This is a genomic window from Herbiconiux oxytropis, from assembly GCF_024979315.1.
In the GTDB taxonomy this organism is placed as follows: Bacteria; Actinomycetota; Actinomycetes; order Actinomycetales; family Microbacteriaceae; genus Herbiconiux; species Herbiconiux oxytropis.
Genome location: NZ_JANLCK010000007.1, coordinates 110,150 through 206,539 on the forward strand (window position 1 = coordinate 110,150; position 96,390 = coordinate 206,539).

General features: G+C 69.8%; 94 protein-coding genes (1 of these 94 running past the window's edge). 41 read left to right on the forward strand and 53 right to left on the reverse strand.

Going from position 1 to position 96,390, the window contains the following annotated elements:
• Positions 1-86, reverse strand: partial view of an ArsR/SmtB family transcription factor gene (locus N1028_RS13460; RefSeq protein ID WP_259529809.1) — the 5' portion only. It extends 205 nt beyond the left edge of the window; only the first 86 of its 291 coding nucleotides appear in the window; its start codon is at positions 84-86; its stop codon lies beyond the left edge, outside the window.
• A gap of 145 nt (positions 87-231) precedes the next feature.
• Here N1028_RS13460 and N1028_RS13465 point away from each other — a divergent pair, with 145 nt between their 5' ends.
• From N1028_RS13465 to N1028_RS13475, 3 genes are all read left to right on the forward strand, one after another.
• Positions 232-2,235, forward strand: coding sequence for a cell wall-binding repeat-containing protein (locus N1028_RS13465; RefSeq protein WP_259529811.1), 2,004 nt, complete (start codon positions 232-234; stop codon positions 2,233-2,235).
• Between the two features lie 184 nt (positions 2,236-2,419).
• On the forward strand, positions 2,420-2,935 hold the full coding sequence (locus N1028_RS13470) for a hypothetical protein (RefSeq protein ID WP_259529813.1): 516 nt from the start codon (positions 2,420-2,422) through the stop codon (positions 2,933-2,935).
• Positions 2,936-3,137: 202 nt separating this feature from the next.
• Positions 3,138-4,724, forward strand: coding sequence for a response regulator transcription factor (locus N1028_RS13475; protein ID WP_259529815.1), 1,587 nt, complete (start codon positions 3,138-3,140; stop codon positions 4,722-4,724).
• A 54-nt stretch (positions 4,725-4,778) separates the two neighbouring features.
• Here N1028_RS13475 and N1028_RS13480 read toward each other — a convergent pair whose 3' ends face one another.
• The 7 genes from N1028_RS13480 to N1028_RS13510 form a co-directional block, all read right to left on the reverse strand.
• Entirely contained in the window at positions 4,779-5,282 is a 504-nt protein-coding gene (locus tag N1028_RS13480; RefSeq protein ID WP_259529817.1) for a hypothetical protein, read from the reverse strand.
• Positions 5,283-5,372: 90 nt separating this feature from the next.
• On the reverse strand, positions 5,373-6,098 hold the full coding sequence (locus N1028_RS13485; RefSeq protein WP_259529819.1) for a DUF2510 domain-containing protein: 726 nt from the start codon (positions 6,096-6,098) through the stop codon (positions 5,373-5,375).
• Entirely contained in the window at positions 6,076-6,870 is a 795-nt protein-coding gene (locus tag N1028_RS13490; protein WP_259529821.1) for a hypothetical protein, read from the reverse strand. Before N1028_RS13490 ends, N1028_RS13485 begins: the two co-directional genes overlap by 23 nt.
• 227 nt (positions 6,871-7,097) lie before the next feature.
• Positions 7,098-8,066: a sensor histidine kinase gene (locus N1028_RS13495; protein ID WP_259529823.1), complete on the reverse strand. Its 969-nt coding sequence runs from the start codon at positions 8,064-8,066 to the stop codon at positions 7,098-7,100.
• Positions 8,063-8,779 (reverse strand): response regulator transcription factor, encoded by a 717-nt coding sequence (locus tag N1028_RS13500; RefSeq protein ID WP_259529824.1) that lies wholly within the window; start codon positions 8,777-8,779, stop codon positions 8,063-8,065. The genes N1028_RS13495 and N1028_RS13500 overlap by 4 nt, the downstream gene beginning before the upstream one ends.
• Positions 8,780-8,781: 2 nt before the next feature.
• The gene (locus N1028_RS13505; protein ID WP_259529826.1) at positions 8,782-9,822 is read right to left on the reverse strand and encodes a hypothetical protein; all 1,041 of its coding nucleotides are present in this window, start codon (positions 9,820-9,822) and stop codon (positions 8,782-8,784) included.
• Between the two features lie 263 nt (positions 9,823-10,085).
• Positions 10,086-11,843 carry a S8 family serine peptidase gene (locus N1028_RS13510; protein WP_259529827.1) on the reverse strand — a complete coding sequence of 586 codons (1,758 nt, stop codon included), beginning with the start codon at positions 11,841-11,843 and terminating at the stop codon, positions 10,086-10,088.
• Positions 11,844-12,325: 482 nt separating this feature from the next.
• On the opposite strand from N1028_RS13510, the gene N1028_RS13515 reads away from it, so the two are divergent.
• The 3 genes from N1028_RS13515 (at position 12,326) to N1028_RS13525 (ending at position 15,140) form a co-directional block, all read left to right on the forward strand.
• Positions 12,326-12,709 (forward strand): hypothetical protein, encoded by a 384-nt coding sequence (locus tag N1028_RS13515; protein WP_259529828.1) that lies wholly within the window; start codon positions 12,326-12,328, stop codon positions 12,707-12,709.
• 206 nt (positions 12,710-12,915) lie between these two features.
• On the forward strand, positions 12,916-14,493 hold the full coding sequence (locus N1028_RS13520; RefSeq protein ID WP_259529829.1) for a GAF domain-containing sensor histidine kinase: 1,578 nt from the start codon (positions 12,916-12,918) through the stop codon (positions 14,491-14,493).
• Positions 14,490-15,140 carry a response regulator gene (locus tag N1028_RS13525; RefSeq protein WP_259529830.1) on the forward strand — a complete coding sequence of 217 codons (651 nt, stop codon included), beginning with the start codon at positions 14,490-14,492 and terminating at the stop codon, positions 15,138-15,140. The genes N1028_RS13520 and N1028_RS13525 overlap by 4 nt, the downstream gene beginning before the upstream one ends.
• Here N1028_RS13525 and N1028_RS13530 read toward each other — a convergent pair.
• Positions 15,128-16,978 (reverse strand): thioester domain-containing protein, encoded by a 1,851-nt coding sequence (locus N1028_RS13530; RefSeq protein WP_259529831.1) that lies wholly within the window; start codon positions 16,976-16,978, stop codon positions 15,128-15,130. The genes N1028_RS13525 and N1028_RS13530 overlap by 13 nt on opposite strands.
• 182 nt (positions 16,979-17,160) lie before the next feature.
• Between N1028_RS13530 and N1028_RS13535 the strand changes: the two genes are divergently transcribed.
• Entirely contained in the window at positions 17,161-17,469 is a 309-nt protein-coding gene (locus N1028_RS13535; RefSeq protein ID WP_259529832.1) for a hypothetical protein, read from the forward strand.
• Here N1028_RS13535 and N1028_RS13540 read toward each other — a convergent pair.
• Positions 17,451-17,948 (reverse strand): universal stress protein, encoded by a 498-nt coding sequence (locus N1028_RS13540; protein WP_259529833.1) that lies wholly within the window; start codon positions 17,946-17,948, stop codon positions 17,451-17,453. The genes N1028_RS13535 and N1028_RS13540 overlap by 19 nt on opposite strands.
• Positions 17,949-18,079: 131 nt before the next feature.
• Here N1028_RS13540 and N1028_RS13545 point away from each other — a divergent pair, with 131 nt between their 5' ends.
• Positions 18,080-19,942, forward strand: a complete 1,863-nt coding sequence (locus tag N1028_RS13545; protein ID WP_259529834.1) for a heavy metal translocating P-type ATPase — start codon at positions 18,080-18,082, stop codon at positions 19,940-19,942.
• A gap of 14 nt (positions 19,943-19,956) precedes the next feature.
• Here the strand turns inward: N1028_RS13545 and N1028_RS13550 are convergent, their stop codons facing one another.
• From N1028_RS13550 to N1028_RS13575, 6 genes are all read right to left on the reverse strand, one after another.
• On the reverse strand, positions 19,957-20,592 hold the full coding sequence (locus N1028_RS13550; protein ID WP_259529835.1) for a response regulator transcription factor: 636 nt from the start codon (positions 20,590-20,592) through the stop codon (positions 19,957-19,959).
• Positions 20,593-20,742: 150 nt separating this feature from the next.
• Complete coding sequence (locus N1028_RS13555; RefSeq protein ID WP_259529837.1) at positions 20,743-20,919, reverse strand: hypothetical protein; 177 nt, start codon at positions 20,917-20,919, stop codon at positions 20,743-20,745.
• A gap of 86 nt (positions 20,920-21,005) precedes the next feature.
• The gene (locus N1028_RS13560) at positions 21,006-21,554 is read right to left on the reverse strand and encodes a MarR family winged helix-turn-helix transcriptional regulator (RefSeq protein ID WP_259529839.1); all 549 of its coding nucleotides are present in this window, start codon (positions 21,552-21,554) and stop codon (positions 21,006-21,008) included.
• A gap of 92 nt (positions 21,555-21,646) precedes the next feature.
• Positions 21,647-22,870, reverse strand: coding sequence for an LLM class flavin-dependent oxidoreductase (locus N1028_RS13565; protein ID WP_259529841.1), 1,224 nt, complete (start codon positions 22,868-22,870; stop codon positions 21,647-21,649).
• On the reverse strand, positions 22,867-24,213 hold the full coding sequence (locus N1028_RS13570) for an MFS transporter (protein ID WP_259529843.1): 1,347 nt from the start codon (positions 24,211-24,213) through the stop codon (positions 22,867-22,869). Before N1028_RS13570 ends, N1028_RS13565 begins: the two co-directional genes overlap by 4 nt.
• 45 nt (positions 24,214-24,258) lie before the next feature.
• On the reverse strand, positions 24,259-25,035 hold the full coding sequence (locus N1028_RS13575; RefSeq protein WP_259529845.1) for an SDR family NAD(P)-dependent oxidoreductase: 777 nt from the start codon (positions 25,033-25,035) through the stop codon (positions 24,259-24,261).
• A 163-nt stretch (positions 25,036-25,198) separates the two neighbouring features.
• On the opposite strand from N1028_RS13575, the gene N1028_RS13580 reads away from it, so the two are divergent.
• From N1028_RS13580 to tsaB, 5 genes are all read left to right on the forward strand, one after another.
• Positions 25,199-26,299 carry a zinc-dependent alcohol dehydrogenase gene (locus tag N1028_RS13580; RefSeq protein ID WP_259529847.1) on the forward strand — a complete coding sequence of 367 codons (1,101 nt, stop codon included), beginning with the start codon at positions 25,199-25,201 and terminating at the stop codon, positions 26,297-26,299.
• Positions 26,296-27,069 carry an SDR family NAD(P)-dependent oxidoreductase gene (locus tag N1028_RS13585; RefSeq protein ID WP_259529849.1) on the forward strand — a complete coding sequence of 258 codons (774 nt, stop codon included), beginning with the start codon at positions 26,296-26,298 and terminating at the stop codon, positions 27,067-27,069. Before N1028_RS13580 ends, N1028_RS13585 begins: the two co-directional genes overlap by 4 nt.
• The gene (locus N1028_RS13590) at positions 27,069-28,070 is read left to right on the forward strand and encodes a zinc-dependent alcohol dehydrogenase family protein (RefSeq protein WP_259529850.1); all 1,002 of its coding nucleotides are present in this window, start codon (positions 27,069-27,071) and stop codon (positions 28,068-28,070) included. The genes N1028_RS13585 and N1028_RS13590 overlap by 1 nt, the downstream gene beginning before the upstream one ends.
• Positions 28,071-28,137: 67 nt before the next feature.
• On the forward strand, positions 28,138-28,713 hold the full coding sequence (locus N1028_RS13595) for a flavin reductase family protein (RefSeq protein ID WP_259529853.1): 576 nt from the start codon (positions 28,138-28,140) through the stop codon (positions 28,711-28,713).
• The gene (gene tsaB, locus N1028_RS13600) at positions 28,713-29,288 is read left to right on the forward strand and encodes a tRNA (adenosine(37)-N6)-threonylcarbamoyltransferase complex dimerization subunit type 1 TsaB (protein WP_259529857.1); all 576 of its coding nucleotides are present in this window, start codon (positions 28,713-28,715) and stop codon (positions 29,286-29,288) included. The genes N1028_RS13595 and tsaB overlap by 1 nt, the downstream gene beginning before the upstream one ends.
• On the opposite strand, the gene N1028_RS13605 is transcribed toward tsaB, so the two are convergent.
• A complete protein-coding gene (locus N1028_RS13605) occupies positions 29,276-30,025 on the reverse strand; it encodes an IclR family transcriptional regulator (protein ID WP_259529859.1) in 750 nt (249 codons plus the stop codon). The genes tsaB and N1028_RS13605 overlap by 13 nt on opposite strands.
• 118 nt (positions 30,026-30,143) lie before the next feature.
• On the opposite strand from N1028_RS13605, the gene N1028_RS13610 reads away from it, so the two are divergent.
• The 8 genes from N1028_RS13610 to N1028_RS13645 are packed head-to-tail and all read left to right on the forward strand — an operon-like array spanning position 30,144 to position 37,454.
• The gene (locus tag N1028_RS13610; protein ID WP_259529860.1) at positions 30,144-31,682 is read left to right on the forward strand and encodes a pyruvate carboxylase subunit B; all 1,539 of its coding nucleotides are present in this window, start codon (positions 30,144-30,146) and stop codon (positions 31,680-31,682) included.
• Positions 31,672-32,223 carry an acetyl-CoA carboxylase biotin carboxyl carrier protein gene (gene accB, locus N1028_RS13615; protein WP_259529862.1) on the forward strand — a complete coding sequence of 184 codons (552 nt, stop codon included), beginning with the start codon at positions 31,672-31,674 and terminating at the stop codon, positions 32,221-32,223. The genes N1028_RS13610 and accB overlap by 11 nt, the downstream gene beginning before the upstream one ends.
• Positions 32,216-33,619 carry an acetyl-CoA carboxylase biotin carboxylase subunit gene (accC, locus tag N1028_RS13620; RefSeq protein ID WP_259529864.1) on the forward strand — a complete coding sequence of 468 codons (1,404 nt, stop codon included), beginning with the start codon at positions 32,216-32,218 and terminating at the stop codon, positions 33,617-33,619. Before accB ends, accC begins: the two co-directional genes overlap by 8 nt.
• 10 nt (positions 33,620-33,629) lie before the next feature.
• Positions 33,630-34,298 carry a biotin transporter BioY gene (locus N1028_RS13625; protein WP_259529866.1) on the forward strand — a complete coding sequence of 223 codons (669 nt, stop codon included), beginning with the start codon at positions 33,630-33,632 and terminating at the stop codon, positions 34,296-34,298.
• Positions 34,295-35,059, forward strand: coding sequence for a 3-oxoacid CoA-transferase subunit A (locus tag N1028_RS13630; protein ID WP_259529868.1), 765 nt, complete (start codon positions 34,295-34,297; stop codon positions 35,057-35,059). Before N1028_RS13625 ends, N1028_RS13630 begins: the two co-directional genes overlap by 4 nt.
• The gene (locus tag N1028_RS13635) at positions 35,056-35,715 is read left to right on the forward strand and encodes a 3-oxoacid CoA-transferase subunit B (RefSeq protein ID WP_259529869.1); all 660 of its coding nucleotides are present in this window, start codon (positions 35,056-35,058) and stop codon (positions 35,713-35,715) included. Before N1028_RS13630 ends, N1028_RS13635 begins: the two co-directional genes overlap by 4 nt.
• A complete protein-coding gene (locus N1028_RS13640; RefSeq protein WP_259529870.1) occupies positions 35,712-36,881 on the forward strand; it encodes a thiolase family protein in 1,170 nt (389 codons plus the stop codon). Before N1028_RS13635 ends, N1028_RS13640 begins: the two co-directional genes overlap by 4 nt.
• Before the next feature lie 33 nt (positions 36,882-36,914).
• Positions 36,915-37,454: a 2,4'-dihydroxyacetophenone dioxygenase family protein gene (locus N1028_RS13645; protein ID WP_259529872.1), complete on the forward strand. Its 540-nt coding sequence runs from the start codon at positions 36,915-36,917 to the stop codon at positions 37,452-37,454.
• A 6-nt stretch (positions 37,455-37,460) separates the two neighbouring features.
• Here the strand turns inward: N1028_RS13645 and acs are convergent, their stop codons facing one another.
• Positions 37,461-39,386 (reverse strand): acetate--CoA ligase, encoded by a 1,926-nt coding sequence (gene acs, locus N1028_RS13650; RefSeq protein WP_259529874.1) that lies wholly within the window; start codon positions 39,384-39,386, stop codon positions 37,461-37,463.
• A 230-nt stretch (positions 39,387-39,616) separates the two neighbouring features.
• On the opposite strand from acs, the gene N1028_RS13655 reads away from it, so the two are divergent.
• From N1028_RS13655 to N1028_RS13665, 3 genes are all read left to right on the forward strand, one after another.
• Positions 39,617-40,294, forward strand: a complete 678-nt coding sequence (locus tag N1028_RS13655) for a helix-turn-helix transcriptional regulator (protein ID WP_259529876.1) — start codon at positions 39,617-39,619, stop codon at positions 40,292-40,294.
• A gap of 179 nt (positions 40,295-40,473) precedes the next feature.
• On the forward strand, positions 40,474-41,448 hold the full coding sequence (locus N1028_RS13660) for an alpha/beta hydrolase (protein WP_259529878.1): 975 nt from the start codon (positions 40,474-40,476) through the stop codon (positions 41,446-41,448).
• 73 nt (positions 41,449-41,521) lie between these two features.
• Positions 41,522-42,544: a helix-turn-helix domain-containing protein gene (locus tag N1028_RS13665; RefSeq protein WP_259529879.1), complete on the forward strand. Its 1,023-nt coding sequence runs from the start codon at positions 41,522-41,524 to the stop codon at positions 42,542-42,544.
• A 22-nt stretch (positions 42,545-42,566) separates the two neighbouring features.
• Here N1028_RS13665 and N1028_RS13670 read toward each other — a convergent pair whose 3' ends face one another.
• Positions 42,567-43,880 carry an O-acetylhomoserine aminocarboxypropyltransferase/cysteine synthase family protein gene (locus N1028_RS13670; protein WP_259529880.1) on the reverse strand — a complete coding sequence of 438 codons (1,314 nt, stop codon included), beginning with the start codon at positions 43,878-43,880 and terminating at the stop codon, positions 42,567-42,569.
• 138 nt (positions 43,881-44,018) lie between these two features.
• Between N1028_RS13670 and N1028_RS13675 the strand changes: the two genes are divergently transcribed.
• From N1028_RS13675 to N1028_RS13695, 5 genes are read left to right on the forward strand one after another with little or no spacing between them, the layout of a single operon-like run.
• Complete coding sequence (locus N1028_RS13675; protein ID WP_259529881.1) at positions 44,019-45,230, forward strand: MalY/PatB family protein; 1,212 nt, start codon at positions 44,019-44,021, stop codon at positions 45,228-45,230.
• Positions 45,231-45,241: 11 nt separating this feature from the next.
• Complete coding sequence (locus N1028_RS13680; protein ID WP_259529882.1) at positions 45,242-45,589, forward strand: carboxymuconolactone decarboxylase family protein; 348 nt, start codon at positions 45,242-45,244, stop codon at positions 45,587-45,589.
• Between the two features lie 43 nt (positions 45,590-45,632).
• Positions 45,633-46,844, forward strand: coding sequence for an LLM class flavin-dependent oxidoreductase (locus tag N1028_RS13685; RefSeq protein ID WP_259529883.1), 1,212 nt, complete (start codon positions 45,633-45,635; stop codon positions 46,842-46,844).
• Positions 46,841-48,181, forward strand: coding sequence for an NtaA/DmoA family FMN-dependent monooxygenase (locus N1028_RS13690; RefSeq protein WP_259529884.1), 1,341 nt, complete (start codon positions 46,841-46,843; stop codon positions 48,179-48,181). The genes N1028_RS13685 and N1028_RS13690 overlap by 4 nt, the downstream gene beginning before the upstream one ends.
• Positions 48,178-49,353 (forward strand): FAD-dependent oxidoreductase, encoded by a 1,176-nt coding sequence (locus tag N1028_RS13695; RefSeq protein WP_310795595.1) that lies wholly within the window; start codon positions 48,178-48,180, stop codon positions 49,351-49,353. Before N1028_RS13690 ends, N1028_RS13695 begins: the two co-directional genes overlap by 4 nt.
• 69 nt (positions 49,354-49,422) lie before the next feature.
• Here the strand turns inward: N1028_RS13695 and N1028_RS13700 are convergent, their stop codons facing one another.
• From N1028_RS13700 to N1028_RS13720, 5 genes are read right to left on the reverse strand one after another with little or no spacing between them, the layout of a single operon-like run.
• Entirely contained in the window at positions 49,423-50,427 is a 1,005-nt protein-coding gene (locus N1028_RS13700) for an ABC transporter substrate-binding protein (RefSeq protein ID WP_259529885.1), read from the reverse strand.
• A 51-nt stretch (positions 50,428-50,478) separates the two neighbouring features.
• Complete coding sequence (locus N1028_RS13705) at positions 50,479-51,240, reverse strand: amino acid ABC transporter ATP-binding protein (protein WP_259529886.1); 762 nt, start codon at positions 51,238-51,240, stop codon at positions 50,479-50,481.
• Positions 51,237-52,226, reverse strand: a complete 990-nt coding sequence (locus N1028_RS13710) for an amino acid ABC transporter permease (protein ID WP_259529888.1) — start codon at positions 52,224-52,226, stop codon at positions 51,237-51,239. The genes N1028_RS13705 and N1028_RS13710 overlap by 4 nt, the downstream gene beginning before the upstream one ends.
• Positions 52,223-52,822 (reverse strand): GNAT family N-acetyltransferase, encoded by a 600-nt coding sequence (locus N1028_RS13715; RefSeq protein ID WP_259529890.1) that lies wholly within the window; start codon positions 52,820-52,822, stop codon positions 52,223-52,225. The genes N1028_RS13710 and N1028_RS13715 overlap by 4 nt, the downstream gene beginning before the upstream one ends.
• Positions 52,809-53,945 carry an LLM class flavin-dependent oxidoreductase gene (locus N1028_RS13720; RefSeq protein ID WP_259529891.1) on the reverse strand — a complete coding sequence of 379 codons (1,137 nt, stop codon included), beginning with the start codon at positions 53,943-53,945 and terminating at the stop codon, positions 52,809-52,811. The genes N1028_RS13715 and N1028_RS13720 overlap by 14 nt, the downstream gene beginning before the upstream one ends.
• A gap of 168 nt (positions 53,946-54,113) precedes the next feature.
• Here N1028_RS13720 and N1028_RS13725 point away from each other — a divergent pair, with 168 nt between their 5' ends.
• On the forward strand, positions 54,114-56,279 hold the full coding sequence (locus tag N1028_RS13725; RefSeq protein ID WP_259529893.1) for an FAD/NAD(P)-binding protein: 2,166 nt from the start codon (positions 54,114-54,116) through the stop codon (positions 56,277-56,279).
• Positions 56,280-56,393: 114 nt separating this feature from the next.
• Here the strand turns inward: N1028_RS13725 and N1028_RS13730 are convergent, their stop codons facing one another.
• The gene (locus tag N1028_RS13730; RefSeq protein ID WP_259529896.1) at positions 56,394-57,407 is read right to left on the reverse strand and encodes an LLM class flavin-dependent oxidoreductase; all 1,014 of its coding nucleotides are present in this window, start codon (positions 57,405-57,407) and stop codon (positions 56,394-56,396) included.
• A gap of 137 nt (positions 57,408-57,544) precedes the next feature.
• On the opposite strand from N1028_RS13730, the gene cofG reads away from it, so the two are divergent.
• Both cofG and N1028_RS13740 read left to right on the forward strand, forming a co-directional pair.
• Positions 57,545-59,956: a 7,8-didemethyl-8-hydroxy-5-deazariboflavin synthase CofG gene (gene cofG / locus N1028_RS13735; RefSeq protein ID WP_259529900.1), complete on the forward strand. Its 2,412-nt coding sequence runs from the start codon at positions 57,545-57,547 to the stop codon at positions 59,954-59,956.
• Complete coding sequence (locus N1028_RS13740; RefSeq protein WP_259529901.1) at positions 59,953-61,512, forward strand: flavin-containing monooxygenase; 1,560 nt, start codon at positions 59,953-59,955, stop codon at positions 61,510-61,512. Before cofG ends, N1028_RS13740 begins: the two co-directional genes overlap by 4 nt.
• 22 nt (positions 61,513-61,534) lie before the next feature.
• Here the strand turns inward: N1028_RS13740 and N1028_RS13745 are convergent, their stop codons facing one another.
• The 5 genes from N1028_RS13745 to N1028_RS13765 form a co-directional block, all read right to left on the reverse strand.
• Positions 61,535-61,846, reverse strand: coding sequence for a DUF7882 family protein (locus tag N1028_RS13745; RefSeq protein WP_259529902.1), 312 nt, complete (start codon positions 61,844-61,846; stop codon positions 61,535-61,537).
• A 2-nt stretch (positions 61,847-61,848) separates the two neighbouring features.
• Complete coding sequence (locus tag N1028_RS13750; RefSeq protein WP_259529904.1) at positions 61,849-62,205, reverse strand: hypothetical protein; 357 nt, start codon at positions 62,203-62,205, stop codon at positions 61,849-61,851.
• Positions 62,206-62,371: 166 nt separating this feature from the next.
• A complete protein-coding gene (locus N1028_RS13755; RefSeq protein WP_259529905.1) occupies positions 62,372-65,020 on the reverse strand; it encodes an excinuclease ABC subunit UvrA in 2,649 nt (882 codons plus the stop codon).
• A 94-nt stretch (positions 65,021-65,114) separates the two neighbouring features.
• Positions 65,115-65,531, reverse strand: coding sequence for a hypothetical protein (locus N1028_RS13760; protein ID WP_259529906.1), 417 nt, complete (start codon positions 65,529-65,531; stop codon positions 65,115-65,117).
• Positions 65,532-65,778: 247 nt separating this feature from the next.
• Complete coding sequence (locus tag N1028_RS13765) at positions 65,779-66,396, reverse strand: hypothetical protein (protein ID WP_259529907.1); 618 nt, start codon at positions 66,394-66,396, stop codon at positions 65,779-65,781.
• Positions 66,397-66,619: 223 nt separating this feature from the next.
• On the opposite strand from N1028_RS13765, the gene N1028_RS13770 reads away from it, so the two are divergent.
• Complete coding sequence (locus N1028_RS13770) at positions 66,620-67,159, forward strand: hypothetical protein (RefSeq protein ID WP_259529908.1); 540 nt, start codon at positions 66,620-66,622, stop codon at positions 67,157-67,159.
• A gap of 17 nt (positions 67,160-67,176) precedes the next feature.
• Positions 67,177-67,758 carry an RES family NAD+ phosphorylase gene (locus tag N1028_RS13775; protein WP_259529909.1) on the forward strand — a complete coding sequence of 194 codons (582 nt, stop codon included), beginning with the start codon at positions 67,177-67,179 and terminating at the stop codon, positions 67,756-67,758.
• Positions 67,759-67,882: 124 nt separating this feature from the next.
• Here the strand turns inward: N1028_RS13775 and N1028_RS13780 are convergent, their stop codons facing one another.
• The 5 genes from N1028_RS13780 to N1028_RS13800 all read right to left on the reverse strand — a co-directional run bounded on the left by N1028_RS13780 (position 67,883) and on the right by N1028_RS13800 (position 74,569).
• Positions 67,883-70,528, reverse strand: a complete 2,646-nt coding sequence (locus N1028_RS13780) for a cell wall-binding repeat-containing protein (RefSeq protein ID WP_259529910.1) — start codon at positions 70,526-70,528, stop codon at positions 67,883-67,885.
• A 31-nt stretch (positions 70,529-70,559) separates the two neighbouring features.
• On the reverse strand, positions 70,560-72,896 hold the full coding sequence (locus tag N1028_RS13785) for a beta-L-arabinofuranosidase domain-containing protein (protein ID WP_259529911.1): 2,337 nt from the start codon (positions 72,894-72,896) through the stop codon (positions 70,560-70,562).
• A gap of 127 nt (positions 72,897-73,023) precedes the next feature.
• On the reverse strand, positions 73,024-73,848 hold the full coding sequence (tatC, locus tag N1028_RS13790; RefSeq protein ID WP_259529913.1) for a twin-arginine translocase subunit TatC: 825 nt from the start codon (positions 73,846-73,848) through the stop codon (positions 73,024-73,026).
• A complete protein-coding gene (tatA, locus tag N1028_RS13795; protein ID WP_259529915.1) occupies positions 73,848-74,186 on the reverse strand; it encodes a Sec-independent protein translocase subunit TatA in 339 nt (112 codons plus the stop codon). Before tatA ends, tatC begins: the two co-directional genes overlap by 1 nt.
• 44 nt (positions 74,187-74,230) lie before the next feature.
• On the reverse strand, positions 74,231-74,569 hold the full coding sequence (locus N1028_RS13800; protein WP_259529916.1) for a Sec-independent protein translocase family protein: 339 nt from the start codon (positions 74,567-74,569) through the stop codon (positions 74,231-74,233).
• 446 nt (positions 74,570-75,015) lie between these two features.
• On the opposite strand from N1028_RS13800, the gene N1028_RS13805 reads away from it, so the two are divergent.
• Both N1028_RS13805 and N1028_RS19830 read left to right on the forward strand, forming a co-directional pair.
• A complete protein-coding gene (locus N1028_RS13805; protein WP_259529918.1) occupies positions 75,016-75,288 on the forward strand; it encodes a hypothetical protein in 273 nt (90 codons plus the stop codon).
• 7 nt (positions 75,289-75,295) lie between these two features.
• Positions 75,296-75,580 carry a DUF8817 family protein gene (locus N1028_RS19830; protein WP_510727681.1) on the forward strand — a complete coding sequence of 95 codons (285 nt, stop codon included), beginning with the start codon at positions 75,296-75,298 and terminating at the stop codon, positions 75,578-75,580.
• Here the strand turns inward: N1028_RS19830 and N1028_RS13815 are convergent.
• The 14 genes from N1028_RS13815 to N1028_RS13880 all read right to left on the reverse strand — a co-directional run bounded on the left by N1028_RS13815 (position 75,564) and on the right by N1028_RS13880 (position 88,815).
• Positions 75,564-76,022: a hypothetical protein gene (locus tag N1028_RS13815; RefSeq protein WP_259529922.1), complete on the reverse strand. Its 459-nt coding sequence runs from the start codon at positions 76,020-76,022 to the stop codon at positions 75,564-75,566. The genes N1028_RS19830 and N1028_RS13815 overlap by 17 nt on opposite strands.
• Before the next feature lie 3 nt (positions 76,023-76,025).
• Complete coding sequence (locus tag N1028_RS13820) at positions 76,026-76,490, reverse strand: SRPBCC family protein (protein ID WP_259529924.1); 465 nt, start codon at positions 76,488-76,490, stop codon at positions 76,026-76,028.
• Between the two features lie 4 nt (positions 76,491-76,494).
• A complete protein-coding gene (locus tag N1028_RS13825; protein WP_259529925.1) occupies positions 76,495-76,662 on the reverse strand; it encodes a hypothetical protein in 168 nt (55 codons plus the stop codon).
• A gap of 98 nt (positions 76,663-76,760) precedes the next feature.
• Positions 76,761-77,420, reverse strand: a complete 660-nt coding sequence (locus tag N1028_RS13830; RefSeq protein WP_259529927.1) for a methionine ABC transporter permease — start codon at positions 77,418-77,420, stop codon at positions 76,761-76,763.
• Complete coding sequence (locus N1028_RS13835) at positions 77,413-78,471, reverse strand: methionine ABC transporter ATP-binding protein (protein ID WP_259529929.1); 1,059 nt, start codon at positions 78,469-78,471, stop codon at positions 77,413-77,415. The genes N1028_RS13830 and N1028_RS13835 overlap by 8 nt, the downstream gene beginning before the upstream one ends.
• Before the next feature lie 6 nt (positions 78,472-78,477).
• Positions 78,478-79,383, reverse strand: coding sequence for a MetQ/NlpA family ABC transporter substrate-binding protein (locus N1028_RS13840; RefSeq protein ID WP_259529931.1), 906 nt, complete (start codon positions 79,381-79,383; stop codon positions 78,478-78,480).
• Positions 79,384-79,482: 99 nt separating this feature from the next.
• Positions 79,483-80,496 carry a GNAT family N-acetyltransferase gene (locus N1028_RS13845; RefSeq protein WP_259529933.1) on the reverse strand — a complete coding sequence of 338 codons (1,014 nt, stop codon included), beginning with the start codon at positions 80,494-80,496 and terminating at the stop codon, positions 79,483-79,485.
• On the reverse strand, positions 80,496-82,292 hold the full coding sequence (locus N1028_RS13850; RefSeq protein ID WP_259529935.1) for an ABC transporter substrate-binding protein: 1,797 nt from the start codon (positions 82,290-82,292) through the stop codon (positions 80,496-80,498). The genes N1028_RS13845 and N1028_RS13850 overlap by 1 nt, the downstream gene beginning before the upstream one ends.
• A gap of 26 nt (positions 82,293-82,318) precedes the next feature.
• Positions 82,319-83,305, reverse strand: coding sequence for an ABC transporter permease (locus tag N1028_RS13855; protein WP_259529939.1), 987 nt, complete (start codon positions 83,303-83,305; stop codon positions 82,319-82,321).
• A 6-nt stretch (positions 83,306-83,311) separates the two neighbouring features.
• Positions 83,312-84,277: an ABC transporter permease gene (locus N1028_RS13860; RefSeq protein ID WP_259529940.1), complete on the reverse strand. Its 966-nt coding sequence runs from the start codon at positions 84,275-84,277 to the stop codon at positions 83,312-83,314.
• On the reverse strand, positions 84,274-85,917 hold the full coding sequence (locus N1028_RS13865) for a dipeptide ABC transporter ATP-binding protein (RefSeq protein ID WP_259529941.1): 1,644 nt from the start codon (positions 85,915-85,917) through the stop codon (positions 84,274-84,276). The genes N1028_RS13860 and N1028_RS13865 overlap by 4 nt, the downstream gene beginning before the upstream one ends.
• Positions 85,918-85,944: 27 nt before the next feature.
• Entirely contained in the window at positions 85,945-87,294 is a 1,350-nt protein-coding gene (locus tag N1028_RS13870; protein WP_259529943.1) for an NtaA/DmoA family FMN-dependent monooxygenase, read from the reverse strand.
• Positions 87,295-87,409: 115 nt separating this feature from the next.
• Positions 87,410-88,243, reverse strand: coding sequence for a hypothetical protein (locus N1028_RS13875; protein WP_259529944.1), 834 nt, complete (start codon positions 88,241-88,243; stop codon positions 87,410-87,412).
• A complete protein-coding gene (locus N1028_RS13880; RefSeq protein WP_259529945.1) occupies positions 88,240-88,815 on the reverse strand; it encodes an RNA polymerase sigma factor in 576 nt (191 codons plus the stop codon). Before N1028_RS13880 ends, N1028_RS13875 begins: the two co-directional genes overlap by 4 nt.
• 73 nt (positions 88,816-88,888) lie before the next feature.
• Between N1028_RS13880 and N1028_RS13885 the strand changes: the two genes are divergently transcribed.
• On the forward strand, positions 88,889-90,124 hold the full coding sequence (locus N1028_RS13885) for a hypothetical protein (protein WP_259529946.1): 1,236 nt from the start codon (positions 88,889-88,891) through the stop codon (positions 90,122-90,124).
• A gap of 155 nt (positions 90,125-90,279) precedes the next feature.
• Here N1028_RS13885 and N1028_RS13890 read toward each other — a convergent pair whose 3' ends face one another.
• Positions 90,280-90,546: a hypothetical protein gene (locus N1028_RS13890; RefSeq protein WP_259529947.1), complete on the reverse strand. Its 267-nt coding sequence runs from the start codon at positions 90,544-90,546 to the stop codon at positions 90,280-90,282.
• 172 nt (positions 90,547-90,718) lie between these two features.
• Here N1028_RS13890 and N1028_RS13895 point away from each other — a divergent pair, with 172 nt between their 5' ends.
• Positions 90,719-91,069 carry a hypothetical protein gene (locus tag N1028_RS13895; protein WP_259529948.1) on the forward strand — a complete coding sequence of 117 codons (351 nt, stop codon included), beginning with the start codon at positions 90,719-90,721 and terminating at the stop codon, positions 91,067-91,069.
• 38 nt (positions 91,070-91,107) lie between these two features.
• Here N1028_RS13895 and N1028_RS13900 read toward each other — a convergent pair whose 3' ends face one another.
• Positions 91,108-91,581 (reverse strand): class I SAM-dependent methyltransferase, encoded by a 474-nt coding sequence (locus N1028_RS13900; protein WP_310795596.1) that lies wholly within the window; start codon positions 91,579-91,581, stop codon positions 91,108-91,110.
• Between the two features lie 665 nt (positions 91,582-92,246).
• Positions 92,247-92,831: a DUF2336 domain-containing protein gene (locus tag N1028_RS13905; RefSeq protein WP_259529950.1), complete on the reverse strand. Its 585-nt coding sequence runs from the start codon at positions 92,829-92,831 to the stop codon at positions 92,247-92,249.
• Between the two features lie 56 nt (positions 92,832-92,887).
• Between N1028_RS13905 and N1028_RS13910 the strand changes: the two genes are divergently transcribed.
• Positions 92,888-93,250 (forward strand): hypothetical protein, encoded by a 363-nt coding sequence (locus N1028_RS13910; protein ID WP_259529951.1) that lies wholly within the window; start codon positions 92,888-92,890, stop codon positions 93,248-93,250.
• Positions 93,251-93,260: 10 nt separating this feature from the next.
• On the opposite strand, the gene N1028_RS13915 is transcribed toward N1028_RS13910, so the two are convergent.
• Complete coding sequence (locus N1028_RS13915) at positions 93,261-94,703, reverse strand: PP2C family protein-serine/threonine phosphatase (protein ID WP_259529952.1); 1,443 nt, start codon at positions 94,701-94,703, stop codon at positions 93,261-93,263.
• 227 nt (positions 94,704-94,930) lie between these two features.
• Here N1028_RS13915 and N1028_RS13920 point away from each other — a divergent pair, with 227 nt between their 5' ends.
• Positions 94,931-95,848, forward strand: coding sequence for a helix-turn-helix domain-containing protein (locus N1028_RS13920; RefSeq protein WP_259529953.1), 918 nt, complete (start codon positions 94,931-94,933; stop codon positions 95,846-95,848).
• 93 nt (positions 95,849-95,941) lie between these two features.
• Positions 95,942-96,199, forward strand: coding sequence for a hypothetical protein (locus N1028_RS13925; RefSeq protein ID WP_259529954.1), 258 nt, complete (start codon positions 95,942-95,944; stop codon positions 96,197-96,199).
• Positions 96,200-96,390 lie beyond the last annotated feature (191 nt).

A 96,390-nucleotide genomic window follows, 5' to 3' on the forward strand; every position in this document is an offset into this window, starting at 1 on the left:
AACAGCGTCTGCTCATCCCGCTCCACGAGCTCGTCGAGCAGGATGCGCCGGGTCTCGTCGGCAAGAGCCTTGAAGACGTCGGCCACAGCTCCACGATAGGCAAGTGATCGCTTGCCTGTCAAGGGTCCCGCTCTGCCCGCCTCCTCCCCCCCCGTGCTGGGGGTGCCGATCGGTGAGGGGGTTCTGGGAGGATCGGGCTGCGGCTTCCTGGCGCCGCCAAGGGGGAAACACATGAACGGTCCGTCCAACCTGCGCGCCCGCAGCCGAGTGATCATCCGGGCGGTGGCGTCGGTCTCGGCCGGCGCACTTCTCGCTGTGGCCGGTTCGGTCGCCGCGGGCGCCACCACCTCGGCACCCGCGAGCGCTGCCCCGGTGACCGGGCCGGCAGCCGACGGCGTCTACCTCGGAACGCCGTGGGTGAAGCCGGGAGAGCAGTTCTCCGTGCACTTCGTGGGCGACTCGGGGTGCGGCCAGGTGCAGTCGGCGGAGTTCGTCGAGTCGGACTCCGGCATCGTGACCCCGCTCGCGATGGCGGGATTCAGTGAGTACTACTGGGTGGTGCGCGACTTCGCGTTCCGCGAGCCGAGCTCGTGGAACCCGCTGCCGACCGGCAGCACCGGCGCCGTCACCGGCCAGGTCCGCCTCACCTGCACCGACGAGGGCGCGGGCGCGGGAGCCCCGACGAGCATCGTCGATCTGCCGCTCGTCGTCTCGCCGACGCAGCCGGCGACACCGTATCGAACCCCCACGACCTGGACCTGGTACTCACAGAGCCCGATCGCCGCGGGGGTGGCGGTCACCGTGAATGCGCTCGGCTTCCGCCCGGGCGAAGCCGTGACGGCCACCGTCGTCAACCAGACCAAGTTCGACGTGGCCTCGAGCTTCTCGGGAGGAGTCGCCGTACCCATCAGCGCGACGGCCGACGGCGAAGGCGCCGTCACCGCCCAGGTCGTCCTCCCGTCGGGCTGGGCCACCACCGACTCGCTCGGCATCATCGTCGCCGGAGCGTCGAGCCGGTACCTGCTCGATGCTGCGAGCGGCGACCCGTTCAACGGCGATCCCTCGCTGACGCTCTCCTCCAACGGGCTCGCCGTTCCGGGTGGAACGGTGCCCGTGCGCGGCGGTGGCTACGCCGCCGGAGAGACGGTGGCCGTCGCCCTGCACTCCGCTAATGCACGCGCCGCGAAGATCGCGACCCTGAAGGCGGATGCGGCGGGTCGCATCTCGGGCGATGTGGCGATCCCCGCCGGCACGGCTCCCGGCTCGTACCGGCTCTGGGCCGGCGCGACGGCGCTCAGCTACCATCTGCTGAACACCCCCATCGTCATCGGCACCACCGCGCGGATCTCGGCCCCCGACCGCTACACGAACGCCGTCGCCATCGCCAAGGCCGCGTATCCCGGCACCGCCCCGGTCGTGTACGTGGCCACGGGCACCAACTACCCGGATGCCCTGGGCGCCGGGGCCGCCGCGGCGAACGCGGAGGGCCCGCTGCTGCTCACCACGCCGGCCGACCTGCCGGCGGCCGTGCGCCAGGAGATCCTGCGTCTGAAGCCGTCGAAGATCGTCGTCGTGGGCGGACCGAACTCGGTCTCCGAGGCGGTCTACGCACAACTCAGAACTCTCGCCCCGGCGATCGAGCGCCGAGGCGGCGCCGACCGGTACGAGGCGTCCCGCTCGATCGTGGCGGGCGAGTTCGAACAGGCCGGCCGGGCCTTCATCGCCACGGGCGCGACGTTCCCGGACGCGCTCAGCGCCACGAGCGCCGCCGCGAGCCAGGACGCGCCCGTCATCCTCATCCCGGGCGCGAAGACCTCGGTCGACGCGCAGACCCTCGCGCTGCTCGACCGCCTCGGTGTGCGCTCGATCACGATCACGGGCGGACCCAACTCCGTCTCGCCCGCGATCGAGTCGCAGCTGCGCGCGAAGTACGGGGCATCCGCGGTCACGCGCCTCGGCGGCGCCGACCGCTACGAGGCCTCGGTGAACATCAACCGGGAGTACTTCGGCTCGGCCTCGGAGGCCTTCGTGGCCGTGGGCGTCAAGTTCCCCGACGCGCTCGCCGGAGGTGTGCTCGCCGCCACGAAGTCGGCGCCGCTCGTGGTGGTGCGTGGCGACTGCGTGCCGGCGGGCACCCTCGGTGCGCTGTCGACGTGGGGCGTGCAGAAGGTCACCCTGCTCGGCGGCACGGCCTCGCTCACGCCGCAGGTGGCGGCGCTCCGCGCCTGCGCGTGACGCCCCGCCCCCTGCCGCCGAGGCAGGGGGATGTGTGCTCAGAACGGACCGAGCACGTCAGGGACGGCCTCGCTCCAGTGGTGGCCGTCGAGGGCTCGGTGGTCACCTATCGTGAGGTGCGGGTTCGGATGCCGATGCGGTCGGCTGGTCGCAAGGGGAGGCATCCCCTCGGAGGGAGTGCACGATGAACGAGTCGGCGAGTGCGGCGCGGGACAGGGGGAGCCGGTTCGGGCCCGACGCGGGAGAGCGGATCAGCGCCGGCTGCTACGGCGCCCTCGTGGCGGCGTCGACCCTGGTCGGGCTGACCGAGGCCTCCACGGGGAGCCTCATCCTGATCGTCGTGCTGACGAACCTCATCTACTACGCCACGCACGTCTTCGCCTACACCGTCGGCTCCCCCGGGGAGGAGGGGGATGAGAAGGCGGGCTGGCCCACCGTGCGCCACCACCTGGCCGTCAGCGCCCCGATGGTGTCGGTGACCTTCCTGCCGGTCGCGCTCGTGGTGGTGCTCGAGGTCGTGGGGGTCGACCGCGAGCCGAGCGTGCTGGCGGGCGTCATCGTCGCGCTGGCCTACCTCGTGGTGGTGGCGACCGGTGGGGCGTTCGTGCGGGGGCTCAGGCCCGTCACGGTCGTGCTGGTGGGCGTGCTCACGCTGGTGGTCTCGGTCGCCCTCGTCGCCGCGAAGCTCAGCCTGCACTGACTCCGCGGATGTCGAAGGCCTCCCGCATGTCACGGTCGGCGGGGAGCTCGTCGAGGCGGCTCCAGAGCACGCGGCCGATGTCGTACTCGTCGGACCGGGGCGGAGCGATCTAAGCTGGTTCTGGCCGCGCGCGGATCGCATCCTGGGCCCGCGGGGTCTGGCCAGTGCGATGTGCGTGATCAGGATGGTGGGGAACACGGCTGTGGACGACGATGGGATCAGGGGCGGTCGTGCGCTCGGGGAGCAGCTGCGGGCGCGGGTGGCCGAGGCCGACTGGGATGCCGTCGTCGGGATCCTCGATCAGCAGTGGGGTCTGATCCTCGCCGACGATCCCGGGCTCATCGTGTCGACCGTGAAGAGCCTTCCGCCCGAGGTGATCGCGCAGAACCCGAGGTGGGCGGTCGCCGGGAACTACGTCGACCGCTTCGCGACCGAGAGCGGCGGCCTGACGACCGTGTTCCGTGGCACCCCGCAGACGCCCGAACCGGAGAGCCTGCTCGATGTGCTCGCACTGCTGACGAGCAAGATCGCCTCCAAGCGGGCGACCGGCCGCTTCGGCGAGGCTGCTGCGGGCGCGGCCGAGGCCCGCACACTCGTCGATGAGGCGGATGACGCGAGTGTCGCCACGCTGCAGCAGGCGCTACCAGAGCTGCAGTATCAGTGGGCGATGGCCTGGGAGTACGCCGGCGACAACGACCGAGCGGCGCGCGAGTACACCGACAGCTACGACAACGCGGTGCTGATCGGTCACCGTCTCGCGGAGGCCTCGGCGGCCGGCGCGCTGGCGTGGCTGCACGCGTTCGCCGGCCGGAACATCCAGGCTCGCAAGTGGCTCGGTCGGCTGCCCGCTGAATCGGGCGAGTGGTGGGAGAGCCGCGCCTCGGTGACCGCGCGGTTCGCCCGCACCCAGCTCCTCGTCGACGAGCTGCGAGGGGACGAGGCACGCGACGAGCTGTCGCTGGCCAGCCTTCAGGGGGTTCCGGACAGGTGGCCGGCGCAGAAGTACCTGCTCGCCCTCACCGAGAACGACCCCGCCAAGAGCCTCGACCTGCTCACCCAGATCGATTCCACAGCACTGGCCCTGCCGCCGGGAGCCGCCGGCGAGGGGGCGTGGGCGCCTTTCGTGGCGCTCACCCGGTCGATGCTGTTCGCCCGCGTGGGCAATGCGGCCCGGGCCGGTGAAGTGCTCGACGACGTCGCTCTACGGGATGACCTCGACCTGGGGTCGCAGGTGATCCGGCTCCGGAGGGCCGCAACGCTGCTCGTCAACGGCGACGCAGCGCGGGCATCCCGGCACGCCGTGAAGCTCATCGCACATGCCACCGGAACGCCCCGGGTCCTCGTCGGGGCCCTCGCCCTCCGGGCCGCGGCGGCGCTGCGCTCCGAGGACACCGTGATCGCGACACGTGACTTCGCGTTCGCCGGCGAGCAGGCCGCGAGGCAGCAGCTCTACCTTCCGCTGACGCTGCTGCCCCGCGCGGATCTGAGGGCTCTGCTCGACCTCGTGCCGTCGGCGGTCCCCGATCCTCTGCGGGACGTTCTGCTATCGGGCGCCATGCCCGACGGTGCGGGTGACCCGTTCCTCCGCCTGACCCCTCGCGAGCTGAGCATCGTCACGAGTGCCGTGGGTCGCACGCGGCTGAGCGAGATCGCGGCCGACCGGTTCGTCTCGGTCAACACCGTGAAGACCCAGCTCAGGAGCATCTACCGCAAGCTCGGTGTCAACTCTCTCCGGGCGATGCAGGTTGTCGCCGCCGAGCACGGCTACGCCCCGGTCACCGACGACTGAAGGTCCATGTGGCCGACGCTGCGGATGCGGCAGACACCGACGGCTCGGCGGGCGCTACTTCTCGGTGAGGGTGACGTCGAGGCCCGCGTCGGGGCGGTGCTGCCAGGTGGCCGCGATGCCGGACCACTCCGCGGACTGGGGGCCGTCATCCGGCACCGTCGAGCTCATCGCCTCGAGCGCCTCGGCGGAGGCATCGACCTCCACGAGCACGCACACGAGATCGGCGGCGTCGAGCCCCTCGACCGTGCTGTCGCCGGTGGTGTCGAGGCCCACCGAGCGGCCGTCCTCCGCCACGGAGGCATAGGGGTTGCCCTCGAGACCGCAGTAAGTGACCGCCGCCTCGATCTTCGAGGGCGCACCGGCACTGTTCGCCACGGCGACGACGATCGCCGTGATGACCGCGGCCACGATGAACGCCGCGACGATGCCGAGGGCGATCCAGGCCCGCCGGGTGGGGCGGAGCCTCGCCGGCGGCCGCTCCGGATGGTGCGGGCCGGCGGCGGGGAAGAGGGTTCCGAGAGCGTCGGGCTGGGCGTCGTCGTCGCGTGGGGCAGTCATGGCTACCGTCCAGACTATCCAGGGCGCAGCACGTTCCCGTCGCACCTGCCTACCGCAGGAGGAGGACGAGCAGGCAGATGCCGCCGATCGTCACCACTTGTACTTCTTCCAATGCCCCTTCACGTACGTGCCGTCCTTGCGGTAGTAGCCCTCGTGGTACTTGTGCGGATTCGGGTTGGTGGTCTTGTTGGTCATCCCCGACTTGCGCTCGTAGCCGCCCTTCGAGCCCGATCTCCCTGATCCGGATCCGGACCCCGATCCGCCCTTGGAGGAAGAGGAGGAGGAGGCGCCGCTGGACAGGATCATGGCGGTCGCGATCAGCAGGCCGCGCCTGTCGCGCCGTCCGCCGTTCGAGGGCGGTGCGGCGGGGGCATACCCGGCGACCTGGGCGGGAGGCCGGCGACCTGCCGGGTACTCGATGGACTCGAGGCGACGTGCCCGGCGGGCCAGCACGACCGCGGAGACGACACCCACGCCGCAGGCGGCTGCAGCCACGATCAGTGTGACTGCGCTGGTGAACCCGATGCCGTAGAGGACGGACATGCCCACCAGCCCCAGCTGGCTGACGGCAGCGGCTCCGCCGACGACGATCAGGATCCAGGAGACCACGATCCCCGTCACGAGTGCACTTCGCTTCGCCCGGTAGTCGGAGACCAGTCCTGCGGCCTCGCCTGGTTGCAGGATCCGGGGCGCGACGTGGGTGGTCCAGGAAGAGCCGTCCCAATACCTGAGCTGGGTGGGGTCGGCGCTGTCGATGTGCCACCCGGCGGCGGCAGAACCGGAGGACTCCCGCTTACAGGCTGTCAACTCGCTCATCCTCCTCGATGGTGTTGGCCAGCGGGCTGAAAACGAATGCGCCGTCGATGTATTCGCCCGCGAAGGCTGTCGAGAAGTCGACGTCCCACGATTCGTCCTCAGCCTGAAAGAGGCCGTCATCGTGGTGGTAAGAGACGTGCATCATGCCGACCTGTGCGTCGTCCGACCAGATCGAGAGCGGATTCTGGTCCGGACTGTTGTTGTAGGCGAGGGAGTAGGTGGGAAGCTCGATCAGCTCCCATACGGCGTCGGAGTCGTATCCGTTGGAGTTGTTCCGCCAGTTAGGGCATTCGAGGGCCCGGGTGGACGCCGGTGCAGAGAAGCAGGCCGTCAGGAAGGCCGTCATGGATTCCTCGAAATCGGTCGTCAGTGCGGGGGTGGGGAGGATGTCGCTGGTGTCGAACGACACCGTGCCGGGGGGACTGCTTTCCTCGTCGATGGTGAAGAACGTGTTGTCCGCGGGGATGGCGACGGAGTACGTGCCGGGGAACAGGGGGTAGGACGATGTGTTGTAGGTCCCGTCGACGGCGCCCTCGACGGCGGTGCCGTTGACCTCGACGACCGGGACGGCCTCGCCGAACGGGAAGCTGAGAACCGAGTAGACCCCGCTGGTCCCGGTGACGACCCACTTCCCCTCCGACTTGCCGAAGGTGAACGACGCATCAGTCTTCGCGCCATCGACCGTGTAGCTGGCATTCACCGTCGCGACCGTCGGCTCCTCTCCGTCCGGAACGGGCGAGGTGGCGGGTTCGAGCACGACCACGTCGTCCACTCCGCCCGCCCCCGCGAGCACATCGGCGGTGAGGAGCTCCGTCTCGGCCGAGTCCGGCCGGGCGATCGAGAGGGCCCTCTCGGCGTCTCCCGCATTCACAGCTTCGAAGTAGGATCGCACGATCTGGTCGGGCTGATCGCCGCCGCCAGCGCCGGCACAGGCCGTGAGTGCGCCCGCCGAGACGGCGAGGACCGCCAGTGCCGTCAGGGAGCGTGTGAAGGGTCGTCTCATGATGTTCTCCTTGCTGTGGATTGGTCTGCCAGGGGGAGTGTGAGCTGAACGAGGGTGCCCTCGTCGAGCCGAGAGGTGAGCGTCACCTCTCCGCCGTGCTGCTCGACGATGGTCTTGACGAGCGCGAGGCCGAGCCCGGATCCCGCGATCCCCTCGCTGTTGCGGGCGCGAGCGAGCTCCTCGAACACGAGGGCGGTCTCGTCCTCCGCGATGCCGATACCGGTGTCTGCGATGTCGAGGACCGCGAAGCCTCTGCTCTGGTGCGCCCGGACCTCGATCCGGCCACCCCGCCGTGAGTACTTGACCGCATTGAGGATCACGTTCGTGATGGCGATGAAGAGGAGATCCGGGTCGGCGAGCACGAGTGGCAGCGGCCACGGGGCTCGGGGGAATGCGACCGTGAAGCTGACGAGACCTGCCGTCGCCTCGACCTCGGCCAGGGCGCGGGCCTCGTCGATCATCGCCTCGAGGTCGACGTGCTCCAGATTCTCCTTCTGCACGAGCAGTCCCGAGACCTTCCTGAGATCGTCGAGGAGCTTGGAGAGGCGTGCCGTCTGGTGGCGGATGCTCGTGAGCTCCTCGCGCATCCCTGGTTCGTCGATGTTCGCGACCACCGCTCTGATGGCCGTGATCGGGTTCTTCATCTCGTGGTCGAGTCTCGACAGGAAGCGGCGATGCGACTCAGCCGCATCCACCGAGGCCTGGGTGCGGCCCTGCTCGAACCGCCGACGGGAGAGAGCGACGAGGAGCACTGGTGCGGCGATCACGAGGCTGAGTGCGGTCCCAGCCAGAACGGGCACCGCGGAGAGGGCCGTTCTGGTCACGATCTCGGCCGTGGTGCCTGTGAGGGCGACGACGAGAGAGGCCAGCAGCCCGATCGCCGCCGGTATCAGGATGATCCCGACGAGTCTCAGCCGGCGGTGGGAGGTGGACACGGTGCGAGACCCGGTGCGCGATGCGCTCATGCGCGTTCCACCAGTCCACAGAACCGATAGCCGCCACGCGGGATCGTCTCGACGAACCGCGGTGCATCGGGATCGTCGGCCAGCGCCCGCCGGATCTCGGCAATGCGGTGGTCCACAGCCCGGGTGGCCACGGCGAACTGGTAACCCCACACCTCGTTCAGGAGGAAGTCCCGGGAGAAGACCTCACCGGGATGGGTGATGAGGTAGTCGAGCAGCGCATACGCCTTCGGGGTGAGGGTGACGAGGCGGGATTCGAGGGCCGCCGATCGTGCCGTGCGATCGACCGAGAGCGGGCCGCTCCGGAGCGACCGCGCTGACTGCAGCGGCTCGACCTGGCCGCCTCGTCGCCGGAGGACGGCGCGGGATCGGGCCAGGAGCTCCTGAGGATCGAAGGGCTTGTTGAGGTAGTCATCGGCGCCCTCCTCGATGGCGGTCGCCCTCTCGGACGACTCGCCGGTGCGTGTGAGGAGGATGACGGGTGTCCAGTCGCCGCCCGCTCGCAGAGCACGCAGGACCTGACGGCCGTTGAGCTCCGGCATCATGACGTCCAGGATGACGAGGTCCGGCTTCGCGACGGCCACCTGGACGAGCGCGGCCGCACCGTCCGCCGCGCTCACCACGTGGACTCCTGCGCGATCGAAGAAGGCGCCGAGGTTCTCGCGGATGGCGTCATCGTCGTCGACGATGAGCACCGTCCAGTTCTCGAGCGGCATGGTCAGAACCGCAGTGAGACGTCTGAGGCCGAGACCGGTCCGAAGCTTGCGTTCTGGTCGGGCAGGCCAGGAACCTCGAAGTACGCGCTGCTCTCCGTGCTGAGAGTGAAATCGGTGGAGGCGGGGTCAGCGAGGAACACGACCTGCGTGGGCCAGAAGGTGTCGCCCTGCTGCACCGAATCCGACCGGGCTCCGGCCTGATCGGTCAGCCACGCGGTGTTCTGACCCTCGACCTTGTTCAGAGCGGTGCCCTCGGAGACAGTCCACTCCGGCGGCTGCAGTTCGAGCACGACCCAGGCCTTCGTGCCGTTCTCCGCCCATCCGAGTTCGGTCGTCCACGGGGCTCGCTGAGCGCCGTCGACGCTGTAGCGGTAGGTGGCTGTCGCAGACGTCCCCGGGACCTCTCGACTGACGATCGCGTTCGCCACCGTCGCGTCTCCGGCTCCTGTGTACCAGGCCTCCGCGATGCCGATGCTGGTCCTCTCTCCGCTGTCGAGGGAGACCGTCTGGGTGACGCCGTCGATCTTCAGACCGAGCTCGACGGTGTCGGCGTCCTCCGGCACGGAGGCGATCACCGTTCCCACGCCGGGTTCGATGGCTGTGTTGGCCGGGAAGGCTCTGCCGTCGACCAGGACGATCACGGTCGACGCGTCGAGGGCGCCGTCGACGTCGAAGGTCGCCGCACGCAACTGCTGGCCCTCGGCAGCGGTCTCCCCGGTGGGCGTGGCCTCGAGGGTGCCGACCTCGTCGAGGCTGAGGGTGACGTCGCCCGGGAGGATGATCGAACCGGTGGGGGGTGCCGTCGTGGAGTCGTCGAGCGCGACCGCGTTCGAGAGCACCTCCACCTCGTTCTCCTTGAGGTTCCTCGCGGCCGGTTCAGGCGTGCTGGACCCACCGGCGGCGCCTGCTGCTCCCGGGTTCGCGCTCGACGTCGCCGAGACGCCCTCGAGCGAGACCGAGCAGCCGGTGAGCGCGAGCGTCGAGGCGAGGGCGAATGCTGCTCCGGCCGTGGTGATGAGGCGGCGGTGAAGTGTCTTGGTCATGTGATCCCCCTGGTGCGGATGGGCCGGCGATCGGCCCTGAGACGACGGTAGAGTCGCCGCCGGTGCGGTGGGGTATCACCGTGTCGCAGCCTTGTCGCAGAACGGGTACAGGTGCGCCGAGCGGTGGCCTGACCTGTGGTGCGCGCAAGGCGAACCGCCCTGTGCGCAGCACGGCGAGTCCCCCGAATGGAGCGTATTGCCTATAGGACAGGTGTAGATCGAAGTTCTGCAACGCTTGGGACACGATTGCGGAAAAGTGATGATCAGGCCGTGCGGATTCGCACACGACGCGCGATCACGAGAACGAGCCCGGTCGTGACTGCGAGGAGTCCCGACAGCAGCCCGACGGCTGGTCCGGATGCGTCGGCGCCGGTGGCCGCCAGCGTGGCGGCCGGTTGCGCGGCCGGGACCGGAACCGGCGCGGGAGTGGGAGTCGGCGCGGGCAGCACCGCCGCCACTGCTCCGACCGCATCGACGAGACCGGCGCCCGAGAAGCGTGTCGCCGGGAGCGACGCGTCCCAGGGCGAAGAAAAAGCGTCGGGACGCGCGGACGACTCCAGGGCCGCGCGCAGCTCGGCGGGCCCAGCGGCCGGGTCTGCCTGCTTCACGAGCGCGGCCACCGCCGCGACCGTGGGGGCAGCGGCCGAGGTTCCGCGGAAGGTCAGCGACGAGCCGCCTCCCAGGGGGAAGCTGATGGGGAGCGCATCGAGGCCCGCGACGGCGGGGCCCGGGACGACGGTCGGCGACGGCACGCCGAAGAGCGTCACCGACGGCCCGGCCGACGAGTAGGTCTCCAGCCCGAGGGTGCCCGCATCGACGGCCGCCACCGCGATGGTCGACGGATCGGCTTGATGCCCCACGAGCGACGACCCGACGGTGTCGGTCTCCGTGGAGCGGAAGTGCTCGAGGTCGACGAGCTCGTTGTGGGAGTCGCCGTCGAACAGGATCGCCACGGGCGGCACCCCGGCGGCCTCATCGAGGCGCCGCACGATGCTGATCCCCTGGGCGTCGGCTGCGTCGTCGCCGAGGTTCGTCACGCCCGCCCGCATCCGGGGCGCGCCGCCCTCCTCGGCCCACCGGAACCCGGTCTCGCCGGCGGCCGGGTCGGTCACGGCGAGGCCGAACTGCGTGGTCACCGCATCCGACGGCTCGCCCCAGAAGAACTCGAAGCCCACGTCCGTGTTCGGCGGCAGCGTAGCCGTCAGCTCCGGATCGGCTCCCGCGCCGGCGTCGAAGTCCAGGCAGTCGACGGGCACGCCCGCCTGCTCGGCCACCGCCGCCGGGCACTCGGTGGGACGGTACTCCAGCGTCGACCAGCTCGAGATGGGGAACCCCTCGCTGGGGTAGCCCGCCACCCCGACCTCACCGTAGTTCCCGGCCGCCGCGAGGTACAGGATGCCCGCCTCCACGGCCTCCTCGACCGCCACGGCGGCCGATCCGCGCTCGAAGAACAGGTCGTCGTCAAGCCCCACGTCGTCGACGATGATGTCGACCCCGGCTTCGCGGAGCAGACGGATGGACTCGACCATCTGGTCGTTCGACCCGCCCGTCGAGGCGAACAGCAACTCGGCGCCCGGCGCGACTCCGTGCAGGAGCTGGGCCATCGCGCGGCCCTCGTCGGTCGATCCGGCGCCGCCCTCGGCGACCACCCGCACGGGCTTCTCGTAGCCGCAGGGGTTGCCCGGGCCCGGCAGCACGCCCGCGGCCACGTCGTCGGCGGCCGTGGGCACGGGGCCGGTGTCGAACGAGTCGGAGATGATGCCCACGCGCACCCCGCTGCCGTCGACCCCGAACGCGGCGGCGGCCTCGCTCGCGCGCAGCAGCTCGGCGGCGGGGGTGGCTGGGGCGTCGGCGGCGCGGCAGGAGGTGGGCGCCGCGGCGGCTGCTCCGGGTGCTGCCGGTGCCGCGTTCACCGCCGATGCGCTGCTCACCGCCGGTGCCGCGATCAGCAACCCCGCGACGACGGCCCCTCCGGCCACCCCCGCCATCACCCGTCGCATCGACAGCAGGCGCACAGACATGATCGTTTCCCCCCGTATGGATGTGGGGAGACTCTAGCGGCGCAGGCGCGGCGCTCTGCCCCTGGCATCGCGAATCCACGAAGAAGCCCGTGCCCGGACGTCACCTCCTTCGCACGTGAGGGATCGACGAGGGGCGCGGTGCTCGGGACCTAGTCCTCTGCCTGCAGCACGTGATCGGACGATCCTGGGATCTCGCGGAACAGGCGGTCTCGAATCGCACGTCACAGAGAACGGAGCAAGGACATGATCACGGTGTGGGACCTCGACGGGTGGTGGAAGGGACGCCCACGGATCGCCGGCGGACGAGATCGGCAAGGCGAAGGCGCTCCTGCACGACGGTGCGATCGGGCCTGACGAGTTCGCCGCGATCGAGAGCCGGGCACCTGCGGCTCCTGCTGGCTGTCGCGTTGGCATCGACGGCGCTCGGGGGCTGCGCGGAGGTTCCTGCGACTCCGTCGGTCGCGACCCGCCCCGCTGACGACGTGGGTTCCTCGTCCGGAGTCGAACCGGCGCCCGAGTCGCCACCGGCGACGGTGGGCTCGTTCTCCGGCGTCGGACCGTCGGTCGTCGAGATCTCGGCGCCACCTTCGGGCTCGCTCCCGGACGCCGACGGGGCGACTCCGGCACACCTCTGGGTGCGGTTCACGTTCGATTGCGATGGCGTGGGGGCCTACACCGTCATCCCCACGGCGGACCGGCGTCTCGGCGCCCGGGGCGTGGGCTGCGGCCTCGGCGTGCCCCTCGCCTATTCCTACCGGGTGGAGGGGAGTGCGCTGCCCGGGTCCCTCATCATCACCGTCGACGAGGACGCGAGGTGGACGCTCGATGTCACTGCTGCCCTCGGCTCCGATGCGGACAGCCGTTGAGTGTTCGTCCTCCGGGCCGGGCCGGGCCGGGCCGCGCCGTCGCCGAGATGGGACCTTGTGCCCTACCCGGCGCGCGCCGGTCGTCGGACGCTGAAATCGTGGCCCGGGGCTGAACGGAACTCCCGGACGACGACTGCGGTGCCCGATGGCGACATATTTTCTACAGGTGTATACCGGGAAGCAGATTCTCAAGGGGGAGGAGCACAATGAGGACGGACGTCGACCTCTGGAGTGAGTACGACCTCGATTCCGACAGCATGGCGCGGATCCACGTGGCAGCCCAGCAGGTCGTGTCCGAACTCGACCTCGAGCTCGTGCTGGTGCGCTTCGTCGAGAGGGCCGCCGCCCTCGTGGGCGCCAGGCGCGGAGCGTTCGGCGTGCTGGGGCGGGACGGGGCCTTCTACCGGTTCGTCTTCTACGACGAGCCCGGCGGAGAGGGTCTCTCGCCGCACTCGCCCTTCGACGGTCTCCATGCCGGTACCAGGCCCCGCGACGCGTTCGTCGACGGCCCCCACCTCCGCGCATCCGTGGAGTCCGGGGGCACGCTCGTGGGGACGCTGTTCCTGGCGGGGCCAGCGAGCGGATCCTTCAGCCGTGAGGACGATCATCTGACGCGCGCCTTCGCGGGTGTCGGTGGTGTCGCGATCGAGAACGCGCGACGGTATGACGACTCGGCTCGGCGCATCCGGTCGAGTCTGGCGCTCTCGGAATTGAGCGCGGAACTGCTGGCGGCGTGTTCGGGCGAGATCTACGACGCCGTTGCGAGGAACGTCGAAGCGGTCGTGCCGTCTGCCTTCGTCACCGTCGTTCGCCCGCTCCCGCCCGGGGATCAGTGGCGCGTCGAAGCCGCCGTGGGCCTGAACGCGCCGGCCCTTCTCGGTGGCGTCTACGCCCGGAAGGACAGTCTCGCCGAACGGGCGTTCGCTTCGGCGACCCTCGCGGTCTCATCCGGCCCCCACGAGATCTCCGTGAACGGCGTCGCGAGCCGATTCTCCTGTGTCATAGCCGTTCCCCTGGTGACCAGCGAAGGCGTCACAGCCGTCATCCACTTCGCGCGTGGGCCGGGCAGTCCCTGGTTCCACGACGATGAACTCGAGTGCTTGTCGGACTTCGGGGTGCGGGCGGGCCGGGTCGTGGAATCGGCTTCGACCGAGTTCAGCAGGCAGCGCCAGGCCGTCGTGGACGAACGGAGCCGTATCGCCCGAGACCTGCACGACACGGTCATCCAGCGGCTCTTCGCCATCGGACTCAACCTCCAAGCGCTCGGCTCGGTGAACCCCCTTCTGGGAAGCGACATCGACGTCCAGACCCGGCAGATCGACTCCGCCATCATCGATCTCCGTTCCACCGTCTTCGAACTCGCCCACCGGGCTTCTGCGACGGCGATCGACGTCCGTCGACGCATCATCCGGCTGTTCACCGAATACGCGACCAACGTGGAGGTGGTGCCCCATGTGACGTTCCGTGGTCCTCTCGATGTCGTGCTCCCCCCTGGTCTCGCTGACGACATCGTCGCCGTGGTGCGGGAAGCGGTGTCGAACATCCAGCGGCACGCGGAGGGTGCGGCCGAGAAGATCAGCGTCGACATCGGCGGTACGGGCGTTCAGGTCGTCATCGACGACATCGGCGCGGGGATCGATCCGTTCGCCGGCCCGGGCGGCGGAATGCGCAACCTCTCCGAGAGGGCCCGCCGGCGGGGCGGGACGTTCGAGGTGCTGCGACGCTCGCCGCAGGGGACTCGTGTCCGGTGGAGTGTTCCTCTCGAAAGCGAGCCGGGCACATGATCAGGATCTTCGTCGTCGACGACCACGAGATGGTCAGGGCCGGGGTCTGCCTCCTCATCGACCGGGCTTCTGACATGGTCGTCGTCGGTGAGTCGGGCTCCGCGGGGCGCACGGTGGCGCTCGTCGCCGCCACGCGGCCCGACGTCATCATCCTCGATGTGAACCTGCCCGACGGCAGCGGGATCGAACTCTGCCGGGAGCTGCTCTCGCTGCACCCGGAGCTTCGCTGCCTCATGCTGACGGGGTACGGCAGCCGAGACGCCGCCGCGGCAGCGACCCTCGCAGGTGCTTCCGGGTACGTGCTGAAGACGGTGCATTCCGGCGACCTGGTCGAGGCCATCCGCCACGCCGCGAGCAGCCCGCGCCGTCTGAGGCAGAACGGGAGCCCGCTCGCCTCGGGGGCGGCTGCCGCGAAGCCGTTCGCCATCGCAACCGCCCCCGCCGGCGGATCCCCCGAGCCGGAGCTCACCCATCGTCAGCACCAGGTGCTCGTGCTGATCACGGACGGGATGAGCAATCGGGAGATCGCTGCAGCGCTGGGCCTCAAAGAGAAGACCGTCAAGAACTACGTCTCCGGACTCCTCGCCAATCTCGGCATGGCGAGCAGAACCCAGGCGGCGGTCTACGGAGCCCGTCATCGCCCCTGAGGCGCCGTTCGGCGGCGGCGCACGACCTCACGGAGGGTGAAGGCGAATCCCGCGATCACAGCGAGCACGGCCACCCCAGCGGGTCCCCACGGAATCTCCGATCCCGTCGACGCCAGACCCGTAGGACCGTTGCCACCGGGTGCCGCAGGGTGGCTGGGGCGGTCGGGGACCGGCGGAGCGGGCGTCACCGGCACGACCGGTTCGACGGTGTTCGTGACGACCGCTTCGGTGGTGCTCCCTGGCTCGATGAGTGCGTTGACCGGTCCGCTGGTCTCGACCAGGACGAGCGACGAACGCCCGTCTTCCGGCTCGGTGATCGTGCACTCTGCGCCCGCAGGGAGGTCGGGGTACTCCGCCGCATACTCTCCGGCCGGGCTCCCCGCGGGTATCACGACAGTCGTCTGCAGGGACGGCCCGCAGTCGACATCCAGCACGATCTCGCCTTGGAGGCCGGCGGCCGATCCGTCGATCACCTTCTTGACGACGAGGGAACCGGGTCGGAACTCGACGGTGTTGACGATCTCGATGGATGCTCCGTCGTCGGTGATGACCGCGTCCTGTGGTGCGTCGCTGGTCACCACCACGGCCGCGGTCTCCCCGGTGACCGGCTCGGTGACCGTGCAGACCGCTCCCACCGGGATGCCGGGGAACGTGAAGGTCTGCGCCTCACCCGTCTCGGCGACCACGTCGGCGTCGAACGTGTAGCCCTCACCGCAGTCCACCTCGAGGCGGCCTGCGGCCTGCTGACCGGCCGCGGCTCCGACGAAGCTCTTCGTCACCGTGAGCTCGCCCACGGCGAAGAACTCCGCCGTGGCCTGTGCGGTCGCGTCGAGCTCCGCGGTCTTCGCCAGGATGAGTCTCTGCGCGTCTGCCAGACCGGGGGTCTCGCCGTCGTAGAGGTAGACCTCCCCGGTCTGGACCGTCACCACGGCCCGTGCTCGCAGCACCGGCTCCTCGGTGGCTCCGGGATCGCTCCGCAGCCACACATCGGTTCCGCTTGCGACGGTGCTGGGGTTGGCGAGCGGTTGCGTGGCGGCCTCATCGGCGAACAGGCTGACTCCCTCCGGCGCGGAGATCGTCACATCGGCTGCGCCTTCGGCGGCGACCCGGTAGGGGCCTGCGCTGGCGCCGATCGGGGCGGATGCGGTTGCGGGGGTGATGGTGAGGTCAGGCGCGGGAGGCTCCTCCAGAGGCCCCGCCACCTGTGCGGCGGTCACGATCGCTGCCGCCGCGGCGCGGACCGCTGTCGAGGAGGAGGACACGAGGTAGTTGTCGGTGAAGTACCAGATCGCGGCCTGCACGGCTGCGGCTCTCTGGTTGGCGGTGAGGCCGCTGGGCTGATCCGTCGTGGGGTAGTAGGAGTTCAGGATGTAGGTCACGTACCCGATGTTGGGAACGTTGGATTCCGCCCAAGTGCCCGACTCGTACCCGATGCCGCCCTCGGTGGCCACCCTGAGGTTGATGCAGTACATCTCCGCCGTCAGCGAGGGGTCGGAGACACTGGCGGTGACGATCGTGCCAGCGAAGTTCGAGACGGGCTGGTATCCGGAAGCGGGGTCGCTCACCGGATACGGGGTCAGCGGATCGATGGGGGTCGTGTCGTCAGGCTCGAAACCCTGGATGTTCTGACCCGGGCCCGTCCCGACGAGGCGGATCTCGGTGTCCGGCCCGATCGCCGGCTCGATCGCGGGAATGGCCTCTTCGATGTGGGCCCAGGCGCTCTGGCCCGCAGGGAGCACGAGTGCTGCCGAGGCGAGCACAGCCAGTGCGGAGACGAGCGTCGCGCGAAGCGCTGCTCTGGAGCGTCGGAGCGGCCTGCCGCCTCGGGGAGTGTTCATCTGCGCCTGCCTTCTCAGTTTTCCGCGTGCACACTCGTGCGGCGGATCGCACCATGGCGATTCCAGTGAAGCTACGCAGACTCGGCACCTCGTCACAGAGTCTTTGGTCCTGCCCGAGGCACGGGGCACCGCCGGGACCTTCGGCCCTGCCCGCCCGAGCGGGAATGACGCAGGTTGGAGTCATGGTCACGATCGTGCGGGTGCTGCCTGAGGGCTGGCTCTTCCGGGACGCCGTCTGCAGCGACAACGAGGTCGGTGGGCTGCTCGGCTACGTGCACGAGGACGAGACCGGCTTCGAGGCGGTGTGGATCGCCCCGATACCCGCGAGTGAGCACTTCGACGCGCTCGAAGCAGTCATCCGGGCCGCCGAGTCGCGGTGCGCCAGCCGTTATCGACCCACGGGACCAAGGCCCGTGCCGCCGGAGGTGAACCGGAACATCTCCGGCTCAGCCGTCTCGACGCCCGGCGGCGTTCAGCGATCGACCCCGTGATCGGTGCGGGGAGGGCGAGATACGAGCACCGGACAGAAGGCGTGGCGGACGCACCGCTCACTCACCGAACCCAACGTCGCCGCCGCGAACCCGCCGAGACCCCGGGAACCGACGACGATCATCCTCGAACTCTCCGACAGCAGCACGAGGGTCTCCGCGGGTCGGCCGAGCGCGGCCAGATAGTCGACCTCGACGGTCGGATGCGAGGCCCGGAGCCGGCCGACCCCGAGAACGAGCGCGGCACGTTCACGAGCGCTGACCTCCGGAAAGCTCAGCACGTACCCGTCGTCGAGCAATTTCGCCGGCGGGTAACCGATCTGCCAGGTGCGAAGAATGGTCACCCGGCCGCGAAGGGCTTCCGCCAGCTCCAGAGCGAGCGCGAGCGCCCGGTCTGCTCCCTCCGATCCGTCATGACCGACGAGGATCGATCCGTCGGTCATCGTCAGGTCTTCTCCGTGGGGCGAGGAGTATGTCGTCATGGCTGTTCTCGATTCTGTCGATCCGAAGGCTAGGGAGTCCCGGGGCGGGAGACCGGGACTTTCGTCCCCGAGGTCGAACCGGGGGCGTTCTACCGTGGGACGGAACCGGCGATCCGGCCGGAGGATCCGACGTGGGGGGACCCAGAGCGATGATGCGACCGTCGGCCCTGCTGATCTCCACCGGGTTGGTCACCGTGTCGACACTCCTGCTCGTCCTGTGGGGGCAGGGGGATGCGGCGCGAGTGGTCGCAACGGTCTTCGTGCTGGCGGTGGCCGTGCTCGAGGCCTCACGGATGGTGCGTCGCCTGATGCAGGGTGCGGTCGGTGTCGACGTGCTCGCCGTCACCGCGATCGTGGCGACCGTGCTCGTGGGGGAGATCGCCGCCTCGATGATCATCGTGCTCATGCTGACCGGGGGAGAGGCGTTGGAGCAGTTCGCCCGCGCCCGTGCCCAGCGCGAGCTGACTTCGCTGTCGGAACGCGCGCCGCGATTCGCCCATCGACTCTCCCCCTCGAGCAGCGGCGCGGGAAGCGACGTCGTGGTGGGCGAGGTGAGTCCCGGTGACCTCCTGCTGGTGAGGCCGGCCGAGATCGTGCCGGTCGACGCGGTGCTCGCGCCGGGCAGCGACGCCACCTCCTTCGACGAGTCCCCGATCACCGGAGAGAGCCTCCCCCGGCGGATCGGCCCCGGTGAGCCGGTGCTGAGCGGGACGATCAACGGACCGTCGGCGGTGCGGATCATCGCCACCCGGGACGCCGCCCACAGCCAGTACCAGGGCATCGTGCGACTTGTCGAAGCCGCAGCGTCGCACCCGGCTCCGGTCGTGCGCCTGGCAGACCGATTCGCCCTTCCGTTCACCGTGCTGGCCCTCCTCATCGGCACGGCGGCCTGGCTCCTCTCGGGCGACCCCGTGCGGTTCGCCGAGGTGCTGGTACTGGCCACACCGTGCCCGCTGATCCTCGCGGCGCCGATCGCGTTCCTCGCCGGGATGAGCCGCTCCGCCCGCAATGGTGCGGTCGTGAAGGGCGGAGCCGCACTCGAGCGCCTGTCACGGGTTCAGACAGTGGCCTTCGACAAGACAGGGACCTTGACGGAGGGCCGCGTGTCGATCGCCGAGGTGCGGGTGCAGCCGGGGTTCGAGGAGCCGCTGGTGCTCCGACTCGCCGCCTCGGCGGAACAGTACTCGAGTCACGTCCTCGCGACGGCGGTCATCGACCTCGCCCGCGCGCGGCACCTCGATCTGGCCGACTCCGACGTCGCAGACGAGGACGCGGCGTCGGGGGTCCGGGCCCGCGTTCTCGGGTTCGACGTGCTCGTCGGGTCGCTCGCCTTCGTGTCCGCCCGGGCGTCGGACGTGCTGGCCACCCCGCTCAGGCCGGGAGAGCTGGCGATCTATGTGGGTCTCGACGGGCGGTTCGCCGGTGCCATCGTGGCTCGCGACAGACTCCGGGTCACCGCGGCTCCGACCGTCACCGCGCTGCGGCGTCTGGGTGCCAGGCGCATCGTGATGCTCACGGGAGACGCCCCCTCGACCGCGGCAGCGATCGCCGAGGAGGTGGGGATCGACGATGTCCGGGCCGAATGCCTCCCCGCCGACAAGGTGACGGCTGTGCACGGGATGGAAGACCGTCCCGTGCTCATGGTGGGCGACGGGGTGAACGATGCGCCTGTGCTCGCCGCGGCCGACGTGGGCATCGCCCTGGGCGCCCGTGGGGCGACGGTGGCGAGTGAGGCGGCCGACGTCGTCATCCTGGTCGACGACCTCCACAAGGTCGTGGACGTCGTCCGGATCGGGCAGGACAGCGTCCGCATCGCGCTGCAGAGCATCTGGATCGGCGTCGGCCTGAGTCTCATCCTGATGGTCGTCGCGGCGTTCGGACACATCCCCGCCGTGCTCGGGGCCGGCATCCAGGAGCTCGTCGACCTCGTCTGCATCTTCAACGCCCTGAGGGCGCTGCGCGATCCGGCCGGGCATCGAGGCGACCGGCTCTGATCGGAGAGTTCTTCTCAGAGTTCGTCCTTGTGCTCGAACCCGAGGACCGCCGCCTGGGTGCGCCGCTCCAGGCCGAGCTTGCGGAGCACGTGGGACGCGTAGTTCTTGACGGTCTTCTCCTGCAGCCCGAGCCTCGCCCCGACTTCGCGATTGGTCAGTCCGTTCGAGATCAGACCGAGGATCTGACGCTCTCGCAGAGTGAGGGCGCCCAGCCTCGGATCGTTCGGCACGGCCGGATGGGCAGGATGAGGGACGACACCGGGCGAAGAGGGGCGCCGCAGATTCCGTCCGGCGGCGACGGCGGTGACCGCCTCGACGAGGTCTCGACCCAGGACGTTCTTCGCGACGTACCCGGCTGCGCCGGCATCGAGCGCCGCGTCGATGGCGTCGTCGTCGACGTGCGCACTGAGGATGATGCAGCGGAGCGCTGGAAGTCGCTCGTGGAGATCCCGGCAGAGGTCGATCCCGCTGCCATCGGGAAGCCTCAGGTCGAGCACGGCGACATCCGGTCTGGTCGCGACGATCCTGGAGAGCCCCTGCGCGACGGTGGAGGCCTCGGCGATCACCTCGATGCTGCCATCGGCCTCCAGCACGGCAGCGATGCCCGTGCGCACGATCTCGTGGTCCTCGACCAAGGCTGCGCGGATCATGGCCGACGGACGATGAGAGCCGGGCGGTCGGCGACCCGCAGTGCTTCGATCGGAGTCGCTCATGACTCCAGGATGGGCCTCAGCGGGACGGCGATCTCGGGCCGAAAGTCCCATGGTGCGGGAAGCCGCTGACGACTCCGTCCGGCTGCATCAGTCGGAGGATGCCGGGCCGTCCCCGGCCGCCTCGGTGCCATCGTCGTCAGAGAGCTCCACGCGTTCCTCGGCATCGACCGTCGGAGGCACGAGCGGCTGCGACTCATCGGCGAGATCGACCTCCCGTTCGTCGTCGGGAAACGCCGACCACGATCCGCGACCGTCATCACTCACTGGGGCCTCCACTCGTCCGGATGGTGCTGACTTCCACCGTAAGGAGGATCACGACGCTCCGGTAGGGGCTTCGGTCACCGCCGTGGTCAGAGCTCGTCGGGCAGAGCGGGGATCTCGCCCCGGCGCAGCCGCTCGGCCAGGTCGCGCGCGCTGTCGGCGAAGCGAGCGGCATAGGCGGCGAAGTCCTGGATCTCCTGCTCGGTCCAGCCGCGCGTGAGTTCGGTGATCTGCATGTCGCCGGCCGCGTAGAGCCGGCGGGAGGCCCGCTCGCCCGTCTCGGTGAGGTGGATGCGCACCGACCGCTTGTCGCTGGTCTCGTCGCGGCGTTCGACGAGGCCGCGCGATTCGAGACGATTGATGATCTTGCTCACGTTCGAGCGCCTCATCGCGAACATGTCGGCGAGGTCCATGGGCCTGAGAGCGCCTCGGTAGCCGAGCGCCCACAGCACGTTGCTCTCGCCCAGGTCGAGGTCGGGCATCGCGAGGTGAGCGATGTCGAGGGTGTACTCCGGCATGGCCCAGATCGTCTTGATGGCGCCGAGCGCGGCCAGGATGTCGGAGCGATAGGGGATCTGGTCGGCGCCCGGGAAACTCGATCCGGGCGACCCGGCGAGCGGACGTTCGCGTTCAGACATTCCAGCCTTCCCGAGCGATCCGCATGCCGTCGATTCTACGCGACGGCCGAATGCGGGATCCGCCGCCCGCGACGCGCGGGCGGCGGCCCCGGTCACCGCAGCGGCACCGCGGCGCCCTCCCCGTAGTACTCCTTCGTGGCCTTCGTGATGGCGGCGGCGGCACCCGCCCCCAGCTCCGCGGCGTGGGCGTTGTGATACTGCAGGCTCGCCACCCGGCCGCGGTTCGACCGGCGGAAGTGCGGGATGACCTCCTCGGCGAACAGCTCGTACGACTTCTTGGTGGCGTCCCAGTCGGCCATGTCGTAGTGGATCACCAGGAAGCTGCCGAAACCACCGGTCTTCTCGATCAGCGCCTCGATGGCCTCGATCGCCTCGTCCGGCGTGCCGATCACCGCCGAGCCGAACGAGGGCCAGCCCTCGCCCCTCAGCTGATCCGTCGCCGACTGAGCGTCGCGCGCCCACGGGAACGTCACGCCCGACACCTGCTCGAGGTAGTCGGTGTGGTGCAGCACCTTGCGCCGGATGGCGCGGTCCGCGTCCTCCCGGCTCTCGGCCAGGAACATGGGGGTCACCACGCGCCAGTTGCGGCGCGTGGCGTCGTAGCCGTTGGCCAGCGACTCCTTCTCGTAGACGTCCCAGTTGCGGTCGAGCGCGTCGAAGCCCGCCTTGTCGCCGGCGGCCAGGGAGAACAGCGAGGCGCCGTGCTTGGCGGCGAGCACGGATCCGGAGGGCGACACGGTCGACGCCACCGCGATCTCGATGCCCTCGGGGCGCACGGGCTGGAGCTGCGCCCGGCCGTCCTTCAGCGTGAACCAGTCCGTCTCCATGTTCACGACCTCGCCCCGCAGCAGCCGGGTGACGGCCTCGAGCGACTCGCCCTGCATGCGGCGCTGGTCGACCGGGTCGATCCCCATCATGATCGCGTCGACAGGGAGCTTGCCTGGGCCGACACCGAGGATGACCCTGCCGTTGGTCTGGTGGTCGAGCTGCGCGATGCGATCCGCGACGAGCAGGGGGTGGTGATACGGGAGCGAGACCACACCGGTGCCGAAGGTGATGCGCGACGTGCGCTCGGCCGCCGCGGCGATGAACAGCTCGGGCGACGGGATGTTCTCGATGCCGCTCGAGTGATGCTCTCCCATCCAGTACTCGTCGAAGCCGAGCTCGTCGGCCACCTGGGCGAGTTGGATGTCGCGCCGGATCTGCAGGGTGGGGTTGCCGTTCAAGGGGTGGTACGGCGCCTGGAAGATGCCGAACTTGATGGTGGCGGGGTCGAAATCACCGAGGTTCGGAGAGAGTGGGTTGAGGGGGGTCATGCGTCTGTCCTTTCCGTGACAGGTGTCTGTGAGATGGAGGTGCCGTCGGCGCTGATCTTGCGCAACCGGACTTCCTTGGAGATGAGCACCGGGATGATGGCGAAGGCGAAGATGCCGGCGCCCACCCACCAGATCGGGCTGAGCTGCGCCAGTCCGGTCGCTCCGGTGTCGATCCAGCTGCCGCTGTTGCTCACGATGAACCAGCCGACGGCCACCTGGAGCGCTGCGGCGATGCCGTTGAGCGTGCCCGTGACCTCGGGCCGGGCGATGCCGGCCCAGTAGCCGTTGACCGTGCCCCAGAAGAAGGGGTCGCAGAGGTAGGCGAAACCGGCGATCATGAACGCCCAGATGAACCAGGGCGATCCCGGGAACAGTGCGGCGAATCCGTAGCCGACGACGCCGCAGAGCGGGCCGATGATGAGCCATGGCTTCGTGCGCGACTTGAAGAACCGTTCGACCAGCTTGCCGTGCAGGAGTCCCACGCCCACCGGCACGAGACCGATCAGCGGGGTGGCCAGCGCCACGACATTGGGGTCGACCTTCTCGATCGTGATGAGGCCGTAGGGCAGCCAGGTGCCCGAGAGCCAGGTGGCCGACGTGGCGAACGCCGTCGCGATGCCCATGGTGACGATGCTCGGCTTCTTCAGCGCCACCAGCACCTCGCGCACCGAGAGCTTGGGCTTGGTGGTGCCGTCGAACCCGGCCCGGATGGCCGCGGTCTCGACCGCGCTGATGCCGCGCAGCTTCTCGGGCACGTCGGCCACGAAGATGATCAGCAGCACGAGCGCGGGCACGCCGAGCGCCGCGATCACGAAGAACGCCTCGCGCCAGCCGAAGGCGGTCGCCAGCGGATAGGCGATGAGGGGCGCGCAGATGCCGGGCAGCAGGGTGGAGCTCATCCAGACGGCCGTGGCCTTGGGGCTCATCGAGCCGGGGTACCAGCTCGAGATGATGCGCTGGCTGGGCGCCCAGAGGAAGCCGAAGAAGACGCCGAAGATGAGGTTGCGCCAGTAGAGCTCGTCGTAGTTCTGCACGAGCGCCATGGAGGCCGAGAGCACCGTGACGCCCACGACGCAGATGATGAGCATCTTCTTGGCGCCGAAGCGGTCGGAGAGCACGCCGGCCAGCAGGAGCATGGGGAAGTAGCCCAGCAGATAGCTGGCGGAGGCCTGCGCGATCTGCTCGGTGGTGAGCCCGAGGTCGGCCGACCAGAACGGGTTCAGCAGCCCGAACTTCGCCACGTCGAGCCAGACGATGAAGTTCACCGCCAGGATGATGAAGAACAGGAAGCCCCGTTTGCCGGACAGGAGCCTGTCGGGCTTGAAGGTCGATGCAGTGGACATTAAATCTCCTTTGATTTCGTCGGTGCGGATCGGGTGGTGCGGGGGTCAGACGGCGGTGTAGCCGCCGTCGACGGGGAGGACGGCGCCGTTGACGTAGCCGGCCAGAGGGGATGCGAGGAAGACCGAGACGGCCGCGATCTCCTCGGGGGTGGCGAGACGACCCAGCGGGGTCGTGGCCGACATGGCCTTCTTCGCCTCGGGGTTCTCGACGATCGCCCGGATCATCGGGGTGTCCACACCACCGGGGCAGATGCAGTTCACCCGGATGCCCCGGGGCGACCATTCGGCGGCGATCGAGCGGGTGAGTGCGATCAGTCCGCCCTTCGTGGCGGTGTAGGCATCGGCTCCGGTGAGCCCCACGAGGCCGTTGATCGACGCGATGTTGATGATGACGCCGGAGCCCTGCTCCGCCATCCGGGGCAGCACCGCCGCGGCGCAGAGCGCCGGGCCGGTGAGGTTGATCGCCAGGATGGCGTTCCAGTGCTCCAGCGGTGTGTCGACCACATTGGCCATGGTGAGGCGCGCGTTCTCGCTGAAGCCGACGGCGGCGTTGTTGACGAGCACGTCGACGCGGCCGTATCGGCCGACGACGGCGTCGAAGGCCGCGTTCACGGCCTCGGCGTCGGCGACGTCGACCTCGACGGCCATCGCGTCGTGCCCGCCCGCGCGCAGCTCCTCGGCCGTCTCCTCCGCCGCCGCGCCGTGCCGATCGGCGACGATCACGACCGCCCCCTCCTCGGCGAACAGCCCGACAGTCGCCTTCCCCTGGCCGCTGGCCGCGCCGGTCACGAACACGACCGATCCGTTCAAACGGGTGTCCACAGATCTCCCTTCTCGTCCCCGACCGGAAAGCGCTGCATCACTCGACAGCGAGTGGCAGGGGAGTTAGTGTCTCTTCGACACCAAATCTGATGTCGCTGCGACACTACATGTAATGTCGCCGCATAACCAGATTGAGTTTCATCGACCGAACGAAGGAGTTCCGATGACCATCCAGACCAGCCGGATCGAGACCACCCGGGCGCAGACCATGACCGCGGCCGTCTACCGTGAGCCGGGCGTCATGACGATCGAGCACGTCGAGGTGCCCGACCTCGGCCCCCGGGACGTGCTCTTGCGGGTGACCGCGTGCGGCATCTGCGGCTCCGACCTGCACAGCTTCAAGAAGGGCCTCTACGTCGAGCCCGGCCAGGTGCTGGGGCACGAGTTCGTCGGCACGGTGGAGCGCACCGGCCCCGAGGTCGAGGGGATCGCGGAGGGCCTGCGCGTCACCGGGTTCACCATCGGCACCTGCGGGGAGTGCTTCTGGTGCGAGCGCGGCGACTACGGGCTGTGCCCCGAGATCTTCTCCCGCTCGATCGGGTACGGCCGGGCCGGCGCGTTCGCCGACTTCGTGGTGATCGAGCGGGCCCAGCTCGGCCTCAACGTGTTCGAGGTGCCGGAGGGCATCGACGACCTCAGTGCGGCCACGATCGAGCCCGTCGCCGTGGCCGCCGGAGCCGTGGGCGCGGCGGAGATCGGCCCGGGCGACAAGGTCGTGGTGCTGGGGGCGGGGCTCATCGGCAACGTCTGCGCGCAGATCGCCAAGGCGCGGGGGGCGGAGCGCGTCGTGGTGATCGACATCAACCCGCTGCGGGTGCAGGCGGCTCTCGATCACGGTGCCGACGCGGCGTTCGACGCCCGATCCGGTGATGCGATCGAGTGGGTGAAGAGCGAGCTCGGGGTGGGCCGGTACGCCTTCAACGAGGGCGCGATGGCCGACGTGGTGATCGAGGTGTCGGGAGCGCCGTCGGCGGTGACCCAGTCGTTCGAGATGGTCCGCTCCGGCGGCACCATCGTGTTCGTGGGGCTCCCAGAGGTCGCCGCCCCCGTGGACACCACCAAGATCGTGCACAAGCAGCCGAAGATCATCGGATCGCTCGCAGGCGACTTCGCGGCGGCGATCGAGCTGCTCGACAGCGGCGAGGTGGTGACCCGCGATCTGGTCGACCGGGTGCGCGGCCTCGACGACGTGCAGAGCGCGTTCGACGACGCGACCACGGTGCGCGACATCATGAAGACCGTCATCAGGATCGGCGACCGATGAGCACGATCGCCGTGACCGGCGCCGCGCAGGGCATCGGCGAGGCCGTGGCGAACCGGCTCGCCGCCGAGGGCCTCGACCTGGTGCTCGTCGACCGGCAGGCCGAGCGTCTCGGGGAGGTGGCGGACCGTCTGAGGAGCACCGGCGTCGAGGTCGCCACCCGGGTGGCCGATCTCTCGGTGGCAGCCGAGGTCCACGACCTGACGGCGTCGCTCACGCACGTCGACGGTCTCGTCAACGTGGCGGGCATCGGCCTCATGTCGACCTTCGAGGAGCTCGAGCTGAGCCAGTGGGAGCGCACGTTCGCGATCAACGTCACCGCCACCTTCATCCTGTGCCAGGGGGTCGGTGCTGCCATGGCCGCTCGCGGCGCCGGGCGGATCGTGAACATGGCGAGCATCGCGGGCAAGCGCGGCAGCGCCACCCTGGCCGACTACTGCGCCTCGAAGGCCGCGGTCATCTCGCTCACGCAGTCCGTCGCAGCCGCGCTCGGCCCGAACGGTGTCACCGTGAACGCGGTGTGCCCTGGCCTCGTCTGGACGCCGATGTGGGAGGCGACCGGATCGTGGGTGGCCGCGAACACGCCGGCGCTCGCCGAGGCGGGCGCGAGCAACCACGACGCGTTCCTCGCGACCGTGAAGGCCTCGACGCCGCTGCAGAAGCCGACGCGGGTCGAGGACATCGCGGCCGCCGTGAACTTCCTGCTCTCCGACGACGCATCGCTCATCACCGGGCAGGCCGTGAACGTCGACGGCGGGATCGAGGTGCACTGATGGAACCCCCCGCAGGTGTGAACCGCACCGTCATGCAGCACCGGACCGGCGACCCGGGAGTCGTCGCCGAGCTCGTCGAGACCCCGGTGCCGCGACCGGGGGAGGGGGAGCTCCTCGTCGAGCTCGTCGTGGCGCCGATCAATCCGGCCGAGATCCTCATGCTGCAGGGGGCCTACGGCTATCGCGACACGACACCGCCCCTGCCGCGGGCGGCGGGCATCGAGGGCGTCGGCCGGGTCGTCGGCGGAGCGACGGCGATCGTGCCGGAGGGGTCGCTGGTCTCGCTCGCCGGGAGCCGCGGCGTCTTCAGCGACTACCGCGTCATCCCGGCCGCCTCGGCGCTCGTGCTGCCCCCGACGGTCGATCCGGACACCTTCGCCGTGAGCTTCGTGAACGTGCAGGCCGTGCTGCTGATGCTGCACGAGTGGCCCGAGCTCGAGGCAGGGGACGTCATCATCCAGAACGCGGGCAACTCGGCCTATGCCAGGGTGCTCGACGCCGTCGCCTCCCGCCGCGGGTTCACCGTGGTGAACGTGGTGCGGAGCGAACGGAGCGCCCTCAGCGTGGAGGACGAGCTGAACGGGCCGGTGCTCGTCGACGGGGAGGACCTCGACGAGAGGGTGCTGGCGGTCACGGGCGGCTCGCGGCCACGGGTCGCGGTCGACGCCGTCGGAGGCGCCGCCACGGGGCGGCTGACCGAGACGCTCGCACCGGGAGGACGGGTCGTGACCTACGGTCTCCTCTCCGGGGATCCCGTGCAGGTCGACACGCGGATCGTCGTCTTCAACGGCGTGCGCGTGGAGGGGTTCTGGATGCCCCGCTCGATGGCGGCGGCGCCCGCCGACCTGCTGCCCGGCATCGCGGCCGAAGCGATGGAGATCATCGCCGGGGGCGGTTTCGCCGTGCCCATCGCCGCGCGCATCGGCCTCGCCGGCATCGCGGAGGCGCTGGCCCTCGCCGAGCAGGGAGGCCGCGACGGGAAGGTCGTCGTGACCCGCTGAGACCGCCGCACGACCGGACACGAGCAACCACAGGACCACGCACCACGCGTGCTAAAAGGAGATCATCATGAACAGCAACATCGCGCACGACGACACCGCCGTCTCGATCGCTCCGGATGTCGGTGCCGACGTCCTCGGGCCGGAGGCCTTCAAGGCCGCCTTCCGCAACCACCCCGCCGGGGTCGCCATCGTCACCGCCGACGCGGGCGAGGGCCCGGTGGCCATGACCGTCACCTCGGTGTTCTCGGTCAGCGCCGAGCCGCCCCTGCTGGTGTTCTCGGCGTCGGCGGCCTCGTCGAGCACCCCCACCCTCTGCGCGGCGGAGACGGTCGTCGTGCACATCCCCGGTGCCGATCAGCTCGAGCTCGCGAAACTGGCAGCGACCAGCGGGGTGGACCGCTTCCCGGAGGGCCTCTGGATGCGCCTGCCCACGGGTGAGCCGGTGTACCCGGGGGCGCACGCCTGGATCCGGGGCCGCGTCGTCGACCGCATCGCGGCCGGCTCCTCCACGGTCTTCGTGGTGGAGGCGCTGAGTTCCAGCGCCCCCGGCCCTGGCGCCGATGAAGCCGATGCCCGCGTCGCGCGCCCGCTGGTCTACCACAACCGCACCTGGCACGTGCTCGACGACGGCTCCAAGCTCTGATGCTGCTCGCCATCGACACGTCGCTCGGGGTGAGCGTGGCCGTGGTGGATCGCGACCGTGGCATCCTGGCCGAGCTGGCGGCCGGCCACGACGGCCGGGATCGCTCGACCGCCCTCGAGGAGCTGATCGTGGAGGCCCTCGCGCAGAGCGGGGTGGAGCCCGGCACACTGAGCGGTGTGGCCCTGGGCACCGGTCCGGGGTCGGCCGTGGCGGTCGAGCTGGGCGCGGCGGCGGCCCGGGGTTTCGCTGCTGCCCTCCGAAAGCCGGTCGTGCGGGTGCTGGCCCACGACGCCGTCGCGCTCGATCGCGCCGAACCGGCGATCGTGGTCACGCAGGCGGGAGAAGGGCTCTGGGCCTGGACGCCCTACGGCGAGCCCGATCCCGAACTCGGCCTTCCGGTGCGCCTCGCCGAGCCCGCGTTCGTGGCGGCGGTCGACCAGGTCGACCGCGACGGGTTGTTCGGGTCGGCGCGGTTCGAGACGGCCGCCGTGAGTGCCGGCTCGGTCGGGATGCTCGCCGAGCGCCTGTTCGCCGGGGGGCGGACGTTCGCCAGGCGGGAGCTCTACGTCGTCTGAGCCGACGGGTGGCCGAGCGAGGCGCAGCCGAGGAGCTCGGCCTCGTAGGTCTCCTCGTGCGCCTGGAAGCGATCGCTCGGAGCGGTGAGCGACAGGGCCGCCCGCACCCGGCCGTCGAGCCAGACCGGGGCGCTGATCGACCGCACGCCGAGGCGCAGCTCCTCGCGGTCGTGGGCCACTCCCGTCGCGCGGATGCGGTCGAGCTCCTCGTCGAGCTCGGCGCGGTTCGTGACGGTGTTCGGGGTGAGGGGCGTGTACTCGTAGCCCGAGAGGGCCCAGTCGCGGAGGTCGGCATCGGCGTGCGCGAGCATCACCCTCGCGCCCACCCTGGCGTGGATGTCGTCGGAGTAGCCGACCTCGAGGCCCGCCACGCGCACCGCGTGCTCGCCCTCCACCACCGCGATCACCCGGATGCGGTCACCCCGCCACGCGGTCAGGTAACACGACTCGCCTGTGCGGCGGGCGAGCTCGGAGAGAGCGTGACGCAGTTCGCCCGGCGGGCGCAGCTGCCTCGCCACGCCTTCGCTGATCCGTTCACTGGCGCTGCCCAGCTCGTAGCGGCGCGCTGAGTCCTTGCGGAGCAGCCCCTCCTGTACGAGCGTGCTGAGCAGGTGATGCGCTGTCGGGGTGGTCAACTCGCAGTGCGCCGCGATCGCAGCCGCCTGCACGCCGCCGTTGTCCGCGACGAAGAGCAGGATCCGAGCCGCCCGTTCGACGGACTGGATTGTCGTCACCATGAATCCTCCTGACTCAGACCTTGACACATCGCGCAGACATTCTATTATTTGCGCAGATAGCCGAACCGACTTTCATCATATGCAAGTCAGCGCGATCAACGAAGGAGTTGGGTCAGGGATGACAGGCGAACGCGAATCGATCACCACGGTCATGGCGAACGGGGGGCGACCCCCGGGCAGCCGCCGTGAGATCAAGATCATCGACACCACGCTGCGCGACGCGCACCAGAGCCTCTGGGCCACCCGGATGCGCACCGAGCACATCGTGCAGATGGTTCCCGACTTCGACAAGGTCGGCTTCGAGCAGGTCGACCTCGTCGCCCCGATCCAGTTCGACGTGGCCGTGCGCTACCTCAAGGAGGATCCGTGGGAGCGGGTGCGGCTCGCCCACCAGCACGCCCCGAACTCCACCTTCCGGGCCCTCATCCGCTCGAAGAACATCGCGGCCTTCGACTTCCTCGCCGACGACGTGATCGAGGCCTGGGTGGAGAGCCTCTACAAGAACGGGTTCCGCATCATCGGCTCGTTCGACGGGCTCAACGACGTCGACAACATCGCTCCCGGCCTCATCCGCGCCAAGGAGCTCGGCGCCTCGACCTTCGGCGCCGTCTCGTTCTGCGAGAGCCCGGTGCACACCGACGAGCTCTTCGTGGCGAAGGCGATCGAACTGATCGAGAAGGCCGACGTCGACGCCATCATGCTGAAGGACGCGGGCGGCCTGCTGACCCCGGATCGCATCCGCACCCTCGTGCCCGCGCTCAAGAGCGTGATCGGCGACCGGCCGCTCGAGATCCACAGCCACTGCCTCACCGGGCTCGCCCCGCTGGTCTACCTCGAGGCCGTCGAGCTCGGCGCCGACGCCCTGCACACCTCGATCGCCCCGATGGCGAACGGCGCCGCCCAGCCCTCCACGCAGGACATCGTGAGCGACCTGCGCGCGCTCGGCTACGTCGTGAACGTCGACGACGAGCGGATCGAGACCATCAGCCGCCAGCTCATCGACATCGCCGAGGCGGAGGGCAAGCCCGTGGGCCACCCGGTGGCCTACAACGGTCTGCACTTCATGCACCAGCTGCCCGGCGGCATGCTCTCGAACTTCCACTCCCAGCTCGCGACCGCCGGCCTCTCGCACCGATTCACCGAGCTCCTCTACGAGGTCGCCCGGGTGCGCGAGGAGCTCGCCTTCCCGATCATGATCACGCCCTTCGCCCAGTTCGTGGGCACCCAGGCCGTGATGAACGTCATCTCGGGCGAGCGCTACAAGCTCGTGCCGAACGAGATCAAGAAGTACGCCCTCGGCTACTACGGTGAACTGCTCGGCCCCATCGATCCGGAGGTGCTCGAGAAGATCATCGCGAACGGATCCTCCACGATCGATCTCGTGCCGGCCCCGATCGAGCCCATGCTGCCGGATCTCCGGCGCCGCTTCCCCGACGAGGGGATCGACCTGCTGCTGCTGCGCGCCATGTTCGCGGGCACCCAGGTCGACGAGATGATCCGCACGGTCAAGGCCGGCGGCAACCCCGACGAGGTCTACGGCCCCATCCTCGGTCTCGTCAAATCGCTCTACGAGAAGAGCTCGGCCGGCCGGCAGTCGCTGACCGTCGGCGAACTGCACATCAGCATCACAAAAGGAGACAGTGAACATGCCGCTTGACCAGCCCGACATCAAAGAACTCCGAGCCCTCGTCGACTGGGTCAACCTCACCGACGACGTGCGCGAACTCTCGATCAAGTTCGGCGACGTCGAGCTGTTCGTGTCGCGCGACAGGCAGGCTCCGACCGCTGCGGCGCCTGCTCCGGCTCCGGCCGTTGCGGCGCCTCCCGCGCCGGCTCCCGCCCCCGCTGCTGCACCGGCGCCCGCTGCGGTCGCCGCCGCAGCTCCGGCTGCCCCCGCTGCACCTCCGGCAGCCGCCGCTCCCGCCGCCGCCGCCTCTGGTGGCCTCGGCGCCGACGAGGTCGCCGTCAAGGCGCCCATGGTGGGCACCTACTACTCCTCCCCGAAGCCGGGGGCACCGTCGTTCGTCTCGGTGGGAGACACCGTCACCAAGGGCACGGTGCTCGCGATCGTCGAGGTGATGAAGCTCATGAACAACATCGAGGCCGAGGTCGACGGCACCGTCACGCAGATCCTGGTCGAGAACGAGCAGGCCGTCGAGTACGGCCAGCCGCTGCTGGTGATCAAGCGCCATGGCTGAGCCCGTCACGTCACCGGCCACCTCCGGAAGCGGGAGCATCCGGAGTGTGCTCATCGCCAACCGCGGCGAGATCGCGCTCCGCATCATCCGCGCCTGCAAGGAGCTCGGCATCAAGAGCGTGCTCGCGTACTCCGAAGCGGATGCGGACTCGCTCCCGGTCAAGCTCGCCGACCAGGCCGTGTGCATCGGCCCCGCGCGCGTCAACTCGAGCTACCGCAATGCCCACGCCGTCGTGGGGGCGGCCCTCGCCTACCGCGTCGACGCCATCCACCCCGGCTACGGCTTCCTCAGTGAGAACGCCGACTTCGCCGCGATGTGCGAGCAGGAGGGCGTGACCTTCGTCGGCCCCGCCTCCGACGTCATCTCCCGGATGGGCGACAAGATCGAGGCCAAGATCATCGCCCGCCGCGCCGGCGTGCCCACCGTGCCCGGATCGGTCGGAGCCATCTCGGAGTACGCCGAGGCGCTCGCCGTGGCGAGCGACGTGGGCTACCCGCTGCTGATCAAGGCGGCGGCCGGCGGCGGCGGTCGCGGCATGCGCGTGGTGCAGGCGGCCGAGACCCTCGAGAAGGACCTGCAGGAGATCATGTCCGAGGCCGAGGTGGCTTTCGGCGATCCGTCGGTCTACATCGAGCGCTACCTCACCGACATCCGGCACATCGAGATCCAGGTGGTCTCCGACGGCGAGACCGTGCTGCACCTCGGCGAGCGGGACTGCACCGCCCAGCGGCGCAACCAGAAGCTCGTGGAGGAGTCGCCCTCGCCGGTGCTCGACGCCGAGCTGCGGCAGGGCCTCGCCGGCGCCGCGGTCGCGCTGTGCCGGGAGGTCGGCTACACGAACGCCGGCACGGTGGAGTTCGTGTTCGACAACATCGAACGCACCTACTACTTCATCGAGATGAACACGCGCATCCAGGTCGAGCACCCGGTGTCCGAGATGGTGAGCGGCATCGACCTCATCAAGCTGCAGCTGCAGATCGCCGGAGGCGTGCCGCTCGAGCTCCGCCAGGACGACGTCGTCATCCGCGGCCACGCCATAGAGTGCCGCATCAACGCGGAGGACCCGGACCGCGACTTCGCGCCGAACCCCGGCACGATCGCACGGTTCCGCGCCCCCGGCGGCTTCGGGGTGCGACTCGACACCCACATCGAGACGGGCTACGTCATCCCGCCGTTCTACGACTCGATGGTGGGCAAGCTCATCTGCTGGGGCCAGAACCGCGATGAGGCCATCGCCCGCACCCTGCGCGCCCTCGAGGAGCTCGAGGTCGAGGGCATCGTGACCACGGCTCCGCTCCACGCCCGGATCGTCTCGTCAGAGCGATTCCGCAGCGGCGACTTCAACACCGCGTTCGTCGCCGAACTCCTCGCCACCACTTCGAACCCCACGACCTAAGGAGACTTCCGTGTCCCTCTCAGCAGCCTCCGGGCGACTCGTCCTCGCCGACCTCGTCGCCCGCCCGTCCACCCGTGCCCGTGCCCTCGCGGTCGACACCACCCTCGTGCTCGCCGGCGTCGCCGTGGTCGCCCTCCTCGCGAAGGTCTCGTTCTTCATCGGCCCGATCCCCATCACGGGCCAGACCCTCGGCGTCATCGCCGTCGGCGCCGCCCTCGGCTCCCGGCGCGGAGCAGCCGCGCTGACGACCTACCTCCTGGCAGGCCTCGCCGGCCTCCCCGTGTTCGCCGGCGCCGTGGCGGGCCCGGCCTACGTGCTCGTGCCGTCGTTCGGCTTCGTGCTCGGGTTCATCCCGGCCGCGTTCGTGGCCGGCTGGTTCGCCGAGCGCGCCTGGGACCGCAAGCCCGTGCTGGCCTTCCTCGGCTTCGTCGCCGCCTCCGTCATCCCGTTCCTCGTGGGCGTGCCCTACATGGCGCTCATCCTCTCGGCCGTGCTCGGCCAGCCGGTGACCGCCGCGGGTGTGCTCGAGGCCGGCGTCTGGCCGTTCATCGTGCCCGGCCTCATCAAGGCCGCGGCTGCGGCCCTCATCATCCCCGGGGCGTGGCTCCTCGTGCGCGGCGCCGACAAGACCGTGGGCCGTTCGGCCGATCGTTCTGCTCGCCGGGCGTCGCGGCGATGATCGACAAGACGGTCGCGGGCACCGCAGAGGCCGTGGCCGGCATCGCCGACGGCTCGACGGTGATGATCGGCGGATTCGGCCGGGCGGGCCAGCCGGTCGAGCTCATCGACGCCCTCATCGAGCAGGGCGCGGGCGACCTCACCATCGTGAGCAACAACGCCGGCAACGGCGACACCGGCATCGCGGCCCTGCTGGCGGAAGGACGGGTGCGCAAGGTGATCTGCTCGTTCCCCCGCCAGCACGACTCCTGGGTGTTCGATCGGCTCTACCGGGCGGGCGAGCTCGAGCTCGAGCTCGTTCCTCAGGGCAACCTGGCGGAGCGCATCCGGGCGGCCGGTGCAGGCATCGGTGCGTTCTACAGCCCCACCGGCGTGGGCACCCTGCTCGCGGAGGGCAAGGAGGAGCGCACCATCGACGGTCGGCGCTACCTGCTCGAGCATCCGATCCGGGCCGACGTGGCCCTCGTGGCCGCGTATCGCGGCGACCGCTGGGGCAACCTCGTCTACCGGGAGACGGCACGCAACTTCGGGCCGATCATGTCGGCCGCGGCCACCACCACGGTGGTGCAGGTCGATGAACTGGTGGAGCTCGGCGCCCTGGATCCGGAGAGCGTCGCGACGCCCGGCATCCACGTCGACCGCGTGGTGGCCGTCGGCTACCGGCCGTGGATCGACGAGGGCCGGTTCGTGGGAGGCGTCGACGTGAACGGGTCGCCGCTCGAGCAGAGCCCCGAGTCGTCGGTGGCGGGAGCAGCGCGATGACCGGACTCTCGCGCGACGAGCTCGCCCGGCGCATCGCCGCCGACATCCCCGAGGGCGCCTACGTGAACCTCGGCATCGGGGCCCCGACCCTCGTGGCCAACCACCTGCCCCAGGATCTCGAGATCATCCTGCACACCGAGAACGGCCTGCTCGGCATGGGGCCGGCCCCCGAGCCCGGGCGGGTCGACCCCGACCTCATCAACGCGGGCAAGCAGCCCGTGACGGCGCTCCCCGGCGCCGCGTACTTCCACCACGCCGACTCGTTCGGCATGATGCGCGGCGGCCACCTCGACATCTGCGTGCTCGGCGCGTTCCAGGTGAGCGAGCAGGGCGACCTCGCCAACTGGTCGACGGGCGAGCCCGGAGCGATCCCCGCGGTGGGTGGAGCGATGGACCTCGCGATCGGCGCGAAGCAGGTCTTCGTCATGACCGATCTGCTGACCAGGGACGGCGCGTCGAAGATCGTCGCCGAGTGCACCTATCCGTTGACCGGGGTCGCGTGCGTCTCCCGGATCTACACCGGCGACGCCGTGTTCGACGTGACCGGCGAGGGCCTCCGGGTGCGCGAGGTGTTCGGCGAGCACACGGTCGCCTCGCTCGAGAAGCTGACCGGGTTGACGCTGCAGGCACCTGCAGAGCAAGGAGGATCGCGATGACCGTGAGCGTCGTGCACGACGCCGTGCGCACACCGTTCGGCCGGGCCGGAGGCGCCCTCTCGGGCGTGCGTCCCGACGATCTCGCGGCCGTGGTGATGGCCTCGATCGTGGAGCGTTCGGGGCTGGACCCTGCCCGCATCGACGACGTGATCTTCGGCGACGCCAACCAGGCCGGTGAGGACAACCGCAACGTGGCGCGCTTCGGTGCGCTGCTCGCAGGATTCCCCACGAGCGTGACGGGCACCACGGTCAACCGGCTCTGCGCCTCGTCGCTCGAGGCCGTCATCCAGGGTTCGCGCGCCATCGAGGCGGGCGACGCGCAGGTGGTGCTCGCCGGCGGGGTCGAGTCGATGAGCCGGGCCCCCTACGTGGTCGAGAAGTCGCCGAAGCCCTGGCCTGCGAGCGGCAACCCCACGCTCTGGAACACGTCGATCGGGTGGCGGATGACGAATCCGGCACTCCCCACCGAGTGGACGGTCAGCAACGGCGAGGCCGCCGAGCGCATCGCGCGCGCCTGGCACATCTCGCGCGAGCAGCAGGATGAGTTCGCCCTGCGGTCGCACCGCCTTGCGGCCGAGGCCTGGGCCTCGGGCCTGCTCGACGGCGAGATCGTGCAGGTCGCAGGGTCGCCGCTCGAGCGCGACGAGGGCATCCGCGAGGGCACCACCCTGGAGCGGCTCGCGGCGCTGAAGCCCCTGTTCGCCGCCGACGGATCGGTGACCGCCGGCAACTCGTCGTCGATCAACGACGGGGCATCCGCCGTGCTCATCGCCGCCGAGGGAGTGCTCGAGGGCGAGCCGCTCGCGCGCATCACCGGCCGCGCCGCGCACGGGGTCGATCCGCAGGACTTTCCGATCGCCCCCGTCGAGGCGGCGAACAAGGCGCTCGCGCGGGCGGGCCGCAGCTGGGCCGACGTCGATGTCGTGGAGCTCAACGAGGCGTTCGCCTCGCAGTCGCTCGCGTGCCTCGCAGGCTGGCCCGACCTCGATCCGGAGAAGCTCAACGCCCACGGCGGTGCGCTCGCCATCGGGCATCCGCTCGGCGCATCGGGCGGCCGGGTGATCGGTCGCGCGGCGCACGAGCTGGCGCGGCGCGGAGGCGGGGTCGCTGTCGTGGCGGTCTGCATCGGTGTGGGCCAGGGCCTCGCCGTGGTGCTCGAGCGCTGACCGGGATCCGACCCCTATAAGAGAGGAACGACGATGAACAATGCTGCAGAAGCCACCCCCGACGAGGCCGCGATCCCGTATCGGGGTGAGCAGCCCTTCGGCATGGTCGACGACCTCGTGGTGCCCGGTGCCCTCTCGCTCGACGACGACGAGCGGTTCTGGGTGCCCCAGTCGAAGGACGTCTCGTTCAAGCCGCTCGTGCTCTCGGTGAGCCAGGGCTACTTCGTGAACGTGCTCCGGGTGCGCAAGAACGGCATCCTGTCGCGGCACCGGCACGCGGGGCCCGTGCACGCCACCGTGCTGCGCGGTCGCTGGCACTACCTCGAGCACAGCTGGTGGGCGGAGGAGGGCTCCTACGCGTTCGAGCCGCCGGGAGACATCCACACCCTCGAGATCCCGGACGACGTGGAGGAGATGGCGACGCTGTTCCACGTCACGGGCGCCTACATCTACGTCGACCCCGACGGGAACCCGACGGGTGTGGAGGACGTCTTCACGAAGATCGAGAACGCGCGCGCCCACTACGAGCGCGTGGGGCTCGGGGCGTCGTACGTGGAGCAGTTCATCCGGTGACGGCGATCAGGATCCCTGCCGCGCCTGGTCCGTGATCGCGCTCATCACCACCGTGTCGGCGAGGGTGGTGGTGTCGCCGATGTCGCGGCCCTCGGCCACGTCGCGGAGGAGTCGGCGCATGATCTTGCCCGAGCGCGTCTTCGGGAGCTCGGTGACGATGAACACCTCGCGTGGCCGGGCGATCGCGCCGATCTGCTGGGCGACGTGGGCCCGCAGCAGGCTCGCCGCGTCATCGGCCGCGGCGGCCTCCGCGTGGCTCGCCCGGGGGATGACGAAGGCGACGACCGCCTGGCCGGTGGTCTCGTCGGTGGCGCCGACGACGGCTGCTTCGGCGACCATGGGATGCGACACGAGAGCGCTCTCGATCTCGGCGGTGGAGAGGCGGTGTCCCGAGACGTTCATGACGTCGTCGACGCGGCCGAGGAGCCAGATGTCGCCGTCGTCGTCGTAGCGGGCGCCGTCGCCGGCGAAGTAGGTGGTGGGGCCGAACGTCGACCAGTAGGTCTCGACAAAGCGGTCGGGATCGCCCCAGATGCCGCGGAGCATGCTCGGCCACGGCTGCGTGATGACGAGAAGACCGCTCTCACTGGCCTTGGTCGTGCGGAAGCGGTCGTCGACGACATCGACGGCGACGCCGGGGATGGGCACCTGGGCGCTGCCGGGCTTGAGGGTGGTGAGGCCGGGGAGGGCCGAGATCATGATGGCGCCGGTCTCGGTCTGCCACCAGGTGTCCACCACGGGCGTGAGGCCCGCTCCGATGACGTCGCGGTACCAGAGCCAGGCCTCCGGGTTGATCGGTTCGCCGACCGATCCGAGCAGCCGGAGCGAGCTCAGGTCGAATCCGGCGGGGATGTGGCGGCCGAGCTTCATGAAGGTGCGGATGGCGGTGGGCGCGGTGTAGAGGATCGACACCTTGTGCTTCTCGACGATCTCCCACCAGCGGCCCGGATGCGGGGTGTCGGGGGTGCCCTCGTAGATGACCTGGGTGGCGCCGTTGGCGAGGGGCCCGTACACGACGTAGGAGTGGCCTGTGATCCAGCCGACGTCGGCGGTGGACCAGTAGACGTCGGTTTCGGGGTGGAGGTCGAAGACGTTCTTGTGGGTGAACGCGACCTGGGTGAGGTAACCGCCCGAGGTGTGGAGGATGCCCTTGGGCTTCCCCGTCGTGCCGGAGGTATAGAGGATGAAGAGCGGGTTCTCGGCGGGGAAGGGTTTCGCCATGTGCTCGGCGTCGACCTGGGCGATCTCCTCGTGCCACCAGAGGTCACGGCCGCTCACCCACCCGTCGGGCTCGGCTGCGCCTTCGTCGCCGGCGCCGGTGCGTGCGACGACGAGGACGTGCTCGACACTCGTCTCGCCCTCGACGGCGGCGTCGACGGTGGGCTTCAGGGGGAGGAAGCGCCCCTTGCGGTAGCCGCCGTCGGCGGTGATGACGAGTCTCGCATCCGCGTCGTCGATCCGCGCACGCAGGCTGTCGGCGCTGAAGCCGCCGAACACCACCGAGTGGATGGCGCCGAGGCGGGCGACCGCGAGCATGGAGATGACGGCCTCGGGGATCATGGGGAGGTAGATCGCGACCCGGTCCCCCTGGCCTACACCGAGAGCGGTGAGGAGGTTCGCGGCCTTCTTCACCTCCGCCGTGAGCTCGGCGTAGGTGAAGCTCCGGCTGTCGCCGGGCTCGCCCTCCCAGTGCAGCGCGACACGATCTCCGTTGCCGGCGTCGACGTGGCGGTCGAGGCAGTTGTAGGCGACGTTCAGCTCGCCGTCGTCGAACCAGCGGGCGAACGGCGGATCCGACCAGTCCAGAACCCGGTCGTCGCTGAACGGTCTGTGCCAGTGCAGCAGGTCACGAGCCTGCGCGGCCCAGAATCCCACGCGGTCGTCTGTCGCCTGCTGCAGATCGTCGATGTTCGGGGTTGAGGGCGTCACCATTGACCTCCATGTCGAGAGTGTTCGAGCGACTCGCGTTGCCTGACCGAATCGGTCCAGCTAGTGTGACCACATCGAGGTGGACCCACTAGGTTCCAAAGGCGGTATCCATGCACCCCCTCACGTTGCGACCCGACGACACCGAACTGGTGAGACAGGGGGCCAGGTCTGCGCGACGGACAGCCGGCGCATCGGTCGTGTTCGGAGGTCTCCGCAAAGACGACGGCGTCCGGGTGACGGTCACGGTCGGCGCTCGCACGAAAGAGCTGGAGAGCATCGTCGTTCGCCGCTCTCTCGGTCTGGGCGGAGCCGCCTGGGACGCCCAGAAGCCCCTCGGGGTCGCCGACTACCGGTCCGCTGACACCATCTCGCACGATTTCGATGCCCAGATCCTCGGAGAAGACATCGCGCGGCTCACCGTCGCACCCATCATCGTCGACCGCCGGCTCAGAGGTCTGCTCTACGCAGGTGAACGGGATCCGGCTCGAAGCCTCCACAGCGAGCCCCTCATCGCCATCGCGAAGGACATCGCCGAGGAACTGCGCATCAGAGACATCGTCGACGAACGCCTGAAGGTTCGGCACAATGCGACCGCACGGCGGGAGCCGCCGGAAGAGCTCTGGCAGAGCCTCTCCAGAATCGCAGACACCACAAGCGATGAAGGGGCAGCCCGTGAGCTGAGAACTCTGTTCCACGCGCATCTGCATTCCGGTGAGAACGGCCTGCTCACCTCCAGGCAGCGCGACGTGCTGGACCTCGTGGCCCTGGGCCTGACGAACGACGACATCGGCGCGAGACTCGGGCTGTCCCCGCTCACCGTCAAGAGCTATCTGCGCACCGTCATGGCGAACCTCGGGGTGGGAAACCGCCTCCAGGCCGTTCTGGAGGCGCGCAGACGAGGGGCCCTGTGACGCGCGATGGTGCCGCATCGCCGCGCCCGGGGATTCCGAGTCGCAGCCGAACGACCGGACCGCCGGATGGCGGTCGTCGGCACCCAACCGTGGACAGGTGGCGGTAGCGACCGGCCTCGACGACGCGACAGGATCGGTGGAGGGCCACGACGAGGTGGCCGCGACCAATGGAGGTCTCGATGAGCACAACCGTCCACTCCGCTCCACCGTTCGATGTCGAACTGGGAGCGGTTCTCGCCGCGATCGGCGAGAACCTCCCTCCGACCATCACGCCGGACCTGATCGGCCCGCTGCGCCAGGGAGGCCTCGGCGCCCCGCCGATCTCCGACCTCATCGGAGACCGCCCGATCGAGCACGTCGAGCGCACCGTCGCCGGGCCCGACGGCGCCCCCGACATCACCCTCTCCATCTTCCGTCGTACCGACCACGCGGGGGGCGGCCCTGGCATCTACCACACCCACGGTGGTGGCATGATCATCGGCGACCGCTTCACCGGTGCCGACGAGTTCCTGTCCTGGGTGCTCGAGTTCGATGCAGTCGTCGTCTCGGTCGAATACCGATTGGCGCCGGAGAACCCCGATCCGGCGCCCGTCGACGACTGCTATGCCGGACTCGTGTGGTTCGCCGAGCACGCCGACGAGCTCGGGGTCGACCCCGACCGCATCGTCATCGGCGGCGCGAGCGCCGGCGGTGGTCTCGCGGCAGGCACGGCCCTCAAGGCGCGCGACCTCGGGGGCCCCGCCATCGCCGGGCAGCTGCTGATCTATCCCATGATCGACGACCGCAACGAGACGGTCTCGAGCCACCAGATCGATGGAGTGGGCGTGTGGGATCGCGGGAGCAACGACACCGGCTGGAACGCTCTCCTCGGCGACCGTCGCGGCACCGATGACGTCTCGATCTACGCCGCACCGGCGCGTGCGAAGGATCTGACCGGTCTGCCGCCGGCGTTCATCGATGTCGCGTCCGCGGAGGTCTTCCGCGACGAAGACGTCGCCTACGCCACGAGGATCTGGGAACAGGGTGGAATCGCCGAGCTGCACGTGTGGCCGGGTGGCTTCCACGGCTTCGACGCCATGTCACCTCAGGCGACCCTGTCGCTGCAGGCGCGGGCGGCCCGTGTGGCGTGGCTGCACCGACTCCTGGGCGCCTGAGCCGCCATCATCGATGCCCCACCCGGCACAGGGCTAGGGTGGGGCACCAGACCTCTATCAATGGGCGGTCAGGATGCAGGAACTGGTGGGGCGCCTCACGGCCCTCGATGCCGAAGCGACGGAGACGCTCAAGGTCATCGCCTATTTCGACGCCCTCGTCGACGGTCACGCGAGCCTCCACGTCCTCGTGCGGGGTGCAGCGATCCTGAGCGGATGCGCGACCGGCTTCGTCGCCGACGACCGCTCCTTGCGTGTCGACGCCGCGGGCATGCGATCCACGGGCTCCGTCGACGTGTCCGACCTGCGCTCGAGTTGGCCCTCGCACGGCTTCGGCGATGCCGGCCTCGCCTGGATCGAGCGCGACGGACCCGCCCACGCCAACGACGGCATGATCCTCGAGCGCCTCGCCATCGCACTCGACATCGCCGTGGAGCGCACCTCACCCGCCGCGGCTTCGCGCCGAGCCCTCAGCACGCTCGTCGACCCCGACTCCTCCGCCGACACCCGCCTCGAGGCCGCAGGGCGACTCCACCTCGACACGACGGGATCGACCCGCTATCGGGTGATAGCTACTCCCGCTTCGGCTGCGGCGACCGGCCCGAGCATCGTCATCGGTTCCCCTGCGGGCCACGTGCGGGTCTTCGTTCGAGAGGTCTCCAGCGAACCGGGTTCCTACGAGCGCGCAGGGATCGGCATCGCGACGGCATCAGACGGGCTGGACCGCTCGAGCGCGTCTGCTCTCACCGCGCTGCGGCTCACGTCGCGGTACGAGCTGGTCGTCCACGCCGACCAGTTGGGGGCGGCGCGGGTGTTCGTCGAGACGGTCGACGACCACGCGCTGGAGGCGCCGGATGTCCAAGCCCTCGCGGAGCTCATCCGCTCCCAGCCACGAGCGGAGCACCTGCTCCATGCCATCACGGGCACGGACAGTCTTCGAGCCGTGGCTCTGGAACTCGGACTGCACCACTCGACGGTGCAGGCGAGAGTCGCCGCCCTGGGGGAGACGTTGGGTTTCGACATCCGGTCACCCCGCGGGCGCACGCGGCTCTCCCTGGCGCTCCTGCTGCACCGATTCTCCGCCGCCCGCTTCGACTGAGAATGGGAACACCGGCCGTCGTCTACGAGCCCGGCGCGGGACCAGCGACGGAATCGAGTGCGCGGAGCAGGTCGGTGACGATGTCCCGCGGGCTCTCCAGACCGATCGAGAGACGCACGAGTCCCGGTGTGATGCCGATGGCCAGCCGCTCCTCCTCGGTGAGCTTGGAGTGGATGGTGCTGCCGGTGTGGATGGCGAGGGTTCGCACATCGCCGATGTGGGTCATCCTGCTCACCAGGGTCAGGGCGTCGAAGAAGGTGCGCGCGGCATCACGCCCGCCGGCGAGCTCGATCGCGAGCACCGAGCCGGCACCGCGCGGCAGGTACTTCTGGGCGAGGGCGTGGTGCGGATCGCTCGGGAGGCCCGGGTAGAGCACGCGGGACAGAGCCGGATGGCCCTCGAGCGCCTCCGCCACGGCCTGGGCGTTCTCGACGTGCCGCTCCATGCGGAGCGACAGGGTCTCGAGCCCGTGCAGGAGGAGGAAGGTGCTGGTGGGCGGCACGGTCGGGCCGTACTCGAGCACCACCACCGAGCGCAGGTACGCGAGGTAGGCGGAGTCGCCGAAGCGCTCGACGAACGATCCGACGCCCGGTCGCGGCGGAGTCGTCAGCTGCGGGAAGCGCTCGGCCTGCGCACTCCAGTCGAAGCGGCCGCTGTCGATGACGGCTCCGCCGATCACGGCTCCGTGCCCTGCGAGCCACTTCGACGTCGAGTGGATGACGATGTGGGCGCCCCACTCGAACGGCCGGTTCAGATAGGGGGTCGCGACCGTGTTGTCGACCACGAGGGGCACACCGGCGCGCTCGGCCACGCGGCCGAGGCGCTCGAGGTCGACGACGTCGCCGAGCGGATTGGGGATGGTCTCGGTGTAGATCGCCTTCGTGCGCGAGGTGACGGCTGCGAGCCACTCCTCTTCGGGGGCGTCGGCAGGCAGTGCGGTGAACTCGAGCCCCTGGCGCTTGAGCGCTCCACGGAACATCTCGCGAGTGCCCTCGTACAGGCTGTCCGTGGTCAGGATGTGGTCGCCGGCGGAGGCGAGCGCGAACAGGGCGGCCGCGATGGCCGCCTGGCCGCTCGCGACCAGCACCGCATCCACCCCGCCCTCGAGGTTCGCCAGCCGCCGCGTCGCGACCGCGTTGGTGGGGTTGTCGTTGCGGGAGTACGCCCGGCCCCCGCGGCCGGCGAAGCGTGCCTCGCCGTCGTCGAAGCTGTCGAAGACGTAGCCGGCCGACTGGTAGATGGGGGTGATCCGCGCGTTCGCCTCGGCATCGATGATCGCGCCGGCGTGGATCTGACGGGTCTCGAAGGCGAGATCGTCGGGGGCGTCGGGGGTCATGGCTCTCCGTTCTTGTGGTCTTCCGGTTCTACCCTGCTGAGGTGCCGATGCGGGCATTCGAGACTCGCGCGGAACGCGCCGCGGTAATACAGCGACACTTTGGCAGATGTCGCTCGCCGATCGCGCATGCTGGGTGAGATGTCCGAGCACCCCTACGACGCGATCCCGGCGGCACAGCTGGACGTGCCGAGCAGTCGCAAGTGGAGCCTGCACCCGGGCACGATCGGTGCGTGGGTGGCCGAGATGGACTTCGGCACCGCTCCCGCGGTCACCAGAGCCCTGCACGAAGCCGTCGATGCGGGTGTGCTCGGCTATCTCTCTCCGAGCACCGCGCACGAGCTCGCCGAGGCCACGGTCGAGTGGCTCGCCGACGAGTACGACTGGGTCGTCGACGCGCATCGCGTGCATCCGGTCTCCGACGTCATGGCGGCACTCGGAGTGGCCGTGACCGAGTATTCGCCTCCCGGATCGGCCGTGATCGTGCCGACGCCCGCCTACATGCCGTTCCTCACCTACCCCCCGACGCTGGGTCGCCCGGTCGTCGAGGTGCCGGGCATCGTGGAGAACGGCCGCTGGCGGCACGACCTCGACGCCATCGACCGGGCGTTCCGTGCCGGAGCGGGCACCCTGGTGCTGTGCAACCCGCAGAATCCCACCGGAACCGTGCTCGATCGCTCCGAGCTGCTCGCGATCGCCGAGGTGGTCGAGCGGCACGATGGGCGGGTGTTCGCCGATGAGATCCACGCACCCCTGCGTTTCGAGGGCCGTCGGCACATCCCGTACGCCTCGCTCTCGGCAGCCACCGCAGCACACACCATCACGGGCACGAGTGCATCGAAGGCCTGGAACATCGCCGGGCTGAAGGCCGCGCAGCTCATCACCTCCAACGACTCCGACGAGGCGGTCTACCGCTCATTCGGCTTCGCCGTGCAGCACGGGGCATCGACGCTCGGGGTCGTGGCGAGCACCGCGGCCTACCGGCACGGGCGTGCCTGGCTGCAGGATGTGCGGGAGTATCTCGACGGCAACCGCCGATTGCTCGGAGACCTGCTGGCCGAGCATCTGCCCGAGGTGGCGTACGACCTCCCCGACGCGACCTACCTGGCCTGGCTCGACCTGCGGCCGCTCGGAATCGACGGGTCGCCCGCGACGTTCCTGCGCGAGCGCGCCGGGGTGGTCGTCACCGACGGGGCGCTCTGCGGCACGGGCTACGCCGGCCACGTGCGTCTCGTCTTCGCCATGCCCCGGCCGCTGCTGCGGGAAGCGGTCGAGCGCATCGCGGGGGCCGTGGCCGACGCCGCAGCACCATCCCGGATCCGCGCGAACACCATCCCCGCGATCACCCTGTGAAAGGAACCACCATGACCGACAACGCCTACTTCGACCGCGCAGAGGACAAGAAGTACACCTCCGTCTACAAGAAGGAGACGCCCGACATCCTCGCCGCGTTCGCCGCGTTCGACAACGCCGTGTTCCAGCCCGAGGGTCGAGCCATTCCGCTGAAGTACCGCGAGCTGATCGCGCTCGCCGTGGGCATCACCACCCAGTGCGTGTACTGCATCGATGCACACAGCCAGAATGCCGTCAAGGCGGGGGCCGACGAGGCCGAGCTCGCCGAGGCCGCCTGGGTGGCGACCGCGATCCGCGCCGGAGGCGGCTACGCCCACGGGCGGCTGGGTTTCAAGCTCTCCGGCGCCCACGAGCACTGACGCCATCCCCTTCTGACGAACCCGCCGAGGAGTGCTAGTGCCGATGAGCAGCCCCACCTTCCACCTGGCCATCGCGCTCGACGGCGCCGGATGGCATCCGGCCGCGTGGCGCGAGCCGGGCTCCCGCCGAGAGGAGCTGTTCTCGCCCGGGTACTGGGTCGACCTCGTGCAGGAGGCCGAGCGGGGCCTCATCGACTTCGTCACGATCGAGGACACCCTGGGACTCCAGTCGGCCGACCCCTTCGTGCCGGACACCCGCACCGATGAGGTGCGGGGGCGGCTCGACGCTCTGCTGATCGCCTCCCGGGTCGCCCCCGTGACGGAGCGGATCGGCCTCGTGCCCACCGTGACGGTCACGCACACGGAGCCCTTCCACGTGTCGAAGGCGGTCGCCACGCTCGATCACGTGAGCGAGGGGCGAGGCGGCTGGCAGGTCAAGGTCTCGGGGCGGAGCGACGAGGCCCAGCACTTCGGCCGCCGCGAGCTCGTCGGATTCGAGGCGGGCCTCGCCGACCCAGCCGTGCAGACGCAGGTCGTGGAGCTCTGCGACGAGGCGGCCGAGGCGGTGGAGGTCGCGCGGCGGCTCTGGGACAGCTGGGAGCCCGACGCCGAGATCCGCGACGCCGCGACCGACCGCTTCATCGACGCCGAGAAGGTGCACCGGATCGAGTTCGAGGGTCGTTTCTTCTCCGTGCGCGGACCGGCCATCACGCCGCGCCCGCCCCAGGGCCAGCCGGTGGTGGCGGCTCTGGCGCACGCCGAGGTGCCCTACCGCCTGGCCGCGCGCTCGGCCGACGTGGTGTTCGTGACGCCGCACGGTCTGGACGACGCCCGCGGAATCCTGGCCCAGGTGGCGGCGGCCGTCGACGCCGAGCGGCGCGATCCGGGGAGGGAGCGCCTGCTGGTGTTCGCCGACCTGCTGGTGTTCGTCGACACCGCCGCCGAGTCGGGGGCCGCGCGACTGCAGAGGCTCGACGGTCTGGGCCGGGCGTTGAGCTCGGATGCCGCGGTGGTGACCGGGTCGGCGGCGTCGCTGGCCGAGCAGCTGGCCGAGCTGGCCTCACTCGGCTTCGACGGGGTGCGGCTGCGGCCCGGCGTGCTCGCCGACGACCTGCCCGCCATCGTCGACGGGATCGTGCCCGAGCTGCAGCGGCGCGGTCTGTTCCGCACCCGCTACGAAGCCGCGACCCTGCGGGGGCAGCTGGGCCTCTCCGAAGAGGTGGCCGACCGGTACGCGAAGGCGGTGCTCCGATGACCGAGCGCTCACGCAAGCAGATCGTGCTCGCGGCCTACCTGGGCGGAGTCAACGAGGACATCCTCTGGGAACACCCCGAGGCGGGCAGTCAGATCGACTTCTCGACCTTCCGGCATGTGGCGCAGACGGCCGAGCGGGGTCGGTTCGACTACTTCTTCCTCGCCGAGGGGCTGGCGCTCCGCGAACGCGACGGTCAGGTCTTCGACCACGACGTGGTGGGCCGGCCCGACACCATCCCGGTGCTGGCGGCCCTTGCCGCGGTGACCTCGCACATCGGCCTCGTGGGCACGCTCAACGCGACCTTCAACGAGCCCTATGAGCTCGCGCGGCAGCTCGCGAGCCTCGACCACCTCTCGGGGGGTCGGGCGGGCTGGAACGTCGTGACCTCGTTCGACGCCTTCACGGGCGCGAACTTCCGGCGCGGCGGGTTCCTCGATCCGGCCGACCGCTACGTGCGCGCCGAGGAGGCGGTCGCGGCGGTGCAGGCGCTGTGGGATTCCTGGGGCGAGCACGCCATCGCGGCCGACCCGGTCTCGGGGCGGTTCCTGGCCGATGCCCGCGCGGGGGAGTTCGAGTTCTCCGGGCGCCAGTTCGACATCGGCGGGCGGTTCACGGTGCCGCGCAGTCCGCAGGGCCGGCCGGTCATCGTGCAGGCCGGGGTGTCGCCGCAGGGCCGGGATTTCGCCGCCGCGACGGCCGACGCGATCTTCTCGCCGTTCCACCGGGCTCCGGAGGCGCACGAGTTCTACCGCGACATCAAGGCGCGGGCGGCCGGCTTCGGTCGTGATCCCTCGCACGTGAAGGTGCTGCCGGGCACGAGCTTCGTGCTGGGCGATTCGAAGGCGGATGCTGAGGAGAAGGCGCGCCACATCCTGCAGCAGCAGCTCACGCCGCGCACGGTGCAGGTGCTGTTCGAGCAGGCCTGGAACCGCGATCTGTCGGCGTTCGACGTCGACGGTCCGGTGCCGTCGTTGCCGCCGCTCGTCGAGGGGCCGCCCTTCATCCAGGGCCGGGCCTTCGTGTTCGGCGATCGCGCGACGGTGGTGCGGGGCTGGCAATCGCTCGCCGAGGAGAAGGGGCTCAGTCTGCGTCAGCTGGCGGCGACCGTGTTCGGCCGCATCGACTACACGGGCACCCCGCAGCAGGTCGCCGACGAGCTCGACGCCTTCGTGCAGGGCGACGGCGCCGACGGCGTCGTGGTCGGCTCGCACCTGGTGCCGGGAGGGCTCGACGAGTTCGTCGACCTGGTGGTGCCCCTGCTGCAGGAGAAGGGCTCGCTGCGCACGGAGTACGAGGGTTCGACCCTGCGGGAGAACCTCGGACTGCCCACCCCATGACGGTGACCGAGCGCGTCGAGGTCGTGGTGGTGGGCGGCGGCGCCATGGGGTCTGCGGCCGCGTGGCACCTGGCCCGGCGCGGGCACGACGTGGTGCTGCTGGAGCGGTTCGAGCCCGGCCATCGCAACGGCGCCTCGCACGGGGCGACGCGCAACTTCAACCTCGGCTACGCGCAACCGGAGTACCTGGGGATGCTGCAGGAGGCGCTTCCGCTCTGGCGGGCGCTCGAGACCGAGACCGGCACCGCGTTGCTCGACCAGGTGGGGATCGTCAACCACGGCGGCCCGCTCGAGGGCTACCGCACGGTGGCCCGCGCACTCGCCGAGCACGGATTCGACGCGGAGTTCGTGCCGCCGCGCGAGGCGGGGGAGCGCTGGCCAGGGCTGCGGTTCGAGGGCGAGGTGCTGTTCACCCCGCAGGCGGGTCAGGTGAACGCCGATGCCTCGGTGCGTGCGCTCCAGGCCGCCGCCGCCGCTCGGGGGGCCCGGGTGCGGCACGGGCGACGGGTGACCGGCATCCGGGTGCAGGGAGACGACCGCGTGTCGGTGTCGGCCGCTGTGCTCGACCCCGTCTCGGGGGAGCCGACCGGCGAGGAGGAGCACATCGAGGCCCGCCGCGCGGTCGTGGCCCTCGGCGCCTGGACGAGTGCCCTGCTCGGCGACCTCGTGCCCCTGCCGCGGCTCGTGGTGACGCAGGAGCAGCCGGCGCACTTCGCGGTGCGGCCCGGTGAGGGGCGGGGTCCGTGGCCGGGCTTCAACCATCAGCCCGTCGCGGACGACCCCCGGTACGACTACTGGCCGTCGCCGATCTACGGCATGCTCACGCCCGGTGAGGGCGTCAAGGCAGGCTGGCACGGCGTGGGGCCGGTGATCGATCCGGATGCACGGAGCTTCCGGTCCGAACCCGGCCAGCTGGCCGCGCTGCAGCGGTACGTGCGGGAGTGGGTGCCGGGCGCCGATCCGGACGCGTTCACCGAGATCAGCTGCACCTACACCACGACGCCCACCTCCGACTTCGTCGTCGACCGGCACGGGCCCCTCGTGGTGGCTGCCGGATTCTCCGGTCACGGCTTCAAGTTCACCCCGGTGATCGGCCGCCTGCTCGCCGACCTGGTCGACGCGCCGCCCACCGGCCCGTCGCCCTCACCCGCGCTCTTCGCCCTGTCGCGCTGAACCTGTCGACTGCACGCAGAGCGGCCCTGGAACGTGGGTTCCAGGGCCGCTCTGCGTGATCGCGACGGGTCAGCTGTTGTCGCGAGGAAGGCCGGGCGGGTTGACGAGCGACTCGGTCACGGTCTCGTCGGAGAGGCCCCAGGCCTCCAGCCACTCGGCGTACTGACCGTTCTCGATCAGGTGGTTGATGGCGTCGGCGATCGGCTGAGCGAGCCCCGAGTCCTTCTTCACCGTGGCGGCGATGAGGCCGTCGAGGGACTCGCCGGCGCCCGAGACCACGCCGGCGGAGCGGGTCGGGTTCGCGCTCTCGGCCGAGAGGGTGTTCTGGTAGGCGATGGTGGGGTTCGGGTTGAACTGAGCGTCGATCTGGCCTGAGCCGAGCGCCAGCGTGACCGAGTTGGCGTCGGGGAAGTACACCACCTCGAGCGTCTTGCCCTCGGCCTCGAGCTTCGACTTCCACTCCAGCAGGATCTTCTCCTGGTTGGTGCCGCGGCTCGTCGCCACGGTCAGTCCGTCGAGGTTCTCGTAGTCGTCATCGAACTCCCAGTCGTTCGACGCGAGCACCTGGAAGGCGAGGTTGTCACCCCGGTAGGAGGCGAAGTCGTACTTCTCCTTGCGCTCCTCGGTGACGGTGATGTTCGACAGGCCCACATCGGTGGCGCCGCTGTCGATGCCGACGAAGAGGTTCTCCCAGGTGGCGTTGCTCACGACCGGCTCGAGGCCCAGCACGGCGGCGACCAGGCGGCCGAGATCGGGCTCGGCGCCGGTGAAGGTCTCGTTGTCGTCACCGACGAACGCGAGCGGCGGGAATCCGGCCGGCAGCGCGCCGATCCCGATGGTGAGCTCGCCGCTGTCGAGCACCTCCTGCGGCAGCGTGTCGCGGATCGAGTCGACGGTCTCCACGTCGATCTCGGTCTCCGTGGCGGCGCCGTTCGAGAACGCGCCGACGGTGACGGATCCGGATGCGGCGGCATCGTCGGTGGCGGCGGCATCGCTCGAGCAGGCGGCCAGACCGGCCACGAGGGCGGCGGCGGTGGCGAGCGCACCGAAGGTCTTCAATCGTGCTGTGGACATTCTGTCTTCCTTGCTGTGTGTGGATGATCTGGTGAGGGAGAGAAGAGGGGCTCAGGCGAGGACCTTGCTCAGGAAGTCCTGGGTGCGCCGGTGCCGGGGATGCGAGAGCACGTCGGAGGGCGTGCCCTGCTCGACGATCGCGCCCTCATCCATGAAGACCACGTGATCGGCCACCTCCCGGGCGAAGCCGATCTCGTGAGTCACCACGATGAGCGTCTTGCCGCTGCCGGTCAGGGTGCGGATGACGCCGAGCACCTCGCCGACCAGCTCGGGATCGAGCGCCGAGGTCGGCTCGTCGAAGAGGATCACCTCGGGCTCGAGCGCCAGCGCACGGGCGATCGCCACGCGCTGCTGCTGACCGCCGGAGAGCTGTCGCGGGTAGGCCGCCTCCTTGTCGGCGAGACCCACGCGGGCGAGAAGCGTGCGCGCCTCGTCCCGAGCGCGCTTCGCGGAAATGCCCTGCGCGATCGGGGCTTCGGTCACGTTCTCGAGGATGGTGAGGTGCGGGAACAGATTGAAGTTCTGGAAGACGAAGCCGATCCGCGCCCGCTGCCTCAAGATGCGCTTCTCGGGCAGCTCTTTGAGTCGGTCGCCCTTCACGCGCACCCCGATGAGTTCGCCGTTCAGCGCCACGAAGCCCTCGTCGAGCTTCTCGAGGTGGTTGATGGCTCGGAGCAGCGTCGACTTGCCCGAACCGGAGGGCCCCAGGATGACGGTCACGGTGCCGGCCGCGACGGTGAGGTCGACGCCCCTCAGCACGGTCTTGTCGCCGTAGCTCTTGGTGGCGTTGTGGATGTCGATGGCGGCGGTCATGCGAGCGTGTTCCCCCGTGCGGTGCTGCGGATCCCCGCGAGGGTGCGGCGCACGCGCTGCAGCGGGGTGGGCGGCAGCTCCCGCATCGAGCCGCGGGCGTAGAAGCGCTCGATGTAGTACTGCACCACCGAGATGGCGCTCGTGAGGATGAGGTACCAGAGCGTGGCGACGATGAGCAGCGGGATGATGTCGGTGGGATACGTGCTGCCGAGGCTCTGCACCACACCGAACAGGTCGAGGAGCGAGACGTAGAACAGCAGCGAGCTGGCTTTGATGAGTCCGATGATCTGATTCACGTAGGCCGGCACGATGGAGCGGAGGGCCTGCGGCAGCACGATCCGCAGGAACTGGCGTCGCTGCGGGAGGCCGAGAGCCTTCGCCGCCTCGTGCTGGCCCTGATCGACGGCGAGTATTCCCGAGCGCACCACCTCGGCGCTGTAGGCGATCTCGGAGAGGCTCAGCCCGATCACGCCGAGCACGAGCGGGGAGAGGAAGGTGATGGTGGGAATCTGCACCTGCGGCCCGAAGGGCACACCCACTCCCATCGCGGGATACAGATTGCCGAGGTTGAACAGGAAGATGAGCACCAGGATGAGCGGCAGCGACCGGAACGCCCAGATGTACAGCCAGCTGAGCGTGCTCAGCACCGGGTTGCCGGAGAGCCGGCCCAGGGCGACGACGATGCCCCCGACGAAGCTGACCACGGCGCTGATCGCCGTGGCGAGCAGCGTGAGCTGCAGGCCCTTGAGGATGGCTGGGCTGAAGAACCACTCCGGCACCTTCGCCCACTCCCACGACGGGTTCGTGAAGAGGGTCTGACCGGCGTTCAGCAGCAGGATCACGACGATCGCGGCGATCACCCAGCGCAGCGGATGACGGAGCGGGATCACGGTGCGCTCCGAGAGACCCTTCAGATCGATCCCTCGTGGCAGGGAGTCGAGGCGGTCTGCGCCGGGCTCGAGCGGTTTCGTGGTGACGGCGGTCACGAGTGCGCCCCGAGCGAGGGGCGGGCCGCGTAGAACTCGGCCATCGATGCGTCGTGCGCGCTCTGGATGGCCGACAGGTCGAGCGGATCGTCCGTGAGCGACTTGGCGAAGCCGTGGATGATGACCTCCTCGGGTGACTTCGTCACATCGAACAACGGGGTGTAGCCCGTGGCGAAGTAGAGCCGGTGGGCCTCGGGCTGGAGGGGGCCCGTCGTGAGGTAGGCGACCGGCACGCCACGGCGACGCGCCTCGGCCTCGAGTTCGGCGACCACGCGGCGGGCGAGTCCCTGCCGTCTGTGCGCCTTGGAGGCCCAGATGCGCTTGAGTTCGACGGTGTTCTCGTCGAAGGTCTTGAAGGCACCGCCCGCGATGGCGACACCGTCGCGCAGCAGAAGGACGAAGGCGCCTCGCGGCGAGCTGAACTCCGAACCCGGGTAGCGGTTCATCTCGGCCGAGGCCGGCTCGCCCATGACGGTTCCGTAGCGGGTGTCGTACTCCCACTCGAGCTCGGTGAGGAGCGGTTCGGCCCTGGGATCGTCGGCGGCGACGTAGACGAACTCGTCGGTCGCGGTGGAGGGGTTCTCACGCAGCGACACGTGCGGCCTCCTCTGCAGTGGCGGCAGGGGATCCTGCGGCCGCCGCGTCGCGCCTGGCGACCTCGTCGCGCACGAGCGGGATGACGTAGCGCCCGAAGTCGATCGTGTCGTCGATGTAGTCGTAGCCCCGCGCCGAGATGATGTCGACGCCCAGGTCGACGTAGTCGAGCAGAGCTGCCGCAACCGTCTCGGGGGTGCCGACGAGAGCGTTCGAGTTGCCGCGGGCGCCCGATGCGGCGGCGACCTTGGTCCAGAGCGCCCGGTCGAAGCGGTCGCCCTTCTCGGCGATCGCGAGCAGCCTCTGCGAGCCGGCGTTCTCGGGGTTCTGCAGGTCGCCTGCCGCGGCGGAGAGCACGCCCGAGCGCTTCTCGATCCGCCCCAGGATGCGCTCCGCCTTCTCCCAGGCGAGCTCCTCGGTGGCGCCGAGGATGGGCCGGAAGGCCACCTGGATGCGAGGTCGCGAGCTGCGACCGGCCGCGAGCGCGGCATCCGTGACGGTGCTGATCTGCTCCGCGGTGCTCGCCAGGGGTTCGCCCCAGAGCGCGTAGATGTCGCTCTCGGCCGCACCGACCGCGTAGGCGGCGGCCGACGACCCGCCGAACGACAGCTGGGGGCGGGGCTGCTGCACCGGCCGGATGTCGCTCACGAAGTTCTCGAAGCGGTAGTGCTCGCCGGCGAAGTCGAACGGCACCGTGCTCGTCCAGGCCTGCTTGAGGATGCGGATGTACTCCGCGGTGCGGGCGTAGCGCTCGTCCTTGGTGAGGAAGTCGCCTTCTGCGGCCTGGTCGGCGGTGGAGCCACCGGTGATGATGTGCACGTTGATGCGACCGTCGCTGATCTGGTCGAGAGTGGCCACGACCTTGGCCGCGTAGGTCGGCGCCGAGACGTTCGGGCGGTGCGCGAGCAGGATCTTCAGGCGGTCGAGCCGAGTGGCCACGAAGGCCGCGGCGGTGGCGGGGTCGGGCGAACCGGAGCCGTAGGCGAACAGGATGCGGTCCCACCCGTGCTCCTCATGGGCCCGGGCCAGGCGCAGCGTGTAGTCCTTGTCGAAGCTCAGACCGCTCCTGTCGCGGGTCTCGCTGCCGTCGTTGGTTGCTGCGATGCCGAGGAATTCGATGGGCACGGGGTCTCCTGGTGGGCTGATCGACGGTGCGGCGTGCTGTCGCCGCTCGTGCCGACCGTAGGACAGTGGTGAAAGGGGCGGCAAACGTCTCGGGTTCACAATTCGTCATCCGCGTCACTCTGGGTCACATAAGGCCGAAAGCGGCACTCGAATGGCGAAGGTGGGGGAATGGCCGCCTCTTCACCCACCCCCGTCTCGGTCGCCATCGTGGGTGCCGGACCGCGAGGAGTCGGCGTGCTCGAGCGGATCGCGGCCAACCTCGGTGAGCTCTGGTCGCCGGGCGCGAAACTCGTGGTGCACCTGATCGACCCGTACCCGGCCGGCCCCGGTCGCATCTGGCGCTACGATCAGTCACCGCTGCTCAAGCTCAACTCGATGGCGGCCGACGTCACGATGTTCACCGACGAGACCTCCACGATCGACGGGCCGGTGCTGACCGGACCGTCGTTGATCGACTGGGCCGAGGGAGTGCGACTCGGCACCATCCTCCTCCGCGGTGACCGTCTGGACGTCGCGCTGCGCGCCGAGATCGACGGATTGACCCCGGCGACCTTCCCCACCCGCCGGTTGCAGAGTCTCTACCTGACCTGGTTCCACGAGCGGGCGCTCGAGCAGGTGGGCGACGGCGCCGAGGTGCGGGAGCACCTCGCCCGGGTGCGTCGGGTGACAGACGCCCCGGGCGGCGGGCAACGGCTGGAGCTCGACTCCGGCGCCACCCTCGAGGCCGACCTCGTGCTCTACTCGCTCGGCCACACCGGAGCCGATCCGGAGCCCGAGCACTCCCGGCTGGCGGATTTCGCCGCGCGGCGGGAGCTCTACTATCTGCCGCCCGCCTTCACGGCCGATGCCGACACCCGGCCGATCGTGCCAGGACAGCGCGTGCTGGTGCGTGGTTTCGGCCTCGCGGCGGTCGACCTGATCGTGCTCCTGACCGAGGGGCGCGGTGGCCGGTTCGTGGCCGACGGTGACCGCGTGCGCTACGTGCCCTCCGGTCAGGAGCCTCGCATCATCATCGGTTCCCGGCGCGGAGTGCCGTACCACTCCAAGATCGGCTCGACCCTGAAGGGCGAGAAGCCGGAGCCTCGTTTCTTCACGCCGGCGGTCGCGAACCGGCTCGAGGCCGAGCGCGAGTCGCTCGACTTCGCCTCCGACGTGTGGCCGCTGATCGCGCAGGAGATGCTCTGGGGTTATTACCGCGAGCTGTTCACGGGGCATCCGGACCGCGTGGCGATCGGGTGGGCGGAGTTCGCTGCGCAGTTCCAGGAACTCGATCCGCGGGCGTCGGTGCTTGCGGATGCTGCGGGCCCTGATGCTGCGGGCCCGGATGCTGCGGGCCCGGCTGGATCGGGCGGATCCGGCGGATCCGGCGGGCCCCGTTCGCGAGGGTCCCGCGGTCACGCCCTGCCCGACCTCGGTGAAGGCGACGAGCGCGACCGGGTGCTGGCCGACGCGACCCGGCTGACCGCGCTGATCGAGTCCTCGGTGCTCGAGGAGATCGACCGGTTGTTCCTGCCGTCGTTCGACCGGCCACTGGGCGGCGCGAGCTTCGCCGACCTCGACGAGGTCCAGCACGCGGTGCGCGACTACGTGGAGAGAGACCTCGCCTTGCGCACCCGGCCCGAGCACAGTGCGACCCTGGGTCTCTTCTTCGCACTGCTGACGTCGTTGTTCGCCTTCACCGAGATCGTCGCCTCACCGAAGTGGACGGCGAGATCGCGGGTGGATGACCTCAACGGGTGGTGGCTCGGGTACTTCAGCTTCATCGCGAGCGGGCCGCCCGCGCATCGCCTCGAAGAACTGCTCGCCCTGTCCGAGGCGGGGGTGGTGCAGTTCGTGGGCGGTGAGATGTGGGTCGAGACCGATGAAGAAGGGGGTGTGTTCCGTGCCGGTGGTGCGAGCCATCCGGAGACGGTCACGGCGACCGCGTTGATCGACGCGCGTCTGCCGGGCACGAGCGTCGCCCGGACCGACAACGAGGTGCTGCGGCTGCTGCTCGAGAGCGGTACGGCGCTGGAGGAGGTGGCTCGCGACGCCGACTACGCGGTGCCGACCGGCCTGCTCAGTGTGCGGCCGGAAGATCGTCGGGTGCTGCACAGCTCGGGAGAGCCGACCGATCGCGCCTACGCGATCGGCCCTTACACGAACTCGCCATTCGTGGGCGCCTTCTCGCGCCCGCGCACGAATGCGCTCTCGTTCCGCGAGAACGACCGGGTGGCTCGAGCCCTCCTCGAGCATGCGGTCGCGATCGCGCAGGACCGAGCGGACGCGTCGTTGCCGCGCCCCGGCATGTTCTCCGACCGGCTCTGGTTCGAGTTCGTGGCCGAACCGCTCTGAGTCGGTCTTCGCCGCCGACGCCCGCCTACCGAGCCGCGAGGTCGGCAGACGCGTGCGTCGGCGTTGCCGTCCGGCAGGCCTTCGACAGCTGGGCCGACGTCGGTCGCGGACTGTCTACAGTCGAGCGGCGACCCGCGCGTGCGCATCGGCCAGCAGCTCCACCGACCGCAGCCGCGCGGCCGTCTCGAGAGACGAGTGCGCCACGATGACCTCGTCGACGTCGGCCGTGCGGGCGAAGTCCTCGATGTAGTCCGAGACCTCGGCGCCGGTGCCGAGCCCCGTGTAGGTGGCCATGCTCTGCACCTGCGAGCCGGCCGGGGTCGTCAGCAGGTAGTCGAGCTCGTCGTCGCCGAACTGCCGGTCGAGGGGGATGCGGCCGCTCTGGCGCAAGAGCATCAGGAGCCGTGCCCGCTTGACCCGGGCGAGCTGTGCCGCCGCATCGTCGCGGTCGTCCGTGGCGATCGCATTCACGCCGGCGATGACGTGGGGCCGCTCGAGCTGCTCGGAGGGCGTGAACTCCCGGCGATAGATCGCCACGGCCTGGTGCAGGGCATCCGGGGCGAAGTGCGACGCGAACGCGAACGGCAGCCCGAGGGCTGCGGCGAGCCGGGCGCCGAACAGCGACGACCCCAGGATGTACAGCGGCACCCTCGTGCCGGCACCGGGTGTGGCGCTGACCCCGGGCACGCGTGACTGCCCGGCGAGGAACGCCTGCAGCTCGAGCACGTCGTCGGGGAAGTGCTCGGACGACGCCGGATCGCGGCGCAGCGCCCGGAACGTCGCCTGGTCGCTGCCGGGGGCGCGCCCCAGCCCCAGGTCGATGCGTCCCGGGTGCAGAGTCTCGAGGGTGCCGAACTGCTCCGCGATCGTCAGCGGCGCGTGGTTGGGCAGCATCACACCGCCGGCGCCGAGCCGGATCGTGGAGGTCTGAGAGGCCACGTGCGCGATCAGCACCGCCGTGGCGCTCGACGCGATGGACGCCATGTTGTGGTGTTCGGCGTACCAGACCCGCCGGTAGCCGCTGGCTTCGGCCTGCTGAGCGAGGAGAACGGAGGCGGCGAAGCTGTCGCGCACGGTCTCCCCGGGGGCGACAGGGGCGAGATCGAGGATCGAGAGAGGAACAGTCACACCGGGTGCAACGCAGGAGCGCGGCTCGTACTTCCCGATCAGGCGGTAGACTGGGGGCACTTCAGATCGGGCCTGGATTTGGGCTCGCGGCGTTCGTCGAAACGTCTGCACCATCCACCGAGCCTGAAAGCCGCGCCGTGATCTCCTCAGCGTTCCCCCTCTCGTTCTCCGATCTTCCCCCGCGCGATGCCCTCGACCGGGTCGAGGCCGGTGAGCCGATCTCCCTCACAACCGCCACCGCTCTGCTGGGCGCCCGCGGCGACGACCTCGACCGGCTGCTCACCCGGGCGTCCGCCATCCGCGACGACGGGCTCCGACGGGCCGGGCGGCCCGGCGTCATCACCTACTCCAAGAAGGTGTTCCTGCCGATCACCCGGCTGTGCCAGGACCGCTGCCACTACTGCATCTTCGTCGACACCCCAGGCGGGCTCGCGAAGCACGGCATCACCACCTTCATGGAGCCGGACGAGATCATCTCGATCGCCCAGGTGGGCGCGGGCATGGGCTGCAAGGAGGCCCTGTTCACACTCGGCGACCGCCCCGAGAAGCGCTGGCCCGCCGCCCGCAGCTGGCTCGCCCAGCACGGCTACGGCTCCACGCTGGAGTACGTGGGCGCGATGGCGCAGCGAGTGCTCGACGAGACCGGCCTGATCCCGCACCTCAACCCCGGCGTGATGTCGTGGAACGAGATGCAGCGACTGCGCCCGCTCGCCGGCTCGATGGGCATGATGCTCGAGACCACCGCCACCCGGCTGTGGTCGGAGCCCGGCGGAGCCCACTTCGGCTCGCCCGACAAGGATCCGGCGCTGCGGCTGCGGGTGATCGAGGATGCCGGCCGCTCCCGCATCCCGTTCACTTCGGGTGTGCTGCTGGGCATCGGCGAGAACCACGCCGAGCGTGCGGAGGCCCTGTTCGCGCTGCGCGAGCTGCACGGCCGGTTCGGGCACCTGCAGGAGACCATCGTGCAGAACTTCCGCTCCAAGCCCCGCACAGCCATGCAGAACGACCCCGATCTCGGGCTCGACGAGTACATCGCGGCCGTCGCCACGGCCCGCATCGTCATGGGGCCAGATGCCACGGTGCAGGCGCCGCCGAACCTCACCGACCTGCCGGAGCTGGGGCTGCTGCTGCGGGCCGGCATCAACGACTGGGGCGGCATCAGCCCGCTCACCGCCGACCACGTGAACCCCGAGCGGCCCTGGCCCGACATCGACCTGCTCGCCGAGCTCACCGGCCGGAGCGGCTTCGCTCTGAAGGAGCGGCTCACCGCCTACCCCGAGTACCTCGCCGATGCCGACCGCTGGCTCGACCCGAACATCACCCCGGCCCTGCACGCCTTGATGGATCCCGAGACGCTGCTCGCCGACGAGTCGGCCCGGGTGGCGCCGCGCCGCACCGCGGCCGTGCCCGCCGACGAAGCATTGTGGTCCGCCCACATCGACGACGGCATCCGAGCCGCTCTGCACTCCGCAGCGCGGTCATCCGGCGACGCGATCAGCGACGAGCAGGCCGTCCTCCTGCTGGGCGCCCGCGGCGGAGCCCTCGACGAACTCGCCGGCATCGCGGATGCGGCGCGCGAGGCTAGCGGCAACCGGGCCGTCACGTACGTGGTGAACCGCAACGTCGACACGAGCCTGCTGACCCTTGGCGGCGCGGACGAGGAAGTGCCCACCCCGTCGCTCACCCTCGACATGGTGCAGCAGCTCGCCGCCGAAGCCGCACAGCTGGGCGCCAGCGAGATCTGCCTGCAGGGCCGGCCCGCGGCGCACCTGCCCGGCACCGTCTACCTCGACGTCGTGCGCGCCATCCGCGAGGCAGCGCCCGAGCTGAGCATCCACGGCTTCCGCCCCACCGAGCTGCAAGACGGGGCTCGCCGCACCGGCCGCAGCCTGCCGCAGTTCCTCGGCGAGCTCCGCGAGGCCGGCCTCGGCAGCGTGCCAGGCACGGCCGCCGTGGTGCTCGACGACGGCGTGCGCGCCGCCTTCAGCCAGGGACAGCTCCCCCCGGCGGCCGAGTGGATCGCCACCGTGGAGGCCGCGCACCGTGCCGGCCTCGGCTCCACCTCCACGCTCGTCTTCGGCCACGTCGAGACCCCCGCCCAGGTCGTGGCGCACCTGCGGGCCCTCGCCGCCCTGCAGGAGCGCACGGGCGGCTTCACCGAGTTCATCCCGATGCCGTTCGTGCCGGGCGACGCGCCACGAGCGCTGGCCGCCCTGGCCGGCCGGGGGCCCTCGCCCGAGGCCTCCCGCGCCGTCATCGCGGTCTCCCGACTGCTGCTGGCCGGCCGCATCGACCACGTGCAGGCCGCCTGGACGAAGCTCGGCCTCGGCACAACAGGCCAGGTGCTGCGGGGCGGTGCCGACGACATCGGCGGGGTGCTCCTCGACGGCTCGCTCTGGCCGGAGGCCGGGCCCGAGGCGCGCCTCACGCTCACCGACGCCGACGTCGAGTCGCTGGCCCGGGCATCCGGTCGCCCCGCCCTTCGCCGCGACACCGCCTACCGGCCCATCGGGGAGACGCCGGTGGCCGCCGGGCGAGGATCCCGATGACGCAGCCGCCGATGACGCAGCCGCCGATGCCGCAGCCCCCCATGACGGAGCGGCAGCGGCCGGCTTCGGATGCCTCGCTGCGCGAGGTCGACACGATCGTGGTGGGGGCAGGGATCGCGGGCATCGCGGCCGCGGCCCAGCTGCGGCGCCGAGGCATCTCCGACGTGCTGGTGGTCGAGCGCGCCGATGACGTGGGCGGAACCTGGCGCGACAACGTCTACCCGGGTGTCGCGTGCGACATCCCGGCGCACCTCTACTCCTACTCGTTCCGGCCGAACCCGGGCTGGAGCCGGCGATTCGCGCCCGGGGCCGAGATCCAGGAGTACCTGCGGGGCGTGGTGCGCGACGAAGGTCTGACACCGCAGCTCCTGCTCGGAACCGACGTCACCGACATGGCCTGGGACGACGACGGGCAGCGCTGGCGGCTGTCGACGAGCCGCGGCGGACTGGTCTGCCGGGTGCTGATCCTCGCGGCCGGCCGGCTCTCCGAGCCCATTCTGCCGCACTTGCCCGGCCGGGAGTCCTTTGTCGGCCCCGTGATGCACAGCAGTGCCTGGGTGCCGGGGCTGGATCTCGCGGGCGCCAGGGTCGCCGTCGTCGGCACGGGAGCATCCGCCGTTCAGCTGGTTCCGCAGCTGGCGCGGGTGGCCGCCGAGGTGACGGTGTTCCAGCGCACGGCACCGTGGGTGGTGCCGCGGGCCGATGCGCCGATCCCGGAGCCTGCCCGCGAGGCCTTCGCGCGCGATCCGGAGTCGATGCACGCGCATCGCGAGTCGCTCTTCCACGAGTTCGAGGCCGGGCACGCCGCTCGTGTCGCCGAGGGGGCCGAACGCGAGGCGCTGCGGCAGGTGGCACTCGATCACCTTGCAGCACAGGTGCCCGACCCCGCGCTCCGCACCAGCCTCACGCCCGACTACGAGATCGGCTGCAAGCGCGTGCTGCTCTCCGACGACTGGTACCCGGCCCTCGCGTCGGGCGCGGTCACCCTGGAGCCCTCGGCCATCGTGGCGCTCGAGGGCAACCGTGCGGTGGCCGCCTCGGGCGCCCGCCACGAGGTCGACGCCCTGGTGTTCGCCACGGGCTTCGCGGCGACCCGACCGCCGTTCGCCCAGCACGTGCGGGGGCGCGGCGGGCGGTTGCTCGCCGATCACTGGGCCGAGGGGATGACGGCCTACGCGTCGATCCTGGTATCGGGCTTCCCGAACCTGATGGTGCTCGACGGACCGAATGCGGCGCTCGGGCACAACTCGGCCTTCCCCATGATCGAGGCCCAGGCCGAGCTCGCCTGCTCCCTCATCACGCGGATGCGCACCGAGGGCGTCGAGGTGATCGAAGCCTCCCCGGTGGCCGAGCAGGTCTGGACCGACCAGCTCGACGCGGCCAGCCGAGGCACCGTCTGGCTCAGCGGCTGCCGGTCCTGGTACGTCGACGACCGCAGCAGCCGCCTCACCCTGCTCTGGCCAGGCACGGCAACCGCCTTCCGCGCCGCCCTCAGAGCGGTGGCCGAGCAGGCTCTGCCCCTCCCCGACGCCGAGCTGGTGTCACTCCGCGACTGACCGGTGGAGCCGGCCGCCCCGCTCAGGTCGTGGGGTCGCGCGGCTCCGGGATGACGCGGAGTCCGGCCGGCGAGTTCGACAGACGCACGAGCTCCTCGATCCAGGCGCGGTTCAGGATCGGCTCCCGGCCGCCGGCGAAGTCGAACTGCAGGGGGATCGTCGGGTGGATCCAGATGGAGCTGTGACCGCTGCCCTTGGCCACGGTGTACTCCCAGGAGAACGTGAAGCTCTCGCCGCGTCGCACCTTCGCGATGATCACGGCTTTCAGGTGGGCGAGCACGCGGTCGTCGAACTCCACCGAGATCGAGGGGGTGCCGTAGATGAAGTACCCCATGTCTACTGCCCCAGCCCTTCATCGATCTCGCGCAAGATGTCGTTGATGTCGTCTGCCGTGCGACGGGCGTCGCCGGTGGTCTCGACGCCGCCGCTGATGCCGACCTGCGGCATCTCGGGCACCGGGAACCGCAGTGCCTCCTCCGCGGCGGTCATGCCACCGACATCGGCCACGTCGAACTGGCTCGCGGGGCTGAGGAGCAGGGTGTGCACCGAGGTCTCGCCGTTCTCCTCCAGCACGGTGATGTCGACGGTGACGCTGTTCTCGGCGTCGGCGACCGTGGTGGTGTACTCGAGGAGAGCCTCCGTGATGGCGTTGCCCGTCACGATCGACCCACCGCTGTAGGTGATGCGCTTCATGCGCCGGCCGCAGCCTGCTCGTGCGCGGAATCGTGCTGTGCAGCCATGGGGTGGTCCCTTTCCGTCGTCCATCACCGTACGGATTCGTCGAAGAGCGACGCGGATGGCGCGCCAGAGACCTGTGCGGGTCTGGTGTCAGCTTACGGCAGCTGCGTTCGGTGTGCGCTCAGAGGCCGTCGCGTCGGGAGCGTGCGAGGCGTTCGGCAAGGTACGGTGCCGTGCGGCTCGCAGGGGCCTTCGACACGTCGTCCGGAGTGCCGGTGGCCACGACACGGCCGCCCGCATCGCCTCCGGCCGGCCCGAGATCGATCACCCAGTCGGCGGCCGCGACCACGTCCATCTCGTGCTCGACCACCACGACGGTGTCGCCCGAGTCGACGAGGGCGTTCAGCTGCGCGAGCAGTCGCCGCACGTCGGCCGGATGCAGGCCCGTGGTCGGCTCGTCGAGGAGGTAGAGGGTGTGGCCGCGCCGCACCCGCTGCAGCTCCGTGGCGAGCTTGATGCGCTGCGCCTCGCCGCCCGAGAGCTCCGTGGCGGGCTGGCCGAGCCGCAGGTAGCCGAGGCCCACGTCGAGCAGGGTGCGGAGGCTGCGCGCCGCCGCCGGGACCGCGGCGAGGAAGCCGGCCGCCTCGTCGACCGTGAGAGCCAGCACCTCGGCGATCGACTTGCCGTCGTAGGTCACCTCGAGCGTCTCGGCGTTGTAGCGCGCACCGTGGCACGTGGGGCACCGGCCGTAGCTGCCGGGCAGGAACAGCAGCTCGACCGACACGAAGCCCTCGCCCTGGCAGGTCTCGCAGCGACCGCCCGCGACGTTGAACGAGAAGCGGCCCGCTGTGTAGCCCCGCTCCCGCGCGAGGTCGGTGGCGGCGAACGCCGCGCGCACGGAGTCGAAGAGCCCCGTGTAGGTGGCGAGGTTCGAGCGCGGGGTGCGGCCGATGGGCTTCTGGTCGACCCGCACGAGGCGGTCGATGTGCTCGAGCCCGGTGACCCGGCGCACGGTGAGGGTGTCGACCTGCGCGTCGGCGAGCACGGCCTCGGCGAGGTCTGCGCCGTCTGCACCGGCACCGTCTGCGCCGGCAGCACCGGCAGCACCGGCAACGGCACCGCTCGCTCCGCGCGTCCCCGCGCCCGCCGCCGCATCCGCATCGTCGTCCGCCGCGTCGTCCGCCCCGCCTCCGCCTGCCCGCAGGTGCTCCCACACCACGTCGCGCAGCACCCGGCTCACGAGCGTCGACTTGCCCGACCCGGAGACCCCGGTGACGGCGACGAGCGTGCCCAGCGGGATGGCGGCGTCGACGTCCACGAGGTTGTGCAGCCCGATCCCTTCGACGCTCAGCCACTCGCGGGGCTCGCGCGGCGCGCGTCGATCCGAGGCCTCGTCGCTCTGCGAAGGGAAGAGGAACGGACGCGTCGCCGACTCCTCGACCTCGGCGAGTCCCGCGACCTCGCCGCTGTACAGCACCGCACCGCCGCCCTCGCCGGCGCCCGGACCGACGTCGACGATCCAGTCCGCTCGCCGCACGACATCCATGTTGTGCTCGACCACGTAGACCGAGTTCCCCGAGCGCTTGAGCTGCTCCAGCACCTCGAGCAGCGGCTCGGCGTCGGCCGGGTGCAGCCCCGCCGACGGCTCGTCGAGCACGTAGATCACGCCGAACAGGCCCGACCGCAGCTGGGTGGCGAGCCGCAGCCGCTGCATCTCGCCCGGCGAGAGCGTCGTCGTCACCCGACCCAGCCCGAGGTAGCCGAGCCCGAGCTCCGTCAGCACCCGGATGCGCGCCAGCAGGTCGGTCGTGATGGCCACGGCCACGTCGGTCCGCTCGCCCGAGAGCGTCGTCGGCAGTGCGGGCGCGGCATCCTGGAGCAGGGTGGTGGGGCGGATGACCTCGGCGAGCTCGGTGAGCGGCAGCGCGTTGAGCTCGGCGATGGAGTGCCCGGCGAAGGTGACCGCGAGGGCCTCGCGGCGGAGTCCGGTGCCGTGGCAGAGGGGGCACGGGCCCGAGCGCACGAACTGCAGCACCTTCGCCCGCATCATCGCGCTCTTGGAGTCGGCGAGGGTGTGGAAGACGTACTTCTTGGCGCTCCAGAACATGCCGTTGTAGGGCTTGGCCACGCGGTCGCGCTGGGGCGTGATCTGCACGACCGGCTGCTCGTCGGTGAAGAGGATCCAGTCGCGGTCGGCCTGGTCGAGCTCACGCCAGGGTCGGTCGACGTCGTAGCCGAGGGCGATCGTGATGTCGCGCAGGTTCTTCGCCTGCCAGGCTCCTGGCCAGGCCGCGATGGCCCCGTCGCGGATGCTGAGCGACGGATCGGGGACGAGCGACTCCTCGGTGACGGTGTGGGCCACGCCGATGCCATGGCACTCGGGGCACGCGCCGGCGGCGGTGTTGGGCGAGAAGGCGTCGGAGTCGAGCCGGGTCGTGAAGCCCTCGGGGAAGGTGCCGGCCCGGGAGAAGAGCATCCGGAGCGAGTTCGACAGCGTCGTGACGGTGCCCACGCTCGAGCGCGAGCTCGGTGCCCCGCGCCGCTGCTGCAGGGCGACGGCGGGCGGGAGCCCTGAGATGGAGTCGACGTGCGGATCGTGCCCCTGCTGGATGAGGCGGCGTGCGTAGGGGGCGACCGACTCGAGGTAGCGCCGCTGGGCCTCGGTGAAGATGGTGCCGAACGCGAGCGACGACTTGCCGGAGCCGGAGACGCCGGTGAAGGCGACGATGGCATCCCGGGGCACGTCGACGTCGACGTTCCGCAGGTTGTTCTCGTTCGCCCCTCGCACCCGCACGAAGCTGTCTGAGGGGTCGCGTGGGGTTTCTGGCATCCGTCGAGTGTAGGTGGGGTTCCGGGTCGTCTTCTGAGTGCCGCTTCTCGGGGCGGCGCGGCGCGGGGTGGGCGCGCGGCGGCAGGCAGCGTCTCTACAGGAGCGTCGGCGCCTCGGCCTCCCGATCGATCCGCAAGTACGGTCCGTACGCCTCGAACAACCGAGCCACTTGCTCGTCGCTCGCGCCCGCCAGCCCGATGCCCACGACACCATCTTCTTCCACCCCGAAAGTCACGAACGTCAGCCCACTCTGTTGGAGGGTCGCGAGATCCGCCCACAGCTCCTCCTCCACGACTTTCGCCTCCGCAAGGGACTGACACGCCTCGACGAAGGCGACCTTCTCGCGAGGCAGCCCCACCGTCCGCAGAACCTCCTCCTCGACCGAGTCGGTGGCGTGAGCGAGATAGATCACCAGCACGTCCGCAGATGCCGGTGTGCCGGACGACACCCCCGCATAGTGCTCCTTGAATGCAACCGGCCCCACGTCCCGAAAACTCAGCAATGCAGACACCACCTCCCCGGACAGTTCCCCGGGCCCGACCTCCGCGCTGAGCGGAGGGATCGGGGGCGGGAGCACGGGCGCTGTGGATGTGGCTGTGGGCGACCCCGTCCCGACACCGGGCGAGACCGCCGCACCGGCGCACCCGGTCAGCACCAACGCCACCGCGACGACGACGTAGCGCAGCCCTCTTCGAAAACGAGTCACCTGTTCTCTCCTCATCGATCCAGGACGACGTTCCACTGCGGGAAAACGGGCCCTAGAAGGTGTACTCCTCCGCGTCGCGGTCGATGCGGAGGTAGGGGCCATAGGTGGCGAAGAGGTGGGCGACCTGCTCGTCTGTGCCTCCCACCAGGTCGATCCCCTCGACGCCGTCTTCTTCCGGACCGAATGAGACGATCGTCATCCCCATCCGCTCGAGCTCCGACATGTCCTCTTGGATCTTTCCGTCGACTGCCAGTGCCTTGGCCTGCGATTGGTACGCCGGAACCAGCTGCACCTTTTCGGTCGGCAGGCCTACTGAGGTGAGCACGTCAGCGTCGACGTCGGGTGTGCTTCCGGCCAGATAGATCACGAGCACATCGGCCGACGCGGCGTTTCCCGTGGCCACGCCCGCGTAGTGTTCGGGGAACTCCGTCGGCCCCGATTCCCGGAACGCGAGCAGGGCGCTCACCACCTCACCGGAGAGCTCTCCTGGACCCGCGTCCGACGGCAGCTCGGGCAGCGGATCGGGCAGCGCCACCGGTGTCGGCGAGGCGGACGGCGACACGGCAGTGGTGCCGTCAGGCGGAGCCAGCTCGGCGACACCTGCACACCCGCACAGCACGAGCACGGCGACGATCGCCACGACCCCGGTTTCACCAAGACGGCTCAGCATGAACTCTCCTTTCATGAAAGAGAACGATGTGTTGCTGCTCGAGTGACAGGCCGAAGCCCTTGCCGCCTCGAGTGGGGCATGTAATGAGATATAGTCATGTAAGCATACCTGGTCACTTCCATGCACCGCGGCAGGATCGCGCTGGTTGCTTGACGGCCTTGACGCACCGTTCTAGCCTGTACTTGACGACCTTGACGACGTTGACGGAAAAAGGAGGGTTCTGATGGCTCAGCAGGCGCCTGCCGATTTCAGTCATGACGTGGCCCAGGCCGTGGAGCGCCGGCTACGAGCACTCGGCGACGACAAAGTGCGTGGACTAGCAAGCATCCTTACTCCCGACCAGGCGGCGGAGGCCATGCTGCGCCCCCTCCCGGTGGCGCAGGTGTCGAGTCCGGTGAACCGTGTTGTCGGACCGTTCTACACGACCGCCAGCCTCACTGCCCTGCGCAAAGTCACTCGCGAAGCGATTCGCCAGGCGTCGGCTCGAGGAGACATCCTGCGCCTGTGGACAAGCGATGCCAAGGCGGTCTTTCCGGCGTTCCAATTCGGGCCTCGCGGCGAACTCCTCCCTGGCCTCCGGGCTGTTCTCGACGTCCTCGCCGAGGGCCACGAGGATCCGTGGCTCTGGGCCCAGTGGCTGACCGGTCGACGGTTTACCGAGTCATCCGACCGTCCTCCGACGAATGCCGAACTCCTCCGAGCCGGCCAGACTCCAGCCGTGCTCGAGCAAGCTCGCCGCACTGCAGCCGCTTGGGCCGCGTGAGCCGTCAACCTGCGCCCGTGCCCGGTCAGGATCTCTCGGGCTTTCCCACCGAGGTCCTGCACGAGGGCAGGAACGTTCATCGGTCGCATCATCCGGATTTCGATCCGTGTTTCTTCAACGGCACTCCTGATTCCCGCTTCAACCTCACCGACGGCCGTGGCACGTGCTACGTCGCCGACGACATCGTGACCGCGGTGCGAGAAAAGTTGCGTGAACATGTCCTCGGTCAGGGGATCGTGCCGGCCGGCTTTGCGAATTCGTTCGTCGTCTCGACCATTCGCATTGATCGTTCCTTCACCTGCGCAGACGTCGGCAGTCCTGACTCGTTGCCGCACAAAGTGACTCGGATGCTCGCCACCATGGACGACTACGAGGTTCCGCAGCGATGGGCCGCCACCTTCGATGCCGCAGGTTTCGAAGGCATCCGCTACGGCTCGAGCTACACGAACGGCCCCGACACGGCGTGGGCGCTCTTCGGTGACGAGGGGGAGCGCCGTTTCGGCGAGGAGATCGAATCCCTTCCGGGTGCCGCCGCGTGCTCTGGTGCCGGAATCGAGGTCTACGGTCTCCCGCACTCCGATGAACTCGAGACGATCTAGTCGGCGCCACCCGCGGTGATGGCGTACCTGGTGCTGCGGCTGCGAGTCGGCGGGCTGACAGGGAAGCGGAACGGCACCGGACCCGTGAGGATCCGGTGCCGTCCGCGGTGCGGGGCGGTGCGCGCTACGGCGTGCAGGCCTCCAGCTCCGCGACCGCCTCGCCGAGGGTGGCGGTGCCGCCGAGCAGCGTCACCTCCGTGGCGCCGAGCGCCTCGATCTGCGCGAGCGTCTCAGCCGGGATGCAGGTTCCCGGCACGGTGAACAGCGGCGCGTCGATCCGCGGGGCGTACGCCGATCCCGACAGGGCGTCGGGGAACTTCTGACCGGTCGCGAGCAGCACGTGCTCGGCCTCGGTGAAGAAGTGGGCGTTGATCGTGCGCGACGCCTCGTACCGGTCGGCCCCACCGAGCCGCACGGTCTCCGCGATCTTCGCGGCAGAGGCCTCGATGCCGGCCGAGACGGATGCCTCACCACCGGCCACCACGATCTGCTCGACGCCGAGGCGCTTCAGCAGTCGCGTGGTCGCCGCATCGAGCGACGATCCCGCCTTGACGAGCAGCACCGGTCCGCGGCCGTCGACCGCCGCACCGGCCGACAGGGCGTCGGCGAACGTCGTGCCGTTGGCCAGGACCGCGACCTCGGCTCCCCGGGGGAAGGCCGCCGCCGCGATGTTCCGTGACGCCTCGTACCGGTCGGCGCCGCCGATCCGCACGGTCGTGCCGAGTTTCTTGAGCGCCGACTCCACCGAGCGGCTCACCGTCGACGTGCCGCCGACGATGACGATCCGCGAGGCGCCGAGGCGCTCGATCTCGGCCTTCACGCCCGCCGGCAGGGTCGCCGCCGTGGTCAGCAGGATCGGGGCCCCGGCCACCGTGGCCGCAGGAGCCGCCGACAGCGCATCCGGGAACACCGCTCCGGAGGCGACGTAGACGGTGTCGGAACCGTCCGGGAAGCCCGCGCGGGAGGTGTTGATCGAGACCTCGTAGCGGTCGGCGCCCGCCAGGCGGTCCACCTCCACCTCGGGGTCGCCGCCCGGCTCGGCGGCCGGCAGGGTGATCGTCTGCGTCTCCTCCTCGTTGCCCGCGGCATCCTGCGTGCGGATGTGCACGTAGCGCGCCGCCTCGGTCAGCTGCACCGAGAAGGGCTCCTCGTAGGTGGCGTACATGTTGTTCTCCTCACCGGTGGGGGAGGGATCGGGTCCGTCCGACCACACGGTGCGCGCGACCCCCGAGCCGGGCTCGGCGTCGGTGGGCGCGAGCGTGACGGTCGCCGACGAGCCGTCGACCACGATCTCGTGGCCGGTGACCGGCGCCACGGTGTCGATCTTCACGGAGGCGTCGCGGGAGCCCACGGCGCCGTCCTCCGCGGTGGCTCTGGCGGTGACGGTCACGTCGCCCTGGCCCTCCACGGCGAAGGGACCGTCGTAGGCGCGCCAGGTGGTGCCGCCGTCGAGGCTGACCTCGATGCTCGCGACCGGGCTCGCCGTCTCCTGAGCGGCCACCGTGGCGGTGGGCGCCGTGGTGTACCAGCCGGATCCCGCGGGCACCGCGTCGAACGCGATGGTGACGATGGGGTCGGTCTGGCTGAGCGCCTCGATCACGAACACCGTCGCGATGGCACCGCCCTCGAAGCCCTCGACCGTGCCCGCCACATCGAACACCGACTCGGGGTCGGCGTAGGCGGCGGGATCGATGGCGTCCCAGGTCACCGGCACGGTGCTGCTCGCGGTGCCGTCGTCGTAGACCGCGAACACCGTGCGCGGCAGCTCGGGCGCGGTGCCCGGCTGCGTCATCGTGGTGGCGTACTCGACCGACTCGATGGCATCCGAGAGCTCGTCGGCCACGTGGACCGTGGCGGTGACGGGCTGTGACTCGTAGCCCTCGAGGTCGCCCTCCACCGTGAAGGTACCGGCCGCGGCGTAGGAGCCTGCGTCGACCGCCTGCCAGGTCGCCGCGACGTAGTGCAGAGGCCCGTTCTCGTCGATCACCCACACCTCGCCGGGCAGCTCGGGGGCTGTGCCTGGCGTGGTGCGCGCCGCGACGTCCTCGGCCAGGATGTAGTCCTCCGGCGACTCGGGCTCGGGCTCCGGCTCGGGCACCGTGATGCCCGTCACCTCCCACTCGATGGTGCTCGTCGCCGCCCGGCTGCCGCCGACGTCGGCGCGCGTGAGCGAGAGGCGGAGCCCCTTCGTGGTCACGGCGTCGAACGAGGCGCTGACCGCGGGGAGGGAGGAGACGGGGTTCGCCTCGTCGAGCTCCGGCACGGGGTAGGCGAGCGCCTCACCCGTGACCGGCGCCCACTCGCCGTCGTCGCCGAGGTACTCGAGCGACCACGCGGCCGGGATGCGCACCCCGCCATCCCCGGTCAGGTGGTTCTGCCACAGGTAGACGGCGGAGGAGGAGACCTTCACCGGAGCGGCCCAGGTGTAGGTCGCCACGTCGGCCTCGGGATTCGCCGGGTCGCCCCAGGTGCCCCACATGCCCGTGTAGCTGTTGGTCGCCTCGTTCTTGCCGTCGTTGAGCGCCGCCGCCGAGTTCCAGCCTGTGACGTAGCTCACCTCGAGATCGGGGGCGTTGGGGTTGTCGGGCGACTCGAGCGCCACGTTCGTGGGCTGCGGCTCCTCGGCCGCGGGCCCGTCGGAGGGGGAGCCGAAGGCCGCCGGAGCCGTGATCGCGGCCGACAGCGCGAGCGCCGCCGCCGCGACCACCGCCGTCGAACGCGCCGCGAAGGAGCGCGTGCGCCACCTTCGCCTGATTGTCGTGTCTGTCATGATCGTGCCTTTCTGCTGCGATGTCGCGGGTCTAGGAGTCGATGGGTGCGCGGCCGGCGGCGAGCAGCACCTTCTGGCGGTCGCGGGCCGAGAGAAGCCCCGAGTCGACGAACGACTGCGAGACGCTCCGCACGGCCTCGATGAAGGCGTTGCGGTCGGCGAAGGGGGCCTTCGCCCAGACCTCATCGAGCAGTGACCCACCCTGCGTGCGCTTGGGGTTGGCCACCCCGGCGCTCCGGCCGGCGAAGACCACCGTGGGCTCGGAACGCTCGAAGTACATGTGGTACTGCACGTCCTTGCCGTTGTAGGCGGGCTCGAACACGCGGCCGTCGATCACGAACACGTTGTTCGGCTCCTGCGTGACCCCGCGGCTGATCGACCCGTCCAGACCCTGGCGCGCGAACAGCGACACCTTCAGGTACTTCGTCGACGGATCGACCGCCGTCAGCACGGTCGGCCCGTAGACGAGGGCCTGGATGTCGGCGCGGTCCGGCGTGGGCTCCGTGCGGAGCGCCAGCGGCACCCGCACCGTGATCGTGTCGCCCTTCTTCCAGTCGTGGGTGAGCGGCACGTAGCTGCCTGGCGTGTTCGCGGTGCCCGTGGGCACGCCGTTGATCGCGATCTCGGCACCCCCGGTCACCCAGGCCGGCACCCGCACGTTGATCGTCAGCGCACCCTGGGGCGCCTGGTCGATCGTGAGGGTGGAGGTGTCGCTCTCGGGGTAGGAGGAGGCCTGCGTGAGCACGAGGCCCATCTCCTCCCAGGTGAGGGTGGAGGCGATGTAGAGGTTCACGAACAGCGCCGACGCGTCCTTGGCGCGCAGGTAGATCGTGTCCTGGTACTTCACGTGGCTCTCGAGCGCGGTGCCGCCGCAGCAGGTGCCGATGTTGCCGTTCCCGTACTCCTTCCGTGTGCCCGGATTGACCGGGAACATGTAGCAGTTCTCCGGCCCGGTGGTCGACTCCCGGTTGCGGCGCCCGCCCAGGATGTGGTTCAGCACCGTGCGCTCGTAATAGTCCATGTACTTCGTGTCCTGCTCGTTCATGAACAGGTAGCGCGCGACCTTCAGCATGTTGTAGGCGGCGCACGACTCGGCGTTCCGCGGGCCGATGTCGCCCGCCACCGCGCCCGCCGGCCCCCACAGCTCCCCCTCGCCGGTGCCGCCGTGCGCGTAGGTGCGCCCGGGCACGACCATGTCGAACATGTTCCGCACCCCGTCGATCAGGCGCTGCTCGCCGGTCTGGTTGTAGAGCTTGATGTAGCCCACGAAGGTCGGGATGTACTGGTTGGCGTGGCGGCCGTTCAGCGTGTCCTCGCCGGCGGCGCAGGCGTCGACGAAGGCGTCGTAGGTGAACAGGTTGGCGGCGTCGAGGAACTCCTGCTTCTTGGCGTCGTTCGAGCGCCAGTAGAGCTGCACGAGCACGTCGTTCATGCCGCCGCACTCGCCGGCGATGTAGGAGGCCCACATCTTCTGCCGCTGCTCGGCCGTGGTCTTCGCGAGCCGGGAGTGCACCCAGTGCCCGATGCCCTCGGCGAGCTTCAGCGCCTGCTCGTTGCCCACGTAGGCGTGCGCGTCGAGCAGCCCCGCCACGATCTTGTGCAGCGTGTAATAGGGAGCCCAGATCTCGCCGTAGGGCGCGAAGGCCTCGAGCGCCGAGAACTGCCACTCGCCGTAGGCCGAGAGGAACCCCGGGTGCGAGTAGCGCGGTGCGCCGTTGTGGGTCTGCGCCGCGAGCGCCGCCCGGCACTCCTCGAGCCCGGCCACGAACGCGTTGACCTTGTCGGCCAGCGCCGCTTCACCTGTCGAGGCGTACGCCATCGAGAGTCCGCTGAGGAAGTGCCCGCCGTAGTGTCCCCTGAGCAGTCCGCCGGCTCCGGCCGTGTTCTGGCCGCGGGTGTATTCGGCGGGGCCCCAGCGCTGGGCATCCGGATTCGGGCCGTACTCCTCCCAGCCGCCCGGCGGGCGCGCACCCTTCGTGTCGATGCCGGCGTTCCGGCGGTAGACGGCGAGCAGCGCGTCGACCGAGTAGGCCCGGTTGAGGATGAGCGCCTGCTGCTGCGCGCGCGTGAAGACGCTCTGGCCGAGGGTGACGGCGCTGAGCGGGAACGGGTTGAGGCTCCAGCTCTCGGGGTACACCTCCTTGGCCGCGGCGCGCACGGTGCGAGCCGGATGCGTCGCTCCCGCTCGGTGGAAAGCGCTGCGCGGGCCTGCCGCCACGGCGCTCGCCGCTGCGCCCGCCGGCTGGGCCGACGCGGGGGCCGCCTGGCCGGGATTGAGCACGCGGGTCGCCACGGCGATGCCGCCGAGAGCGGCGCCGCCGCCGAGCAGTCGTCGCCTGGTGAGCGCGACTCCTTTGTCACCTGTCATGGTCGTGTTTCCTTCTCTTCTGGGTGATGCGGATCTGAGGGTTCGGTGGCGCTCCTGCGGTCATCCGGGCGCGCCGGAGGCACCGGGCGCCGGGGGCGCGCGGCCGGGTGACAGCGGGAGAGCGGTGCTAGGCGGCGATCAGCCGCGAGTAGGTGCCGCGCTCGATCGACCGGGCGAGCCGCCGGTCGTGGAGCAGGCAGATGGCGGTCGCCGCGAGGTAGAGCGCGGCGATGGGGGTGGCGAGGGCGAGCATGGTGGGCACGTCACCCGTGGGGGTCGCGACCGCGGCGAACACCGTCGCGGCCACGATCGACCAGCGCCAGTGGCTGAGCCAGGCGCTGCCGCCGACGAGCCCGATCCTGGTCAGCAGCACCATGGCGAGCGGCAGGAGGAACGCGGCTCCGAAGGCGGCCGCCATGCGCATCACGAACGCGAAGTAGACGTCGGCGTTGACGAGCGTGGCCGTGCCCGCCGGCGCCAGTTCGCTGAACAGCGACAGGGCGCTCGGGATGATGAGCCACGCCACGGTGACCCCGGCCAGGAACAGCGGCAGCCCGGCGGCCAGGAACGCCACCACGGCGAACCGCTCGCGGCGCTTCAGTCCGGGCCAGGCGAACGCGATCGCCTGGTAGGCGGTCCACGGCGCGGTGAGGACGAGCCCGATCACGAGCGACACCTGCACCCGCACGTCGAGCGACGAGGTCACCGTGCTGAACGTGAGGGTGAACTGGTGGCCGGAGGCCGCGGCGGCCTGCCTGATCGGATCCTGGAACACCGCGAAGAGGGGCTCGTAGAGGTACCAGCCCGCGACGCAGCCGAGGGCTATCCCGACGGCCACCAGCAGGAGCCGCTTGCGCAGCTCGACGAGGTGCTCGCGCAGGGGGACGCTCGCATCCTCCCGGCTGCGCGAGGAGGGCGACCGCCACCGCAGCGCGTGCGCTGCGAGGGCCATCAGGCGCGTTCGCCGGCGGCGACGGGGACCGCGGCCGGCGTGGTCACCGGCTCGTGCAGGGCTGCCGCAGCAGGGGCGGCGGCAGCGGCTGGCGCGGCGGCGGCAGCGGCCGGCACGGGCGCGGCCTGCGAGACGGCGACCGCAGCCGGGGCCGTCTCGCGCTCGGCGTCGTCGTCACCCGTCTTGTCCTTCTCGGTGAGGTCCTTGATCTCCTTGCGGAAGATGCGCAGCGACTGCCCGATCCCGCGGGCGAGATCGGGGAGCTTCTTCGCGCCGAAGATGAGCAGGATGATCGCGAGGATCAGGATGAGTTCTGCGGGGCGCAGGTTGAAGGGCATGGTGACTCCTTTGTCGTTGTGAGGGGGATGGTTGAGGGGGTGGTTCAGTGGCCGGCGGGCTGGTGGGCGGGCTGCTCGGCTGCCTCGGGCATCGGCGGTGGCTGGGCCACGAACGTCGACGGCAGCTCGGGCTCGTCCTCCTCGAGGGCCTCGCGGAGCGCGGAGCGCGGATCCAGGTTCTTGATGTCGTCGAGGCCGAGCTGGGAGCGATGTTCGGCCCAGGCCTCGGTCACGGTCTGCGACGTGCCCTGGAGCAGCTGGCGAGCCGAGCGGATGCGCGACTTCACCTCGCGGAGAAGGCCCGCCACGCGGCGAGGGCCCGCGACTCCCAACAGGATGGCGATCAGCACGAAGGCTTCGCCGAGTGATACGTCGAACAGCACTGTTCGGTCCTTTCAGGGCGCATCGGGGAGTTGGGATCCAAGGTTCGAATCCCCGCTCAAGGCTCCCCGAATTGCTCATGTGATCGCTCACATGAACCGCTCTGCAGAGAGGCTAAGGGCCATCCTTCACGCGTGTCAAGCAGTAATTCGACACGTGCAGAAATGGGTGGAGATGTCGTCTCCGGGTCAGCTCGGGGTGGCGCGTCGCGGGGTGGATCTTCCGGTCGAGTCGTCTCCCGCGTCCGCTTCGCGGACGCCCGCCAGGCCCGGGCCAACAACTCGACCGGAAGACCCACCCCGCGACGCACCGGTCTGCGCAGGCGGTGGGTCTCCGCGTTTCAAGGGTCCGGCGGGGTTGGGCGCGACCGATCGCGACGAGTTCTGCACACGCGCGAATCTTCTGCAAGGGGGAGGCGGTGTCGGTGGTGAGGCGTACTGTCGAAGACATGATCGAGACCCCGACCGAGCGCCTGCTGGGCATCCAGCGCCTGCAGCGTGCGGGCTCCATTCTGCTCGTTCTCGGTGTGCTGGCGCTCCTCGGTGGTCTCTGGCTCCTCACCACCACGCATGCCGGCCCGCTGGCGGGCATAGCGCTGGCGTTCGCCCTCATCGGGGCCGGCATCGACCGCCGCCTCACCGCCCACCGTCGCCGCCAGCGCTTCGACATCGAGCTCGAGTACGAGCTGCTCTCCCGGCCCTCGCTCACCTCGAACCCGTAGCCGCTTTCTGGCACGATCGGGGCATGGTCGCAGCCTCGATCTCAGCCGAGGCGCCCTCCAGCTCGAGTTCTTCCCCGCACCCTCGCTCGACCCGCTCGCGAGCAGCTTCATGTGCTGCCTCCGAGTCGCCGACGTCGACGAGCTCTACGAGGCGATCCGCGCGTCCGGCGTGCCGGAGGCCTCGACGGGCATGCCCCGTCTCCACGCGGTGCGCCTGCAGGACTGGGGCCTCCGGGCGGGCTTCCTGATCGACCCCGACGGAACCCAGCTCACCCTCATCGAGCAGCGCTAGCGGATCCGTCCTCCGACCGGCTCTCCTGCAGAAGGCGCAGCGTGCGTCGGTTCAGGCTGAGGTTGCTGAGGCCCGTCACCAGGAAGAAGGCCACGAAGAGCAGCCGCCACCCGTTCTGGCTGACGATGGCGACGACGCCTGCGGCGATCATGCCCACCCACAGGATGCTGCCGACGATCGACAGCACGCGAAGTCGCCGGATCTGCTGCTGCAGCGATGGCGTCGCATCCGGCGGCCACGGTTCGTGCCACGACCGCCGATGGAGCCAGACGGTCCCGACCGACAGCACGATTGTCGCGGCGACCAGCACGAACGCGCCGAGGATGCTCCAGGGTGGGTTGGCGAGCAGGAAGCCTCCCACGACGGCAACGACGAGCGACCCGGCGATCGCCAGCCACCCGGCCACGCGCGGGCTCAGCCGATCATTCCCGGAGCCGGCCATCGGCTACCCCGTCGCGGGTGCGATCGAAGGCCCGGCCAGGAATGCGCCACGCTCGGCGATGAGGCGGCGCAGGTAGGGCTCGAGCACGAGCTTCTCCGCCACGCGGCCGAGGGGGCCGAGCGGTGCGGCGAAGCGGATGCGATCGATCATCACGGAACCCGAGTCGGCCGGTTCGAACACGTGCTCGTGCCGAAACGACGCGAACGGCCCCCGGGTCTGCTCGTCGACGAAGCGGCGCGGAGGCTCGAACTCGGTGATCGCGCTGGTGAGCGAGAAGCGGATCCCGAAGTGGCGAGCGGTCCATGTGACATCCTGGCCGGCCCCGATGAGACCTCGAGTGACACCGCCGACGGCCTCCTCCGCTGAAGCGGCCTGCGACTCCGTGTGGGCGTCGATGCTGCGCGCCAGGTCGAACATCTCCTCGACCGACCTGCTCGACCGGGTCACGCACTCGAACGACGCCACCACAGGCTCACTCCTCTTTCTTGCGCCCGGGCGCCGGGAACGTGATGCCGAGCATCCCCGCCAAGAACAGCACAGCCCCGATCACGTACAACGCCGGCGGCCCGGAGGGTGCCAGCACGAGCATCAGCAGGATGATGAGCCCCAGGATCGCGGCCAATCCGGCGGTCGACTTCATGGTGCTCGCTCCGTTCCGGCGGAGCCCAGGGGCAGGCCGATCTATGTCTGTTCAACAAGTGTTGCACGACGGCCGAGGGGCTCGCGATGCTCACGGGCCTAGCGGCGGAAGGCCTTGCGGGCGAGGAAGTTGCCGAGGAACTGCACGCCCTGCACGAAGATGATGATCACGAGCACGGCCGCCCACGTGACGACCGGTTCGAACTGCCGATAGCCGTACTGGATGGCGAAGGTGCCGAGCCCCCCACCGCCCACGAGCCCTGCCACCGCCGACATGTCGGCGAGCGCCACCACGATGAAGGTGTAGCCCAGGATCAGCGGGCCGAGGGCCTCCGGCAGCACCACCGTGAGGATGATCCGCAGCCGGCTCGCCCCCACGGAACGGGCCGCCTCGATCACTCCGGGCCGCACCGTCATGAGGTTCTGCTCCACGATCCTGCTGATCGCGAAGACGGCCGCGAGTGAGAGCGTGAAGATGATCGCGGTGTTGCCGATGCCGATCCCGACCACGAGCCGGGCCAGCGGCTGGGCAGCCGCCAGGAAGATGATGAACGGGATCGGACGGAACACGTTGACGATGACGTTGAGCACCGCGAACAGCGGCTTGTTCGGGTAGAGGCTGCCCGCGCGGGTGGTGTAGAGCCCGAGCCCCAGGATCAGTCCGCCGACACCGCCGAAGAGGAGGCTGAGCACGACGATGTAGAGGGTCTCGTAGGTCGCGACGCCGAGGCGCGGCAGCAGGGGGACCAGTTCATCCACGATCGGCGCCCTTCGTGTCGGAGCTCGTCGACTCCGTGACCTCGATGGTCTCGGCGAACCGGGCCAGCACGGTGTCGATCGCCGCATCCGCACCGGTGAGCGCGAGGGTGAGGTGACCGAAGGCCTGCCCGCGGATGTCGTTGATGCCGCCGTAGACGAGCTCGAAGCCGATGCCGGCTTGCGCGAGCTCGAGGAACACGGCGCCCTGCGAGCCGCTGCCGTCGCGGAAGCTGAGGGTGACGATGCGCCCGGGGTGCCGCTCCCGCAGCTGCGAGAGCTCGGCGGGGGAGGGCACGCCCCGCACCACGGTGGCCACGAAGCGCTGCGACGAGGCTTCTCTCGGCCGCGAGAACACCTCGAACACGTCGCCCTGCTCCACCACCCGGCCGCGATCCATGACCGCGACCTTGTTGGCGAGCGTCTGGATGACATCCATCTCGTGGGTGATGACGATGATGGTGACGCCGAACTCCTCGTTCACGCGCTTCAGCAGCGACAGCACCTCGTGGGTGGTCTCGGGGTCGAGGGCGCTCGTGGCCTCGTCGGCCAGCAGGATGCGAGGCGACGTGGCGAGCGCGCGCGCGATGCCCACACGCTGCTTCTGGCCGCCAGAGAGCTGCTCGGGGTAATTGCCGGCCTTGTCGGCCAGGCCCACGAACTTCAGCAGCTCGGCCACCCTCCGCTGCAGCTCGGGCTTGGGGGTGCGCGCCACCCGCAACGGGTAGGCCACGTTGTTGAACACCGTCTTGGAGTCGAACAGGTTGAACTGCTGGAAGATCATGCCGATCCCGAGCCGCAGCTTGCGCAGCTCCTTCTCGCCCAGCTTCGACACGTCGACACCATCGATCAGCACGCTGCCCGAGGTCACGGGTTCCAGGGCGTTGATGAGGCGCACGAGCGTGCTCTTGCCCGCACCGGAGTAGCCGATGATGCCGAACACGTCGCCGGCGTCGATATCGAGATCGACGCCGGCGACGGCGGTCACCGGTTCAGAGTTCTTCGAGGCGGCGGGATACGACTTCCGCACGTCCCTCAGGCTGACCAGTGGCATGCGGTGCTAGCCCTGGTGGGCCTTCGTGTCGGCCTCCACGTCGACGAGCGATTCCTCGAGGTCGGCAACCGGGGTCTTCAGCAGCACGGCGGTGCCGCCGGAGACCTCGAGCACGCCGTCGGTGACGGCCGGGGTGTTCTGGTAGATCTCCACGAGCTTCTTGTAGGTCTCGTTGTCCTTGTCCTCCGCCTTGGCCGCGAAGACGTTCACGTAGGGCAGGGCGTTGGGGTCGGAGGGGTCGTCCTGAGCGATGGCATCCTCGGCCTTCAGTCCCGCGTCCTCCACGAAGTCGTTGTTGATGATCGCGGCGGCGACATCGGGCAGCGAGGTGGGGGTGAGAGCGGCGTCGAGCGTGGTGACCTTCACCTTGGAGTTGGCCTCGTCGATGTCGTCGACGGTGGAGAAGATGCTCCCGCCGTCCTTCAGCTCCACCAGGCCGGCCGACTGCAGCACCAGGAGGCCTCGGGCCAGGTTGCTCTCGTCGTTCGGCACGGCGACGGTGTCGCCCTCCTGGATGTCGGCCACGTCGTCGTACTTGGTGGAGTAGAGGCCGAGCGGGTAGATCGCGGTCGCGCCGATGGGGGCGAGGTCCTCGTCGGCCGACACGTTGTACTGGGCGAGGTAGACGATGTGCTGGAACTGGTTGAGGTCGAGCTCGCCCTCGGTGAGGGCGGGGTTGGGCTGCGCGTAGTCGGAGAAGTCGACGATCTCGACCTCGATGCCCTCGTCGGCGGCGGCCTCCTTGTAGACGTCCCAGTAGGGGTCGCTGGCGCCGACGACGCCGATGCGCACGGGTCCCGTCTGCTCGCCGCCCTCACCGGTGTCGGCACCGCTGGGTCCGGCGCAGCCGGCGAGCAGAGCGATGAGGGGGAGTGCTGCGGCGGCCGCGAGGGCCTTGGTGCGGATGGTCATGATGGTGCCTCTCTCTTGGTGCGTGCCCACGATAGGCACGCTCCACCGGATGACTCGGGCCGGTCGTAACAGAAGGGAACAGTGCGTCCCGGTCAGCCGTCACGGCACCGTGAGCGACCAGGCCGCGTTGTGGTGGAGGGTGCGGTAGCCGAGGGCGTCGTAGAGGGCGGCGGCGTCGTGCTCGTTCGCGGTGTCGACCCCCAGGGAGGCGGCGGGGAGCCCGGCCTCGAGGGCCGCGTGCCACACGTGAGCCAGCAGCAGCCGCGCGATCCCGCGGCGCCGCCACGGTGCCCGCACGCCGATGTAATCGGTGTGCGCGTTGACCTCTCGGTGGCCGAGGGCGTCGTCGGTGTAGTTGGAGCCGAGGGCGTAGCCCGCGACCTGCACGCCGCCCAGCACACCCCCGCCCGCCACCACCGGATCGTCGGCCCCGGCGAGCGCGGCGAAGGAGAAGCGCGGCTCGAACACGGGCCCCGCGAGGTGGTGCCGCCAGGCGGCCTCGTCTTTGCTGAGTTCGCCGAAGTGGTGCAGGAACGTCTCGTGCTGAGCCTGCCGCACGAGTTCGCCGAGTCCCCGCGCCTCCACCTCGGCCCACCCCAGCACCGTGATGCCGGGCACCGACGGCAGCGCGGCATCCGTCACCGCCACCGCACGACGCTTGCCCCAGAATGATGCCTCGATCCCGAAGCCCGCCGCGGCCAACGCCGCCGACAACGGCGACGGATCGACCGTCGAGAACACCCGCAGCGACCGCTTCGAGGGTGCCGACTCCGTGAACCCGGCCACGAGCGCCGCGACAGCCGCGGCCGCGAGCCCCTCGGGCGCGTCGTCGCCGATCCCCGCCCCCGCGTTCACGACCGACGAGTCGTCCGCCGCCTCGTAGAGCACGGTGTATCCGCCGATGTCGCCGCTCGCATCCCGCAGCACCAGGCTGTGCGAGGGCACGCTGTGCGCGAAGACGTCGGCCACTCCCGCAGCCGTGGCCGGGAACTTGCGCCCGTGCGAGGGCACCGCGTCGATGAACGCCGCGAGGGCGGGGTGGTGGGCCGCTCGCACCGGCTCGGCCCACCACCCCTCGGGGAGCCGGGACTCCAGAAGACCGGCATCCGTCATCAGTCGACCACCTGCAACGAAGCCCAGTCGGGGCCGTTGCCGAGGCTCTGCCAGGTCCAGTTGGCGACCCGGTCGGAGGAGGGGAACACACGGATGGTCTCGAACAGCGGGATCCAGGCCACGTCCTCGCTCGCGATCCGGTTGGCCTCCTGCCAGAACGGCTCGGCGGCTTCGGCCGTGGGCGCCGCGAAGGCCTTCTCGACCTCGGCGTTCAGCGCATCGCTGTGGTAGTTCACACCGTTCCACACATAGCCCGGGTTGAACTCCGAGTTGAGCCAGCCGCCTACGATCATGCGCGATCCGTTGCCCTGCCAGTCGGGGGAGTAACCGCCCTGCGCGATGTCCCACTGACCGCGCTTTGCCGGATCCTCGAGGCTCGCCGCGTAGTCGGCCGCGGGGATCGGCACGAGATCGATCGTGATGCCGGCGCGCGCCACCGACGACTGCACCGAGGTGAAGATCGCCTCGTTCTCGGGCGAGACGCGGTAGGCGAGTTTGAGCGACAGATCCGGGTAGCCGGCCTCCTTCAGCAGCTCGCGCGCCTTCTCCGGGTCGCCCTCGTCGCCCTCGGTCGCGAAGTAGTCGATGTCGTTGTAGCCGAGCAGAGTGCTGGTGAGGATCTCGCTCCGAGCCTGGGCCGACACCTCGCCGCCCCGGCCGCGCACGATGTCGGCCTTGTTGATGGCGTACTGAAGCGCCTCGCGCACTCGCAGATCCTTCAGCGCCTCCTGGCCCTCGGTGAGCGGTTCGCTTTCATCCGGGTTGTTGATGCTGATGAAGGTCTGCGATCCGCTCGGCGAGATGTGCAGGTTCTCGGGCTGGGTGTCCTGATAGCTCTGGATGACATGGGCCGGGTAGGGCGAGACGTAGAAGCCGATGTCGACCGTGCCGGTCTGGATGGCCTGTGACACCGCATCCGCCGTGGAGTAGCTGAAGTCGATCTCGAAACGGTCGATGTAGGCCGGCCGTGGATCGCCCTCGTTGTCGTAGCCGTCGACCTTGGTGATCGCGATCGACTGGTTCGGCTCGTAGGACTCGATCTCGTAAGGGCCGCTCGAGACGTAGTTCTGGCGGTACTCCAGGCTGTCGGGGAAGTACTGCGACACGACCTCCTCGGGCAGCGGCGACACGAAGTTGAGCGTGAGCACGTCGAGGAAGTCGTTGGCCGGCTGAGTGAGGGTGATCTGCAGCGTCTTGTCATCGACGGCCGTCAATCCGCTGATCTCGTTCGAGTCGATGAACTCCTTCACGGCGCCGACGTCGCCCACCGGCACCTCGGCCTCGAACTTCTCCCGATACTCCACGAAGCCCTCCAGCAGAGCGTTGTAGTAGGTGATGGCCGACACCTGGTTGTTGGGGTCGGGGAAGCGCTTGATGGCGTAGATGAAGTCGTCGGCCACGATCTCGCGGTCGCTCGCCCCTGAATAGCGGATGCCGTCGCGCAGGTGGAACGTGTAGACGAGCCCGTCGTCGCTCACGTCCCAGCTCTCGGCGAGGTCGGGCACCACGGTGGTGTCCTCCCCGATGCCCTCCGTGCTCCCGGGATAGGTCACGAGCTGGCGGCTGAGCAGGCGCACGACCTGCCAGTCCTCGGTCCAGTAGGCCAGCTGCGTGTCGAGGGCGTTGAAATCCTGGATGGCGCCCACCTTGAGCGTGCCGCCGTACGCGGCCTCGCCCGTCTCCGCCTTCGGTGCCGCACCGGGGTCGGCGCTCACGGGCCCGGTGCACGCGGAGACGAGGAGGGCCGCGGCGCCGAGCACGGCTCCGGCTGCGAGGAGTCTTCGGGGGAGGTTCATGCTGTGTTCCTTTCGGGTGGAGATGCCTACTGCCGGGAGCTCCGGGCGTAGGTGATGAGGTCGACGGCGAACGTGGCGACCACGAAGACCATCGCGCTGAAGAGGGTGATGCCGATCACCACGGGTGCGTCGCCCGAGGAGGCGGCCGAGACGGCGAGGCGGCCGATCCCATCGATGCCGAACACCTGCTCGGTGATGACCGCGCCGCCGATGATGGCGGCGAGCTCGATGCCGCCGAGGGTGAGCACGGGGTTGAGGGCGCCCGAGAGCGCGTGCCCGAAGTACACCCGCCGATCCGGGAGTCCCTTGGCCTTGGCGGTGCGGATGTAGTCCTGCCCCACGACCTCGAGCACCGAGCTGCGGATGACGCGCTGGAAGATCGCGATCTCGGCCAGCGCGAGCGTGAGCCAGGGGAGGATCAGGTGCCTCGCCCACTCACCCACCGACTCGGTGATGGGCACGTAGCCGGAGCTCGGGAAGAATCGGAAGCCGGCGAGCGAGAGCTGGTAGAAGAGCACGTAGATGAGCAGCATGCCGGTCACGAACGTGGGCAGCGAGAGGAACGTGTAGGAGAAGGCGGAGGTGATCTTGTCGAGCACCCCGCCCTGGCGACGCGCGGCGAGCACACCGAACAGCACGGAGAACCCGATCCACAGCACGAAGGCCCCGGCCGCGAGCGAGAGCGTCGCCGGGATCTTCTCGAGCAGCAGCTCGGTCACCGGGCGCTGCTCCTGGTAGGAGTAACCGAGGCTCGGCGGCCAGTTGAGGAGGCCCGTGGGGGTGCCCTGGATGTCGGGGCCCTTCACGAAGTAACCGAACAGCTGCTCGGGCCACGGCCGGTCGATGCCGTAGGCGCGGGCGATGGCCTGGATGGTCTCGGCCGACGCGTTCGGCGGCGCGAGGTTGCGCGCCGGGTTGGAGAACGCGATCTGGGTGAGGAAGAAGGTCACGAGCACCACGGCGAGCACCGTGATGAGCATCCGCACGACGCGGGTGGTGAGGTAGGAGGTCACGGGTGGCTACCGTCCGCTCGAACGGGGATCGAACCGGCGGCGTGCTTGCGTGCTCACGAGGTTGAAGCCCAGGATGGTGATGAAGAGCGAGATCGCGGGCGCCAGCAGCAGCCACGGCTGGTACTGGTACAGCCCGGTCTGCTGGGCGTTGGCGATCATGGTGCCCCAGCTGGGAGTGGGCGCCTTGATGCCGACGCCGAGGAACGACAGCGATGCCTCGCCGATGATGTTCGCGGGCAGCTGCACAGCCCAGTAGATGACGGCGGCCGGCAGCACGTTCGGCAGGATCTCGGTGAGGATGATGCGGGTGCGGCCTGCCCCGGAACCGACGGCGGCCTGGATGAAGGCGCGGCTCTTGAGCTCGATCACGAGGCCGCGCACGAGGCGGGCGAAGTAGGTCCAGGAGAACAGCGCCACGATGCCGATCACGACCCAGGCGGGATCGACGAGGTCGTCGCCCTGCGGGCCCCGGTTGAGCGTCACGACGCTGAGGGCGGTGATGAGGAACGGGAAGGCGAGTGCGATGTCGGTGAACGATGACAGCACGGTGTCGGTGCGACCGCCCACGTAGCCGGCCACGAGCCCCACCGCCGTGCCGAGCACGAGGGCGATGGTGGTCGACGTGAGTCCCACGAACAGCGACACCTGGGCGCCGTAGAGCGTGCGCACGAAGACGTCGCGGCCGTTGGCGTCGGCGCCGAGCAGGAAGCCGTTGCCGCCGCTGATGGGCAGACCCGTGTCGCTCAAGGCCTCGTCGGCGAGCTGCTCGAGCGGGCCGTGGCCCACGATCGCGGCCACGAGCGGTGCCGCGACGGCGCCGAGCACCACGAGACCGATGAGCACGAATCCGGCGATCGCGGCGCGGTCGCGCAGGAAGGCGCGCAGGCGTGAGCGTCCGCCGTCCGAGCGGCCCCGCTGACCGCGGGACGGCCGCGGGCGCCGTTCGCTCGTGCGCCGGGCGAGAACGGTCATCGAGAAGCCTCCGCCGGAGAATCGTCGAGTCGCGGGATCGCCGCGAGCAGCGAGCCGGTGTACTCCGAGCGAGGCTCCGTGAACACCTGCTCGGTGCGGCCGATCTCGGCTACGCCGTCCGGCCCCAGGACGATCACCCGCTGGGCGATCGAAGCCACCACGCCGAGGTCGTGGCTGATGAAGAGGAACGCCGTGCCGAGGGTCTGCTGGAGAGAGAGGATGAGCTCGATGATCTCCACCTGCGTGGTCACGTCGAGCGCGGCGAGCGGTTCGTCGGCCACGACCAGCCGGGGGCCGAGCGCGAGCGCTCGGGCGATGGCGATCCGCTGCTTCTGGCCGCCCGAGAGGGCCACCGGATAGCGCTCGAGAAGCACCTCGTCGACCACGGTCCTGCGGGCGACCTCCGCCACGCGCTCGCGCACGGCGGCGCGCGACCAGCCGTGGGCCTCGAGCGGTGCGGCAATCGACTGGAAGACCGTGCGCCTCGGATTGAGGCTCGCGAAGGGATCCTGGAACACCAGCTGCACCGAGCGCCGGAGTTCGGGGGCGAGGTGAGGCGCTGTCGTGCCGGCCCGATGCCGTCCGCCCACCGGGTACGGATGCCCGGCGAGCGTGATCGAGCCCGCATCGGCCGTCTGCAGGCCGGCGACGATGGTGCCGACGGTCGACTTGCCCGATCCGGATTCACCGACGACCCCCACGATCTCACCCTCGCCCACCGTGAAGTCGAGGCCCTCGATGGCGGTCGTGGTGCGGCGCCCGCGGCGGTAGTGCTTCGTGAGGCCGGTCACCTCGAGCAGCGGCGGGCCGATTCGGATGCCGTCACGGGCAGCCCGGGGGCGGATACGGGCCCTCGAGGCCTCGAGCAGGTCGCGTGTGTACTGCTCGCGCGGGTTCTCGTAGAGTTCGTCGCGTGTGCCGGTCTCGACGAGGCGGCCGCCCTTCAGCACCACCACCCGATCGGCGATCCGGGAGACCACGGCGAGGTCGTGCGAGACGAACACGATGGCGGTACCGTGCTCGGCCTGCAGCCGGGTGAGCAGATCGAGGATGCCCGCCTGCACGCTCACGTCGAGAGCGGTGGTGGGCTCGTCGGCGATGATCAGGGCGGGGTTCAGCGCGATCGCCATGGCGATCATCACGCGCTGGCGCTGGCCACCGGAGAGGTGGCCAGGGTGGTGCTGCGCCTTCTCCTCGGGCCGGGGGATGCCGACCTCACCCAGCAGCTCGAGCACGCGCCGGCGGCGGGCGGTGCGGTTCAGAGAGGTGTGCTCGGTGAGCACCTCCTCGATCTGCGCACCGATCGTCATGAAGGGGTGCAGGTTGCTCTGGGGATCCTGGAAGACGAAGCCGATCTCCTTGCCGAGGATGCGGCGCCGCGACGCCTGAGGCAGGGAGAGGAGGTCGTGGTCCCTGAAGAGCACGCGGCCACGAGTGCGGATGTCGCCGTCGAGGAGGCCTGTCGCGGCCAGGAGCGACACCGATTTGCCGGATCCGGATTCACCCACGATCGCCACGGTCTCCCCCGGCTCGACCGAGTAGGAGAGCTCGTGCACGGTGTCCAGGGCGAAGCGGTGCCGCTGAGGGAGACCGGGGTCGGCGAAGGAGACGCTGAAGGCGTCGAGCTGGAACAGGGGCATGGCGGTCCTCGGCGATCGCGGGGCGGGTCAGCGGGCGGCGGTGAGAGTGTGGGCGCGCGCGGCGGTGTGGCGGTTCGCGGGGGGAGTCAGCCCGAGGTGGTCGCGCAGCGTCGTGCCCGCGTACTCCCGGCGGAACAGTCCCCGCTGCTGCAGCAGCGGCACCACGTGCTCGACGAAGAGCTCGAGCTGATCGGGCACCACGGGCGGCTGCAGGATGAAGCCGTCGGCGGCGCCGTTCTCGTAGCGGAACTGGATCTCGTCCGCTATGCGCTCGGGCGAGCCCACCACGCGCAGGCCGAACGCCGAGATGGTGCGGTAGAGGAACTCCCTGAGGCTCGGGTTGCCCTCGGTGGCGAGCGTCTTGTAGCCCGCGAGAGCCGTGTGGTGCTTCTCGCTCGCAGCGGCGAAGCGGTCGAGCGGCACGGGGCCGTCGAGCGGCAGTCCTGTCACGTCGATGTCGACCTCCTGCAGCCAGCCCGCCTGGTATTCGGGGATGAAGCTCTCGCGCACCGTCTCCTCGAAGCGCGCAGCCTCCTCGTCGCTCGACCCCACGACGAACGAGAGGCCGGGGGTGACGATCGGGAGGGTGCTGCGGCCGGCGGCGCGGGCCTCGGAGCGGATGCGCTCATAGAACGCCTGGCTCTGAGCCAGCAGGGGGTGCCCGGTGAAGATGGCGTCGGCGTGACGGGCGGCGAAGGCGGTGCCGGCGGTGGAGGCGCCGGCCTGGAAGATGACGGGCTGGCCCTGGGGTGAGCGGTGGGCGCCGAGCGGGCCGCGCACCTGGAACGACTCGGTGCGGTGGTCGGTGCGGTGCAGCTTCGAGACGTCGGTGTAGATGCCGCGGTCGCGATCGCCGACCACCGCGTCGCTCTCGAGCGAGTCCCAGAGCTTCTGCACGATCTCGAGCACCTCCTCGGCCTGGCGGTAGCGCTCGTCGTGCGGCACCACACCGCGGTCGCCGAAGTTGGCGGCGGCGGCCTCGGCGAAGCTCGTGACGAGGTTCCAGCCGGCCCGCCCTCCGCTGAGGGTGTCGAGCGAGAGCAGCTGCCTGGCGATCGTGTAGGGCGGCTGGAACTGCGACGATCCCGTCACCACGAGACCCAGCCGCTCGGTGGTGGCGGCGAGGTAGGCGGCGGTGGTGATCGGCTCGAAGTCGTCCGGCTGCTTGTGCGGCCAGGTGGCTTCGGGGCCGTAGTTGAGGGCGTCGGCGTAGAAGATGCCGTCGAGCAGCCCCCGCTCGGCCACCTGAGCGGTCTGCACGAGCCGCCGCAGCAGACTCGCGCGGTCGTTCTCCACGCCGGGTATGCGCCACGCACCGGCGAGGCTGCCGGGAACGTGGCCGAAGACGAGCAGGTGCAGCTGGCGGTCGGAGGTCATGCAGCGACGGTAGGGGCGAGCGCCCGACCCCAGCCACCGGCAGGACACATGCCGCCCGACAGCGGCGCAGTGTTACGCGCTTTCTCCGCCTCAGTGGGCCGACGCCGGGAGGAGGTCACTCATCCGACGGGCACGGGGGCAGGCCCGTGAGAGGTTCGCCGGGGCGCGGCTGGCCTGCGATGAGGAACTCGCCGATGACCGTCTTGCCGTCGGATTCGTAGACCGGGATGTACTTGTCGATGTGGACTTCGCCCTCCATCCACTCGGCCGCCTCCTCGAGACTGGAGATGCTGCCGCCCGTCGCTTCGTTCTCCTCCTCCCAGCGGATGTACCCGGTCTTGCAGTTCGTGGCGCGGGCGGCGATGAGATCCGGTCCTGGATTCTCGTTCATCGCGTACATGCGGGTGGAATCCGGGTCCCCTACCCCCGATCCGTAGGTCTCACCGGCCGCGTTGACACCGAACTCGGTCTTGATCTTCTTGCTGTAGGCGGCGGTGGCGGTCACCTCCGTGCCCGGCGCGAGCTCGAACAGCACGATGGACTGCTGCGAGAGGGTGAGCGGAATGGTGCCGCTTCGACCCGTGCCGATTCCCACCTCGCTGCAGTCCGCCCCTCCGTAGGTCTCCTGCGACCACGAGCCCTCCGTGTGGCAGACGATGGTGAAGCTGATGCTGTTGGCCCCTGCCGGCGGTGCGCCGAGGTCGAGGGTGCCGGTCTCCGTGAGCGTCGCCGTGACCTTCGCGCCGAACTGCTCGTAGGCCGGCGCCCCCGGAGGCGCCATCAGGGTGGCGGTGGCCACCCCTCCCGCGCCCGTCGCCAGCAGGATCCCGGCGAAGGCGGCGCCGAGCCAGATCCGGCGTCGGCGCGGTCTCCTGCCGAGCGCGACCTCGTCGACGAGTGCGGTGCGGAAGGCCTGGGAGAAGGTGGGGTCGAGTTCGAGGTCGTTCATGAGATGTCTCCTTGTCCGGAGAGTGCCGGTGCGATGGTGAGTCGGAGGCGCGCTTTCATGCGGGAGAGCCGCGTCTTGGCGGCTGCGGGGGTGAGCTTGAGGAGTTCGGCGGCTTCGCCGATGGGGTAGCCCTCCACGATCACGAGGGTGGCGAGACTCCGGTCGATGGGTCCGAGCTGCTGCAGGAGCCGGTGGAGGTCCTCCCCGAGGGGCGCCAGCCTGGCCAGCACCTCGTCCTCCACCGCCGGCAGGTGCTCGGTGCGCGGTATGCGGTCGAGGAGGGCCCGGTAGCGAGACGTGGCGCGCCGTGTGTTCGCCGCCGCGTGGCCCGCCGTCACGAGGAGCCACGGCAGCAGCGACCCGTCGACGACTCGAACGCGAGTCCGCTTGCGCCAGAGCTCGAGGAACACGGTGCCCGTGACGTCCTCCGCGTCATGGCGGTCGAGCAGCAGCCTGAAAGCATGCCGGAAGACCCGATCCTTGTGCAGGTCGAAGATCTCTCCGAAGGCCTTCGCATCCCCCTCGAGCCCCCGACGCCAGATGCCGGCCTCGCTCGATTCTGTATCGCCCATACCCTGTATTGTCCGGATACCCGGGAAAGGTTACGTCTTCGGAGTGCGGCACAATGGGGCCAGGGGGTGCCGGATGGCTGCACAGGAGCGCGACGTCGAGCGATGGCTGCGGGCGGTGGGCCTGCCGCTGTTCGTGCGCAAGGAGGCGCTGGGCGACCGGCTGGTGAGCCGGGTGGTGCCCTTCATGGTGTTCGCGCTGGTCGCCGGGCTGTTCGTGCAGCTCGGCGTCGACGCCGACATCGATGTCGAGCTCGATTCCACGATGATCGTGGCGCTGCTCGTCGGGTCGGTGCTGATCGTCGGAGTGGCGTTCGTGGCCGTGCCGATCGTGCTGGGGATGCTCTCTGCCCGGGTGCTCCGAGCGCACCCGCGAGCCGCTCTTCCCACCGGGATCGTCGTGCTCGTCTGCTACCTCGTCGTCCTGCCCGGCGTGACAGCCCTGACCTCACCGCTCGGGGAGGCCGCCTGGCACGCGGGGGTGCACCTGCTCATCGTGGCGGTCGCCGTGCTGCTCACCTGGCTCGGCGTCGGATCGCTGCTGGCGTGGGCGGCGCACGCGGCGCTGCGGCAGCTCACGGCGATCGGGGCGCTCGTCACGCGCGCCCTCCCCATCCTCATGCTCGTCGTGGTGTTCGCGTTCTTCTCCAAGCCCCTGTGGGATGTCACGAGCACGATGTCGCCCGCCCGCCTCGTGGCCGTCGCTCTCTTCTTCCTCGTGCTCGGCCTCCTCTTCGTCATCCCGGTCAGCCGGGTCGAGATGAAGGAGCTCGACGAGAGCATGGAACAGGCGGAACGCATCCGTCTCGTGCAGTCGTCGGGCCTCGCCGAACTCGACGGCTACGCCTCGACGCCGGGGCCCCCGCTCGCCCGGCGTGAACGCGTCAACCTGCAGGCCGTGCTCGTGCTCGCCCTCGTGCTCCAGACCCTGGTCTTCGCGGCGATCGTGTGCGTGTTCCTCATCGTGCTCGGCTCGTTCGCGTTCTCGCAGGAGGTGCTGCAGGCCTGGGTCGGCGACCGGCTCACCATGGTCGAGCTCTTCGGCGTGGAGGTCCCGTTCACGTGGGCTCTCGTCAAGACGTCGATCTTCCTGAGCTGCGTCTCCTCCCTCAACTTCCTCGTGTCGGTCACGACCAACGCGGCCTACCGCACGGCGTTCTTCCACCCGCTCATCCACGACGCCCGAGCAGGCCTCGCCGTGCGCGCCGCCTACCTCCGCCGCCACGAAGGAGTCGCCGCCGACGCCGCAGCCGGCATCGCCAGAGAGACGGACGAACCGGCTGCCGCACCCTTCGGGGAGAGCGCCGGCTGACCCGGCACGACCACAGCGAGCCCCCGATGTCGACATCGGTGTGCCCGGACGCAACTCACTGGTCGGGAACGACTCGGATCTCTACCTCGGCCTGGATCGTGGCCCCAACACAGTCCGGGGCGGGTTGGTCGCGACCGGTCAAGATCACCTCGAAGTCATGCACGCTCCGGCGTTCGATGCGCCTGCCGACGATTCTCCACCGTGTAGGTGGCGGTCACTTCGTCGCCCTGCGGCACCTGAACGCCCGGCGCACGCTCGACCTGCATCTCCTGACCGGTGCGGGTCTCTCGATCAGAGCCTCCGAACAGACCGGGTGCGAAGATCTGCTGCAGTACGAGAAGGAGCCCGGCCACGACGATCACCACCCACGTGATCGGCCTCTTCAGCCAATCAGCAACAGTGTTCACATTCTTCTCAGCCATGTGCCCCTCCCTCCGCGGCCATCATAGTGAGCGACCTTCCTGCGCTCTCAACGAACGGCGCCGCCGTGCAGCACCTGTGACGAGAACGAGGCTCATGACGGCACTCCAGCCTCGCCCCACAAAGGTGACCGGCGGGCGTACGTTGGGCTGAGAGGCACGGCGTCGGGGGACTATGGACCAGGTCAAGTGGTGGGCGGACTTCGTCTCGGGCGAGCTCGAGGGGACAGCGACGGTCGAGTACGAGGCGTTGTCGTCCCCGGAGGACGGCAGTGTGCCCGCTCGGGTGACGATCACTCCGCACAGGGCCGGCGCGATGTCACTGCGGGTCAGCGCCGGGGGTGGGGACGTCTCGCCGGTCGATCTGCATCCGGAATCGAAGCGGTTGCACTCCGTGGCATCGTGGCTGCCGTACGCCGAGAGTCACGAACCCTCCTCCCTGTTCAGAAGATCCCCGGACTACGACCAGCTGCCGAGCGCGGCCTTCGTCATCAGCGCTTTCCCGTCGTGGAAGGCGCGTCCGTAAGTCTCCGTCTTGCCCGCCGTACTCCCGACCACCCCGCGTCAGCGTGCTGTGCGGCGCCGGGCACTGACCGCCGCTTGGGGCCGCTGGTTCTCAGCTCTCCGCACGTGCGATTCGACGACATCGAAGCCGGCGCGGCCCAGTTCCGCGCCGATCGCCTCCACGGGCCACCGGTAGGCCGGCGTCACGGCGTGGGCGAACCGCTCGACCACCGGGCCCTCGAAGAACCCGACCAGCAGCGCGCCTCCGGGCCTGATCACGCGCCCGAACTCGCGCAAGGGAACCTGCAGAGCGTTGGGCTCGTAGTGGATCAGCGAGTACCACGACAGGATCCCTCCTACCGACCCGGTGTCGGCAGGGAGGGATTCGAGGCTGCCCGTGGCGAAATCGGCGGCGGGAAACGTGTCTCTGGCGTGAGCGATGAACTCGGGCACCTGGTCGATGCCCCGAGCGGTCAAGCCCTGCCTGGTCAGGAGATCCGTCCAGTGACCCGGGCCGCAGCCGGCATCGATCACGACGCCCTCGACGCCGCTCGCCCAGGTGGACACGATCTGAAGATCCGACGGGTGCACCGAACTCATCGAACCCAGAAGCTCGATGTACTCCCTCGCCCTCGCAGAGTATGCGTCGAGACTCACATCGTCAGCCATGCGACCGAGTCAAGCAGGTCCATGCGGCTCGCCCCGTCACAGAAGGGAATACGGTGCCGTCGTCGTCCACGCCGTCGCGTCGTGGGCCGCAACCAGGATTGCATTGTGGCAACTGGAGTTGCGCCCGCACTGCCTATTCCGACCGCACGCGGAGTCGAGCCGCCCGAGGAACGCCGCGATGCCGTCTGTGCGAGGCACGACGTGATCCCGGCTCCCAGATCCCCTCCGTGGGCTGTGTAGCGCTCGAAGCCGAACGTGACGGGAGTGCCGTCTATCGTCGCGCTCTACGAGGGCAGTCCACCAATCATCCGCTGCTGCGCACCCCAGTCGACCCCATCGGCCTAATGCCAGGTGAGCCGCCGCAGAAAGCGAGGGTCCGCCCCGGCGACCGAACCCGCCACCGGCCACTCGGGCGCCCAGCTCGTAGCCCAGATCCTGCGATGGTGGTGGCCGGTTCGTGGTGTGCTCCGACGATCCTCACCGGCCCAGCCGCACGGAACCGACCGCGACCAGCAGCTTCGCTCCTGGAGCTACCGCGTCTCAGGCCGGAATGGCGAAGGGGAGTGCACGGACATCCAAGCGTCCCACAGCAGAGGGGGCTCCCTCTTATTCCTCATTCTGGTGGCCTCGCGGTTGATCTCCTGCAACGCTCTGATCTCCGGAACCGTCGCCTTCACCTCCTGCACGAAGAGGTAGAAGTTGGGGGCCGAGACGTGGATGATCGGCAGCTCGCCCTTGTGTCGAGCTGGAGCGCTCGCGCTGTGAGCGAAGATGTGTCGCAGATGGGGATGCCGTGCCGTGATGTCCTCTATCTGGGCTCGGCTCAGCAACGGATTGAGCGCGAGCTGTGCAACCACCGCAGGGTCCGGATCGTGCACCAAGACCGCGAGGACCTCGGGGGCAAGATCCTCCCGTTGAGCCAGCAATGATCTCGAGTGGGGTTCTCCGTGGGATGCAACCCAGAGGTCACTTCCCCCCTCAGGGACTCCAGGAGCCTGCGTGTCCATTCCCTTCGCCGTGTCGGCAGGTTCTGCGGACTCGTAGAATTGAGTGCTGACAGTATGGGTGCGGGGTGAGGCATCTGGCGTGATCGGTGTCGTCTTCTCCGCGTTCATCGGGTTCGGACCGCCTTCGCTTTCTGATCGTGATCGTGATCGTGCATAGTGAACACGTGAATGATGTCGATGCGGAGCTCGGCCGCGAGATCACCGAGAAGCTGAACGCGTCGATGCCCGACGTGGTCGTCGCAGCCGGCCGCGGACGACTCGCGACGACTCTGCTCTTCACCGCAGCGTTCCTCGCCCCGGCCCTGGGTTTCCTCACCGCGATCTTCGGCTCTGCGCTCGTCGCCGTCCCCGGCTTCATGACGGTCATCATCGTGATCGTGCTTCTGTTGATCGCGGCGATGGTGACGGCCTTGGTCATCGGTCTCCGCGCGAAGCGGGCGTTCAACCGCATCGCTGAGGTCGTCCGCCGTGAACACCACGCCGCCCTGGTCCGCGTGACGGATCGCCAGGTCTCCGTGCGCCTCTGACGGGGCCCTCTCACCGCCACGCGTCCAGACTCTCGGCGGTGTCCAGGCCGGGGACTGCGGGAAGGTGGGGCGCCAACCGGTCGAGGGTGACCACCGTGACGTCGTCGTCACGATCGGTTCGTTCGGCCAGAGCTCGAATCCTGTCGACAGCGCTGTCAGACGTCGTCCCGGTGTCGGGTTCTCGCCGCAGCGCGAGGTCTGCGGCGAGATCCATCGACGCGAGCGACCCGTCGAAGAGGTCGAGCACCCCGTCGCTGAAGATGAGCAGCTTGTCGCCGACATCGAGAGACAACGTCTGAGTGGTCCAGCCGGTGTCGTCCGCAGAGGTGAGGTTGTTCAGGCCGAGCGGGAGGTTGGCCGATCGGATCGGCTCGTGGCTGCCGTCGGCGCGCACCACGACGGCGAGCCCGTGGCCGGCATCGAGCACCGTCAGCCGCCCGGTCTCGTGATCGAGGTGGGCGTGGAAGAGCGTCACGAACGAGTTGTTGCGCGCGAGGTCGTCGCCGACCGCCTTCATCATGCGCGGCACGGTGGTTCCGGGATCATCGGTGCGTGCGAGGCGGAGGCCGGCTCGCACGGTGGCGCCCAGCATCGCGGCCCCCGCGCCCTTGCCCATGACGTCACCGACGGTGATGACCAGGTGGTCCCCGGTGTCCTCCCAGTCGAAGAAGTCGCCGCTGAGGGTGCGACTCGGCACGCAGACTCCCGCGATCGAGAAGCCGTCACCGGTGAGGGGGCGATCCGGCATGAGGTTCCGCTGCACCTGAGCGCCCTCGCTCAGCTCCCGTCTGATTGTCGAGGTCCTTGCGCGCAGGCGCCGCGCGGCTTCGTCGTGGCTGAGCTCGGCCATGCTGAACGACACGACGACGAGCACCAGCTGTGTGATGACGGTCGTCGTCGCATCACTCGTCAGCACGGCGGGAACCGCGACGCCACCCAGCGCAGCGAGATCCACCACGGCCTGGAGGCCGTAGTAGATCGACAGCACCGTGGATGCGATCAGCAGAGAACGCCGGGAGCGGGAGATGCGGCCATCGAGAAGGAACAGGTCGCGCGCCGCCAGACCCATGACCGCTGAGCTGACGATCGCCACGGCGAGGAAACCGGCCAGATCGTTCACCGCCGGATCGTCGAGAACCGTGACGATGCCCACGACGACGGCAGGAACAGCGAAGTGCCACCATCGGAGCGAACGCGCTTTCAGGGACCTGACCGCCCACCACGCCCACACCAGACCCACGACGGTGAGTGCGTTGCCGACGGGTATGGCCCACATCTGCGCGGAGGTGCCGATCAGCAGGAACAGGGCGGATCCGGCCAGCAGGAATGCCAGAGCCGCGGTCCAGCCCAGACTGTAGCGCGACCGGGTGCGATGGAAGGACGACACGAACAGCACCAGGAGGGTGACTGCATTGAGGGCGAAGATGACCCTCAAGCTGAAGTCGTCCAACATATCCGCGGCCCTTCGTCGCCATCGACCGTTCGGCCACACCGCTTCGAGTCGAGCGTTGAGAGGAACTGCTCTTCTCACAGTACGTCACCCTTGAAACGGGGCAAGCCCTTGCTTCTACGCGACGTCAGATGGTGGAACTCTCCAGCACGCCGGCGCCGGCGCCGGGTTGCACCTCACGTAGCGTCATGTGATGCAGTGGAGGTGATCCGCCCATCAGGAAGGCTCCCATGTTCTCGTCCTTCACCCCGCCCCGCCAGGTCACGATCGGGGGTGCCGCGGCGTTCGTCGGCACCACACCGCGGGCGATCCGGCACTACCACCAGATCGGGCTGCTCCCCGAGCCCGAGCGGGGGAGCGATGACCGCCGGCGCTACGGCTACGACGAGATGATCCGGCTGCTGTGGATCCGCCGGATGGCCGACGCCGGCATCGCCCTCGACGACATCCGCGACGCCTTCGCGAGCACGATCGGCGCTGGCGACGGCGCTGGCGCTGGCGCTGGCGACCGCGGCAGCTACAGCGACGATGACGGCGATGTCGCGCGCATCCTGAACCGGCTGGAGGCATCCCTCGTGGCCCGGCAGGCCGAACTCGAGCGGCAGCGCACCGCCGTGCAGCGCATGCGCGCTCAGGGCAGCAGGCTCGGTCTGCTCTCCGATCTCGTGAGCGACCGCCTGGCAGACCTGCCCGAGGGGGCGCTGCGGCAGGATGACCTCGACACCCTGCTCGTGACCGAGCGGATCTTCGGCGAGCTCGGCGCGTCCGTCCAGGCATCGCGCTTCATCGCCCTGGCCACCCACCCGCGCTTGCGGGAGGCATCCGACCGGGTCGACGCGGCCGAAGAGGCGCTCGATGACACGGTCGCCGTCGACGACCCGCGGGTGGCGGAGGTGGCCGCCCAACGGCACGCCTTCGAGGTCGCCCTTCGCGAGGTGCTCGAAAGCTCCGGCCTGGCGCAGAACGACGACGACCGGTTCGACGGCTGGGACGAATCGCACCTCATTCCCGACGACACCCAGGCAGGTGCGACCTGTGGGTCGACGAGCCTCACCGAGGCCGTGCGGATGATGCCCTACGACTTCTCCCCGGCGCGCGTGCGGTGCATGGAGCTGGCCCTGGAACTCGACGGCCCCTTCGAGACCTGAGTCGCCGCGCCGCGAGCATTCCCGCATCTCCGCCTCCAGACGGATGTGACGGAGGCGCGAGAGCTCCTACGATCGCTACCGGAAAGGGCGCAGATGCAGAGCACGATGATGGCCACCATCTTCGGTGACCGCGAAGATCCGCGGGTGAGGTTGCAGGCATTGTTCGGCGGAACGCTGCCGGCCGGCGGTCAACCTCCCCGATCTGCAGTGGTGTGGGCTCGTGACGTGCTCAGCCGCAGCGGGTCCCTCGACTCCCACGACACCGTGATGAAGATCCGAGACCTCCGCAGGGCCGAGAAGCGACTGACGCTGAAGTCGGCGACGTTCCTCGCCGCTCACGTCGGCCCCTAGAGCCCCGCACGATGTACGCGAAGCGCTCCTCAGGGTGGGAGTGTCTGTCTTCGCCGTGCCAGCTCGGGGTGGCACGCCGCGGGGTGGATCTTTCGGGCGAGTTATCTCCCGCGTCCGCTGCGCGGACGCCCGCCAGACAGTGATGATGGTGGGAGGCACCCCCGCAGCGGTCGTCCTGACTCGCCGCCAGA

What these genes read in the sequence shown, in the direction of transcription:
- N1028_RS13605 (WP_259529859.1), bottom strand. Translation starts at nt 30,025, where the DNA reads ATGGTGACGACAATCCAGTCCGTCGAACGGGCGGCTCGGATCCTGCTC.
- N1028_RS13520 (WP_259529829.1), top strand. Translation starts at nt 12,916, where the DNA reads ATGAGGACGGACGTCGACCTCTGGAGTGAGTACGACCTCGATTCCGAC.
- N1028_RS13500 (WP_259529824.1), bottom strand. Translation starts at nt 8,779, where the DNA reads ATGCCGCTCGAGAACTGGACGGTGCTCATCGTCGACGACGATGACGCC.
- N1028_RS13540 (WP_259529833.1), bottom strand. Translation starts at nt 17,948, where the DNA reads ATGACGACATACTCCTCGCCCCACGGAGAAGACCTGACGATGACCGAC.
- N1028_RS13685 (WP_259529883.1), top strand. Translation starts at nt 45,633, where the DNA reads ATGAGCAGCCCCACCTTCCACCTGGCCATCGCGCTCGACGGCGCCGGA.
- N1028_RS13465 (WP_259529811.1), top strand. Translation starts at nt 232, where the DNA reads ATGAACGGTCCGTCCAACCTGCGCGCCCGCAGCCGAGTGATCATCCGG.
- N1028_RS13530 (WP_259529831.1), bottom strand. Translation starts at nt 16,978, where the DNA reads ATGAACACTCCCCGAGGCGGCAGGCCGCTCCGACGCTCCAGAGCAGCG.
- N1028_RS13680 (WP_259529882.1), top strand. Translation starts at nt 45,242, where the DNA reads ATGACCGACAACGCCTACTTCGACCGCGCAGAGGACAAGAAGTACACC.
- N1028_RS13560 (WP_259529839.1), bottom strand. Translation starts at nt 21,554, where the DNA reads ATGTCTGAACGCGAACGTCCGCTCGCCGGGTCGCCCGGATCGAGTTTC.
- N1028_RS13840 (WP_259529931.1), bottom strand. Translation starts at nt 79,383, where the DNA reads ATGACCATCCGCACCAAGGCCCTCGCGGCCGCCGCAGCACTCCCCCTC.
- N1028_RS13640 (WP_259529870.1), top strand. Translation starts at nt 35,712, where the DNA reads ATGACCGTGAGCGTCGTGCACGACGCCGTGCGCACACCGTTCGGCCGG.
- N1028_RS13765 (WP_259529907.1), bottom strand. Translation starts at nt 66,396, where the DNA reads ATGCTGAGCCGTCTTGGTGAAACCGGGGTCGTGGCGATCGTCGCCGTG.
- N1028_RS13750 (WP_259529904.1), bottom strand. Translation starts at nt 62,205, where the DNA reads ATGAAGCGCATCACCTACAGCGGTGGGTCGATCGTGACGGGCAACGCC.
- acs (WP_259529874.1), bottom strand. Translation starts at nt 39,386, where the DNA reads ATGGTGACGCCCTCAACCCCGAACATCGACGATCTGCAGCAGGCGACA.
- N1028_RS13755 (WP_259529905.1), bottom strand. Translation starts at nt 65,020, where the DNA reads ATGCCAGAAACCCCACGCGACCCCTCAGACAGCTTCGTGCGGGTGCGA.
- N1028_RS13890 (WP_259529947.1), bottom strand. Translation starts at nt 90,546, where the DNA reads ATGGCTGAGAAGAATGTGAACACTGTTGCTGATTGGCTGAAGAGGCCG.
- N1028_RS13470 (WP_259529813.1), top strand. Translation starts at nt 2,420, where the DNA reads ATGAACGAGTCGGCGAGTGCGGCGCGGGACAGGGGGAGCCGGTTCGGG.
- N1028_RS13665 (WP_259529879.1), top strand. Translation starts at nt 41,522, where the DNA reads ATGCAGGAACTGGTGGGGCGCCTCACGGCCCTCGATGCCGAAGCGACG.
- N1028_RS13595 (WP_259529853.1), top strand. Translation starts at nt 28,138, where the DNA reads ATGAACAGCAACATCGCGCACGACGACACCGCCGTCTCGATCGCTCCG.
- N1028_RS13895 (WP_259529948.1), top strand. Translation starts at nt 90,719, where the DNA reads ATGGACCAGGTCAAGTGGTGGGCGGACTTCGTCTCGGGCGAGCTCGAG.
- N1028_RS13610 (WP_259529860.1), top strand. Translation starts at nt 30,144, where the DNA reads ATGACAGGCGAACGCGAATCGATCACCACGGTCATGGCGAACGGGGGG.
- N1028_RS13630 (WP_259529868.1), top strand. Translation starts at nt 34,295, where the DNA reads ATGATCGACAAGACGGTCGCGGGCACCGCAGAGGCCGTGGCCGGCATC.
- N1028_RS13550 (WP_259529835.1), bottom strand. Translation starts at nt 20,592, where the DNA reads ATGATCCGCGCAGCCTTGGTCGAGGACCACGAGATCGTGCGCACGGGC.
- N1028_RS13585 (WP_259529849.1), top strand. Translation starts at nt 26,296, where the DNA reads ATGAGCACGATCGCCGTGACCGGCGCCGCGCAGGGCATCGGCGAGGCC.
- N1028_RS13885 (WP_259529946.1), top strand. Translation starts at nt 88,889, where the DNA reads ATGGCTGCACAGGAGCGCGACGTCGAGCGATGGCTGCGGGCGGTGGGC.
- tatC (WP_259529913.1), bottom strand. Translation starts at nt 73,848, where the DNA reads ATGGCCCTCGCAGCGCACGCGCTGCGGTGGCGGTCGCCCTCCTCGCGC.
- tsaB (WP_259529857.1), top strand. Translation starts at nt 28,713, where the DNA reads ATGCTGCTCGCCATCGACACGTCGCTCGGGGTGAGCGTGGCCGTGGTG.
- N1028_RS13925 (WP_259529954.1), top strand. Translation starts at nt 95,942, where the DNA reads ATGCAGAGCACGATGATGGCCACCATCTTCGGTGACCGCGAAGATCCG.
- accC (WP_259529864.1), top strand. Translation starts at nt 32,216, where the DNA reads ATGGCTGAGCCCGTCACGTCACCGGCCACCTCCGGAAGCGGGAGCATC.
- N1028_RS13645 (WP_259529872.1), top strand. Translation starts at nt 36,915, where the DNA reads ATGAACAATGCTGCAGAAGCCACCCCCGACGAGGCCGCGATCCCGTAT.
- N1028_RS13505 (WP_259529826.1), bottom strand. Translation starts at nt 9,822, where the DNA reads ATGACCAAGACACTTCACCGCCGCCTCATCACCACGGCCGGAGCAGCA.
- N1028_RS13865 (WP_259529941.1), bottom strand. Translation starts at nt 85,917, where the DNA reads ATGCCCCTGTTCCAGCTCGACGCCTTCAGCGTCTCCTTCGCCGACCCC.
- N1028_RS13870 (WP_259529943.1), bottom strand. Translation starts at nt 87,294, where the DNA reads ATGACCTCCGACCGCCAGCTGCACCTGCTCGTCTTCGGCCACGTTCCC.
- N1028_RS13660 (WP_259529878.1), top strand. Translation starts at nt 40,474, where the DNA reads ATGAGCACAACCGTCCACTCCGCTCCACCGTTCGATGTCGAACTGGGA.
- N1028_RS13845 (WP_259529933.1), bottom strand. Translation starts at nt 80,496, where the DNA reads ATGACGGATGCCGGTCTTCTGGAGTCCCGGCTCCCCGAGGGGTGGTGG.
- N1028_RS13705 (WP_259529886.1), bottom strand. Translation starts at nt 51,240, where the DNA reads ATGACCGCCGCCATCGACATCCACAACGCCACCAAGAGCTACGGCGAC.
- N1028_RS13590 (WP_259529850.1), top strand. Translation starts at nt 27,069, where the DNA reads ATGGAACCCCCCGCAGGTGTGAACCGCACCGTCATGCAGCACCGGACC.
- tatA (WP_259529915.1), bottom strand. Translation starts at nt 74,186, where the DNA reads ATGCCCTTCAACCTGCGCCCCGCAGAACTCATCCTGATCCTCGCGATC.
- N1028_RS13690 (WP_259529884.1), top strand. Translation starts at nt 46,841, where the DNA reads ATGACCGAGCGCTCACGCAAGCAGATCGTGCTCGCGGCCTACCTGGGC.
- N1028_RS13825 (WP_259529925.1), bottom strand. Translation starts at nt 76,662, where the DNA reads ATGAAGTCGACCGCCGGATTGGCCGCGATCCTGGGGCTCATCATCCTG.
- N1028_RS13695 (WP_310795595.1), top strand. Translation starts at nt 48,178, where the DNA reads ATGACGGTGACCGAGCGCGTCGAGGTCGTGGTGGTGGGCGGCGGCGCC.
- N1028_RS13850 (WP_259529935.1), bottom strand. Translation starts at nt 82,292, where the DNA reads ATGAACCTCCCCCGAAGACTCCTCGCAGCCGGAGCCGTGCTCGGCGCC.
- N1028_RS13785 (WP_259529911.1), bottom strand. Translation starts at nt 72,896, where the DNA reads ATGACAGGTGACAAAGGAGTCGCGCTCACCAGGCGACGACTGCTCGGC.
- N1028_RS13780 (WP_259529910.1), bottom strand. Translation starts at nt 70,528, where the DNA reads ATGACAGACACGACAATCAGGCGAAGGTGGCGCACGCGCTCCTTCGCG.
- N1028_RS13860 (WP_259529940.1), bottom strand. Translation starts at nt 84,277, where the DNA reads ATGACCGTTCTCGCCCGGCGCACGAGCGAACGGCGCCCGCGGCCGTCC.
- N1028_RS13880 (WP_259529945.1), bottom strand. Translation starts at nt 88,815, where the DNA reads ATGGGCGATACAGAATCGAGCGAGGCCGGCATCTGGCGTCGGGGGCTC.
- N1028_RS13745 (WP_259529902.1), bottom strand. Translation starts at nt 61,846, where the DNA reads ATGGGGTACTTCATCTACGGCACCCCCTCGATCTCGGTGGAGTTCGAC.
- N1028_RS13905 (WP_259529950.1), bottom strand. Translation starts at nt 92,831, where the DNA reads ATGAACGCGGAGAAGACGACACCGATCACGCCAGATGCCTCACCCCGC.
- N1028_RS13565 (WP_259529841.1), bottom strand. Translation starts at nt 22,870, where the DNA reads ATGACCCCCCTCAACCCACTCTCTCCGAACCTCGGTGATTTCGACCCC.
- N1028_RS13805 (WP_259529918.1), top strand. Translation starts at nt 75,016, where the DNA reads ATGATCGAGACCCCGACCGAGCGCCTGCTGGGCATCCAGCGCCTGCAG.
- N1028_RS13480 (WP_259529817.1), bottom strand. Translation starts at nt 5,282, where the DNA reads ATGACTGCCCCACGCGACGACGACGCCCAGCCCGACGCTCTCGGAACC.
- N1028_RS13510 (WP_259529827.1), bottom strand. Translation starts at nt 11,843, where the DNA reads ATGTCTGTGCGCCTGCTGTCGATGCGACGGGTGATGGCGGGGGTGGCC.
- N1028_RS13485 (WP_259529819.1), bottom strand. Translation starts at nt 6,098, where the DNA reads ATGAGCGAGTTGACAGCCTGTAAGCGGGAGTCCTCCGGTTCTGCCGCC.
- accB (WP_259529862.1), top strand. Translation starts at nt 31,672, where the DNA reads ATGCCGCTTGACCAGCCCGACATCAAAGAACTCCGAGCCCTCGTCGAC.
- N1028_RS13700 (WP_259529885.1), bottom strand. Translation starts at nt 50,427, where the DNA reads ATGTCCACAGCACGATTGAAGACCTTCGGTGCGCTCGCCACCGCCGCC.
- N1028_RS13580 (WP_259529847.1), top strand. Translation starts at nt 25,199, where the DNA reads ATGACCATCCAGACCAGCCGGATCGAGACCACCCGGGCGCAGACCATG.
- N1028_RS13675 (WP_259529881.1), top strand. Translation starts at nt 44,019, where the DNA reads ATGTCCGAGCACCCCTACGACGCGATCCCGGCGGCACAGCTGGACGTG.
- N1028_RS13535 (WP_259529832.1), top strand. Translation starts at nt 17,161, where the DNA reads ATGGTCACGATCGTGCGGGTGCTGCCTGAGGGCTGGCTCTTCCGGGAC.
- N1028_RS13740 (WP_259529901.1), top strand. Translation starts at nt 59,953, where the DNA reads ATGACGCAGCCGCCGATGACGCAGCCGCCGATGCCGCAGCCCCCCATG.
- N1028_RS13770 (WP_259529908.1), top strand. Translation starts at nt 66,620, where the DNA reads ATGGCTCAGCAGGCGCCTGCCGATTTCAGTCATGACGTGGCCCAGGCC.
- N1028_RS13525 (WP_259529830.1), top strand. Translation starts at nt 14,490, where the DNA reads ATGATCAGGATCTTCGTCGTCGACGACCACGAGATGGTCAGGGCCGGG.
- N1028_RS13495 (WP_259529823.1), bottom strand. Translation starts at nt 8,066, where the DNA reads ATGAGCGCATCGCGCACCGGGTCTCGCACCGTGTCCACCTCCCACCGC.
- N1028_RS13875 (WP_259529944.1), bottom strand. Translation starts at nt 88,243, where the DNA reads ATGAACGACCTCGAACTCGACCCCACCTTCTCCCAGGCCTTCCGCACC.
- N1028_RS13725 (WP_259529893.1), top strand. Translation starts at nt 54,114, where the DNA reads ATGGCCGCCTCTTCACCCACCCCCGTCTCGGTCGCCATCGTGGGTGCC.
- N1028_RS13915 (WP_259529952.1), bottom strand. Translation starts at nt 94,703, where the DNA reads ATGTTGGACGACTTCAGCTTGAGGGTCATCTTCGCCCTCAATGCAGTC.
- N1028_RS13815 (WP_259529922.1), bottom strand. Translation starts at nt 76,022, where the DNA reads ATGGCCGGCTCCGGGAATGATCGGCTGAGCCCGCGCGTGGCCGGGTGG.
- N1028_RS13635 (WP_259529869.1), top strand. Translation starts at nt 35,056, where the DNA reads ATGACCGGACTCTCGCGCGACGAGCTCGCCCGGCGCATCGCCGCCGAC.
- N1028_RS13670 (WP_259529880.1), bottom strand. Translation starts at nt 43,880, where the DNA reads ATGACCCCCGACGCCCCCGACGATCTCGCCTTCGAGACCCGTCAGATC.
- N1028_RS13920 (WP_259529953.1), top strand. Translation starts at nt 94,931, where the DNA reads ATGTTCTCGTCCTTCACCCCGCCCCGCCAGGTCACGATCGGGGGTGCC.
- N1028_RS13570 (WP_259529843.1), bottom strand. Translation starts at nt 24,213, where the DNA reads ATGTCCACTGCATCGACCTTCAAGCCCGACAGGCTCCTGTCCGGCAAA.
- N1028_RS13835 (WP_259529929.1), bottom strand. Translation starts at nt 78,471, where the DNA reads ATGCCACTGGTCAGCCTGAGGGACGTGCGGAAGTCGTATCCCGCCGCC.